Raw genomic sequence first — 115343 nt, 5'->3', positions numbered from 1 at the left:
GGCGTCGTTGCATGGGTATGAGCTGGCGTATCACACTCACGATTCGCGGCGGTCCGCTCCAGGGTTCCCTGACCTGGTCCTCGTGTCCCCGAAGCGGGCCCGGGTGTTGTTCCGGGAGTTGAAGACCGACGTCGGTAGGGTGTCGCCGGATCAGCGGAAGTGGGTGGACGGGCTCACGGCTGCTGGTGCTGATGCTGGGGTGTGGCGGCCGGCGGATCTCGTATCGGGCCGGGTAGTCGCGGAACTGAAAGGCGCGTAGTTTTGCCCGGAATGAGTACCATCAGTGCTTGGTTTAGGTACTGACAAGCGGTAGACTTAGGTATTGCAGCAGACGAGAGGCCAGGGATGGCCGAATATCCGATGGAGGAAAACCCGATGAGTGCTCAGACTCAAACCAAGAACACCCCGGTACGCGTCAAGAAGGCGCGGCTCTGGGACCACTACAGCGCCACGTCCGTCATCCAGATCGCGGAGCCGCAGCCGCAGTACGGGCTTGTCCAGCTCAACTCCTACCGGCGTGGCCAGCTGTCCGTTTCCCATGACGTGAACCGGGCCGACTTCATCAAGGCAGTCGAAGCGGTCCTCAACGTCACCGTCACGGAGAACGCACAACTCACTGAGGCCGCGGCATGAGCGCCCCGGTAGTCCCGGGGTTCCGTGTGGAGTGGACCGGCCGGATCGCCGTGTACATCCCCGTCAAGCCCGGGGCCCAAAAGTGAAGGGCTGGTTCAGGGCCCTCCGTTGGGAGCGTCGCCGGCCCGCACCCGCTCCCAGGCCACGGATCAGCCCCGAAGACAAGATGATCGCCGCCTGGTGGGGCTACACCGAACAGCAGTGGGCCGAGCTGCCCGCGCTCGTCCAGGTGGACAAACGCGAAACCGTGACATGGGCGAGGACAGCATGAGCGACTACTGCTACTGCGACCAGTGCATGGGCAGGCTTGAGCCGCCGGAGCCTTGCGAGTACTGCTGGATCAAGACGGGGCGAATGCAGGTCTGTGATGGGTCCTGCGATTCTCTGACTCAGAGGCAGTATGAGCGGCACTACGGACGATACCGGTGGCAGGGTAAGCCGCTGATCCACAACGGCGGCAAACCGTGACGGCCGCCGAGCTCCAGGCTCTCGCCGCCCAGAAACGAGCCGAAACCCTCGAGTACCAGGGCCTCACGGAACAGCACCGCCTCACCGGCCTCACGTTCGGGCAACCCGCATGCAACACCCACCTCATCGCCAAGCTCCGTCGGATGGACCCGGACCTGTACAAGACCATCACCACAAAGGACACACCATGAACGCACGCGACGAACTGGCCGCACTTGCGCGGGAAGCGATCTACAAGCCAGCCGCGAGCAGCTTGGTTACGCACGATATAGCCGACGCGATCCTTGCCGCTGGTTACCGGAAGCCCCGCACCATCACCACCGCCGAAGAACTCGACGCGCTGCCGGTTGGGTCCGTCGTCCTGCGAAACGGCCGGGCATTCCAGCGCTTCGCTCCACATCGGGTGAACGCCTTCTACGAGTACAAGGCGTGGCAGTGCACGGACGGCGGGTTTGTTCGCTCCACGAAGGACGGTATGTCCATCCTCCCCGCGACCGTGATTCACGAAGCAGACCCGTCGTGACTGCGGCTCAGTTTGAGGACCAGGAAGGGCGGGACCTGGTCCAAGCCATCCACCGACGCAAGTTCGACTACAACGAGCCGCTCCCGCCCGCACCCAAATACCGCGGCCGCGAATGGGAACCCACCACAGACAAGGAACAGTCATGAGCGAGACGGTTGAATTCACGATCATCGACACCGACAACAAGGTGGCATTCAAGAACGCGATAGGTCATGACATCGCCTGGGGTGACATCGAATACGGCGAGTCCACCGAAGCGGAGATCAAGGCTTTCACTGACAATTTCGAGTTCCTGAAGTGGGGCAATCACGACTACTTCCACACTGATGGCGGCCTCTACCAAGGCACTACGCTCATGCGTGTCATTCGTCGTAAGACTGATGGGAAGCTGTTCGGATTCTCCTACTGGCAGGGCGGCGGCAAGTATGGTGAGGCGTTCATCGAGCCGAACGGAGACGATCACGGATATCCCGGCAAGTATGACTGGGAGGACGGTGTTGACGAGGACCAGGTCTGGTACGTGTTCCTGCCCGTGAAGTCGGCAACTATCCCCGCGTACGTCTTCGAAGCCTCTAAGTGAGGTTCACAAAGCGGACGTACCGGCAAGCTATCCGACGCTCGTTCAACCGGGAGTACGAACTGTTCCGGGGCGGCATCGCAACCACGAGCGCGTGGTACCGGCAGATGCACCACACCGCGGCCATAAGGCGACGCCGGTTTCAAGAAGGCAAGTACTAAGCAAAGGGGAGGGCACGACGATGTGTGAAGCGGAAGAAGCGTTACAGAAGCTCGCGTTCGAACTCGAACTCCAATGGGGCGCCGGCCGCATCGACTTCGGCAAACTCAAAGCCCTCGCCACCGCGACCTGCACCGACGACCAGAAAGCAACAGCATGAGCGTAGTAACTCCCCGGACACGGGTCACCAAACGCCACGAGTACGCAGTCCCACAGCCAGCAGCGTACGGCGACGTGGAGGACGCCATCCTCTGGGCCAAGCGGGATGCCCAAGCAGCGCACGTAGACACCAGCTACTCAGACGCCCTGCACGTCACCCACGACGACGACAACATCATCGTCTACTGGGAACAGGAGGTCGCTGATGTGTAGCTTGCAGGAGCATATTGAGCGGGAGATCCGCGCCAGGCAGGCCGAGCAGGAAACGACTGATGTTGAAGAAACAACCGAAAATGTCTCACCCGCCCCATAAGCTCCACTGGTGCTCACAGACATCCAGAAGAACATGATCGACCTCGCCGGCGAAACCTTCAAATACGCTGGCTCCCTCGAAGACCAAGCCCGGCAATGCTTCGGCCTCACCCCAACCAGGTACTGGCAGGAAGTGAACCGCCTCATCCAAACCCCTGCAGCCCACCAATACCGCCCCGCGCTGGTCCAGCGTCTCACCCAGCGCCGCCAACCACGAACCAGACTCAACACCCGACTCATCTAGGGGGAATCTACTTTGGGCCGATTCGCTGTCCACGTCCACCAACTCATCTCCACCCACCGCACCGGCGGGGAACTCCACCCGCCCCTGCTGACCAGACTGCGGGATGCGGCCAAGCCAGGGAATGATGGTGGGAAGGCGGGGAGCAGCGATAGCGGGAAGCCAATCCCCATCGATGCAACCGCCATCGACCTCTTCTGCAAGATCGAAACCAGGGCCCGGAAGGAATGGCTACACCTCCGCGGGTTCGTCTACGTCGGGAAGCTAGAGAACCTCCTCTGGGACCTCATCAGCCCACCATTCACAGAACTCCCCGAGGACTGGGACCTCTACCTCTACGACCTCGCCACAAGCTGGATAGATGAGATCCTCGGCCTCCTCAATCCAACAAAGCCGCGCCGCAAGCTGCACAGCCCATGCCCGGCCTGCGGGGTCAAGTACCACGGGGAGAGGCGCACGCCCGCGCTCACCCTGAACTGCTGGGACGAGAACGAGGACATGGTGCATCCATCCAAGTGGGACGCTGCTTGTTCTGCGTGCGGTGCGGAGTGGCACGGCGACGAGGTCCAGTGGCTTTCTCGTACCCTCATTGCCGTCTGAGAGTGCGCGTGTCGCCTTGTATCAGTGCCTAATGTCCCGTAGCATGGGTCATGGCTTCGGAGTAGTGTCTCCAAAGCCGTTTTGGTTTCTACCCCCATTGGCGGGTAGGCATAGACGTGGTGGCGGGTGTCTGCTGCACAGATTCTCCAAGCGGCGAGCTCGGCCCATCCAGCCTTGAGTGACGACCCGCACGGGCCCGCCACCACCCAAACTTCGCAACGAACAGAGACGGCCATGACACAAGCGGAAATCCTCACTGCACTGCAGGGCCACATCCCGACCGGTGACTTCGAGGGTGACGTACGCAGCTGCATGTGTGGCTGGGAAGCCCCCATGCATATCGGCGGCGACTACCGAAACCATGTGGCTGAAATCCTGGCCACCTAATCTTCCCCACCGAAAAGCTTGCGGGCTGAGGCGGAAGGCATAACTGAATGATGCCCGCCGGAACATGAGCCGGCAGGCCGCGGGGCTGAAAGTGGTTTGGCGAGGATCCCCCAGTACTCGCCGCAGGTTCGACACCTGCCAGCCCCACTGACGGGGAACGCGCACCGACCACGCCACCAAAGACCAGCGGTTCAGCCAGTACCCGTCCACCAACCCACAACCCCGAGGCGGTGACCAACCTCTTGTGCCCAACCCCAAACGCACACAAGCAGACCGGGACATCGTCCTCGCCCTCCACGCCCAAGACAAAGGCCGCAACGACATCGTCCGCGAAACCGGGTACTCCACCGCCTGGGTCTCCAAGGTAGTCAAAGAAGCCGGCCTGTCCTTCGCCCGCTCCGACCGCATCAAAGCCGCCACAGAAGCGAAAACGCAGGACAACAAAGCCCGACGCGCCAAACTCGTCGGCCGCATGTACGACCGCGCAGAGTTCATCCTCAACCGCCTCGAAGCACCAACGTTCTCCGCGCTCGTCCCAACCGGGCCAGGACAGCAATCACCCCGGGATCTGGACTTCGTCCCCGCCGGTGAGGAACGCAACCTCGCCACGTCCGTCGCCGTGTACCTGGACAAGGCCATGCTCCTCGAGAAGGTAGACGCCGTCCCCGAACGCTCCGAAGCCCAGTCCATGCTCAGCCGCCTCGCAGAACAATTGGGGGTCACCAATGCTCCAAGCGGTGAGCCCGAAACAACTGAACTTCCTCAGGGGCAGCAACCGTAAGGTCAACATCCTCGAAGGTTCCATCCGGTCCGGGAAAACCATCATCGCCTTGGTCCGGTGGATGATGTTCCTCGCCAACGCCCCAAAAACCGGTGCATTGGTCATGGTTGGCCGGACCCGCGACTCGGTGTGGCGGAACATGATCGGCCCCCTGCAGGACACCACCCTCTTCGGCGCCCTCGCGGACGACGTCATAGGTAACTACGGCGCCCCCACCGTGAAGATCTTCGGCCGCCTCGTCCACGTCCTCGGAGCCTCCGACGCGAAGTCCGAGAAGGTCCTCCGTGGCCTCACCGTCGCCGGCGCGATGGTTGATGAGATCACGACCATCCCGGAAGAGTTCTTCACCCAGCTCCTCGGCCGCATGTCCGTCGCCGGCGCCCAACTCTTCGGGACCACGAACCCGGACGGGCCCGCGCACTGGTTCAAGAAGAAGTTCCTGGACCGTATCGGCGCCAGCAAAGGTTCGTTGTCGCACTGGACGCGGTGGCGGTTCACCATGGAAGACAACCCCTCCCTCTCCTCCGAGTACATCGAGGAGAAGAAGCTCGAGTTCACTGGCCTCTTCTACAAGCGCTTCATTGAAGGCCTTTGGGTGGCCGCTGAGGGCGCCGTGTTCGACTTCTGGGACGAGCAAGAACATGTTGTGGCTTGGAAGGACCTGCCCCCGATGCAGCGCTACTTCGGTTGCGGCATCGACTACGGCACCACCCACGCGACCTCAGCGATCATCCTGGGCCTCGGCATCGACGGTGTCCTCTATTTCGTGGACGAGTGGCGGTATGAAGCCGCGGACAGGTCCATGCGCCTCAACGACGCCACGATCACCACTGCGATCAAAGAGTGGTTGCCCGTCGATCACATCCCGCACCCGTCCACCCTGCAACCGGAATGGGTCATCATCGACCCCGCCGCCGCCTCGCTCCATGTGGAGTTCGGCACGCAGGGTGTCCGCAACGTCATCGCCGCCAACAACGAAGTCCTCTACGGGATCCGGACGATGTCCTCGCTCATGGCCAACGGCAAACTCAAGGTCTCCGACCGCTGCCAAGGCCTCATCAGCGAAATGCCCGGGTACTCATGGGATCCCGCGGCCTCGCTGCGTGGTGAGGACAAGCCCATCAAGACCGCTGATGACTCTATTGACCCCGCCCGGTACGTCGTGGCGACCACTGAAACGAACTGGCGCGGCCTCGTAGACCTCGCCGCATAACCCCAGGAGGCCACATTGGCACTGCCCGCCAACGGCATAGCGTGGCCACCCAAGGAACTCGCCAACGTCCTCCCCGTCCTCCGAACCTACGGCGCCTGGTACTCCAACGAGACCGCCACCCTCTCCAGCATCTACGCCCAGTCCGCCTCCCGGCCGGGCCTGCTGCAGCGGATCCGGACATGGTTCGTCGGAGCCAAGGCCACCGAGTCCCCGGACATGGCGAACATCCACATCAGCCTCGCCCAAGAGATCTGCCGCACCAGTGCGAACCTCCTCTTCTCCGAGCCGGCCACGGCAGTCATCGACGCTGCCGAGGACGACGCTGAGGAAAAGGTCAGTAAGGCGCAGGAGCGGCTGGACCTCATCACCGGGCCCGAGTTCGAACAGACCATCGTCTCCGGCGCAGAGATCAGTGCCGCCCTCGGCGGGGTGTTTCTCCGGGTCACGTGGGACAAAGCCACCGCTGAGCACGTCTTCATCTCCAAGGTGGATGCGGACATGGCATGGCCGACGTTCCACTGGGGCCGCCTCCACACTGTCACCTTCTGGCGGACCGTGAAGACCGAAGGCCAGCAGATCACCCGGCACCTCGAACACCACTGGAAAGACAACACCGGTGTCGGCATGGTCTCCCACGGCCTCTACGAGGGAACCCCGGACAACCTCGGTCACCGCGTCCCCTTCGACGCCCACGACTCCACAGCCTGGCTCGCAGAACCGGCCAACGCTGAGCTCCTCATCAACGGGGACACCCTCTCCACCCTCACCCCCGGCCTCGCCGTCGAATACGCCCCCAACATCACTCCCTCCGCCCTGTGGAGGAATGATCCCGTGGGCGCACACCTCGGCCGTAGTGACCTCGAGGGGATTGAGCAGAAACTCGACGCCCTGGACGAGCTGTACTCTTCCTGGCTGCGGGACATCCGTCTCGGCAAGGGCCGCCTCATCGTGGGTGAGTCCATGCTGCAGGACCTCGGCGCCGGCAAGGGTGCAGGGTTCGATCTGGATCAGTCGATCTTCACCCCGGTGAAGGCGGCGCCGTCGTCCATGGGTGACTCGAAGATGGCCATCGAGAAGGTCCAGTTCGAGATCCGCACGGACGACTTCCTCACCGCCATCGACCACTTCCGCCGCATCATCCTCACCGCCGCCGGCTACTCCCCGGCCACGTTCGGGATGCAGGACTCCTCCGGCGCGGCTGTAACGGCCACCGAGGTCGCGGCCAAGGCCCAGACCTCGTACACGACCAGGAAACGGAAGATCCTCGGTCTCAAGCCGGCCATGGAGCGGATCCTCACCAAGGCCCTCGCCGTGGACGCGCAGATCTTCCCGGCCGGTGTCACCCCGTGCCCGGTGCGGGTGGACTTCGCGGACGGCATCGCGGACGACGCGGAGGCCGTGGCCCGTCAGAACCAGCTGGACTACTCCAGCCAGTCCGCTTCCATTGAGGAGCGGGTGAAGCGCCGGAACCCGTCCTGGGATCAGCCCGAGGTGGATGAGGAAGTGGCCCGCATCCGTGCGGACTTCGCTCTCGAACCCCTCACCGACCCGACCACGTTCGGGGAGGACGGGCAGGGGCTTGACCCCTCCTTGACCCCGACAGGATAGGATGCGGCCATGGCGATCCGCCCGGATGATGCCACGTCCCTGGCGAAGGGGCTGAGGGAGCAGTTCGCAGAAGCTGAAACCCTCCTCCTCCAGAAGATCGCTAAGGCACTGTCAGACGGCAAAGACGGGCCCGACTGGGCTGAGCGGAAGCTCCGCAACATCCAAGCCCTCCGCGCCCAGACAGACAGGATCATCGCCAGCCTCCAACTCGGACTCCCCGGAGCCGTCGAAGAGGCGGTGGGGATGGCCTACAACCGTGGTGTGGCGACCGCCGGCGCTGAACTCACCAGCGCGGGCCTCATCCACGGGGCCTTCGGGGAAGTGCAGCCCACCGGCGCCCTCGCCGCCCTCGTCCGCGACACCCTAGGGTTGCTCACGCCGATGCGGTTCCACATCTCTCGGGCAGTGAACGACATCTACGCCCAGACCGTCCGGCAGGCCGTCGCCCAAGCCGCACTGGGTGTCGTAACCCGCCGGGAAGCCTCCGCGATCATCCTGGAACGGCTGGGCAAGACCGGTATCACAGGGTTCCGGGACACGGCCGGGCGGAACTGGAACATGGCATCCTACGCTGAGATGGCGGCACGAACCTCCACCTCACAAGCCATGCTCCAAGGCAGCACTGACCGGCTCCGGGAACTCGGCGTGGACACCGTCATCGTGTCCAACGCCCCCGAGGAATGCGCGGTCTGCCGCCCGTTCGAGGGGAAGGTCCTCTCCCTGACCGGGCAGACCAGCGGGAAGCTGCGGGACGGCCGGACCGTGATGGCTTCCCTCGCTGAGGCGAAGGCCCGCGGGCTCTACCACCCGAACTGCCGGCACTCCCACAACATCTACCTTCCCGGCATCACCAAAGGCCCCGGCACGGACACCGCGGACCCCGAGGGTGACAAGCTGCGGCAGCAGCAACGGGCCTATGAGCGACGGATCCGGGAACTGAAGAGGCAAGTGGCCATCGCTGACGAGTTCGGCGGCCAGCAAGCCGCGCAGACCCGGGCCAAGCTCCGGAGCAAGCAGGCGGAGTTCAAGTCCTGGCGGGACGAGAACGGCCGTAAGGATCTCAGTTACAGGACCTCGTTGAAGGTTCGATAACCCAATTACCCACGAAAGGGAGTCACTAGACGGTGGCTCCCTTTTTCTATGCCACTTGGAGGGCACCATGAGCGAAGCAGCAACCGAGCAGGAACAGCAGACCCAGCAGCAGGGCACCGAAGCTCAGCAGCAGGAGCAGAAGCCCGCTGAGGAGACCAAGCCAGCCGAGTGGGACGGCAAGGTGGAGTCCCTCCCCGCCGGGGCGCAGAAGCTCATCAACGAGCTCCGCAAGGCAGACGGCGACGAACGGGTGGCAAAAAAGACCCTGGACGCCATCCAGAAGGCCCTCAACCCCGAGGCCAAGGACGGCGAGAAGCCCGACGCTGACGCCCTCACCCGCTCCCTGACCGAGCAGCAAGCCGAAGCACGGCAGGCCAAGACCGAACTGGCCGTCTACAAGGCCGCAAACACGCTGGGCGCCGACGCTGACGCCCTCCTAGACTCCCGCAGCTTCCTGGCGAAGCTCGGAGACATCGACCCCACCAAGACCGCCGACATCGAGAAGGCGATCAAGGACGCGGTCAAAGACAACCCCAAGCTCAAGGCGGCCCGGGCGGCCGGCACGAGCGGCGGCGACTTCACCGGCGGGACCGGGGAAAAGCCTGCGAAACCCTCCACCCTCGAAGACGCCATCGCCAAAAAGATGGCCCGCTAACCCCTTAGGAGCATGCAATGCCCGTAACCCTCGCCCAGGCGAAGCTCAACGTAACGGACGACGTCGATGTCCAGATCATCGATGAGTTTCAGAAGTCCAACGACATCCTCAACCGCATCACGTTCGATGACGTGGTGTCCCCCGCCGGCGGCGGCGCGACCCTGACCTACTCGTACACCCGGCAGCTCACCCAGCGTGGCGCCGCGTTCCGTGCGATCAACTCCGAGTACGCACCGCAGGAAGCTACCAAGGTCCGCGCCAGCGTGGACCTGAAGCCCCTCGGCGGCTCCTTCCAGATCGACCGCGTCCTGGACGGCATCGGACAGGCCCGTGAGACCGCGTTCCAGATGCGCGAACTCCTCAAGGGCACCTCGGCCAAGTTCAACGACGCTGTCTTCAACGGTGACACCGCGGTGGACGCCAACGGCTTCGACGGCCTCTCCAAGATCCTGACCGGATCCACCACGGAGTACCTGCCCCTGGCCAACGGCACCACCACCGGCTACCGCGACTGGACCGCCGTGGACACCAAGGCCGAAGCCATCGCGGAAATCGAGCAGATCGACGCCTGGCTGTCCCTGCTGGACTCCGAACCGGACGCCATCTACGGACCCAAGAAGGTCCTGTCGATGTTCAAGCGCCTGGCCATGTGGGCTGACCAGTACGAGAAGACCACGGACGCCTTCGGCCGCCGGGTGGACTCCTACAACGGCATCCCGCTGATCGACCCGGGCACCAAGGACGGCTCCAACACGGACGTCCTGGCCACCCAGACCCGCGATGCAGACGCAGGCGGCGCCGGCGGCAACATCACCGGCCTCGGTGACTTGTACGCCGTCCGCTTCGGCCTGGACGGCTTCCACGCCGTCTCCACCACGGGCTCCCTGGTCCGCTCGTGGATGCCGGACTTCTCCACCGCCGGCGCTGTGAAGACCGGTGAGGCCGAGCTCGGTCCCGCCGCTGTGGTCCTGAAGAAGACCAAGGCCGCGGGCGTCTTCCGCAACATCAAGGTTGCCTAACCTCTGACCAGTACGACCGGCGCCGGGCTGCTTATGTAGCCCGGCGCTGGACTACAGCCCTAGGAGGGCAGCATGAAAATCACGAGCCCAGATAAGACGTACACCGGCACCTCGGTGTACGGGTCCACCACGTTGGCCTTCAAGGAAGGCGTGGCTGAAACCGACGACCTGCCCGCCGGTGTTCGCCTGTACCTGCAGGGCGCCGGCTACGGCATCGACGGGGCAGCGACCGCGCCCGATGTTCCGGAGGTCCTGGATCCCCGCGACGTCTCTGGCACTGAGCAGCTCGGAACCGCGCTGCGAGACGCTGCCGTGGACCCGCAGGAAGGTGACTTCCTCGCCCCCACGAACGCGGGCAAAGCCAACCCCCACGGCCCCGAGGTCATCGCCCCGGAAATCCACGCATCCGAGGGTGTTCGCCCGGTCAAGCCCGGCGACGTGCACGTGGACGACACCGCCAAGCAGGACAAGGCGGAGAGCACTCACGTCACCGACCCAACCGCCACCCCTGCCGCCCCGGCCGGGAACGCATCCAAGGCCGACTGGCACGCCTACGCCCTGTCCATCGGCATCGCTGAGGAGTCCCTGGAGGACCTCAGCCGGGACGAGATCCGCGAGGCCGTCAACAACGTCACCGCCGAATAACAAGGGAGGGCCGCTGTGAAGCTCTACGCCACCGAGGCTGAACTATCCGCATGGATGTCCCCAGCCGCGCCGCCGGAGAACGCGGCGGCCCTCCTCCGCTCAGCTTCGTCCAGGATTCGGACGGAGACCCGGTCCGCCCGGTACGCCACGGACGCGGACGGGTACCCGACTGATACGGCTCTGCGGCAAGCGTTCCGTGAGGCCGTGTGCGCGCAGGTCAAGTTCTGGGCGGACCATCAGGTGGACCCGGCACTGGGCAGGGCTGGGGTGACGCCCGCGGCGACGTCGAAGTCCATTGGGGGCGCCACGATCACGTATGAGCAGGGCGCGACGGCGGCGAAGGTGGAAGCAGTGGAGGGCCTGGCCCCGGACGCTTACTACCTTCTCGCTGACGCTGGCCTCCTCGGCGGGATGGTGCAGCTGCTGTGAGCGAGTTCGAAGAGTTCTGGGTCCACGAGGTCACAGTAACCACGCTCACGGGCGCGGGCGCGTGGGGCGACTCTTACTCTGATCCCGTCCAGGTCAAGGGGCTGGTGGCGGAGGGCAACACCCTGGTCCGGGCCGCGGACGGCAACGAGGTGGTGTCCTCCACGAGGTTCACCACGGACACCGTAGGCCCGGACCTCTTCGCTTCCGGCTCCCAGGTCACCTACCGGGGGAAGACCCTGGACGTCATCAGCGTCACAGTGGCCGACTCCGGGCCCTTGGGTCTGCCGGACCACATCACGGTGAACCTGGCATGAGCAAGGACTGGAACCTGCACCTCAACGGCCAGGTCGACGAGTCGCTCAAGCGGGCGGCGAACCGTGGGCTGGCCCTCGCCGCGGAGCACGTCCTCGGTGAGTCGAATAAGACGGTCCCCATCGAGGAGGCCACCCTGGAGCGTTCCGGGACGACGTCCACGGACAAGTCACGGCTCCGGGCCGCGGTCAGCTACGACACCCCCTACGCGGTAAAGCAGCACGAAGACCTCACCCTGCGGCACGACGCCGGCCGGTCCGCGAAGTACCTGGAGAACGCCCTCAACAGCGAAGTCCCAGCCGTCCGGGAAATCATCGCCCAAACCATCAAGGGGGACCTGTGACCGTTGTTTACGGCTCCACCGGGTTCCGGATCCGGCTCCTCACCGCCATCGGCCAATACCTCGGCACCGCCCAGGTAGGCCGCTGGATGACCTCCGGCACGTACCTGTCCACAGACACCGCCATCACCATCGACGTGCTGCCGGCCACCCCGGACAAGGGCATCGCCATGACGCTCTACCCCGTCTCCGACTCCCTAGGAACGGACACGGTCATCGGCCTGCAACTCCGCATCCGCGGCAAAGCCAATGACCGGATCTCGGACAAAGACATCGTGGACCGCGCCTTCGACGCCCTCCACGGCGTCAACGGGATCACCCTCGACGGGATCCCCATAGTCCTGATCGAACACAAGTCAGGGGCTGCGCTCGGACCGGACGGCAACAACCGGCTCGAACACACGGCCAACTACTACATCACCCTCACAAGGACCGGCCCCAACCGGGACGACTAACCATCAAGGAGAGCCAGCATGGCCACCACGATTACCCCGGGCATCGTCTCGGACTGGACCCTCGAAGTCGCCGCCTACACGGACGGCACGACGCCCACCACGTTCACCCGCGTGTACGGCATCACGGACTTCACCCCGCCCGCCCCGTCCAAGAACCTTGAGGACGACTCGGACTTCGATTCCGGCGCCTGGGGCTCCCAAACCGGTACCGGCCTCAGCTACGAGATGTCCGGCACCGTCAAGGTACCCCGCGCCGGCCTCGCTGTGGACCCCGGCCAGGAGATCCTGCGTCTCGCCGGCAAGTCCGTCGCGGAGGACGGCTACGTGCACTTCCGGGCCATCAAGAAGGGCGCCACCACCGGTTACACCGGTATCGCTGACGCTTCCTTCACCGAAGGCGGCGGTTCCCGCACGGACCTCACCAAGGCCGAGTTCACCCTCTCCGGCCGCGGCGAGCTGGCGGACTACACCCCCGCCCCGTAACACCCCCTAGACCCCCGCGCCTGCCTGTTTCCAAGGGCGGGCAGGCGCGGGCCCCCAAACACCCATCCCCTTGGAACCTAGACCCTTGGAGACCACCTTGACCGAACTCAAAGAACTCAACGACTTCCTCTCCCCCACCCTCGTGGTGCCCGCCGGCGGCAAGGAATACCGCATCAAGGCGGTGTCCGCGAAGACCGGCCTGCGGATCCAGCACATGATGACGCTCGGCTTCAAAGCCCAGGCAGGTGAGTCCTTCACGGAGAAGGACATCGAACTCGTCTCCGACGACGAGGAAACCGACTTCTTCCGCAGCGTCCTCGGGGACACCTACGACGAACTCCTCGCAGACGGCGTCTCCTACGCGGGCCTGCGGCAACTCACCTCACTGGTGACGATCTGGACCACGCAGTCCTTCGAAGCAGCCCAGCAGTATTTTTTAGCGGCCGGAAAGGCTCCGGAGCCCAACAGGGCACAGCGCCGAACGGCGACCCGGACATCTACGGCCGCGGCCACTACAACCCCGAAACGGGCCTCAGCGAGTGGTACGAGTACCCCGAAGCGGGCAAAGGCCACACCTGGCAGCAAATCCTCACCCACTGGCGCCTGATTGAGCAGGACTTCCAAGACACCTACACCATCGACCTCTCCTCCGGCGTGCTGGGAGAGAGGCCGTGGTCTTGGTTCGCAACCCGCATCAGTGGGCTGCTGAACAAAACCCCTGTCTTGGATCCGCATAACCCGCGCCGGTCCATCCCTCAAACCCGTCTGGGCTTGGTGCTGAACCCTCCGGGGGACGGCAAATAACTAAACATTGGAGGCCCCGGTGGCGCTGTCTCTTGGTGAACTGTCCGGCATCATCAGCCTGAACGAGAAACCGGCTCTGCTCTCCCTGGGGCGGGTCCGGAAGGGCATGCAGGACACGGCCTCCGAGGGGCAGCGCTCCACGGACAAGATGCAGGCGCAGGTCAAGAAGTACGAGACCGCAGTGGAGAACGCGTCCGCTAACGTGGCCAAGTCCAAGCGCCGCGAAGAGGACGCCTCCGCGAAGGTCCGTGCCGCTGAGGAGGCCCTCACCAAGGCCCGGCAGAAGGGCGCTGACGGTACCGAAACGGTAGCGAAGGCCCAGGAACGCCTGGCAGCTGCCCACCGGCGGGCCCAGGACGCGCAGGACGCCACCGCACGCTCCACCCGCGACCTCGAGGCAGCCCAAGAGCGCCTCGCCAACCTGACCTCCCGGAACACCAACCGAATCAGCCTCGACTTCCACAAGATGTCCGAGAACATCTCCAAGGAAGGCACCCGCGGCGGCCGTGCCTTCACCCAGGCATTCGTGGGTGTGGTGGGTGGCCTGTCGGCCATCACCCCCGCCGCGGGCGCTGCCGGGGCCTCCATCGTGGCCGCAGCGGGGAATGCGGTCACCTTCGCAGCATCCCTGTCCTCCCTCGCCGGTGTCGCAGCACTGGTCCCGGCCGGGCTCATGTCCATCGGCGCCGGCGCAGGTACCCTCCTGGCCGCGTTCTCCGGCGTGGGCGAGGCCCTGAAGACCGCGACCGAGGCCGCAAACGCGATCTCCACCACCAACCCCCGCATCGCCGCCATGGCTGTGGAGGACGCCATGATGGCGATCACCATCGCGGAAGAGAACGCGGCCGAGGCGCAGGAGAACGCGGCCCGCAGGGTATCGGACGCCAAACGCGCCCTGCAGGAAGTCACCATCTCGGTTGCCGAGGACCAGAAGGCCGCGGCGAAGGCCGTGGAGATGGCCGAACGGGACGAAGCGAAAGCTGCCCGGGACGTCATCGAAGCGCAGAAAGACCTGACCAAGGCCCGGGAAGACGCAGCCAAGAAGGTCAGCAGCGTAGGGCGGGAACTTGAGGCCGCGAACCTCAAGGCGGTAGACACGGCACTGGCCTACAAGGACGCCACGGACGCCTACAACAAGGCCCTCGCGGATCCGAAGGCCAGCGATGACCAGCTTGCCCGTCTCGAGAACAACATGGCGAAGGCTGGCCTCGCTGACGAGAACGCCAAGCGTTCGGTGCTGGACCTCCGGGATGAGCAGGACAAGGCTCAGAAGGAACAGACAGCGGCGAACGAGAAGGTTCTCGACGCTGAGCAGAAGCTCACCGATGCCCGGCAGGCGCAGGCGGACGCGATCCAGAACCGCAAGGACGCCCAAGAGAACGTCCTGAAGCAGGAACGTGACGGGGCCCAGCGGATCGCTGACGCGCAGCAGGCCGTGGCGGACGCTACGAAGGCGGCTGAGAAGGCGCAGGTGGACTCCGCCCGCGCTGTGGAGCAGGCGCACCGGAACCTTGAACGGGTCCAGATGCAGCAGGCAGACACTGCCGCCCAGGCTGGGGCTAAGTCCGCTCAGGCGATGGATAACCTCACCCCCTCCGCGCAGCAGGCTGTGCGGTCCCTGCTGGTGGTCAAGGACCAGTTGGACGGTATCCGGAAGATCGCGCAGGAGAACTTCTTCTCCGGCTTCTCCGCACCCCTGCTGTCGCTGGCCCACACGGTTATGCCGCAGCTGGCCACTGGTGTTGCGGCTATCGCGTCGGCTATGGGGTCCGGGGCGCAGATCTTCATGCGCGCCCTTGAGGGTGCGCTCGGGGGCGGGGTCCTCGAATCCCTCCTCCTCGGGGTGGCCAAGTCCACGGAGATCCTGAACACGGCGATCACCCCGATTGTGCAGGCCTTCACCACCCTTGGTGTCGTCGGCATGCAGTACATGCCGCTCCTCGCCCAGTGGGTGGCCGACGTCGCTACCCAGTTCAACGACTTCATCCAGGCAGCCGCCGCGGATGGGCGGCTGAAGGGCTGGATCGACGCCGGTATCCAGGCGCTGCAGGACCTGTGGTCCATCGCGGGGTCCGTGGTGGGGATCTTCCAGTCCATCAACAAGGCAGCCGAAGCAGGCGGCGCGGTGTCCACCCTCGCCGGTCTCGCGGAGGGCCTCCGGAACGTCTCCGCTGCTATGCAGGGCGAAGAGTTCCAGCGGACCCTGTCCACCATCTTCTCCGGGGCAGCGCAGGGCGCGCAGGGCCTCCTGGCCGCGCTCGGTCCCATCGGGGCAGCGTTCTCCGCCGGGGCGCCCGCCCTGGCTGAGTTCCTGAAGCTTGGTGGCGAGATCGCTGGGACGTTCATCGGTGGGGTCTTCACGGCCCTCTCGAACCCCGACTTCGGTAACGGGCTCATCTCCTTCATGTCCGGTCTGCAGCAGGGTGTGGCGGCAATAGCGCCGCTCCTGCCCGGTCTGACTGGTGCCTTCGGCAAGCTGCTGGAGGCCCTGGGCCCGATTGCGGCTCAGGTGGGTCCGAGCTTGGTGCAGGTGTTCACGTTCTTCGCGGGCAGCATCGCCAACGTACTGTCCTTCCTTGACCCGCTGCTGTCGGCTGTGGCTGGGAGCCCGGTGGTCTTGGGTCTCCTGATCGGTGCCTTCACGGCGACCGCTGCCGCCTCTGCTGCCCTCACGGCCGCCGGGAACGTCCAGCGCATCGCTATGACGGCATGGTCTGCTGGGGCGAAGGCTGTGGCCGCCGCCCAGTGGCTCCTGAACGCGGCGATGAACGCGAACCCGATGGCGAAGGTCATCGGCCTCGTCTCGCTGGTTGTGGGCGCTCTGGTCTGGTTCTTCACCCAGACAGAGCTGGGCCAGCAGATCGTGCAGAACGTGTGGGCCGGGATCCAGGTTGCCGTGGGTGCCGTCGCGGACTGGTTTACTAACACAGCGGTGCCGGCCCTGCAGGGCGCCTTCAACGCCGTGGCCGACGCCTGCAACTGGCTGTACCAGAACGTGTTCAAGCCCGTGTTTGACGGCATCGGCTCAGTCATAACGTGGCTGTGGACCGAGGTTCTTAAACCGACGATCGACACCTGGGTCTACATGTTTGAGAACATCCTAGGCCCCGCATTCACTTGGCTCTACGAGAAGGTCATCAAACCTGCCTTTGACGGCATTGGTGGCGTAATCAAGTGGGTGTGGGAAGAGGTCATCAAGAAGACCATCGACACCTGGGTGTACATGTTCGAGAACATCCTCGGACCGGCCTTTTCCTGGCTCTACGAGAAGATCATCAAGCCAGCCTTCGATGGAATTGGCGGGGCCATCAAGTGGGTCTGGGAAAACGTCATCAAGCCTGTCTTCGACACCCTCTCGGACTTCATCACGAAGACCATCCCGAAAGCCTTCGAGGACGGCGTTGGGTTCGTGAAGACGGCCTGGGAGAAGCTTCAGGACATCGCTAAGGCGCCGGTGCGGTTCGTAGTCGATACGGTCATCAATGACGGCCTGATCGGCGCGTTCAACACGGTGGCCGGGGTCCTTCCCGGTGTGCCGAAGCTGGACCGCGTGAAGCTCCCGGAAGGGTTCTCCCGGGGTGGTGTTCTTCCCGGCTACGAGCCGCAAAAGCGAGATACCGTCCTCACTCCGATGCGACCCGGGGAAGGCGTGCTCGTACCAGAGGTAGTGAAGGGTGCCGGCCGCGGGTTCATCGACACGCTGAACGCTGCAGGCAACCGAGGTGTGGGAGCCGTCAAGGCACTCATGGCCCAAGGGTTCCACCCTGGCCGGGCCTTGGGCGGGCTCATCAACCCGCTTCCGAGTTCGGTTGTCTCCCAGCCCTTCAGCAGCACCCACAACGGCATGGACTTCGCAGCCCCCACCGGCACACCCGTAAGGGCTGCCGGCGGCGGCCGGGTGTCCATGGCCGGCTGGTCCACCGGTGGCGGTGGCAATGAGATCCACATCGATCACCCCAACGGGCTGCAAACCTGGTACGCCCACCTGTCCTCCTTCGCCGTGAAGGCCGGGCAGATGGTCAACACAGGCACCCGGATCGGTGAAGTCGGTTCCACCGGTAACTCCACCGGCCCGCACCTGCACTACATGGTGCTGAACGGTGGCTGGCCGAACTACATGAACCCGGCACCGTACCTCAGCGGCGGCGGCGACATCCCCGCAGGCGGCACACCGTGGAACCCGATCACGGGAATCATCGATGGGCTGCTGGGCAAGTTCAAGGAAGCATTCCCGGGCTCGGGGGTCTTCCTCGACATCGTGGGCGGCATCGGTAAGAAGGTCCTGACGGACGTCTCGAACTTCATCACCGGTGCCTTCGGCGGCCACAAGGATGACACCGGGAACGTCCTAGCCCCAACGCTGTACGACGGCGGCGGGTGGCTGGAGAACACCGGCGGCCCACAGATCGTCCAGCACAACAAGTCCAAGCCGGACGCGGTCCTCACCTACGAGGAACTGCAGATGTTCAAGGCCGCGGCCCTGAACGGCACCGGCGGCGGGATCCAGTACTCGCCCACATACCAGTACATCGGTGAGGACCCGCAGACCGTGATGCGCCGTGACAAGGCGCGGGCCATGGACCTGTTCAACGCCCTCACCCCTGTCGGATAACCAAAGGAGCCACTGTGGCCAACATTGTGTTCGGAGCCCCCCACATCCCGCCGGTAGACCCGGCGCCGGCGTGGTCCGGGATGCCGATGACATGGACCGCCAAAGGGGTTACCTGGCCACTGACCGACCGCTCCACGGGGATCTACCTCCGGCCCAACGTCAGGGGCTTGGGGACGATCACCACGGAGCGGCACGCCTCCACCTCCCCCGCGCTGCCGGGGTCAAGGCATGAGGGTGTCTCGGTGCTGGACCGTGAAGTGACGTGGCCTATCCGGATCTACTGCCCGGACGGCTCGGTTGCGTGGATGCTGCGGGACCGGGCCTTCTGGGAGGGCATGGACCCGGAGGACACCGGCATTTGGGAGGTGACGCACCCGGACGGGGCCAAGCGGTCCCTCCGGCTGCGGTTCCGGGACGACTCGGACCACCTGCGAAAGAAAAACCCGCTGAAGCTCGGCTGGGATGAGTATTCGATCAACCTGGTGGCGGAGCAGCCCTATTGGGTGGGGGAACCGGAGGTGCAGTCCTTCAAGGCGCCCCCACCGCCCCAGCCGTTCTTCGAACCGAACGGCCCAGCGCTGGTCAACATCGCCTCTTCCTACTCGGTGGAGAACGCCACGATAGACAACCTGGGGGACGTCGAATCGTGCGCCCGCTGGTACATCGATGGGGAGACCACCTCCGCCTCCGTGGGTGTGAACGGTGTGGTTGTGACCGTGCCGTTCACCGTCCCCTACGGGCAGTGTCTCGTGATCGAGTCCGACCCGGAGAACCTCGGCGCCACCCTCTACGACATCACCGTAGGCGGGATGAACAAGAAGCCCTCGGAGCGGATCTTCGGGGAGGACCTCATCAACCCAGTGGATAAGACCCGTGACCTCGGGGAGAACGACTTCGCCCCGATCCCGGCCGGGAAGCAAGTTCCCCTGTCCCTGACCCTGGTGGGCACGGGCGTCGTGGAGTGCCTGCTCCCATCCCTGTATCGGAGGCCATGGTGACGGGAATCAATTCTGGCGCTGCCTTCGGGGTGCCGCTGTTCCGGATCAGCGTCTACAACAAAGACCGGCAGTTCGAGTGCAACATCGGCAACCCCTCCTCCCTGGAAGCGGTCATCCGGTGGGACCAGGTCTCCACCCTGACCATGTCCCTCCCCCTCGGCCACAAGCGCGTCCCGAACCTCATGGCGGACGGCGCCCGCCTCCGGGTCCTCTTCCGGGGCGAGCACCTAATCTCCGGACCGATCGTCTCCGACTCGCTGGAGTCCAGTGGCGGTAAGGACGACACCTACACGGTGACCGTGGAGGACGATGTCCGGGTCCTCAAGGAGATCCTCGGCTGGCCCGTCCCCACGGCCGGCATAATTTCTCAGGACTCGTCCGAGTACCGGACCTACACCGGGAACGCGGAGAGCATCGTCAAGGCCGCTGTCACCGAGAACGGCGTCAATCGGTTGGCCATCCCCGGCCTGACCGTGGCGCCGAACCTCAACCGTGGGGCCACGGTGCCGGGCGGGGTGCCGTTCCGGTTCCACCCCCTCGCTGAGCAGCTCTTCCCCGCCGTCACGGACGCAGGGATCGGGGTCACCGTCCGTCAGGTGGACGGCTCGCTCGTGCTGGATGTCAGGGAGCCGGAGCAGCTCACCACGAAGCTTTCGGTCAAGGGCCGGACCCTGAAACGGGTGGGGATGACCCGGACCCGGCCGGCCGCCTCCCGGGTAGTCATCGGCGGCCAGGGTGAGGGCACTGCCCGGAAGTTCCGGATGCTCACCGACCCGCTGCGGGAATCCCAGTACGAGATGCGTGCAGAAGCTTTCCGGGATGCCCGCGACGATGACACCGACGCAGTCATGGACGCCCGCGGCCAGGAAACACTCCGGGAGCAGGGACCCAAGAACGGGGTCTCTATCGATCTCGCCGGGTCCGGGATCTTCCAGTACGGGCCCGGCGGCTTCCACGTCGGAGACTCCGTGCCCATCGAAGTAACAGGCGGCGTGACCATGACCGAGGTCATCCGCGAATGCACCCTCCGGTGGAAGTCAGCCCACCACGCAGACATTGAACCGTCAGCCGGAGAAATCACAAACCAACCCGAGCGGGCTATGGCGAACAGGTTCGCCGCCATGTTCCGGCGCATACGAAACCAGGAGACACGCTAATGGCCGTTGAATTCATTTCCTACGGGTACGACACCGCGCCCGGTGAGGGCCTTGGGGAGCTGGTGTGGCAGGAGATGTTCCCTGGCATTGGCACCGCATCTTACGCGGTCCGCAGCCCCACGGACTGGAAGGTGTCGCCTGTTTCCGGCGCTGACCGGACGGTGTCCATCGCTGCCGGCCGGGGCTTCGGGCTCGGCGTGATCGATAAGACGGTGTCCAACGACACGATCCAGTTGGACCCGATCACTTCCGGATCCCGCTGGGACCTCATCGCCTGCCGGCGGGACCCGACCCCGACGAAGGGCAAGTCCGAGTTCATCAAGATCAACGGCGGATCCACGCAGGTCATCCCCGGCGGCCGGCTCTCCGGCCCGGGCATCCATGACCAGCCCCTCGCCCTGGTGCAGGTCACGGCAGGGCAGACTCAGCCGACCTCCATCATTGACCTCCGGACCTGGTCCGGAGACGGCGGAGGCCTGGTGGCCGCCCACGACCTGGTCCGGTCCTTCCTGAACCAGGTGGGAACCCGGCTGAGCATCAGCGGCATCGACTGGGTCCGCCGGGTGGGCGACAACGACACCCCAGTGTGGGTGAAGCTGGGCGAGGCCGGGAAGGTCTCCCTGTACGGCTTTTCCGGCGGACGAGTTGGTGGGGTGCCGCCGGCGGACACCCAGTTCCTTGTCCAAAAGGGCACCACGGTCATCCCGCAGGAAGTGAACGGCTACGGCACGATCTGGTTGAAGCCGTTCCCCAATGGGGTCATCAGCGCAAACGTCAACAACGGGGATGTGAACACCACCGGCCGGGGCTGGAGCGCGGAAATCGTAGACCTCAACACGATTGCCCTTTATGTGAATCTCGCCAACGGTTCCGGCGTCGGTTACAGCAAGGGTATTTGGCGCTGCGACTGGGAGGTGACCGGGTGGTAGCGCGGCCGCCGGTCAAGGAGGGATGAACGTGTGGATCTCCAATGGCTCGTCCCGCTCGGCGGCTTCCTCGGCATCATCGGTGCCGGCGCGTGGAAACTCATCGACCGGGCCGACAAAAAGCGTGAAAGCAGGGAGGCCGCTGTGATTCAAACCCTGAAGGACCGCATCGAAGAACTGAAGCTGCAGCTTGCCCGGGTGACCCGGCAACTGAAGCAGCGGACCCGGGCCGGCGACAAATGGCGGGAGCAGCTCGTGGCGCATGACATAAAGCCTGACCCCGAGGCCTGGCCGGAGGACGACGATGAGTAACGACGCAGAGTTCAACAGACGACTTGGGCAGCAGGAGCGAGAACTGGAGCGTTCCCAGCGGGCCGCCCGCCGCCGCAACCTCTTGATCCTCGCTCTCGCCCTGCTGGCGCTCCTGTTCGGAATCGCCTGCCTGTACTTCGCGATGGACAACGCCCGCCTCGCTTCGGCTAACGCGGTGTATGGCCAGACTCAGCAGCAGGAAAAGCAGAACCTCGCTGAGGAGTTCGACGCGGCGTGTAAGACCGCTGACTTTCAGCAGACGCCGGCGGGCGCGAACATCTGCCGGAAGGCCGAACAGGTAGCGGCCGAGCCTGGCGCCCCGCTGGCTGGCCCACAGGGCGCTCAGGGAGTGCAAGGGCCGCGGGGTGAGCAGGGATTCCCGGGACCGACTGGAGCCGCCGGACCTGCTGGACCGAAGGGTGACACAGGGGCGGCCGGCTTGGCTGGCCTCCTCGGCGCCGCCGGGACGAACGGTGCACCCGGCAAAGACGGCGCACCGGGCCCTGTTGGTGCCACCGGACCGGCCGGGCCTCCTGGCCCATCTGGTCCGCCCGGGGCTGACTCAACCGTCCCAGGGCCTGCCGGTCCTGCTGGACCCACTGGGGCTCCCGGCGCTGCGGGTCCGAAGGGTGACCCCGGCCGGGGCATTCAGTCCGCGTTCTGCGGCAATGACGGCCGCTGGATCATCACGTACACAGACGGCACCACGAGCGACGGCGGCACCTGCCGCCCAACAATCCTTGGAGGGACACCATGAGCATCATTGATGACTGGTTCAGCTTCGCGCTTGGCGAGGCTCTGGACCCCGACGGGCACTATGGCAACCAGTGCGTGGATGCGGTGGACCATTACGCGGAGTTCATCTTCGGGGTTCCGTGGCCGCAGTGCGTTGGCGCTGTGAACGGCGCCCGGCAACTGCTGGACGCAGCCTCCGATGAGTACTGGATCCGCATCGACTACTACCACGGGTTCATCCCACAGCGCGGCGACGTGCTCGTGTTCGGCGGGGACCAGTACAACCAGTGGGGCCACACAGCGCCCACCGAGTCGGCGACCAACACCTACATCGATGTGCTGCAGCAGGACGGCTTCGGCGCACCGCTGAAGTTCGTGGACGGCGGCTGGTACTCCGACAAACCAGCGCACCGCGCCCGGCTGGCCTACAGCCAGAACGGCACCGGAGCACTAAAGGGCGTCCTCCGCCCGCGCCCCGAAAAGCTGAAGCCCAGCACCGGCCTCTCCTACCAAGGGGCCATCACCAACCAATCAGCACCACAGGCACAGGAAGAGGACGACATGCCTTCTGCAGCAGAGATCGCCAAAGAGATCATGAACTACAAGCTGGACCGGCAAGGTCCGGGCCAGTCGGGGCAGACAAGCCTTGCTGCCGCTCTGCAGTGGGCGGACGCGAACAACGCAAGTGTTGTCCGTGCCACCGCGGACACCGTCCTGAACACCCCGATCCGCCGGCAGGGCAAGGGTGCGGGGCTGGGCGACAACACCAGCCTCGGAGCCATGGTTGCCTGGCACGACTCCGGCACACTGGACGTCATCGCCGCGGTGGCCGCCAGCGCAGCCAGTGACGGCGGCACCGTGGAGCAGATCAAGGCTGCTGTCACCGCCGCACTGAGCGAGGGCACCGTGAAGGTGGATGTGACCGTGCAGGGGGCCCAGACCAATGGCTGAGCACCGCGCAGAAGTCGCCACGCAGGCGCAGTATCCGTGGCGGGCTGTTGTCCGGACCATTGTGCAGGTAGGCATCCCCGCTTTCCTTGCTTTTGCTGGGCTGTTGCCGGAGGTTGTCCAGACCATCGTGGAGCAGTTCGGTGAGCACCTGCCCGAGGGCTTCCGGTTGTGGATGTTCGCTGTAGCTGCCGGCGTGACCGCGGTGGCCGGTGCTATCACCCGAGTGATGGCGCTGCCCAAGGTCATCGACTTTGCCCGGAAGTACCTGCCGTGGCTTTCTCCTGACAAAGCCTGACCTAACCCAACCCACCGAAGCGCCTGATGGGGCGCTTTTTTCATGCCCACTTGGAGGCCCCACATGGCGTACACCTATGACCCGATCTTTGCGAAGGACCCCGGCAACCCGAACATTGTCGCGGCGAACGCTTCGATCACGATCTACGACCCTGCCGACCCGAACAAGACCCCGATTGCGCTCAAGGACACCACGGGGTCCCCGCTGCCGAACCCGATCACGGTGAACGCCATGGGCATGGGCTCGGCTTTCGTGCACCCGACCCTGGACCGGGTGGCATGGTTCGGGGCAAGCTTCAATGGTTTCTTCACGGCCTATGAGGGCATGAAGGATGAGGCTGTAGCGGCGAAGGAAGCAGCGCAGGACGCTGCCAACTCGGCTGCAACTGCTGCGGCTGACCGGGTCACGGCAGCGGCGGTGAACCCGTCCGGCAAGCTGATCTTGACCAAGGGTAACGGTGGCACCGTGGACGCCGGCAGCGTCGTGGGCCCTCCGGGCGTCCCGGGTCCTCCTGGCCAGAATGGCGCCAACGTCCTCCCCACGGACGACGCGATCGAACAGGCGGTCAAGACGAAGGGCAGCAAGACAGAAGCGGCACTTTCTGCCACTTATGCCGGGGCCTTTCCTGCCGCGCAGACCATCGTCTACAACACGGATGGCAGCGTGCAGAGCGTGACGGAAAACGGCATCACGACGAGTTACACCTACAACTCTGACGGCACGGTGGCCACGGACTCTCGGACAGTCAACGGCGTCATCACGACCCGGAATTACGGGTACACCAACGGCAACCTGACCTCGATCACGAAGGCGGCGTAAGTATGGACCCCGTAACCCTCGGCATGGCGAAGGCCGCCGCAAAGAAGCAGATCACCGCCCGCATGCCGTCCCTCCACGGCAGCTCCGCCGTGCGCGGCATGGCGTACCCCACCAGTACCATTTCGCCGGCACCGACCTTCACAGCGGCCACAGCGAACACGCTGCCAACCCTGAAGTCACCATACTGGACCGGGTTCCGGAACTTCGGCGCCCCTTTCTTCGACAACGGCTTGGGTGGAAACTCGGCTTACCCCCGTGGGCCAGTCCGCACGGACGGCACCTACACGGTTTGGGACGGCAACTACGGCATCGACTTCGACTTCGACGGCCAGACCTTCGAGTTCCGCCTCCAGGCTGCCACGACTTCGTTCTTCCGCCTCTGGGTGGACGAGGTGCCGCACTCCTTGACGCCGCAGGCGCTGACCTCGGCCGTCAGCGGGCTGACCAACGGCAGCGCCTACTGGTTCAAAGTCGACTTTGGTTCGGCTCGCTACCGGCGTATCCGACTCGAAATGCAGTCGCCTGCTGGACCCATGCTGTTCTCTGGCGTTCGGCATTCCGCAACAGATACAGTCGTGCCGCCTTCACGCCCCTCTCCGCGAATCATGTGGGTGACTGACTCATATGGTCACGGCATCTCGGGTACGAACGTGGATAAGTCGCTCACCTACCCCAAGTTGGCGTCCACCTTGCTTGGTTTCCAGGACGCGAGGACTAACCTCTGCGTTCCGTCCACGGGCCTGAAGCAGCCGAACTCCGGCGTGCCGACCATTGGCAACTTCCGGACGCGGTTTGCGTCCGACCTCATCCCCTACCAGCCCGACGTGGTTGTGTTGCAGATGAGCATCAACGATGAGAACAACTGGCCGACTTGGCAGGGGCAAGTGGGGCCGGAGTTGGGCACCTGCATCGACACGCTCCAGGCAGCGCTGCCCAACATGAAGATGATCGTCACGTCGCCGCTGTTTGCCGGCACACCCAAGGCGGCCTACTTGACGCTCCGGGACGAGGGCAAAGCGGCATGCGCGGCGCGAGGCGTCCCGTTCATCGACTACATGGACACCAACGCTCCACTGTTCTCCGGGACCGGGGCAACCACGTCCCTGAAGGCAGACGGCAACGCTGACAAGTACATGTCCAGCGACTTCACCCACGCGAACGCCGCAGGCTACGACTTTGTTGCCCGGTGGCTCGCCGGACGGCTTGGGCCCCTGCTGGGGCAGTCTAACTAGGGGTCTACGCGGGAAGTGACAGCGTTGGCGATCGCAGCGTGGCCGGTGTCGGACGGGTGGAAATCATCCGCCACACCGGCCCACGTAGCGTCACCGCGAAGGCTGCGCATACCGTTGGTCTGGTAGATCCCGGAGACGGGGATGAACCGGCCGCCGGCAGCGCTGCACTGCTTCTCAATTGCGGTGTTGAACAAAGCAATTTCGTTGTTGTAGGTGCTGCCCCAAATGCCAAGGCAGATGACCGTCGCTTCAGGCGATGCCTGTTTGATCTTCGCCAGGTAGTCGGCATACGCGGGCTCAAAGTCGGCAACCTTTGTTCCCTTGCCGGCGTCGTTGGTTCCCAGTTCCACAACGGCCACGTCCATGCCGGACGGGATCGGGTAATTGCTGGCAACCTTCGCCAGGTTCGCTCCAGCCTCGGACGTGTAGCTCGCAGTGACCTCGCGTGTGCGGCTGAGGTAGGACGTAGCGACCCGGGCGAAGCCATTGGCCTCGGCGGAGGCGTACAGCCCCTTGGTCAGTGAGTCGCCAGTGAACCAAATCTTTAGTGGGGACTTACTCGTCGGCGTTGGTGACGGTGAGACCATTACCGGCGCTTGGGCAGTCACCACGGGTTCCGGCCTGACGAGCACGAAGCCCACAACCGCGAAGGTCACCGCAGCGAGCACGGCGAGGGCGGTGTACTGCATTTTCCTCGGCAGACGCTTCGGCTTCTTTGCAGGCGTGCGCGGCATAGTTCTCCCCCAAAAAATGAATGTGATTGCCCTGATTCTACATCCAGGAGGAGGACCGATTAGCCACTCGCGGGTGAAGATCGGAACGAATTCAAGATAGATTCGGCGTCGTCAGCCATTTGACGCAAAAGCCAAAGGTCCAAGCCCAAACCACCGTCGTGAACAAGACCAAATCCGCACTTCAATGCAATCGCAGAGGACTCAACTTGCGGCTCGGCGCCCTTTGTCTTGACCTCATAGATTGGCTGGCCCGGGAAAATAGGAGTCATGTACTCGAAGAGCCGGAGCACGGAGCAATGCCCGTCCGCGACATCGATTTTCAAACTAGTTCCATGGCGGAAGCCAATGCTCAACGGAAAATAGTAGTTGTGCTTGTCAGCGTTTGACGCTTCACGCAGCAAGAGGAGGCTCGATGCGCCGGAGAAAGGCTGGTGCTGACGAAGTATGTCTAAACCCCAAGGAGCAATCCTCCCCAACTCTTTGTTGCGGATTCGCCAGTTCCAACTGTCTTCCGTTTCGCAGTAGGGGAACTGTATTTGGCCCGGGTGCTCTCCGTTTGCAAGCACGAGGCTGACAATCAAGTGATCTAGAGAAGAACGCAGATTGTGCAGCGCATCCGATACTAGAATGCCAAGGCGCGTTGGTGGACGGTCCATCTCAGGCATCAAGATAAGCCATCTGGAGTCCCCAGCATCGGCAACGTCAAACACCATCGGGCCATGGCCAGTAAGCCAGACGTTGATACTGTGGCTTACCTCCTCGATCAGCTCGCGTGCTCTCAATATCTTGGCTTTGCAGCCGTCGAGAACGTGTACCCGCCACGAAGGTTCGGTTAAAGTCTCCCCCAAAGTCATGAGGCAATCCTAGGGGGTCTGCGCGCCCAGGGCTGGATGCCTTTACACCTACAAGGGGCTTCTAACCCATTCTTGCAGCCTTGCGTTCTCGGAAAGGCTAGTCACTACTTCATAAGCAATCTGCCGCATCGACGCTGCGCTTGGATCACCTTCAAAGTACTGGGCATCAGGCAGGCTAAGCGCTGCCACGTCCCCGCTATTTGACCAGACCGAACCATGGCCGGTCCTCCGAAATGCAGCATAGGCGGAGCCGATTCCCTTTGGATCAACATGCGCTCCACCGTCCTGGTTGGCCATCATGTTCACTAAATTCCAGCGACTGAAACGCTCATTGTTTGGAAAGTCCATAACGGCACCCGTCCACCACGGATCAAAGCGAAGCATCCTGGAACTGCCTCGTCGGGCAGCGAGAGGTGGGACAAAGGTTGGGCGCCCCATCTGATTCACGACTTCAACCAGGCCGTCCTGCCGAGTCTTCGCGAACAATCGTTCGCCGTCAGCGGTCTCAACTTCTAAACGGATGTTCATGGCCCCTGCGCGGAGAACGGTTGAATCTAAGTCCGCAGTGTCTAGCAACTTGAGATCATCAAGGAATCCCATCTGCGCGAGGAGTGCGTGGCTGTTCCCGTAGTGCCGGAAGAGCACGCGCAGCACCACCGCCATCCGCTTTGCTTCGGACGTCTTGCCCTGGTCATATAGCTCGGCCGAAGTCTCCAGGAAGTCCATCTGTTCTCTGAATGCTTCCGCTAAGGAAGCCTTGGTCCACCTCACCTTTGCCATGGCCACCATCCTAGGGGGCCAATAAGACCGGTTAAGTTCCCCTCGTTGCTCCAAGTCCGAACGCCAACTTGGAGAAAGCTTGGGGAAACACCTAAGACCGGGTTTGGCCGCATGCGTGCAGGGTACGAATAGGGTCAGCGGGTCCTTTTGTTGGGGGGCTCGCTGGTGGCCGGGGCTGGAGCGCATCTTGAGTAACCAGGGTTCGCCCCAGCGCCGGCATCCAAAGGCCAAGATCGACCGGTTAAGTTCCCCTAGTCGGAAGCGGTATCGTCGTCGGACAGTTCGCCGGCTGCTAAGCGCTCCGCTGTGGCTTGATAGGCCTGGCTGATGTACTCCTCGACGTCCTGATTGGAGATGCGCCAAACACCCCTTGCACCCACCTGCATCCCGCGGAGCTCCCCTGAGCGGATGAGCGCTCGGACGAGCGGCTGCCCGACGTTGAGTTCCTCGGCTACCTGCTCGATCGTCAGGAACCGGCGCTTCACTTCAGGCACTACTTCTCGGTCCTGACGGACTGCAACTGCCATCCCTCCGGGACTTGGGCATCGAGCTGGGCACGCCCTTCCTCATAGGAGGATGCTTCGATCTCGATGGTCTGTGTTTCTTTGGAGCGGATCACGCCGATAACTTTCACGGATCCACCCTAGCGCCCTGCCTCTGCGGAGGTGGGGCGCTCTTTGGTGGTTAAGTGGTGGCGTGGGCCTTTTCGACAACCAGACCAAGTTCGTGCAGGATGGCGCTGAGTACGAGCACGCCGACCCGCGCCCGGAGATGCCCCTTGGGACCGTCCGCAGGTTCGTCTATGGCGGAGAGCCCGAGGTCATCGCCCAAGTCCCCCTGGCCGGCGGTGGGACCGTTGAGGTGCACGGTTATGCGACCCACTACACCCAGGAGTGGGTGTCTGTGGCGTGGACGGATGAGACCTTCCAGTACCTGAACTGCTGGGTTCCGGCGGCAGGCGTCCGCCGGCCGGGTGATGGCGAATGGCACGGCCGGTACGTGGAGTTCGGTTAGCGAGCCAGGGCAGCCGAAGCGATCGCCGCGCCGGACTGCCTCGAGGACGGCATGAGGTGCGCGTAACGGCCATCCGTGGTCAGGGTGGACTGGTGCCCGAGCCGGTAGGAGAGCTGGAAGAGGTCCATGCCGCCCTCGATCATCCACGAGGCGTGGGTGTGCCGGAGGTCGTGGATCCGCGCCCACTTCTCCTTCGGGACCCCGGTCTTCTTCCACGCTGGTTCCCAGGCGCGGTTGTAGGTGGCTCCTGAGCGCATGGGACCGCCCCGTTTGAGGGTGAACACCAGTCCATCCCCCGCGGCCTCCACACGGGGCCGGACGAGCTCTACGGTGGACGCGGCCATGGGCACTGTCCGCCAGGACCGTTCCGTCTTCGGCGGCCCGATGTAGTAGGCCCCGGACTCGTCTTCCTTCCACGCCTTGTTGACCCGAACCACGGGGACTTCCCCGTCCAGCTCGAAGTCCTCAGCGCGGAGTGCGGTGGCCTCACCGAAGCGGAGGCCGGTGTCCACGAGGAAGTTGAAGAACGGCCGGAACCAGGGATCCATGGCAGCGTCCAGAGCCAGGAACTCGTCCTTGGTCATGAACCGCATCTGGTCCCCGCCCTTGGCGTCCTTGGGGAGCTTGATGCCCTTGCATGGGTTCCCCTGCCGGTATCCGAGGATCTCGGCGGTGTTGAACGCGGCGGAGAGGAAGCCGTGGTGGTTGGAGAGGGTCTTGGCGCGCATCTTGGTTCCCGCGGCCCGGCCGGGCTTCTCCTGCATGTGCTTGACCCAGAGGATGACGTCCTCGTAGGCGACGGCGGCGACGGGCAGCCGGCCGAGAGCGGTGCCGACGAAGTGGTGGTCGATGGAGCGCTTGTAACGGCCCATCTGGTCCGCCCCGACACCGGTCAGGAGGGAGATGTGCTTGTGCAGGAGCTGGACGACGGTGGGCCCGGTGATGTTTGCGTTTTCCACCGCCCGTTGGGCGGCAGTCATGGACTGCCCGTTCGCGTCCAGGAGCGCCTTCCACACCTCCGCCGTGGCGAGGTCCGGGAACGTTGTGTTCTGCTGCTGCCCGTTCTCCCGCCACCTCAGCATGTAGGTGGTGGCTTTCTTTCCGCGCTTCTCCACGATGCTTGCCATCGGTACTTCCCCCTTTTCTAGTGCACACTCACCGTACTTTGGTGCACAGACAATAAAAAAGCCCCGGAAAACCGGGGCTTTTTTGGTGGAGATGGGGGGAATTGAACCCCCGTCCGATGTCGTGTTGTCAGGGCTTCTCCGGGCGCAGTTTGCGTCGGATTTTCTCGGCCCCAGCCATGCTGCAAACAGCTGGCTGATCCGGGCCCAGTCATCTAAAAGTCCCGTTTACTCCGATGACGGGAGCAAACAGCAGTGGCTATCTAAATGACGCCAGGATCCGGGGCGATAGCAACCCCGGGCTGACGGACTGTCTTACTGCTTAGGCAGCGAGAGCGAAGTCAGTGCGCTTAGATTCGGCACTTATTGGTTTGCAGAAAGCGTTTACGAGATAATTCTGCATCCTCGGCCCGCTTCACCTGTCGCGACTAACACCGTCGAAACCGATCATCCCCGTATTTTGTTACCAAACCGGCTGGCAAGCCTGCCGGACTATCCATAGTAACGCATGCCCCGGCGAAATAATTCCTACCGGCGCCGGTTGCGTTCGCGCATCTCGCGCTGGGCCTCGCGGTTGTCCTGCTGCTCCCGCAGCGTCTGCCGCTTGTCGTACTCGCGTTTACCGCGGGCAACGGCAATTTCCACCTTGGCGCGGCCGTCCACGAAGTAGAGCTGCAGCGGCACGATGGTGTAGCCGGCTTCCTGGACCTTGCGGGAGATCTTGATGAGCTCCTCGCGGTGCAGCAGCAGCTTACGGCGCCGGCGGGCAGCATGGTTGGTCCAGCTGCCCTGGTTGTACTCGGGAATGTGGATGGCTTCCATCCACAGTTCGTCGTTATAGAACGTGCAGAATCCGTCCACCATGGAGGCGTGGCCTTCGCGCAGGGACTTCACTTCGGTGCCCATCAGCGCGATGCCGGCCTCGTAAGTGTCCAGCACGTGGTAGTCGTGCCGGGCCTTGCGGTTGGTGGCCACCACCTTACGGCCACTTTCTTTAGGCACGGGAAAACTCCTCAAGTTCAGGTTGGCAGCTCCCCGCCTGGCGGCGCGGAGCTATCCCAGTCTACGGCAGCGCTGTTCTGCCCTACAGCAGGCCCATGGGGTCTACGGCCTTGCCGTTGAGCCAGGTTTCGAAGTGGGCGTGGCAGCCGGTGGAGTTGCCGGTGCTGCCGGAGTAGGCGATGAGCTGGCCTTGGGATACGTGCTGCCCGTTCGAGACGACGATGCTGGAGTTGTGGTAGTAGATGGTGGTCAGGGTGTTCCCCTGCACCAGGCCATGATCGATCTTGACGCGCCACCCGCCACCGTCGGCGGAGTTCCAGCCGGAGCTGAAGACCTCCCCCGCCGCGGCCGCGTATACGGGGGTGCCGCAGGCGGCCCCGAAGTCGATCCCGGTGTGCATGTAGCCGCCGGTGCCGTAGAAGTCGATCGTTCCGGGCGGGGTGGTGCGGTAGCCGAAGCCTGAGGTGATGGGGATGCTGCCGTCGAAGGGATGGCGAAGGCCAAAGGCCGACGGCGACCCCACTGCGGGCGGTACGTACGGCTGCACGGGCGGGGCCGGTCGGTTCGCTGCCGCGGCTGCAGCGGCAGCGGCGGCGGCAGCCGCAGCAGCAGCCTCTGCCTGCCGGCGCTGCTCCGCTTCCCATGCCTCCCGGGCTTTGCGGTCGCGTTCTGCGATCTCGTTGGCCACCTGGTTCTGGTTGGCCTGGACACCGGCCAGCTGGGCCTGGATTCCCGGCTTGGCGGCCTGGAGTTCAGCGTCAAGGCGCGTGGTGTCTGCGATCAGTTGGTCCACCTGGGCCTTCTTGGCCGCTGCTTCGTCGCGCGCAGCCTTTTCCCTTTCCAGCGCGGCGTCGGCTTTCGCCTTGAGGTCCTTGATCTCAGCTTCCACGGCCTGGAGACGGGCTTCGGAGTTGACGTTGGTGGCATTCTGCTGGTTGAGCTTGTCCATGGCCGCGTTCTGGCTGCGCATGGCCTGGTCCGCCAGGTCCATGGTTTCAGTCAGGCTGCTGCCGCTGTTGGAACCGAAGAACAATGACAGGTTGGAGGGAACGCCGCCGGATTTGTAGGCCTGCGTGGCGATCTGGCCGATCAGTTTCTTTGTGTCGGCGATCTTCTGTTTGTCCGTTTCCAGCTGCTGGGTGATCTTGGCCTTGTTCTGCTGGGCCATGTCGACACGCGCCGCCAGTGCCTCGGACTCCTTGACCGCGCTGGCCACGCGGCCCTGCGCGTCGAGCAGCGCCTGCTGGGCGCCCGGCAGCTGGCCCTGGTAGATCACCAGGTCGCCGGCGGCCTTTGCAATCCGGGAATCGACAAATTCGAGGGACGCCTGCACGCGTGCGGCTTCTGCTTCGAGCGCTGCTTTGCGGTCCTCGAGGTCATCGGCGAAGGCGACGGGCGTGGCAACGGCCATGCCGGCGGAGAGCATAACGGTGAGCACGCCGCTAACGATCCCCAAGCGGCGCGCAGCAGCCCGTCCCCGGGTGTGCCGGGGACGGGGCAAGGTTTGATCAGTTACGTTCATGGGCATTCCTTGGTCGGTGTGCACAGCCTAAACGCGCAAATATCTACGTAAGGTCAAGAGAGACGAAATTCCTGCCAAGGATCCGCCAAGGACCAGCAGCGCCGGAGCGAGGATCAGCGTCTGGCCGGAGGAGATGAAGGCCGTATCGGGGTACTGGCGCGACATGTAGTCGCCCAGGAAAAACCGCGCCACCGCCCACAGGGTGGCCGACGCAAGCGCGGCGCCGATGACTGCGGCGATAACGCCTTCCAGGATGAACGGCAGCTGGATCACGGTTTTGGAGGCCCCGACGAGCCGCATGATTCCAGTTTCCCGGCGCCGGCTGAACGCGGAGAGCCTGATGGTGGTGGCGATCAGCAGGATGGCGCAGACGATCATGACGCCTGCGATGCCCACGGCCACCAGGGAAGCCCCGTTCATCACGGAGAACAGGCGTTCAAGCAGCTGGCGCTGGTCAATCACCGTTTCAACGCCCGGCTGGGACGAGAACGTCTCACTGATGATCTGGTATTTTTCCGGGTCCTTCATGTTGATTCGGAACGATGCCGGCAATTGGTCCGGCGTCACGGAATCGACGATGGGCGAGTTGGAGAACTGGTCCTTAAAGTGCTTGTAGGCCTCGTCCTTGGACTCGAACTGGAAATCATTGATGTACTGCGCCACGGCCGGAGACTCCAGGAGCGCGTTGAGGCCCTGTTGCTGCTCGGGGGTGACTGGCCCTGACGCGCAACCAGGCGCCGTCGAACCTTCACTGCACAGGAAGATGGCTACCTGGACTTTGTCGTACCAGTAGCCTTTCATCTGATTGATCTGCATCTGCAGCATGCCCGCAGCGCCCACGAAGGTGAGGGACACGAACGTCACCAGGATGACCGAAACCACCATGGAAAGGTTGCGGCGCAGGCCGCTGCCAATCTCGGAAAGAATGAACGCAAGCCTCATCGCTGGGCCCCGCCTTCGGCGCTGTTGCCCGGCAGGCCGCCGTCGGGCGTTTCCCTGCCGCTTGCATCCTTCAGGCGCCGGGACTGGCCGACCACCGGAATCATCGAGGTGTACAGGGCCTTGGCTTCGTCGCGGATCACCACGCCGTTCTTGAGCTCGACCACCCGCTTGCGCATCTCATTGACGATGTCGTCGTCGTGCGTGGCCATCACCACGGTGGTTCCGTTCTGGTTGATCTTGTCCAGCACACCCATGATGCCCATGGAGGTGGTGGGGTCCAGGTTGCCGGTTGGTTCGTCGGCGAGGAGGATTCCGGGGCGGTTGACGACGGCGCGGGCGATGGCGACGCGCTGCTGCTCGCCACCGGAGAGCTCGTGCGGCATGCGGTGTTCCTTGCCCTCAAGTCCTACCGTTTTGAGGACCTCGGGGACGGTGTCGCGGATGACGCTGCGGCTCTTGCCGATGACCTGCATGGCGAAGGCAACGTTGGCGAACACGTTTTTTTGCGGCAGGAGGCGGAAGTCCTGGAAGACGACGCCGATGCCCCGGCGGAGGCGCGGAACGCGCCAGCTGGAAATCTTGGCCACGTTCTGGCCGGCGACGTAGACGGCGCCGGACGTGGCACGGTCTTCCTTAAGCACGAGCCGGAGGAAGGTGGACTTTCCGGAGCCGGACGCACCCACGAGGAAGGCGAATTCGCCGCGATCAATCTCAAGGGTGACGGAGTCCAGCGCGGGTCGGGCTTTCTGGTCGTAAACCTTGGTGACATTTTCGAATCGGATCATGGCCCTAAGTACCCTGCAGGGCATGGCTGATTCTTCTGATGCAGCCCAGTTCTGCAGCCGGTGCACGGGTTTTCGTTTGGGGAAAGTAGGGCCCCGGCCCCTTGACTATACGCAAAACGTCCGGCGGTTGGCCGGGCTTTTGGGGGCGTGTCGCCGGATCAGCGGCCCCCTGCCTTGGAGCCTGGGCTACTTTTCGGCGTTCCGGTTGTCTGTACGCCAGCGGATGCCGGCGTCGATGAAGTCGTCAATTTCGCCGTCGAACACTGCGGCTGTGTTGCCCACCTCGTGCTCGGTGCGCAGGTCTTTCACCATTTGGTACGGGTTCAGCACGTAGGAGCGCATCTGGTCGCCCCAGGACGCCTTCACGTCCCCCGCCAGCGCCTTCTTTTCCGCATCCTCCTGCTCCTTTTTCAACAGTAGAAGGCGGGACTGCAGCACGCGCATGGCAGCTGCACGGTTCTGCAGCTGGGACTTTTCGTTCTGCATGGACACCACGGTGCCGGTGGGGATATGCGTCAGGCGGACAGCGGAGTCGGTGGTGTTCACGGACTGGCCGCCGGGCCCGGACGAACGGAACACGTCCACCCTGATTTCGTTGTCGGGGATATCGATCGAGTCGGTCTGTTCAATCAGCGGAATGACTTCAACAGCAGCAAAGGAGGTCTGCCGGCGGCCCTGGTTATCAAACGGGCTGATCCTGACCAGGCGGTGCGTTCCGGCTTCCACGCTCAAGGTCCCGTACGCGTAGGGCGCCTTCACTTCGAAGGTGGCGGACTTGAGCCCGGCCTCCTCCGCATAGGAGGTATCCATGACGGTAGTGGGATAGCCATGCCGTTCCGCCCACCGGAGGTACATGCGCATAAGCATCTCCGCGAAGTCTGCGGCATCCACGCCTCCCGCGCCCGCGCGAATGGAAACCACGGCTTCGCGCTCGTCGTACTCGCCTGAGAGCAGCGTCACGACTTCCAGGTCCTTGAGGGCTTTCTTGATGGACTCAAGTTCGGCCGCGGCCTCCCCCATCGAGTCGGCGTCGTCCTCATCCTGCCCCAGTTCAACCAGGACCTCCAGATCATCGATCCGGGCGGCAAGATTGGTGAGGCGTTCCAGTTCCGACTGCCGGTGGGAGAGCCGCGAGGTGATTTTCTGCGCGGCCGCGGGGTCGTCCCAAAGGTCCGGCTCCCCTGCCCGCTCGCTGAGTTCGGCGATGTCTTCCTTGAGTGCCTCCACGTCGGTAACGCGTTCAATGGACTCGTAGGTGGCGCGGAGCGCGCGGATTTCAGCGGAAAAATCAATATTGGCCATGGTGGTTTAAGCCTACGCTATCGGGGCATACTGCCCGGCTCGGCGCGTGGGCTGGTGTGCACGCCGTCTTCACCGTTGGCGGGTCAGTGCGTCAGCGGGTCAGGCTTTAGCGGGTCAGGCGTGAACGCGCAGTGGAGGTCGCCTCTATGCGGATGCCGTCAGGAACCAGGAAATTCACTACGGGCGGGTGAACGGCGGCAGTGAGCACCACGACGGCGGTGGAACCGTCCGGCGTGCCCGTTGCCCCGGTGACGGAAAGGGCGGAAAAGCGCTGCGCGGCGGGGCTCCTGGCGACGAAATCTGCGGCCACATTTCGGACCCGGGCGGGGTTGAGGACAGCGGATGGGCTTCCCCCCTCTGCTGAGACTTCGCCCAGTGTGTAGCTGTCGGCCGCGGCCAGGGACGCTCCGTCCGCCAAGGACAAGAGGCGCTTGTGCTCCAGGTACACCGCGGTTATGCCGGTGACCACCGTCGCCACCAAAAGCGCCAAGAGCACGTAGCCGAGGATCATGACCATCAGCTGTCCGCTTTCGTCCGCTTCCCTGCGACTCACCGGTACCGACCTACGAGCTGGGTGGAAGACGCTTCCACCTCTGTTGCGGACAACCCTTCGGCAAACGGCATGAACGGCAGGGGCACACTCAGGCTTACAGTCACTGTTACCGCAGTGCCCGCCGCCTGGCAGTCCGCGGGATTGCAGGCGGCGGTCACGGTGGCGCGGTCCGGCTGGTGCCCGAAGTCGGATAGGGCAAGGGCCACCGCCTGCTCCGCGGCGGCCTGCGCCGTGGAGGAATCGGGCTGGGCGACAAAAACCTTCGCTGCCTGGTCTGCGGCTCCCACCACCGCAAAAGAGCCTCCCTGGATCTGGCCAACCGTAATCACGAAGTACACGAGCGGGACCATCAACAGGAGTGCAAGGAAGGTGAACTCGACTACCGCGCTTCCGTGCTCATGCGGGCGGTCCGTTTGTCGGACAGCATGGGCCAGTATGGAAGGTTTGGATACGGCGCCCTGCCCAGGCCCTTGGGCGGCGCAACCCGGCTCGTTTTCGGCCGGTCTCTGCAGGCACAGCACTTCTGCCAGCCGCGCCCGAAAGCGCAGGTGGGCGTTGGAACAGGACCGTACCGTGGCCCCGCGCGATGATGTGGAGCGGGAGGCATCAGGGCTGAATGGCCGCATGCCCTTTCACCTCCAGCATGTCCCGCGGTCCGATCAGACCAATAACGGGCATAGGAGACCGGACCGTCACCTCCAGTGTGCGCATCCCTTGCACGTTTACTTCCCGGGTATTGATCTGCTCCGCAAAGCCTTGGTTCAACGCCATGCTTATGAGCCTGCGCGTTCGTTCCTCGGCGTCGGAGGCGGTGCGGTCAGCAAGGGTCCCATAGCGCGCCCCTGATGCAGCCGCATCAATGAGCGTATTCCGGACGTGCAATACAAGCGTCAGCTGGATGATCGCCAGGAAGAACATCGTCAGCAGCGCCCCGACAAGGACAAAGTCCACAACGGCCGAACCCCGCTCGCCGTGCCGGGACAACTCAGGCTGCACAGCCGGCCCGGGAGCGGACGCCGTCATGGTTCAGTTCCCCACCTTGTCCATTGCCTGGTTGAACATCGCCTCCAGTGCCGGGCCTGCAAGCGCCAACAGTGCTGCGACCAGGACGGCGGACATCAGGGTTATCATCACCCATCCCGGAACGTCACCGCGTTCAGGATCATCGCCTCGGTTCGTCACGGTCAATTCGCCGTTATCCTGTTCATCGCTGCGCTGTCCGCCCCCAAGACGGTGCTGCCGGGCCGTCCGTCTCACCTCTAACTGGAGCAAGGCCGCAAGGCCAATAAGCAGCATCACAAAGCGGGTTCCCATGGTTTTCATCCTGCGTCCTATTCCTGTTTCCTAGAGGGGACATGCAAATTGTTGCTGAAGGGCGGTCTCGGGTCTGGCGCCCATCAGAAGCCCAGGTTGATGGCGGCGATGCCGGGAAATACCGCGAAGACGACGGTTAGGGGAAGCACTCCGAAAACCAAGGGCACCATCATCGCGATCTCCTTCTTCCCGGCAGCTTCCATAAGGTCGCGCTTTGCTGAATCGCGTACGTCCTGCGCCTGCGCACGGAGCACATCCGCCAACGGTGTTCCTCTTTCCACTGCCACGATGATCCCGTCGACGAACCTGACCAGAGGTGCAAGGTCGGTTCGTGCAGAAAACTCCTGAAGGGCCAGCACCAAGGGCTTGCCGGCTCTTGTCTCCGCTAGGATCTTCGAAAACTCCTTGGACAGTTCACCCTTCGCACTCCTGCACACACGGTCCAAAGCGCCCGTTGCGCTCTCCCCCGCGCCAACGGCCAGGGCCATCAATTCGGCAAGACTGGGAAACTCCGCCATCATCCGCGTTTCCCGCCGGCGAACTTGGACACCCAGCCAGTAGTCCCGCAGCACGAAACCTGCTGCGGCACTGCCGATGATCACCGCCGCCGAAAAAACCGGGTTGAACCTGCCGGCTGCTGCTCCGATCAGGACGACGATCAGTGAGACGACAAAACCGGCCGCAGCCCACAGCAATTGCTCTGCACGGAAGTCAAGGGGAGGTTTGTTGATTCCGGCTTGGGCGAGTCGCCTGGCAGTGGCCCCGGGCGAGGGGTTGAGTTTTCCCAAGGTGGTGAGCCAGTCCCGGAAGACCGGCCGGAGAATCCGTTCAAGGGGGCCGAATGGCGTGAGGTTCTGCTCCCCGGCGCGCAGGAGCCGCGACTCCAGGTTCTGGGACTTCAGCTGCGGCTCGATCCGTTCAGCCAACGTTATGGGGCGCATGGGAGGAGACCGGAAGATAACGAGCCATAATCCGAGGCCCAAGGCAATCCCGCAGATTGCGGCGGCAGGGGAAGCAACCATCAACGCAACACCCTTTCGTCCTGCGGCAGCGCCCCGATTTTCAACATCACTGTGTAGCAAACCAGCGAAACCACCAGCCCACCGAGCAGCACTGCGGCGCCCGCGGGCGTGTTGTAGGCCTGGATTGCTTCCGGTCTGGTGGCCAGCAGAATCATGACAATCCAGGGCGCAGCAACGGCGAGCCGGGCCGCATTGATGGTCCAGGACTGGCGTGCCTCAAGTTCACTGCGGGTGCGGGCATTTTCGCGCAGGAATTCTGCCAAGGTCCCCAGGAGCTTTCCCAGGTCTGACCCGCCCACTTCCCGTGTCAGCCGGAGTGCTTCGATGATGCGGTCAGCCACGGGATCGGCGAGCCGATGTTTCAGCTTGTTTAGAGAACCATCGAATTGGCCGCCGGCGCGGTAGTCAGCCCCGAACTCCCGGAAGATTGGCCGCAGGTCCTCGGGCCCTTTGTCACCAAGCTGGATAAGGGCTTCAGGCAAGGGCAGGCCTGCCCGGATTGCGGAGCGAAGGTGATCAACAACGTCAGGCCAGAGTTGACGGAGCATGGCCGTCCTCTTTTTAGCCCTCCACCGGAGGAGAGTGACTGGCAGCCAGCCGCCGAAAAGGGCGAAGCAACAGGCGATAGGCCAGGAGCGGCTCAGACCATAGAAGACCAGTGCCACGAATACCCCGAGCCCAAGGCAAGTCCCCACCAAACCGCGGGGTGAGACTTTATCTACCCCGGCGCCCGCGAGCAGGTCTGCCAGCCGGCCCGGTTTCCGCTCCCGCTTTCCATGGTCCGGCGTTTCCCAACAGGACCACCAAACCAGGAAGAAGCCAACCCCCGCCGCCGTTCCCACCAGCGCCGCGATCATCGCGGATCCAGCAGCGCGGCGACGTCGTACCCTGCCTTCGAAAACTTCTCCGCTGCTGGCATGGCGTTGGCCCGCGGCTGCAGGACCCCGTTTTCCAGGGCAAAGACCAGAGACGATTCGATAACGCCGTTTTCCACGCGGCGTCCCAATGACAGGACTTGGGTTACTTGCCGCCGCCCGTCGGCGTGCCGGCTGCAGTGCACCACGAGGTCTATGCAGGACGCAACAGTGGGGACGACGAAAGCGCTGGAAATGTTCTCACCGGCGAGCAACGGGAGTGTGCAGATTTTGGTTACTGCATCTTGTGCCGAGTTGGCGTGGACGGTACACATGCCAGGAAGACCGCTATTAAGAGCGATTAGCATGTCCAGGCTCTCGGCCTCCCGCACCTCCCCCACTACCAACCGGTCCGGACGCATCCGCAGAGCCTCCTTCACCAGTCGACGCAGTGGAATTTCGCCCTCACCTTCGAGGTTCGGCTGTCTGCACTGCAGTCCCACGACATCCCGGAGCGGGAACTGAAGCTCGAATATTTCCTCAACAGTGATGACGCGCTCCCGGCTTCCGATGCTGGCCGCCAGGCAGTTAAGCATGGTTGTCTTACCTGCCTGCGTGGCCCCGGAAACGAGGATATTGAGGCCGCTGGAGACTGCGGCACCGAGAAACCGTGCGGCCTGGGGAGTCAGCGTCCCCAACTCCACCAGATGTTCAAGACGGCTTGCTTTAACGACGAACTTGCGGATGTTCACCGCCCAGTGGCGGCGGGTCACGTCCGGAATAACAACATGCAGCCTGGAGCCGTCAGGTAAAGCGGCGTCGACAAAAGGGGAGGACATGTCCAGCCTTCTGCCGGAGCTTTTGAGCATGCGCTCCACCAGGTCCCGCACCTGCTGCTCCGAAAGGCTGATCGACGTCAGCTCTGACTCGCCGTTGCGCGCCACGTAGATTTCGTTGGGGGCGTTGAGCCAGATCTCCTCAATGGAGGGATCATCGAGGAGGGGTTGAAGTACGCCGAACCCTGCGACTGCGTCGAAAAGGAACCGACGGGCCGCGTCAAGGGGCCCAAGGGGCGGAAGGGGTCCCATCAGGGCCCGTTCGTCGTAGTCGGTGACTGCGGCTTCGACCAATCGACGGACCTCGCCCGCCTGCCTGAGCGGGTCCAGCCCGCGGCGGCGAATAAGCTCGCGGACTTCGTCCTCGACTATTCCCAGCGCGTCCATATGTTCCCCCATACAACTGCCGCCCCCGGCGGAGGCAGTGCGACTGAGGTCCAGCCTAAAGAGCAGGGAACAGGCTGCCAAGTCATACGGATAAAGCTGTGGACAAAGGAGTTCCGCCGGCATCAGACCGTTTAGCTGATCCCTGCCCGTTATGCTTATCGGTCCGTCTCCGCTGCCGCGCAACAAGTGGTCAGCAGAAGCGGCCCTGTGGGAAGCGCAGGTACAGCCCTGGCTACGTTACGGGAATTCTGCGTCCACTAAGTTATTTTGATCCTGTCGCTACATATGACTTGAACGGGTTATTCCTCAGCCGGGACTTTAAGGCAAGTGCCGGGGCTTCGACGAAACGGAAGCTGAGCCAGGCCAAAGGCAGTGTCAGACCTAGGCTCAGCAGTATGTACGGGATCAAGGGAAGGTCGGGCCATCCTATTTCCAGAATGTTCTGAACTGGGACGCCGTAAATATAAACCCCATACGAAAGATCCGACTTGGCGCCTATCGATTGGAAGGGCAAAACGGAGCCCAGAGCCATGATGATCACGGCCAACGGTAGTGGGGCCAAAACAGAAGCGGTTTCAGTGAAGATGCTCAACATGAGTAGAGCCACGGATAGTGCAACAGCAGGCCGAACCCGGACCCTGTCGGAGAAATGGAACAGCAGGGCTCCGGCGCAAAACGCCGCAACGAGTGGCGCCACCAGAGTGTACACACTGGCAGGAATCCAGCCCTCCAGCTTAGCCGTCGAAACGGCACTGGCAGTGAAGAATCCAGCACCGATAAACCCCGCCCGGAGTTTTTCATTCTTGATATAGCAAACCGTTCCCACGGCTACGTAGCAGGAAGCCTCCCAGAAAAGCGTCCACAGGGAACCGTTCCAGATACCCGGCACTGGCACGTTTGGCACAGTCGTGCCGATGTTGGTTTGACTTATGAATGGCGGGTACAGCAGGAAATTGCGCGCCAAGTAACTCAGAGAGTCGAAGAGAGTAAATGTGCCCGAAGATCCGACCAACAAAGACAATGGCGCAAAAACAAAGGCGACAGCAAGCAAGCAGACAAGGAATCCAGGATAAATCCTAAGGAAGCGCGCAGTGTAAAAGGACCACTGCGACTGCCCGTTGAGTCGGCTACGGGTAATAAGGTAACCGGACACAGCAAAAAACCCCAGGACCGCCCATGTACCGAGGTGTTCCCCGCCAGCCTCCGGTTCTGGCCCAAGGTTTCCAATGACCGATGAATGAGAAACGATTACGGCCGCTGCCAGAAGCAGGCGGATTGCGTTGAGCGAATTCCGGCGAGGGTCGAATAGCGAGTACAGTGTGCCGCCAAGGGGACGAATCCCCGTTGATATGCTTCTTGCTGGCATAACACCCTTTCACTGACTTGGCCGTCCCAAGAGGCGCGTTTGGAAATTGGGGTGTTACGCAGAAGCCGCTGTCCCCAATATGACCGGCGTCACCAAAATCGAATGGTTAGAAGCGGCCAGCCGGAATACTATCAGCACTTCGCACAACTGCCCGCAACCACGTAGGTGAGCCGCAGACACTGCGACTTACTAGTGTTGAAGCGACGCGGCGTCCGCCGGGCGCTTCAACACCAGGGCCGGACCTCAGGCCCCTACCTGCTCAGCACTGACGAGCTATGAGTTCCCTGCTTAGTTACAGTGTCTCTGACGTTTCCCTGCGGGGAAGCGAGCAACCGGTAGAGGCAATATCCGGCTATTCCCAAAACAACAATGTATGCAAGTGTCAGCCCTTGCCATGAAAAGGGCGGCTGCCAGTGGGGGGCGAACATTTCTGTCCAGTTGACGTGCCCTTCCGCAATTCCGACCGTGTAGCGCCGCAAGCCTTGAAGCAAAAGGTAAGTATGGGCAAGAGCTCCGGCCACGAGACTCCACCTGGCTATCGACAAAGTACGCTTTGAAGTTCGGAATGGAGCGAAACGTCCCGCGACTCCACATGCCAGAAGCAGGACCACCAGCACCGCCAGGATGTAGCGACCCTGCCAGATCCATCCCACCTTCTCGCTTGACGACGCTTGCAGCGCCACCGGCGCCACCAGTACAACGACGGTCAGCAGAGCTACGGACCACCTTGCCCGCAGCGGCCTGGCCGTCATGCCGACCATGAAAACAACGCCCATGGCCAGAACCCACGCGTACACCACTGCAGGTGGTGGAGGAGTATCCAGCCAGCCAAGGACGCCCACGTATTCCGGCACGTAGATGAAGGTGTGGTCCATCATGGTGACCGCTGCCACGTCGCTGGGAACGGGAGTGCCGGCAAGGAGGCTGTCAAAGCTGTTGGAGCCGATGACCCAGGCAAGTGCAAAAACACAGGCCGCCCCTAGAAAGGCCACCGGAACCCAGCTTGGACGATATCTGAAGACCCGTCCGAGCGCCTGCAAGTTGTAGGCGAGGACAGCTGCAGCTACCACCACAGCCAACCACAGCAGTGAGACCGGCCGTGTGTTGGCAAGAAGGGCCCCTGCAACAGCCAGGCACCAGATCTTCGCATGAGAGTCTTGCAGCGCGCGGCTCCGCTCCAGCAAAGAGCAAAGGCACATAAACACGCTGGCAGCCGTGCCGATTTCCAGGGCGGTGGGATTGATGCTCGCCGACAGGAAAAGTACTGCGGGCGTAATGGCGACGGCCGCCGCGAGCGAAGGCCAAACGAAGCGCCGAAGACTGGAGGCTGCCCAAAATATAGTGGCAAGGAAAAAGGCGCACACCCAGGTGCTTAAGAGCCGCATGGCGTAGAGAGCTGTTTCACCGCTCAATCCTCGGCTTGCCAGCCCGACAATCCCATAGTAGATAGGGTTGTAGTTGCCTGCTGATGTAAGTGCGGTTGTTGTACCCCGATCAGCGGCATCAATGGCCAGGGAACAGTCGGCCGTTACTTCCGGATGGTGCGCAAAGCAAAGGTTGCTTTCCAGCTTCGCGATGTAGCCCGGGACTTGAACCGCAAGACGCTCGCCCTGGACACCGGTGGAGCTGCCAGTGAACTGCCCCCGTGCCACCGCCGCGGCCTTCACGGTGTGTGCCGGCTCGTCAGGTGCGGACATCAAAGGGGAAGCGAAGCACCAGACACTGCCCAGCAGTCCGATCAACAGCCAAGCGACAACCAGTACTTTGGCGGGAGAAGGGCGTTCCGGGCGACCGGCAGAGGCTGGTCCGGGGATGGCGAGTCGTTTTGATTGGGTTCTTGGCATGATAATTTGATGTTACTAGGAGGTCAGCTCATAACGTCTGGAGTCTCCGTTATGCCGGGGAGGACACCAAGGCGCGTGCGATTTTCAAGAACCACAACACCAGCCAGCAGAACACCCGGGGAAAGTAGCGTCCCGCGCACCCGGGTCCAGAAGTTGTACCAGAACTCCGTGCTCAGGTTCCTCTTTGTGGGCGGCCTCTCGTTTGCTTTGGATTTGGGGCTTCTTGTACTCCTTCACGAGGTAGTCGGCGTAGATCTCGTTATAGCAACTCCAATCGCTTTCCTGATCAGCCTGGTCTTTAACTACTTTCTGCAGCGCATCTTCACCTTCCAGGCCACCAATCATCACGGTATTAGCGCCGCAAAGTACATCTCCCTGGTGATTTTCAATGTCGTTGTCAGCGATTTCATCGTCACTGGGTTCGACGCGCTGGGGTGGTATTACATAATCGGCAAGGGAACCTCGACCGTGCTCACCACGGTTTGGAACTATTTCCTTTACAGGGAATGGATCTTCAAGAACAAGGTAGCGCCCCTGGAGAAATCCCGCGCCTGAACTCCGGCTGGGCAGGTCTGGAGCACGGCTCCCCGACTTTCTTTCTGGGAAGCGCACTTCCCAACATGGGGTGTTCCGAGCCCAGCTTTCCTGCTTTGCGCGCAACTCTTGAGCTCCTTGAGTCACATGGGCAACATCAGAACCACTGGTTACATGCCACCCCGCGATGCTATGGTGAGCGCGTTAATTATCGGCACCACCTGTCCCACGTGTCTTCCCTGGGGGGAAGCACCTGAGCAGCAATCAAGAATGAGCGCTCAGTGGAGTGCTTGTTTGTCTCCGGAGCACATATGAAGCGGAACCTGTCTCAGTCCCGTCACCACGCCCTGAAATCCATCGGGATCGTCGTACTCGCCACCTCCCTGCTGGCGAGTCCAGGTCTTACGGGGTTTGCGGCCGCAGTAGAGTCCACGCCCTCTCCCTCGCCGTCATCATCTCAAAGTGCCGTGCCGGGTAGTGCAACCGCCGCGACCCCGGCTCCCAGTCCTTCTCCTACCGCTGGAACCGTTGCCCCGGTGCCCACAGCCACCCCGTCAACTCCCTCCGCCCCGACCCCGTCCGCGTCGACAACGCAAACGATGGCCGAAGCCGTCGGTCGCGGCGCTGAAATGGGCCAACGTTCCGCCAGGGTGACAGCTTCGTCCACTACTCCCGCCAAAAAAAGCCCGAGTTTGGAGTCCCTCTCAACCGAAGGTACCTGGATGCCCACATTCGGGGTCCAGGGACTCGACGTCAGCGGCTACCAGCCCAACGTCGACTGGCAGCAGCAGTGGAACATGGGTGCGAGATTTGCATATGTAAAGGCCAGCGAGGGCAATTACATGACCAACGACCAGTTCAGCGCTCAGTACCAGGGCTCCCGGAATGTCGGAATGATTCGCGGCGCCTACCACTTCGCGATCCCGAACTGGTCCTCGGGAGCCGACCAGGCACGGTATTTCGTAGCGAATGGCGGTGGCTGGTCAGCCGACGGCTACACCATGCCGCCCGTCCTGGACTTCGAGTTCAATCCGTACGAGGGCCGGACCATCAACGGTTTCTACTTCGGAAATACCTGCTACAACATGACGCCCGGGCAGCTGACCTCCTGGGTCCAGGACTTTGGAAACACCATGAAGTCCTTGACCGGCCGGCTTCCGGCAATCTACACAAACACAAGCTGGTGGAACCAGTGCCTCGGCAACCCGTCAGGCTTCGGTGACTATCCACTGTGGGTGGCCGCTTACCCCGGTGCGCCTACTAACGACGCCGGGCCGATTCCAACAGGCAGTTGGAGCACCTACAGCATTTGGCAGTACAGCAGCACTGGACCGTTCGCGGGCGACTCGAACGTCTGGAACGGTGACTACCCGTCACTGCAGCGACTGGCAGGGTCAGCGCTTCCCACGGGAAGCTTTGATTCCCTGTCGATAACAGGCAGCGGAACCCAGTTTTCGCTGCGTGCGCGTGGCTGGTCGGTTGATCTTGCCAACACCGCCGCCTCAAACCAGACACACGTGTACGTCACGTCGCCGAATGGCACCACCACCGGGTATGCGTGGACCGCCAATGCCTACAGACCCGATGTCGACCAAGCCCTGGGCTATGGACCCAACCACGGTTTCGACGGATCTGTCCCTATTACCCAATCAGGCACATACACTGCATGCGCCTATTCGATTGGCACCTTCGGCAATACGCCCCTTGGCTGCAAGAGCGTCAACGCTACAGGGATCGGGGTGCCTGTAGGCAGCTTTGACAGCCTGACAAGCGTGGTTGCGGTCGACAAAGTCGCGCTGCAACTCAAAGGGTGGGCAGTCGACCAGGCCAATCCATCCGCGTCGTCGTACGCAGATGCCTACGTAACGGCACCGAATGGGACAACTACCGGTTACCGCATGACGGCAAACACCTCCCGGCCAGACGTTCAATCAGCGACGGGACTGGGTTCCAACCACGGTTTCGACTATCAGGTACCCGTGACAGCTCCAGGGTCCTACAAGGTCTGCACATATGCGATAGGCCAGAACGCAAACACTCCCCTTGGGTGCAGGACTGTAAGCATCGACGCGAATCCATCGCCCATCGGAAGTTACGACACCCTGTCCATAACTCAGGCGGCCAACTCTGCGGCCCTTCAGGTCACAGGCTGGGCTCTGGATCCCACCCAGCCCGCCACGAGCATTCCGGTCAACGTGTACATTTCCGCCAAAGACGGAACAACCGTGACGACTCCTGCGCCCTTGAACGTCACGGCAAACCTGAAAAGGCCGGATGTGAACTCCGCATTGGGGACAGTGGGTGATCATGGCTTCCAAGCCGGGCTCCCCATCACCGCAACCGGCACCTATTCGGTCTGCGCCCAGGCCGTGGGCGTAGCACCTGTCTCCAACGGGCCCACCTTGCTTGGTTGCAAGAACTTTACGGTCAGTTCCACGCCGCCCACCATGGGATTCCTCGACAGCGCCGGCATCCAGGTGTCCAATGGACAGGCTGCCGTCGTAACGCAAGGCTGGACGCTTGATCCTGCCTTGCCCGGCATTTCCAATCCGGTGCACGCCTACATCACCTATCCTGACGGGAGCACTAAAGGCTACGCGTTCACCGCGAATTTGAAGCGGCCGGATGTCAACAGCGCCCTGCAGACAGTCGGCGACCACGGCTATTCGACATCGGTCCCCATCAGCGCCCGCGGCCAATACCGCGTCTGCACTTATGGGGTGGCGGTCTCAATATTTGCTGCCTACAACTCCCAGTTGGGATGCCGTACGTTGACTTACTAGGACACGAATAAGGGGGGGTGAAGCCGCGGCTTCACCCCCCTTATTCGTGTCCAGGCCCCAGGACTACTTCTCCGCCAGAAGCTCCAACAGGTACGCCCCGTATCCGCTCTTGACCAGGGGCTCGGCCCGTTCACGGAGCTCGTCGTCAGTCAGGAAGCCGAGCCGCCACGAAATCTCCTCAGGGGCACCAATTTTGAGGCCCTGCCTGTTTTCGACGGTCCGAATAAAGTTGGAGGCATCGTTGAGGTCATTGAAGGTGCCAGTGTCGAGCCAGGCAGTTCCACGAGGCAGAATCTCGACCTGCAGCTTCCCGGCTTCCAGGTAGATGCGGTTTACATCGGTGATTTCCAGTTCCCCCCGGGCAGAGGGCTTCAGGTTCTTCGCGATATCAACCACATTGTTGTCATAGAAATACAGGCCAGGAACCGCGTAATGGCTCTTCGGAGCCGCCGGCTTCTCCTCCAGCGAGAGGGCCTTGCCATTGTCGTCGAATTCCACCACACCGTAAGCGGAGGGATCTTTGACCCAGTATCCAAAGACGGCGCCGCCGTCGATGGTCTTGAAGCGGCGCAACTGGGTCCCCATGCCCTGGCCGTAGAAGATGTTGTCGCCCAGCACCAGTGCCACACTGTCATCGCCAATGTGGTCGGCGCCGAGGACAAAGGCCTGGGCCAATCCATCGGGCGAAGGCTGCTGCTTGTAGGTGATCGAGACGCCGAACCGGGAGCCGTCCCCCAGCAAGCGTTCAAACTGCTCCGCGTCGTGCGGCGTCGTGATGATGAGGATGTCCCGGATACCTGCAAGGATCAACGTTGACAGCGGGTAGTAGATCATTGGCTTGTCGTAGACCGGTACCAACTGCTTGCTGACACCCAGCGTGATGGGATGAAGCCTGGAGCCGGTTCCGCCGGCAAGTATTATTCCGCGCATGCCCCCATCTTTCCCTTCGCTTAGGGCAGCAGCAAATCCGGTAGTCTAGGGAATTATGCAGCGACTTCTAGTGACCGGCGGAGCCGGCTTTATCGGCTCAAACTTTGTCCACTACGTTCTCGAAAACACCGAAGACCATGTCACTGTTCTGGACAAGCTGACCTACGCGGGCAACCTTGAGTCGTTGCAGGGCCTTCCGGAGGAACGCTTCAACTTCGTTCAGGGAGATATTGCGGACGCCAGGCTTGTCAATGGCCTGGTTGCCGATGCCGATGTAGTTGTCCATTATGCTGCTGAGTCCCACAACGACAACTCCCTCCACGACCCCCGCCCGTTCCTGGACACGAACATCATCGGCACCTACACGCTGATCGAAGCAGCCCGCAAGCACAACAAGCGCTTCCACCACATTTCGACTGATGAAGTCTACGGAGACCTGGAACTGGATGACCCGGAGCGCTTCACGGAGCAAACTCCCTACAACCCGTCCAGTCCGTACTCCTCCACCAAGGCCGGATCCGACCTCCTGGTGCGGGCATGGGTACGGTCTTTCGGCCTGCAGGCCACCATCAGCAACTGCTCCAACAACTACGGTCCGTACCAGCACGTGGAGAAGTTCATCCCCCGGCAGATCACCAACGTGATCGATGGGATCCGCCCCAAGCTCTACGGCAAGGGCGAGAATGTCAGGGACTGGATCCATGCCAATGACCATTCCTCAGCGGTACTTGCCATCATCGCCAAGGGAACCATCGGCGAAACGTACCTGATCGGGGCCGACGGAGAAAAGAACAACAAAGAAGTTGTCGAACTGATCCTGAAGCACATGGGCCAGTCCCCTGACGCGTACGACCACGTGGTTGACCGCCCCGGCCACGACCTGCGGTACGCCATTGACTCCACCAAGCTCCGCAACGAGCTCGGGTGGGAGCCCCGGTTCTCCAATTTCGATGAGGGGATCGAAAACACCATCGCGTGGTACCGGGAAAACGAGGACTGGTGGCGTCCACAAAAAGCTGCCACCGAAGCCAAGTACAAGGAACAGGGCCAGTAACAAATGTCCCTGGAGTTCTCAAAAAAGCTTGCCGCCCACCAAACCCCCATTCCCGGCGTCGTCCTCTATGACCTTCCGGTGCACGGCGACAACCGGGGATGGTTCAAGGAGAACTGGCAGCGGGAAAAGATGGTGGCCCTCGGGCTGCCCGATTTCCGGCCGGTCCAGAACAACATCTCTTACAACGAAAAAGCCGGCACCACCCGCGGGATCCACGCCGAGCCTTGGGACAAGTTCATCTCAGTTGCTACCGGCCGTATCTTTGGTGCATGGGTCGATCTGCGTGAAGGGCCCTCTTTTGGGGCTGTCTTCACCGCAGAGCTTGATCCAAGCCAGGCCATCTTCATTCCACGGGGTGTCGGTAACGCCTTCCAGACACTTGAGGACAACACGGCGTACACCTACCTGGTGAATGATCACTGGTCTGCGGACGCACAGGGTCAGTACACCTTCCTCAACCTGGCGGATGAAACAGCGGCAATCGAGTGGCCCATTCCACTTGCCCAGGCCGAGCTCTCCGACAAGGACAAGGCACACCCACGGATGGCCGACGTCGCACCGATGCCCGCGAGGAAGATCCTTGTGGTGGGTGCGGACGGGCAGCTGGGCAAAGCACTGCGCAGGACGTACGACGGCGACACAACAGTTGAGTTCGCAAGCCGGGCAGAGTTTGACCTCACCAGCGAGGCCAGTTACACGGGCAGGAACTGGAAGAACTACTCCACGATCATCAACGCTGCCGCCTACACTGCCGTCGACGCTGCAGAAACGGCAGAGGGTCGCAGCGCCTCCTGGTCCATAAACGTTGCCGCTGTGGCGCACCTGGCCCGTACCGCCGTCGAGCATAACCTCACTCTGGTGCATGTCTCCTCGGACTATGTCTTCGACGGAACTTTGGACAGCCACGACGAGGACGAGTCCTTCACGCCCCTCGGCGTCTATGGACAGACCAAGGCCGCCGGGGACGCGGTGGTCAGCGTCGTTCCGCGCCATTACATCGTTAGGACGAGCTGGGTCATCGGGGAAGGCAACAACTTTGTCCGCACCATGGCCAGCCTCGCACGCAAGGGTGTCAAACCCTCAGTTGTCAACGACCAAAAGGGACGGCTGAGTTTCACAGAAGACATTGCGGCCTTCATTCGACACCTGCTGGATGGGGACGCGGCCCACGGGACCTACAACTTCAGTAATGGCGGCCCGGTGAAAAGCTGGGCGGATATCGCAGCGGACGTCTACGAGCAATCCGGAGCAGCCCGGGCTGACGTCACCGGCATCACGACCGCCGAGTACTTCAAGGACAAAGCAGCGGCGCCCCGTCCACTTAACAGTGGCCTTGACCTGGCGAAGGCACGGTCCACGGGCTTCGAAGTTGTCGACGCCGACCAGCGGCTGGCAACATACCTCAAATTGGAAAACGATAAGGCATGACACCTGCAGAGCCAGCCAAGCGCACTCTTGTCATCATGCCGGCCTGGAACGAATCGGAGGCGATCGGCAACACTGTCCGCGAGGTCTTTGAATTCGGGCCTTCCTGCGATGTCCTCGTAGTGGACGACGGTTCACGGGACAACACAGCACAGGTGGCCCGCAACGCCGGCGCACTGGTCGTACAGCTTCCCTTCAATATGGGGGTGGGCGGCGCCATGCGGACCGGGTTCAAGTACGCCAAGATGCACGGATATGACCAGGTCATCCAGGTCGACTCGGACGGCCAGCATGATCCCCGCGACATCAAGGCCGTTCTTGACGGCCTTCACGAAGCCGACATCGTCATCGGTGCCCGCTTCGCAGACAAAGGCAATTACACCGTCCATGGACCGCGTAAATGGGCCATGAACGTCCTTGCCTGGACCATTTCCAGGATCGCCGGGACCAGGCTCACCGATGTAACCTCCGGCTTCCGCGCTGCCAATGCGAAAGCAATCCGGCAGTATGTAGACCACTACCCGGCTGAGTACCTCGGCGACACCATCGATTCCCTGGTGGTTGCGATCCGGTCCGGATGCACGGTGCGCCAGGTTGGAGTCTCCATGCGGGAACGGCAGGGCGGAACACCAAGCCACGACCCCGTGAAGGCCGCCATCTACCTGGGCCGCTCAGCTTTTGCCCTTCTCTTCGCTCTGACGCGCAAGAAGAACGACCCGTCATCCAACTAGGAGTTTCCATGGCCACCCTCGTTGGCTTTATCTTTGTGCTGGGCATCCTGCTGATTATTTTCGAGATGCTCCGCCGCCGGCACCTGCGGGAAAAGTATGCCGTCCTATGGATCATCATCGGTGTCGGAGTGCTCGTCCTGGTTGCCTTCCCACAGCTCCTGTTCTGGGCCAGTGGTTTGCTGGGCGTACAGGTACCTTCCAATCTCCTTTTCACGATGGCGCTGCTGCTGCTCGTGTTGGTCTGCCTGCACCTATCCTTCGAACAGTCCCAGGCAGAGGACGAAATCCGGGTCCTGGCCGAGGAAGTAGGTATTCTCCGCCTCAAGATGCAGGAACTGGAGACCCTTGCAACAAGCGACCAACCTTCACCGGGCGGTAACGTTCCCGGAGTCGGGAAACCACCCGAAACCACTGCCTGAAATATAGCCCACCGGTTAAACAGTAAGGTGGCTCCCGGCCTAGGGCCGGGAGCCACCTTACTGTTTAAGCCCTGTTAGGAAACTACGTGCTTCAGCAGCCGGGGCAGCGAGTCCGTCTTTCCAACAGCCAGCGAACGGGCCACCAGGGTGGCCGCGTTCAGGCGTGACGTCGTATGGAAGGCAGCAGCCCGTGCTGTCCGCTGCCAGCCAAGCTCGCGGAAGCGGCGCGCCTGCCCTTCAAAGAACGCCCGCTCCTCATCGAAGCGCCGCCCGTCCAGAGCCTTAACTGATGAGTCTGACGCCGAGTGGCGCCGGTAAAGGAATGCGAGGGTGGGCTCAACCACCATCGAGCCGTTTTCGGCGGCGATATCGAGCAGCAGTGCGAGGTCCTGTACGACATGCAGTCCTTCGGTGAAGCCGATGCGCCGGATCACGTCTGTTCGCCAGGCGAGAGACGGGAAGTAAGCCCAGTCAGCGCGCACGAGGCTGGTAGCCATCTTTTCGCCCTGGAGGAGAACCGGTTCTTTGGTGGTCGGCGCGTAGACCTTTTTCACAATGTCGACCAGTGGCGAGCAGGCACGGCCTTTCTCGTCAATCACCTGCACGCCGGGCTGGACCACGCTCGCTTGCGGGAAGGCCTCGAATGCCTTGGAGACGACGGACAGGTAGTTGGGCAGCATGATGTCGTCAGCACCCATAACGACCACGATCGGCGCTTCAGCCAATTCCAGCGCCTTGCGGTAATTGCCGTTGGCACCGAGGTTCGTTTCGTTCTTCTGGTACGTCACCCGCGAATCGGAGATGGATTCGAACCAACGCTGGGGTTCCGGGCTTGGAAACCCGTCATCCACCACGATGAGGCGCCAGTCTTCGAACTGCTGGCTCATGACACTCTGAGCAGCAAGTTTCATCAGGTCGACATCCCCATAGTAGGGAAGCAATACGTCAATGGCCATGTGCCAGGTAGGTCCTTTTCTTGAATCAACTCAGGTGGGATCTGTCTGCCCGGTAATGAGCACCCCGATAATGCTACCCCGTCACTACTGGCCGGCCTCGTCGGGCGGCTCCACGGGCCGCGGTAAGCGGGGGCGAATGGAGGGCTATACGAGCCAACGATAGACTGGGCCGTGCTGCCTGACAGTCCCCTCGCATGCGGGTCGGTCAATCCGGATAAGCGAAAAGGAACAGTGAGACGTGACGCGCCAGAGTGACGCCCGAGTGGTGGCCATTATTTCAGCCTTCCACCCCCCTGAGGACCTGCCCCAGAGGGTTGTGGAGCTCAACAAGCAAGTGGCGCAGACCGTGGTAGTGGACGATGGCTCTGACGTAAACCGCTCCAGCCTCGTATTGCAGGAGCTCGAGGGGATGGGCTGCTCCGTAATCCGGATGCCCGAGAACGCAGGCATTGCCGCCGCCCTCAACGCCGGGATAGACCTGGCGCTCAAGAACTGGTCCCCCGACTTTGTGTTGACCCTTGACCAGGATTCCGCGCTGGATCCGGGTTACGTGGCTGCGGCACTGGAGACCTTTGCAGAAGCCAAGGCCAAGGGCATCGAGCCGGGGCTCATCAGCGCCCAGTCGCACAATGGACTCAACGTTCCCCTGCTCACCCGAAGGGCAGAGTTCCCCGAGGCGTTCGATCCCCTGCAGTCCGGTGCCCTGATACCCGTCTCCACCCTCAAGGCCGTTGGCATGATGGACGAGCGTCTCTTCATCGACTGCGTGGACTCGGAATTCAACCTGCGCGTACGGTCGCATGGCCTTGCGACCTTGATAGGAAAAGGCTGCAATATGACCCATTCGCTGGGGCAAGCACAGCCGATGATGCTGTTCGGTTGGCACGTTACAGTCCTGGGTATCAAACGGCATGTCCACTCGCATGCGCCGTTCAGGGTCTACTACATAACCCGGAACAGTATTTACCTCTGGCGCCAGTACGGTGCGCGCTTCCCAGGCTGGCTGGTGCGGCGGCTCCGCTTCCAGATGGAAAGTGACATCTTCAGGCTGCTGTATGGCGCTAACCGCAAGGGACAACTGCGCGCGCTCGCCCGCGGCTGCTGGGATGGCTGGACCGGACGGCTTGGAAAAATCGATCCTTCGCTGCAGGAACGGATCAGTTCATGAGCGAAAAAGAGACCGTCAGGGTATCTGTATGCATGGCCACCTACAACGGCCAGGATTACGTTGCGGAGCAGATAGCGTCCATCCTCGACCAACTTTCGCCCGATGATGAACTCATCGTCGTTGACGATGCCTCCAAGGATGCAACGACCGACGTCGTCCGCAGCATCAATGATCCGCGCATCATCCTCCTTCCGAGCCGGGAAAACCGGGGTTACGTTGCCAGCTTCGAAAAGGCTATCGCGGCGAGCAGAGGCGCCTACATCATGCTCTCTGACCAGGACGACGTCTGGATACCCGGGCGGCTGGACAAACTGCTGAAGTCCCTGCAAACCAAGGCATTCGCGGCAAGTAATTTCACCGTGTTCGGCGGCCCTGCCAACAAACTGCAGAAAGTGCAGTTGAAGGAGGCCGACAGCAGGCGGTGGCTATCCAACCTGGTCACTACGTGGATCGGCATCCGGCCCTACTACGGCTGCACCATGGCTTTCCGCGCCGATGCGAAACGCCTCATTCTTCCTTTTCCGTCGTTCTTGACTGAAACGCATGACCAGTGGATAGCAATCGTGGCGAACCTCAACCGCGATATGGCACACGTGGAATCCGCCACCGTGGCACGCCGTTTGCACGATCAAAACACCACCCCCAAATCGCGGCGGCCGGTCTCCGTTATCATCCGGGCAAGGATCATGCTGCTCCGTGCCTTCTTCGTCGCCCTGAGTCGAAAGCTCCAGACAAGATGACCGCTTTGCCTTCAAGTCCGTCCTTCCCTGCCCAAACCTTTGCGGGATCATACGGAGCGGTGGCTTTGGCCGCCTACGAGCCTGATGAAGCGATGTTTGCGCGCCAGCTTCTGTCCATCCAGGCACAGACGCATAAAGAGTTCGTATGCCTTATCTCAGTCGACGGCAACTTCGAACGGGTTCAGGACATCGTGAAGCGGACGTGCGGCGACGATGACCGTTTCCGCGTACTCGGATACGACAACAGGCTCGGGTTCCATCACAACTTTGAGCGGGCGCTGAAGGAAGTTCCGGCGGGGGCACGCTGGGTTGCCCTCAGCGACCAGGATGACTACTGGTACCCCCAGAAGCTGACCAAGCTATTGCCGTACCTGGATGATTGTGCGCTTGTGACCTGCCAGGCGCGGGTAGTGTCAGCGGAAGTATCAATGACGGATCCCGACCCGGCCAAGGGCGGGTTGACAGACCGGAAAAATGTGGGCGCAGCCGACCTATTAGCCAACAATCAAGTCACCGGCTCGCTGTGTGCCTTCCGCCGTGAGGTCCTCGATATGGCGCTGCCTTTTCCGTCACTGGCCGCGCCGTCCCAGTACCACGACCACTGGATCGCACTTTGCGCCATGGCCGGAAATGGCGTCAGGATTGAAGACTTGGTGCTGCAGGATTACGTCCAACATGGCGGCAACGTAGTCGGGGAATCCAGCCAGAGCCTTGTCGGCTCGGTCAGGAACACCTTCCGGTTCGTCCGCCGCTACGAAGGCAAGGCCTCCCCGCGCAGTATCTGCAGGATCATTTACAAGACGGGGCTGGGCTGGCGGACGCTGATGGCACGTACGCTCCTGCAGCGTGTTCAGCCAGCGGGGCAACCGTTCCCGGCCGACCTGGCCGAAGCTTTGGATGTATATGCCAAGCCCCGCACCGTACGGCTCGTGCAGCTTCTGGCCGGTGGTTGGCGCCGCAGGAACGTTCCCACGATGAGGGTCCTGGAGATCCTGCTCGGCACCGTTCTCCGACCCTGGTGCCCCTAGGGCCGGGAACTGAACTGCTTCTGCTTCTCGGGCGGCAGGGTGGCGAACAGGTCGCCCGGCTGGACTGCTGCGGGCATGCGGAACATCCCGTGGGCGAGGCCCCGTGCGGTACTCGAGACCCAGAGCCGCTTGTTTCCAGCGATCCTGAACTGATGGAGCGCCAGTACTGACAACTCCGCAAGCCTGAAGAGCGGGCGCTGAGTGAGCGACCACGGCCGAGGGTTGAGGCGGGTGATCCACAACTGGTTTCGCAGGTAGTAGTAAAGGCGCCCGCCCATGTCTTTTTTTCCAGCGTTATTGGGGTGCTTCATGCGCGCCTCGACTACGTGGATGCCGAAGGAGGTAAGGGCCAAACGCTTGGTGTATTCAACGTCGTCAAACCAAATGAAGAAGTCCGCATAGGGAAGGGGCATGGCCGCCGAAAGCTTGAGGTCGACAAGGGCGCCGACAAATGTGGTGTGCGTCAGTGCAATGCCCCCCAGCTTCCGGGCGGCAAGCTGCGCATTGGCGTCTGTCGACACTGCTGGAAGGTTCCCTTGAACAACCGCCCCGGTCTCGTCTTCAACTAGCGGCGCGGCAAATCCCGGCCGCGGTTCGGTCTCCATCGCAGCAACGAGGGGCGCCAATGCATCCCTTCTGGGCTCGGCGTCGTCGTCCATCAACCAGGCAAGACTGTGCCCATGCTTCAGGGCAAGCTCAAGACCCCAAGCGAATCCGCCGGCCCCACCCAGATTCGCCCCCGTTTCAAAGAGCGTGATGCCCGGATGGTTTTGCCGTACGTACTCGGCACTGCCGTCAGTGGAGCCATTTTCGACCACGATGATCTCATCCAGGGGCCGAGTTTGCTCCTCCAATGCCGTGAGGCACTTCTTCAGATAATCCAATCTATTGAAGGACACAACTACGGCTGCTACGGACATGGACCATCCTGACTTTGCGGTGCGAGTTACCAATACAGCTTAGTGGACCGGCGTGGGCTTGCGGAGCGGCAGGGTCATCGCTGCTCTAAGCTGGAGACTTTGGCGCTTAACCTGCGCCTGGGATCGAAAGGTTGGTCTAAGCGTCGTGAAGGCAATCATGGCCGCCCTGTTTCGCATGGGTACCTTCGCACTCACCGTTGGAGCAGGAACTGTCGTTGGTCTTCTCGCGATTCCAATCATCACGAGGGTGGTGGGTGCCGATGCGTGGGCGGTGCAGGTTCTCGTGCAGACGCTCGCAACCCTGTTTGGTGTCATCGTTGCTTTCGGCTGGGGAACAATTGGTCCGGGTCTTGTAGCCTCCCATGACCGCAAGGATCGGCCTCAGCTTTTTTTAGACTCGCTAATTACCCGCACCTACCTCCTACTCGCGGTGGCTCCTGTCATGATGGTCGTCCTGGCAGTGCTGCGGCCCCGGGAAGCCGCGTTTGTTTCTATCGCTTCAGCCGCCTACCTCATGCCATTCGTCGGAGCTTCCTGGTACTTTGTCGGCGAGGGCAGGCCCATGAGACTGTTCCTCTTTGATGCCCTTCCCCAGTTGCTCGGCACGGTGGCAGGCGTAGCCGTTCTGGTGATGACCGGGGATTTCACGTTACTGGTCATCACGCAATTGGTCTTCAACATTTGCGCTGTAGTGATCAGTTCCAGTGTGATACTTCGGGATGGTGGCGGCCTGCTGGTTCCCAACTTCTCCCCGCGGAACTCTTTCCAACAAATGGCGCAGCAGCGGCACGGAGTCATCACGGCAGCCACTGGAAGCTTTTACGTCAACTTGCCCATGGTTGCGGTGAACATGATAATTCCTGCGCAATTGGCGAGCTACGCCATAGCAGATCGTCTTTTTCGCTTCTCGGTCACGGCTTTCTCCCCGGTTTTGCAGTTCGTTCAAGGCTGGATTCCAGAGGCGGGTACTGGCTCAACTACCCATAGGATCAGGCGGGCGGCGCAACTTGCCCCAGTACTGGGCATTGTCGGTGGTTCTGTCCTCGCGGCGGCAGGACCGTGGGCCGCTCAACTCTTGGTTCCTGGACCAAACAATTTCGGCTTTAACCTGAGTATTCCCGTTGGTATGAGTTTTGCAGCCGTTGCCGTCTCACAAGTCATAGGGCTTGCATGCCTGGTACCCATTGGCCAGGCCAGGGAGTTGGCGAGGTCGACTTTGGTTGGGGCCGTTCTTGGCACCCCCCTGATCCTGTTGGGGGCAGCAAACTTTGGTGTGGCCGGGGTTATCTGGGGAATGGCAGTTTCGGAAGTGGCGGTCGCCGCTTTCCAGGTGTATGTACTCCAGCGTTATCTTCGTACATAGCGACAAGTGGTGTCCCACGTGTGGTCCGCGAAGGCCTCAAAAAGCCGGCGGGTAAGCTCCCGGGAATTGTTCATAAGAACTCTGTGAACCAATCCGCAAACTTCCGCTGCAAGTATTAGGGAGCAGGGCAGAGGTCAAGCCTGTAGAGCTTTGCTTCACCCTGTGAGTCTTCGAGCGTGGCCAAACCTGCAGCTATGAGGGCGTCCAGTCCTTTGTAGCCACTGTCCCGGCCGTGTACTTCCCGGTGCCCGAAGTCGAGGATGTACTCGATCTTCAGACTTTCTACCGTCGGGCATACGGCGGGATCGTCCTTGGAAGGAACAGGCCCGTTGAGTAGCGGCGCTGCGCCTTGCGGAACAGCACTGAGGATGTGCAGCTGGACGAGCTTGCGGTCAGCGAAGGCGTAGGCGAGCGAGCTGCCATTCCAAGGATTCCCGACCATGAGGGCATCCTTGGGTACTTCTCCGGGCAGGCGTTTGATGAGCGCCATCTCATCAGTAGAGACCAACGGCGAGTCCTCCGACAACCGATAGGACCCCGCCATCGAAGCTTGAGCCTGGCTGACGTTTCCGCGCTGAGTGGCCGCTGCCAAAGCGACAATCATGACAATTCCAGCGGCGACAAGGAGAGCCCCGGGACGCAGTCCGCTCCCCTTGGCTGCACCCTCGACGGCTCGGCTAAACCGCCTCCTGTTCAGGAAGCCGGCACCAGCCGCGAGGGCTGAGGACAACCAGCACCAGACCTCGACGGCGCCCCTGCAGGCCAGCGGGATTGTCACCAATGGCAGGAGTGCGGCCAGGCGCGGCGGGTCATTATACCAGATACCGGTGAGAGACAACCGGAAGTCGTCCGCAGGAAAGGAACTGACGACGACGAAAAGAGCTGCCGCGACCAGGTAAGTTCCCAGCAGCCATACCTTGCGGCCGGAACGGATGGTCACATAGATGCCAAGGAGCGTCAGCGCCATAACGGCCCACGCAACCGGGCGCCCGATCGCTGAACTGGCAATCAGTTCCCCGATGGCCTGTCCCGTCGTCTCCACCGGTGGCCAGAAGGCAGCCTCCGCCGGGGGACGCACCACGTCCCACAGAAGGCGGATCAGTACGACGGCGGCAATGAAAGCCAGCCCCAAGGCCGCCGACACCATCACCCGCCCCCTGCCCCTCCGGGACCTGAGGTTTTCCGCGAAGACGCGGACATAGACGTAGAAGGCAGGAGGCAACATCAATGCAAGCCACGCCATGGCGGCACTGGGGTGGGCGAGGGCCATACCGGGAAGAACAGCCAGCAACAGCAGCAGGCTCATAATCCTGGAACCGTACGACACGGCGGACAGGCCGAGCGCGTCCACTCCCAAGGCCAACACCAGGGGCAGCAGGGCCACCGCCAGAAAATTCGGGTAGAGGACTCCGAAATCCAGGAGGGAAATGGGGAACGCGCCAAAGGCGGCAGACAGCACGCCTGCCGCGATGCTGACGGCGGGATGGCGTCCCCAGATAGTCTGCGCGAGATACATGCATCCGAGCGGCCACACCAGTGCGGCGACAACGATGTTGACGGCGTTCACTGACGAGGTTATTTCCCCACCGCCGGCACTCACGAGCAGGGACACCACGTCGTGCCATGCGGCAGGATACGACCCCGCACCTGTCATGGCGTTGAGGGTGAGGGACGAACCTGACCCGGTATCGAGAATGTACCGTACCGCATTCAAGTGGAAGACGTTATCGAATGTCTGAGAGAACGACTCAGGCGACCCGATGGCGTTCAGGAGCCTGCGCCCTATCAGGAATGCTGCCAAGGCTGCTGCCGCCAAAGATGCGACGATCCAGTAGCGCGGCCTGTCCTCAGCAGCCAACTTAACCGGTTTCGCTCTCTTTCGAAGCAAAACGGAAGCCCCAAAGGCTACTGCGGCCATCCCAATGGTTACCGCGACCACCGGCAACAGCGACCACGTGACCCCGACGAAGGGTGCGGCGATGGCAGCCACACCAATGACGGAGACGCTCACGCCCGGAGCTGCCGCCACCGCCCGGGGTGCGCCAAGCCGCGCAGCCAGGCCAACGGCAAGTCCTGGAATGAACAGCAGAACCAGTGCAAGGAGAAACTGCGGTACTGCGTCAAACCAGGACAAGAATCCTCCGAAAAGTTGTCGGCACGCCAGCCGAAGCGGCACCTCGTACCGCTGATGGTCAATCAAAAAGCGAACGCAACAGTTGATCTGCCGCGGATGACGCCCGTCAGGCCCTCAGAATCGAGACGGCCTCATGGATGGGTCCATCGAATTTCACGTTACCGTGCTCCATCAGGATTCCCCGGTCGCATATACGGGAAACGAGGTCCAAGTCATGGCTCACCACAACCAGCGTCTTACCCTCGTGCGCCAGTTCCTGGATCTTATCGATGCATTTGCGCTGGAAAGGCTCGTCCCCGACCGCGAGGATCTCATCGATCAGGAAGACTTCCGGGTCTGTGTGCACAGCGACCGAAAAAGCCAGGCGCAGGTACATCCCGGAAGAATAGAACTTGACCTCGGTATCGATGAACTGGCCGATCTCGGAAAATTCGACAATATCGTCGAACCTCTCCTTAATCTGCTGCTCAGTCATTCCCAGGATGGCGCCGTTGAGGAACACGTTGTCCCGTCCGGAGAGGTCGGGGTGGAAGCCGGCACCTACTTCGATGAGTCCGGCAACCCGGCCCCTCGTCTTCACCGTTCCAGTGTCGGGAAGCATGACTCCCGAAATATGCTTGAGCAGAGTGGATTTACCTGAACCGTTCAGGCCCAGGAGCGCCACAGTCTCCCCCGCCTCGACGTCAAGAGATACGTTTTTCAGGGCATGGAACTTCTCGGAAAGATCCCCCTTGCGCCCCTTTATCAGCCAAACGACGGCTTCCTTGATAGACCGTGTGTGGCGCAGGACAAACTGCTTGCTGATATCCGAAACTTCAATTGCCTTGACCACTTAAAGCTCCTGCGCGAAACGGCCCTCAAGGCGCCGAAAGGTGAATTGGCCCAAGAGGAGGATGGCCAGCGCCACGCCCAGTCCAACAAACAACCAAAGACTGAAGAGATTCGGAGGCATGGCCACGGAACCGTCCGTTGTGGGGAACCAGAACGCATAATGAAAAAGTTCCACCCCGATGGTGATCGGGTTTGCCTGGTAGACGGCGAACCACCCCGCACCAAGCTTGTTCTGGACCATGGACCACGCATACATCACGGGGGAGGCCCAGGTGGCAACCATCAGGAGCATGTCCACCAGGTTCTCCGAATCCCGGAAGTAGACGTTGGCCGCCCCGAACAGGAGACCAAGTCCGGTGGCGAGCAAAGCCACGATAACGAAACCCGCAACCGCAGCCAGCAGTTGAATGAGGTTGGGATGCCAGCCGGCCAGGACACACCCGATGACCAGCACCACCAACTGCGGGAAGAAGTGCACAGCCGACACCCAGACCGAAGCAACGGGGAAGAGCTCGCGCGGAAGATAGATCTTCTTGATGAGGTTTCCGTTATTGACTATCGACCGCGCGGCGTTGCCCAGAGCCTCTGTGAAGAAGTTGATGAGGACGATGCCGGAGAACAGGTAGACCGCATAGTTTGCAAGCCCTTCCGGGTTCCGCGCGCTCCGCTCAAGGCCGAGGAAAACCCCCAAGGCCACATAGAAGACAATGAACTGCACCCCGGGCTTCACGTAGGACCAGAGAAGGCCCAGCACAGAGCCCCGGTAACGCACCTTGAGTTCCTTGCGGACCAGCAGCTTGAGCAGGAACCCGGACTGCCTGATGTCGCGCAGCCCACCGCCCAGCCCGGGAGTGGTCAACTCCCCGGATGCGATTGCGCTCACTTGATCTCGTTCTGCGTGTGTTGCTCGAACGTCTTCCTCCAGGACTCCATGGAGGTCAGCTCGGAGACGGCGGCTTTGTACTTCTTACTGAGAGCAGGCCACTCCTTCAGCAAGGCAGAGTGGAGCTTGGCGCTTTCGGCCAGCATCTTCCGGAGCCGTTGGGGATCCCGCCGGTACCAGGAAGCTCCTGTGCCCTCGGCATTGGACACCACGGCACTGTCATACTGTGCCATCCGCCACCACCGGTTGTCCTGGTGCGCAATTGTCGTCTGCGGGCGCTCGGCGCTTGTGCCCTTGACGGGGCTCGCAAGTTGCCGGACGACAGTCTTTGCTGCCCAGGGAAGGAGCGTCAGCTTCCCGGGCTGGGAGGGGCCGTGTCCACGGCGGGGCGGCTTATCCATCTTTGGCGCAGGGAAGTCCTCCGGGTCTGGCCGGAAAACGGCGTCAGAGTGCGCGGACATCATGTCGCGGATCTGCGGCAGCTTGGCGGACAGCAGCCCTGGCAGGGCATCCGGACCCTTCAGCACATCCTCCAGCGCCCACTGCCGGCCCTGCGCTGTGGCGTACTGCATCGAAACGAGGTGCTTGACGTCGGCGTACTGCGACTCCTTGATGACCCTGCCGCCGAACTCGTAGGGGCTGTGGAGGAGCGCGGCCACCACCCTGTTGCGGGCGTGGAAGTAGGCCTGCCAGCCAACAAGGTCGTCCTTGTCGATCCACGAAACATGCCAAACAGCCGAGCCGGGCAAGGACACTGTCGGGTAGCCGGCGGCCTTGGCCCGCAACCCGTACTCGGAATCGTCCCACTTAATGAACAGTGGGAGTGACAGTCCGATTTCACGGATTACCTGGGTGGGGATGAGGCACATCCACCAGCCGTTGTAATCGACGTCGCACCGCCGGTGCAGCCAGGGGGTCTGGCGAAGGTTGGACGACAGGAAGTCGTGGCCCAGGATCATGTCCTCGCTGGGGAGCGACGGCTGGAACCTGTAAGGATTGACCACCTCGCCGAAGGTATGCAGCACGGTGCGGTTGTAGAGGTCGAACATGTGGCCGCCGACAAGGGTCGGTGTCTTGCACCGATCCGCGAAAGTCAGCAGTCGAATGATGCTCTCCGGTTCAACAACCACGTCATCGTCCATCAACAGGGCGTAGTCGCTGCCGTTCTCCACGGCTTCAAACATGCCGCGGGCGAACCCGCCCGAGCCACCCAGGTTGGACTGGTTGATGATGCGCAGCTTGCCGTTCAGGGACCGCTTAACGTCGTCGAAGCCTTCTGCGTCGGCAAGCTTCTGCGTCCCCTGGTCCACAATCAGGATTTCCTGCACGTGGGCAAGTGCTTCTTCGCTTTCTGCAAGGAGGCGCAGGTTGTTCAGGCAGAAGTCCGTCTTGTTCAGCGTGGTGATCTGGAGCGTGACGGACCCCGGCTTTGATTCGACGGCCGCTCCCTGCCACTCGGCGTCGAGCATAATCAACGGCTCTGTACCGGCGAGCAGGTCGAACCAGTACCATCCACCATCACCGAAGGGCGCGAGCGAAAGCTCAAAGGTGCTTTCCGCCGTGCCTTCAACCCTCCGGGTGTCCACCCGCTGCAGGGACCCGCGTGCATTCGACTTGTACACGATGACGGAGCCGGCCCCCTGGGTCCGGACCTGCAACCGGACCTTGTCCACGGTGGTCCACCGCCGCCAGTAACTGGCCGGGAAGGCATTGAAGTAGGAACCGAAGGACACCCGCTCGCCTGAGCGGACCGACGTCGAGTGGCGTGAAAGGAAGTCTTCCACGTGGGCTTCCTTGGTGGGGCTGCTGATGGTCCGGGCCTTGTTCGCCTTCCCATCCCGGTCCCCGGCAGTAGGCAATTGGATACCGGTAGCGGTGCCCATGTCCATGTACAGGGGCACCGTATCCATCTGGCTCGCGCTGGGCAGGATCACGCGCTGAAGCGTCTGCCACGCCTGCGGGCTTCCCGCCCGGTCAGTCTTCACTGAGTCCTTCGTCTTGTTGTCGGTAGGGACGCTCATGCGTCGACTCCCCCGCTTTCAAGCTGTACGCCGCTTTCGAAGTGCGGCCTGATCTTGTTATCGAACATGCTCAACGCGGACCCGATGGCCATGTGCATGTCCAGGTACTTGTAGGTGCCCAGCCGGCCGCCGAACAGGACGTCCTTCTCAGCCGCTGCCAGGTCGCGGTACTTGAGCAGGCGCTCCCTGTCCGCGGAGGTGTTGACCGGGTAGTAGGGCTCGTCGCCCTTCTCTGCGAAACGGGAAAACTCGCGCATGATGACCGTCTTTTCGGTCTGGTAGTCGCGCTCCGGGTGGAAGTGGCGGGGTTCGATGATGCGGGTGTAGGGAACATCGGCGTCGTTGTAGTTCACAACGGACGTGCCCTGGAAGTCACCCATCTCCAGGACTTCTTCCTCGAAGTCGATGGTGCGCCAGGACAGGTCGCCCTCGGCGTAGTCGAAGTAGCGGTCAACCGGCCCGGTGTAGACGACCGGGATGTTGCCCACAACCTTGTTCTTGCTGTACTCGTGGGATTCGTCGAAGAAGTCCGTGTTGAGCCGCACCTCGATTTTGGGATGCTCCGCCATCTTTTCGATCCATGCGGTGTAGCCGTTGGTCGGCAGGCCCTCGTACTTGTCGTTGAAGTAGCGGTTGTCGTAGTTGTAGCGCACTGGCAGCCGGGAAATGATGCCGGCGGGCAGGTCCTTGGGGTCCGTCTGCCACTGCTTGCCCGTGTAGTGCTTGATGAACGCTTCGTACAGCGGGCGGCCGATGAGCTGGATGCCCTTGTCGTTCAGGTTTTGCGGATCCGTTCCTGCCAGTTCACCGGCCTGCTCCTGGATGAGGTCCCTGGCCTCGCCGGGGGTGAGGTTGGCCCGGAAGAACTGGTTGATGGTGGCCAGGTTGATGGGCAGCGAATAGACCTCGCCCTTGTGGACGCCGTAGACCTTATGGACGTAGTCAGTGAAGGTGGTGAACCTGTTGACATACTCCCACACCCGCTCGTTGGAGGTGTGGAAAAGGTGGGCGCCATACCGGTGGATCTCAATCCCGGTCTGCTCTTCCTTTTCGCTGTACGCGTTTCCGCCGATGTGGTGGCGACGGTCGATGACGACGACCTTCAGGCCGAGCTCAGTGGCGGCCTGTTCTGCGATTGTCAGGCCAAAAAAGCCGGACCCTACGATGACGAGGTCAGCGGTCACAAAATCTCCTGGTTCGAATGCGGGCAGCGCAATGGTGCGCATTGTCTGCTGCTCTAGCCTACCCGAGGGACTGCACGGGCCGTCGAATCAGCCCGCTGGCTGTGAGCCGGCACACAGCCGTCCGTCAGGCAAGGCGCAGTGTCCCGTCGTCTTCAATGTATGCCTCCCCGGTACCGGGACAGATCCACTGCCCGCCCTCCTGCCGGAGCGGCTGGCCGGCCCTCCCCACCCAACCAATCCGACGCGCGGGTACCCCGGCAACGAGCGCAAAGTCCGGCACGTCCTTGGTGACGACGGCGCCTGCCGCCACCGTGGCCCACGCGCCGATGGTCAGGGGTGCTATGCAGACTGCCCGCGCCCCGATGGCGGCCCCCTGCCGGATGGTGACACCCACTTTGTTCCAGTCGTCCTCGGTTTTGAGGGCGCCCTGGGGGGTAACAGCGCGGGGAAAGACATCGTTTGTCAGCACCGCTGCCGGACCAATAAAGACCCCTGCTTCCAGGACTGCGGGCTCGTACACCAGCGCGTAATTCTGGACCTTGCAGTTCTCCCCCAGGACCACTCCAGGCCCTATGTAGGCGCCGCGGCCGATGACGCAGTTCTCCCCCAGGCGTGCTGCCTCCCTTATCTGTGCGAGATGCCACACCTTGCTGCCTGCCCCGATGCGGGCTCCGGCATCAACATCCGCGCTGTCAGCAATCGTGGTCAAGGGGGACTCCTTCGCAGCTCTCGGACCGCCTTGGCCAGGTCCAGGGTGTAGTGATCCTAACCGCGCTGTCATTTTCCGGGGAGACCGGAAACCACACGTTTATCCACATAGGACGTGAAGTCCCTGCCCGCTCCTGCCGGCCGTGGCTAGCGTGTGGGTAAATACATGAAGGATCCCCACCATGACATTCAACTGCACGCTGCTTGCCGGCCCGGGATCACTGGAGGTCCAGCCACCTGTGGAACTATCCATCGATGCCCCGCTTGGCACGTCCGGCTCCGTGATTCACCAGCAGTTGGTGCGGAAGTTTGGCGCAGGCGCTGTCACTGTGGACGGGAAAGATCTTTGCTCCCTGGTGCTGGGCGTTCCACCGCTGGTGGAGGCGGCCATCCTTGTCGATTGTGGCACCGCACCCTTGAGGCTGCGGCCCAAACGTCCACGGGTCTGCCGTCCTTCGGCTCCGCTGGCCCTCACGGTTGACAGCGGAGCGGCAGCGGGGACGGTTGTCCGGCTCCAGCGTGGCAGCTACAGCATTGGCCGCAGCGGCACGAGGATAGTCATTCCGGATCCGGAGCTTTCCCGCGAACACGCCCGCGTGGTCGTTACGGAGACGGACATTATGTTGGTTGACCTGGACAGTGCCAACGGGACATACGTCAACGGGGAGCGGATCCGCAGCACGGTCATCTCCACGGACTCCAGCATCAGGTGTGGGCAGTCGAACCTGTCACTTGTCTTTGCAGAATTGCCTGCACGGGTCCTGGCAGATGCGGGAAAGTCGGTGGCTGACCCGGTCGTGGTGGCCGGCCGGGTCGAGGCCGGTAACCGTCTCGTACTCCTTGTGACCGCGGTTCTGCCCCTGGCAATCGGTGTGCTGCTCGCCACGCTCACCGGCATGTGGATGTTCCTCGCCTTTTCCCTGGCTTCCGCGTTCCCAGTCCTGGTTACCGCACTCGGCGGAAGGCGGCAGAAGCGGGAACTGTCCGCCGCCGTGGATGCCGCTGTCGAGGAAGACAAAAAGCGCCGGCGGCGGTGCGCCCCTCCCCTGTCGCTCGTAGCGTTGGCAGCGGAATGGGGCAAGGAGACGCCCTGTGACGGCTCCGGCACGGATGGCATCTGGCTGCGGGTGGGCCAGGCAGAGCAGCCGCCGAACATCCGGGTCGAACCGATTGGCGCTGCCCCAGTGGTTCCATCGGCCGAAACAGCGCCTGTCCTGCTCGACCCGGCCCGCCCGCTCACCACGGTGCGCGGGCCGCGGTTTGCCACCGACGGGGTCATCCGCTCCCTCCTTATGCAACTGGCGGGGTACCCGCGCGCCGGCACCACCCGCGTCGTCGTCCACGGGACCGCGGGAAACCTGCCACTCGCTGCCCGGTACCTTTCCACGGTGACGCTTACGGCAACAGCCAGTGCCGGGTTCAGGGTCGTGACCAGCAGCCATCCGCCGGGCTGCGAGCGCGGAGTTCTGTTGATTCGGGGAGAAACCTCCACCCTTGAGGCTGAACACCGAGTCCGCGAAGCAGCACTCCGGCACGGGTGGCAGGTTCTGCATTTCCTTCCGGACGATGGGGAACGGCCCGCACCCGATGTCCTTCTATCCGAACGACACTCGGTGGCACTGTTGGACCTCCGCGAGACGGTCTTCGTTCCCGACCTGGCGCCGGAAGAGGTGTTCACCCGTTTTTGCCGGCGCCTTGCAGGCGAACACTCCGGGGGCAGCGAACCGGGCAGGGGTGTGCCGGCTGCGTGCGGCCTCGAACAGGTCCTGCCCCTCACTCCCGAGGCCACCGCCGGCCGCTGGGACTCCAGTGCACAGGATGACGGGCTGGCTGCACCGCTGGGACTGAGTGCAGCCGGAACGAAGTACATCGACCTCCATGCCGACGGACCCCACCTTCTGGTCGCAGGCACCACCGGCTCCGGAAAGTCGGAACTGCTCCGGAGCCTGACGCTTGCCCTCGCCCTGAGCCATCCGCCGGAGCGGGTCAACTTCTTTTTCATTGACTTCAAAGGCGGTTCAGGACTGGGCCCACTGGGCAGCCTGGTGCACTGTGTCGGCTTGCAGACAGACCTTTCCAATGGCGAAATGGATCGGACGCTGACGTCACTCCGCGCCGAAGTGCGGCTTCGGGAGAGTTGCCTTTCAGCCGCCCGCGTCCCGGACATTTCCGCGTACCGCACCACCCCTGCGGCCCGGGACTTTGTCCTCCCCCATCTGATCATCGTCATCGACGAGTTCCGGATGCTGGTTGATGGCGCCCCGGAAGCACTGCGCGAACTGCTGCGGATTGCAGCCATCGGGCGATCGCTCGGCATCCACTTGGTGATGGCAACGCAGCGACCGCAGGGCGCCTTGACGGCAGACATCCGCGCCAACGTCACCTCGAGCATTGCCCTTCGCGTGCAGTCGGATATGGAGTCGGTGGACATCGTCAACTCGAAGGCCGCTGCTGCCATTAGTGTCGACTCGCCGGGCCGCGCCTTCCTGGCCCGCGGAGCGGAGGCGGCAGAGGAGTTCCAGGCAGCTTCCCTTGCCCCACCTTCCGGGGTAACCCGTCCCGCCGCCGTTGAAGTCCACCGGACCATTGACTATCTCGCCGCTCATGGCGACGAACCCGGCCATGGCCCAGCCGCTGTGCCAACCCCCGCGCAGGCGGTGGAACCGCTGACAGCCATGGTTCGGAACCTGTGCGCAAGCCAGGAAAGGGCCCTACCACGAAGGCCTGTAGCTCCGCCCCTGCCCGAGCAACTGGAAGAACCAGTTCCGGGTGACGCCTCCAGGGGCCCGGCAACCACCAGCCCCAGCGGGGTGGAACGTCTGGAGACGGGCCGCCGGGTCCCGCTGGGCTTGATGGATCTGCCGGAAAAGCAAAAAGTAGAAGCCCTGGTGTGGAACCCCGCCCGCCACGGTCACGTTGCATTCATCGGCAGTACCGCTTCCGGCGCCGGAGAAGGCCTGGAACTGGCCGTCCATAAACTGATGCTCAACCCTGCTGAAACCCACTTTTATTTGTTGGACGCCACGGGAGGCTTCCTGCCGATGGCCCGGGCGGCCAGAACGGGCGCTCATGCCGGACTGCACGAGCTGCGGCGGGGAGTGCGCATCCTGGAGCGGCTGGCTCGGGAACTTAGGCAGCGGCTGAGCAGTCCAGCCGGCAGCCCTATACCCCTCGTCGTCGTCATCTCCGGTTGGGGGTCCTGGGTTTCAGCCTTCCGGTCGGGACCGTTGGCCTGGGCTGAGGACCTGGTTCACGACCTCGTTCGTGACGGCGCCAGGGCAGGGATCACGCTGCTGCTCTCCGGCGAGCGCGAGCTGGTAACAGCCAGGTTCTTTGGCGCCCTTCCCAACCGCTTCTACTTTCCGGCCGGTTCCACGGAGGAAAGCCGGGGCATGTGGCCACGGCTGCCCTCGGCCCCGGCCGTCCAGGGCCGGGCAGCAGTCTTTGGCCCTGTCTCCGGCGGCGGCCCCGCAGTCTGCCAGTTTTACCGCACCTCTGCCCCAGACGTCGCCGGCAACCCCAACTACCTGCCTGCCGCATCGCCTCCATTCCGGGTGGAACCCCTCCCGCCGACAATTACGGTCAGGCAGGTTGCAGCGATGGCAGGGTCAATGCGGGTTGGTCATGTCCCCGAACAGTCATTACCAGGCCAGGATGGGGTTGACGGAGGCCAGGAAGGGATTGACGGAGGCCGCCGCTCCGGGTTGGCAGGAACAGCGTCCTCCGGAAGGGACCGCCGCCGGCACGAGATCCTCCTCGGAGTATCCGGGGACGAAGTTGCTCCACTGTCTTTTCGGCTGCCCCGCGGCGGCGTTGTGGCGATCCTTGGCAGCACCGGGAGCGGCAAGACCAGTACCTTGCACGCACTGAAGGCGCTCAACCCGGAGCAGTCCTGGTGCAGCTGTCCTGAAGCTCCGGACGCGGCCGGAAGTTTTTGGGCTGGGCTGCTGGTGCAGGCCGAGGCAGGAAAGGTGCCCTACGGGTCAATTCTCCTTGTTGATGATGTGGACCTGCTCACCCCGGCCGCAGTACGGGACCTGGGCCACCTGAATGCCCTTGGCTACCCAGCCGTGGTCACCGCCACTTTCAGCCCGGCGCTCCTTCAGCGCGTGCCGCTGATCATGAACTCCAGGGCATCGGGCATTGGACTGCTGCTCTGTCCGCGCTCAGCAGCTGACGGCGACCTGTTCGGGAGCCGCTTCGAAATCGAGGCGAATCCCCCGCCCGGCCGCGGCGTGCTGATCTCCGGCGGCCGGTCCTGCCCCCTTCAGGTGGCCTGGGCGGGAACATGAGAGCGGGCGTCACCACCTCACGCACATGAAACCCGCGGATCGGGAAGGCACAGGCAGCAGGTCAGAGGGTGGGCGGCGCGGTCCCTGTTCGGGAGGCATGGCTTATCACCCTGTTGGAGAACAGGAGAACGATAGCGGCGACCGCCGGAACCACCATTGCGAGCCCTGCGACGACCAGGCCGCTGGTCATTGCGGGCACGCCGATGGTCAGTACGAACAGTTGGGCCACCAGGGCGGCCGCCCTGGTCCAGCGGAAGCCCCGGTAGAGAAAGACAGCGACGGCATAAAGCCAGGCGGAAAAGGCCAGCAGGAGGCCCAAGGTAAAGACCGCGCCCCAGAAGGACAGGACGGGGCTCCCGGACAGCAACTCGTAGGCATACCACCCCGCTGCCAGCAGGAGCGCGGAAGCCTCGGCAGCCGCCACAATCGCTACCACCTTGGCCCCCGCCGGCACCGTCGCCGGGCGGTTGTCGCCTCCGCGCGAGTCACCGGAAGGAGATGGGGTACCTGCTGGGTTCACCGGGGGTCTTGACACACTGGCACCCTACCGGACATAGTCGGACACTGGTGAAGGCGCCGGCCGACACTGTGATGCATCGCTCAGGTTTCGTGGGATTTCGGGCGTTATTACCCCTTGTTTACACAGCGTTAACATGACAGGCTTGATGCAGATGACCAAGGGGGCCCAGAGGGCCCTTTTCCTTTGTAGCCACTAGTGAATAATTTCACAAAGGCAATTCCCAGAAATGGAGCAACTGATCAGCATGGATTGGCGTAATCGCGCAGCGTGCCTCGACAAGGACCCGGAACTGTTCTTCCCCGTTGGGAATACAGGGCCGGCCCTCCTGCAGATCGAGGAAGCCAAGAGCGTCTGCCGGCGGTGCCCCGTCGTGGACACATGCCTGCAGTGGGCGCTGGAATCCGGCCAGGATGCCGGTGTCTGGGGCGGCATGAGCGAAGATGAGCGCCGCGCCCTGAAACGGCGCGCTGCCCGTGCACGCCGTGCCTCCTAGTAAGGCCCCAAACGGCAGGGTAAGAGCGCAGAGCAACTAAGACAGAGGCCCCGGGACTATCCACATGGAATGTCCCGGGGCCTCTGTCTGTCCTTGCCGGCGTTGGGCTGCCTGCCGGCATGCTCCGGCAGACTGGAAGGCCGCGTCTTACTTGCCGGCCAGGCTCAGCCGGATCTTGACTTCCGTGCCACCGCCCTCGCGGCGCTGCCACGTGATGGTGCCGCCCAATTCGCTGGTGACCAAGGTCCGCACGATCTGCAGGCCCAGTCCCTCAACGTGCGGGGTTTCGGGAAGTCCCACGCCGTCGTCGGCAATGGTTACCGTCAACTCCTCGCCGTCCTCGCCTTCGGACCGGTCGGCAACAAGCCACACTGTTCCCGCCCTGCCCTCAAGACCGTGCTCCACGGCGTTGGTCACCAGTTCGTTGATGACCAGGGCAAGCGGGGTTGCGAGATCGCTGGGAAGTTCGCCAAATGTGCCTGCCCGCTCGGTCCGGACCTGCTGGGAGGGGGACGCCACCTCCGCGGACAGCCGGAACTGGCGCCCGATCAGCTCATCAAAATCCACACTCTGGGTAAGGCCCTGCGACAAGGTCTCGTGAACCAGTGCAATGGTGGCAACACGTCGCATCGCCTGTTCCAAGCCCTGCTTTGCCTCGTCGCTCACCATGCGGCGGGACTGCATCCGCAGGAGTGCGGCCACCGTCTGGAGATTGTTCTTGACCCGGTGGTGAATCTCCCGAATGGTGGCGTCCTTGGTCACCAGCTCCATCTCACGACGACGCAATTCGGAGACGTCGCGGCAGAGCACCAACGCGCCAAACCGCTGCTGCTCATCACGGAGCGGAATGGCCCGCAGGGACAGGCTCACCCCCCGGGACTCAATTTCGCTGCGCCACGGCATGCGCCCGGTCACTACCAGCGGCAGGGTTTCGTCGACCATCCGGCGGTCCTTCAGCAGGCCGGCCGTAACCTCAGCAAGCGAACGGCCCTCCAGGGACTCGCCGTCACCCAACCGCCGGAAGGCCGACACGCCATTGGGGCTGGCGTACTGCACCACGCCGTCGGCATCCAGCCTGATCAGCCCGTCCCCCACGCGGGGAGCACCCCGGCGGGACCCTGTGGGCGAAGCGAAGTCCGGCCACAGGCCCAGGGTTCCCATCCGCAGGAGGTCGTACGCGCACTGCCGGTAGGTCAGCTCCAGCCGGGACGGCATCCGGGAGCTGGACAGGTCCATGTGGGTGGTGACCACCGCAAGAGTCCTGCCGTTGCGGACCATGGGAACGGCCTCCACCCGCAGGGCCATCTCGCTGTTCCAGTTCGTCTCGCTGGAACGCTCGATGGTCCTGCTGTTCCACGCCTTCTCCACAAGTGGTTGCAGATCGGACCTGATGCCTTCGCCCACAAAGTCGCTGTGGAACGCCGTATGGGTGGTGGAGGGCCGCACGTGTGCCAGGGCGATGTAGCCAAGTTCCGGGTGGGGGAACCACAGCGCCAGGTCGGCGAACGCCAAGTCCGCCACCATCTGCCAGTCCCCCACCAGGAGGTGCAGCCACTCGGCATCGCCCGGCCCGAAATCAGCGTGTTCCCTGATGGGGTCCGTAAAGATTGCCACTGCACCTCCATTTGCGACGCCTGCTTGCTAGCGTCGGACGATTGACCTCAAGAGCCTCAATGCTACCGACAGTGAGGCCATGTCGTCGGCCTCCAGGGCGTTCACCTCATCGAACATGCTCTTGGCCCGGCCCAGCTGCTCGGCGTTCTGGGCCTCCCAGTCCTTGAGCCGCGCGTCGGGTGACTCGGCGGCGGACGTGGCGTCCAGCACCGCCGTCGTCATATCCGACACGGTCGAGTAGAGGTCATCGCGCAAGGCGGCCCGGGCCAGCGCCTGCCACCGGTCCTGCCGGGGCAGGCTGCTGATCCGTTCCAGCAGCGAGTCCGCGTGGAAGCGGTTGAAAACCGTGTAATAGACAGCCGCAATCTCCTCGACCGGGTCCTTCCGGGACCGGCCGATCTTGGCGATGTCCAGCAGCACGAAGCTCTCGAACAGCTCGGCCCAGCGCAGGGCAAGGTCTTCGGGAAGCTGCCACTCGCGGCCCTTGGCCAGCCACGCCGCCACCCGCTCGCGGTCATCGCCGCGCAGATAGTCGAGCAGCCGGGCCCGCATCGGATCCATCAGCGGCTTGAACTCGGACACCACCTCGGCGATGGGGCGCGAGACACTTTCCTGGCCGAGCAGCCAGCGGACTGCCCGGTCCAGGAGCCGGCGGATGTCCAGGTGGACGGCGCTCCAGTGCTCGGTGGGGAACGAAGCGGGCAGGCTGTTCAGTTCCGACACCATCGCGTCGAGTTCGTACACCTCGCGCAGGGCTACGAAAGCCTTGGCCACCGCCACTTCGCTGGCCGACGTTTCCTCCATGACCCGGAAGGCGAAGGTGATGCCGCCGAGGTTGATCATGTCGTTCGCCACCACGGTGGCGATGATTTCACGGCGCAGCGGATGCGTGTCCAGCTCGGCATCAAATCGTTCGCGCAACTGGTGCGGGAAGTAGGAACGCAGCGTCCCACGGAACCACGGATCGTCCGCGAGTTCGCTGTCCCGCAGGGCCGACGCCAGCTCGATCTTGGCGTAGGCGGCCAGCACCGACAGCTCCGGCGAGGTCAGTCCCTGGCCCTGCTGCAGCCGCTCCCTAAGGGCTTCCGTGGTAGGCAGCGCCTCCAGGTCCCGGTTCAGGTCGGCGCTCTTCTCCAGCCAGTCCATGAGCCGTTCATAGCTGGGGCTCCACTCCGCCACCCGGGTGCGGTCATTCAGGAGCAGGATGTTCTGGTCAATGTTGTCTTCCAGGACCAGACGGCCCACTTCGTCGGTCATCGAGGCCAGGAAGTCCGCGCGTTCATCGGCGGGCAGCTTCCCGGCGGCGACCATCCGGTCCACGAAAATCTTTATGTTGACCTCGTGGTCCGAGCAGTCCACGCCCGCGGAGTTGTCAATGGCGTCCGTGTTGAGGATGACACCCTGCAGGGCCGCCTCGATGCGGCCGCGCTGCGTCATACCCAGGTTTCCGCCCTCACCCACCACCTTGACGCGCAGGTCCCGGCCGTTGACGCGGATCGCGTCGTTGGCCTTGTCACCAACAGAGGCGTTCGACTCTGAGCTGGCCTTGACGTAGGTCCCGATTCCGCCGTTGTACAGCAGGTCGGCCGGTGCCAGCAGGATGGCGCGCAGGAGTTCCGGCGGGCTGAGTTCAGTGGTGTCCGCGGGCAGCCCCAGTGCGGTGCGCACCTGAGCGGATACGGGGATGGACTTGGCCTGGCGGGCAAAGATCCCGCCGCCTTCGCTGATCAGCGACTTGTCATAGTCGTCCCAGGATGACCGGGGCAGCTCGAACAGCCGCTGCCGCTCCGCAAACGAGGATTCCGCGTCCGGATTGGGATCCAGGAAGATGTGCCGGTGGTCGAATGCGGCAAGCAGGCGGATGTGCCGGGACAGGAGCATTCCGTTTCCGAAGACGTCCCCGGACATGTCACCCACCCCCACCACGGTGAACGGTTCAGTCTGTGTATCCAGGTCGAGCTCGCTGAAGTGCCGCTTCACCGATTCCCAGGCGCCGCGCGCCGTGATGCCCATGGCTTTGTGGTCGTAGCCCACGGAGCCGCCCGAGGCAAAGGCGTCGCCCAGCCAGAAACCGTACTCCGCTGACAGTCCGTTGGCGATGTCGGAGAAAGTAGCCGTGCCCTTGTCCGCGGCAACTACAAGGTAGGAGTCGTTGTCGTCATGCCTGACAACGTTCGACGGCGGCACAAGCCGCTGGCCGTCACCTTCGGTCAGGAGGTTGTCAGTAATGTCCAGCAGCCCCCGGATGAACGTCTTGTAGCTTTCGACGCCTTCGGCCATCCAGGCGGCACGGTCCGTGGACGGGTCCGGGAGTTGCTTGGCGAAGAAGCCGCCCTTTGCCCCCGTGGGCACGATCACGGCGTTCTTGACTGTCTGCGCCTTGACCAAGCCAAGGATTTCGGTCCGGAAATCCTCCCGCCGGTCCGACCAGCGGAGCCCGCCGCGCGCCACCTTGCCAAACCGAAGGTGCACACCTTCCACCCGGGGAGCGTATACCCAAATTTCGAACATCGGCCGCGGGAAAGGCAGCCCTTCGATCTGCGCCGGATCCAGCTTGAAGCTGAGGTGGGGCTTGTCCTGGTAGAAGTTGGTGCGGAGGGTCGCCTCGATCAGGTTGACGAAGGTCCGCAGCACGCGGTCGGCGTCGAGCGTTGCCACCTTCTCGATGGAGGCTGCCAGTTCCTGCCGCACGGACGCCTGGGCCTCTGCACGGCTGTCTTCCCCCAGTGCCGGGTCAAAGCGGGCCGCAAAGAGCGCGGTCAGGCCCCTGGTCACGTCCGGATTGGCAAGGAGCGTGTCCGCCATGAAGCCGAAGGAACTGCTGTTGCCCATCTGGCGCATGTAACGGGCGTAGGCCCGCAGCATGGTGATTTGCCGCCAGTGAAGGCCTTCCCGAAGGACCAGCCGGTCAAAGCTGTCTGATTCCGCGGCTCCGGTGACGGCCGCCCCGAAGGACTCAGCCAGCAACTCGCCCGTGGACACCGGGTCCACTGCCCCCGGGTACTTAAGGCCCAGGTCATACAGGAAGAAGTCCCGGCGGTCCGCCGTTTCGATTTCGAACGGGCGCTCATCCAGGACCTCAAGTCCCAGGTTGTGGAAGTACGGCAGGATCTGGCTGAGGCTCTTGGGCTCCAGCATGTAAAGCTTGACCCGGGCATCCTCCTCCAGCGTGGCACCGGCCCCTTCGGGAAGGTACACATGCACGCCGGGCCGGTCCTGCTGCGCGCCGGTGCTCCGCTCGGCCGCAGCACCGTACTTTTCAAAGCGGGCAATATCCTCCAGCGCGTCCTCTACTTCGTAGTCCACGCGATAGCTGGCAGGGAACGCCTCGGCCCAGATGGCGGCAAGTTCCTTGGCTTCGGCCGGGTCGCGCCCTTCACGCAGGACTTCCGCGATGCCTTCACTCCACGACCTTGCCGCCCGGACCAGCCGCTTTTCCAGCTCATCGCTGTTGACGTGGCTGACGTCGGCGTCCTTGGGCAGGCGGATGCGGAAGAAGAGCCGCGCGAGCGCCGATTCGGTCATCCGGGCCTCGTAGTCAATGGAGACTGCCTGGAACGTTTCCCGCAGTTCCTGCTCGATACGGAGCCTGACGTTGGTGGTGTAGCGGTCCCGGGGCAGGTAGACGACGGCGGACATGAAGCGGCCGTAGATGTCTGGCCTCAGGAACAGGCGGGTGCGCCGGCGTTCCTGCAGCTTTTGGATTCCCAAAGCGGTGGCGGCAAGGTCGGGGACTTCGATCTGGAACAGCTCGTCGCGGGGGTAGGTTTCCAGGATTCCCAGCAGGTCCTTGCCGGAGTGCGAGTCCGGCGGGAAGCCTGCGTTCTGCAACACGGCGTCCACCTTTTCCCGGACGATGGGAATGTCGCGGACGGAACCGGCGTAGGCGCTGGTGGCGAAAAGTCCGATGAAGCGCCGCTCGCCGTTGACGTTCCCGGCAGCGTCAAAGCTTTTAATGCCGATGTAGTCCAGGTAGGCGGAGCGGTGAACGGTGGAACGCGAGTTGGCTTTGGTGATGACGAGGGCACGCTTTTCCCGTGCCTTCTTGCGGCCGGTGTCGGTCAGGTGCTGAATGTGCGGGGAGTCCGCGGCGGCGCGCAGCAGCCCGAGCCCGCTGTCCTCGCGCAATTCGAGGACGTCTTCCCCGTCCACGTTGAGCAGGTCGTATTCGCGGTAGCCGAGGAACGTGAAGTTTCCGTCGTCCAGCCACCGCAACAGGTCCTTCGCCTGCCGGAGTTCGGCAATCTGCGCAGAATTTGCCACCCGGTCCAGGCTTTCGGCGATTTCCAGCGCCTTCTGGCGCATCCTGGGCCAGTCCTCTACGGCAGCCCGGACATCGTTCAGCACGCGGGTCAGGCCCTCGAGCAGCGACGTCTTCGTTTCGTCCGGGACGCGCTGGATTTCGACGGCGATCCACGACTCCATGTGGGAGGCGTTCTCACCCTGCGCGATCAGGTGGGAAAGGTTGGGCATCGCAGCGGTGTCGCCACTGGAAATCCCGAGGTGTGCCGGCACCCTGTTGACCTTGACCAGCTCACCGCTTTCGCGGTTGCGGGTCGCCACGAAAAGCGGGTGGACGACGAGCTTGATGGCCGCGTGCTGCCGGACAAGTTCGGCGTTTACCGAATCCACCAGGAATGGCATGTCGTCCGTGACGACAAAGACAACGCTGCTGTCTTCTTCGTCGACAATCGAGATTCTGGCCTGTCCGGGTTGCCGCACGGAAGCTGCGCGGCGGTGCTCTTCAGCCCGGTCTTCCAGCACGTCACGCGGGTAGCTGCGCGCATCCTCCTCAGCCAGGTGCTGGTAGTAGTCCCCCATGAAACCCTCAAGGCCTTCAATGGAGAGGGGCTGGTCCTCCACACTGGATCCAGACGACATCGACAACGCCTCCATCAGAGATATTCGCCGCACCTTTGCAGCTCTTATGGCGAGCCTAGTCCTTCGCCCTTCGCCGTGGTGTGGAAGAAAATACAGAGGATTTGCGCTTTCGCTGGTCTGATGCACAAACGAGTCCGCGAATGGCACGGCGCAGGTCCGACTCGGGGGCAGCCTCCAGCAGCAGGGATCCTCCCAGGAGGGCGGCGTCGGCGGCGCGCGGGTCATGGGGCAGGAATGCCTTCAGTTCCGGGGCCGGCCCGTACCTTTCCCATGCATCCCGCAATTGGCGCTCAGGATCCCTCCCCACGGAGGAGGAACGCACTTTGTTCATCAGGACAGTGGGTGACGCCTGGGGAACTGCGTCTTCAAGCTCGGCGAGCGCACGCACCATCCTGGGTACGCCCACGGGATCGGCTGCGCCAATGGCATAGACAGTGTCCGCCAGCTCCAGCGGCCGCAGTGTGGCCGCGTTCCGGCGCGGGGCCATGGTGTCGAAGCTCAGTTCCTCGTCGGCTTCCAGGCAGAAGCCGGTATCGACCACCACCACATCGGCGATCTCCCGGGCACGCTCAAGGACCAGCGCCAGGGCTGTGGCACGGATTTCCGTCCATCGGTCCGCGCGGGTGATACCCGTCAGCACCCGGAACTGCCCGGATGCCGTAGCGACCACAGCGGCGACCTTTCGGAGTGCATCCGCATCCAGCTGCCCGTGATCGGCGAGCCTGCACGCCTGGGCAAGCCCGGCTGACTCGTCCAGGAGACCGAGTACTGCGGCCACGCTTGCGCCGTATGTGTCGGCGTCGACCAGGAGGACTTCCTGCCCGTCGGCGGCCATCTCCCCGGCGATGTTCACCGCCACGGTGGTCCTTCCCGGGGACCCCGCTGGCCCCCAGACGACGATGAGCTGCCCGCTTCCACGCCCTTCCGCCTCCTGCTCCGGCTCCGCGGGATCGGTTGCCAGCGCAGCTGCGGGATCAGCGGCCGCGCTGAGGCTGCCCGGACGGGCCGCACCCGTAAGCTGGGCGACGGCGTCGGCAATCCTGTCCGAAAGCTCCGCCGACTCGACCCCCGTCAACGCCGAGGCGGCGCCAATTTTCCGGAGCCTCGCCGCCTCCTCTGCATTGTCGGTCAGTGCGATGACCGCGACGCCAACTGCTCCCAGGCGGTCCACCAGGGAAGCCGTCAGCCCCTCGGATCCATCGGCAACCACGGCCGCCCGCGCCAGTCCGCTCTGGCAGGCCGCCAGCAGTTCGGGAAGTTCCGCGCACCGCCGCACGACCGTAACCGGACCGTGCAGCCTTTCGAGACCGCCAACCAGATCCTCGCGGCTTTGGCCGACGGTGACGACGGGGATGTTCATCGGGCGCCGCCAGGATTCCACACGACGGAGATTTTTGCCTCATTTGCCTGGGCACCCAGCAAGGCAGGCATCTGCTTGTCCTCAACCAGGACCATGAGCACGGTGGTTTTCGATGCCCCTAGGGCGGTGGACCCATTCGCCACCTCTGCAATCTCCGCTCCGGGAAGGATGAGCTTGGGCTCGCTGAATCCGTTTTTCGCATCGGGCTGGGCCACCCAAACGTCCACACGGGCGCCGGCGACGGCCTGCGATGGCAGAGTCTGCTCGACATTGAGGGCAACGGGCTTTCGGTTCAACTGGTCCACTGCACCAAGGCTCGCCCTGGGAACAAGCTGATCTTTTCCAATCCTCTGCATAGCGACGACATCCTGGGGCAGGCCGGCCTCAACTGTGATGTAGTGCTGTTCCGTATCCCCCAGCCGGACCTTCGCGGCAACGACGTTCTCCCGCGTCAGGCGCTCGCCCACAGCGATTCCCTCCCGTGCCGCATAAACCTCAGTGGTGCGGTCCGCACTGCCAACCAGGAAAATGACCCCCGCCATGGATGCCAGGACCAGGAGAATGCCCACCAGCAGCCGCGGGTCCTTCCAGGAAGGACGCTTTAACCGCGCCGCTGTGGCGCTTGAATCAGGAACCATACCGTTCTCCCCCTAGGTATACCGAACCTGCCCGCTCTGTCCGGACTCCTCATTGTTACTGCAAGGCCACGCGAACAAAAGTCAATTATCCAAATACGGCCAAACTGTGGATAACAGGCACATGAGGGGCCACTTGATGGCAAAATGGATGCATGCCAAGGTTCCTCACTCTTGCCGATGTAGCAGAGCAGCTCCAGATCAACTCCCCTGCCGCATACGCCTTGGTCCGCAGCGGCGAACTGAAGGCCATCCAGGTAGGCGGCCGCGGGCAATGGCGGGTGGAGGAGAAGATGCTGGAGCAGTACATCGAGGAACGCTACGCCGAGGCCAGCCGGATGATCCAGGAATCCCGCTCCAAGTCTGTTTGACGCCTCAAAACCTCCACGGTTCCCCAGCCGGAGTCAGCCGGCCTTGGACGACCTGATCATGGCCAAGGCAGTGAATGGGATAGCTGACACTTCACCGACACTCCGGCTCCTCCGCACCTCCCCGGGAGTCACCGAGGCCAGGTCTATATAGTCCCGGCCGACACGGTCGATTACGCCGGCCAGCCGCTGTGCCCCGGCTCCCCCTGCGATTGTCACGGACAATTCCGCACGGTCGCGGGCAAGGCCCCGGAGGGAGTGGGCAAGCCCGATTGAGCGGCGAACCTGTGAGTTCTCCGGCAACGCGTGCCTGCCGAGGCCCACGTATCGCGCCGCAGCGGCATAGGGGATGAGCACTTGGTGCTGCCCTTCATCAAGAACCAGCGCGTCGGCTCCGGCATGCCTGAGTTCTCCGCGCGCTGATTCTCCACAAAGCAGGTAAACGGCGATGCGGCATCCAACGGCGGCACGCAGCCGGTGCTCGAGGGGCAGGCTGACCATCTCAGCCCGGGCCCGCTCATTGATCTCGCTGTCGAGCGCCAAACGGTCGGCCTCGGCGAACTGGCTTTCCATGTCATCGAAGAGAGCATCCCAGCGCATCCCGTCAGCGTAAGTTGCCCTGCCCGGCCAGTCAACGGGCTCACTTTTCCACTCCAACGTATGGACAAATCCTGTTGCTTGCGCCCAGACTAGGTCAATCGGTATCAAACAACATCAAACAGCATCAAAGGAGTAGTAATGGGACCCTCTGAAGAGGCAAAGTGGTCCGACGCCGTCATGGCTCTGGCTGTTCTGGCATTGGGTATTCTGCTTTGCTTCCTGGGGGTTGGCCTGCTTGGACAGTGGCAGGACTCCGCAGCCCGCAACCAGGACGCACCTGTGGGCGTTCTTCTGGGGGCGGCAGCAGCGGCAGCCGGCATGGGCGTTTTGCTGTGGTGGGTCTTTTCGATCCTGACCGCAGGTGCTTCTGTTCTGCTGGAACGCCTCGGGCGACGCCGTGCCGCGGCGTCTGCCCGCAGTTTGTCTCCGGCCTTCATCCGGCGGGCAGTGGTTGCCGCGCTGTCGCTGCAGTTAGTGGCAGGAGCCGCGGCGAATGCCGCGCCGGCCGCACCGGGGCCTGAATGGGCACCAACACAGGCATATGCGGCGCCAGTCCCATCGCATTCTGCAGCAGTGGGCCCTGTTGTGGAGGGAGCCAGGAGCATTGGCACCGGGGCTATGGAGATCCCAGCGCCAACGGTTGCTGCGCATGACGAGCAAGAAGGCCTTGAAGGCCCTGCAATGGGGCGGAGTCCAGGCAGCGAGCTTCCTGACGCCACGCTTCGCCCCGGCTGGCAGCCCGCTCCCCCGGTGGTGGAACCCGGTTTGTTGGCCGGACCGCAGACAAGAGGTGCTTCCGGTCCGGTCATGGGTGGAGGGGCAACTGCAGTAACCGTGCTGGCCGGCGACACATTATGGGACATCGTGGCGACCTACCTGGGGCCGGAGGCATCGGACGTGGACGTAGCCCTCGAATGGCCGCGGTGGTACCAGGCAAACCGCGCCCTGATCGGCGGAAGCCCTGACATCCTGCTTCCCGGCCAAATACTGCAGGCGCCTGCAGCGTCATAGTCAGGGCGGCCCGAGCCAGGGTGCCGCCCGCGAATTCCGGCCGGCCGCCCGACAGGTCCAGCCTGCCACACAATCCATCAGACGATTTGAAGCTAGGGGAACACAATGACTGCAGCGACACCTGCCCGGACCATCCAGGGGCTTGCCGCCACTATGGGGAACAGCGGGAGGGGCACGGCTGAAACACGCCCTGTGCCGCCACCGATGGCCCAGCCTCCCGGGGCGAGGCCACTGCAGCCTGTCAATGAGGCCGCGGAAGTCAGGGCGATCACGCGGGGTACGATTCAGGCCTCCATGGAAGTCCTGGCCGGAATCCGCCCCGTCCACCAGTTGGCCCGGCGTCTTGACCCCCGGTGCCTGGCGTCCCTGCAGCACCGCGCGGCGTTGATCAGGCGCGAACTGACGAGAACGGGAAATCCTGCGCTGGCCCGGCTACACCGGAACTCCGCGGTCCGCTCGGTGCGGGTATGTGAGGTGGCCGACGGTATCTATGAGGCAAGCGCGGTGGTGGTGGACGATGTACGCGCCCGTGCCGTTGCTGTCCGGCTTGAGCGCAGCAAGCAGGTATGGCGGATAGTTGAACTCGTCATCGGCTGATCCTTTAAGGAACGGCTGGTGGGGGGGGTGTAACAAGGCAGCAGCAAGCAGGGCAGGGACGCTTCCGTCCCTGCCCTGCTTGCTGCCTGCCATGCTTCCGGCGGTGTTGCTAACGCTTCTTCTTCTTCGCGGGCCGTTTCGCCGCGTCCTGGGCTGCTGCCTTGGCAGGATTTCCGGAGCGTCCGCCGCCGGACCGGGTTTCCACCCGGGTCTGGGTTCCACCGCCCTCACTGGGAGCGGTGTACTGCAACTGAGCCGGCTTCTCCGGAGCTTCCAGGCCGGCCGCCCGCACTTGGGGGTCCATATGCTCGGTGTGGCCCCCGGCCGCGTCCTGCACGACTACATCCTGGGCAGGGGTGACTTCCACCTCAAGGTTGAAGAGGAAACCAACGCTTTCCTCCCGGATGGCTTCCATCATGCTTTGGAACATTGCAAAACCTTCGCGCTGGTACTCCACCAGCGGATCGCGCTGTGCCATGGCCCGGAGGCCGATGCCTTCCTTGAGGTAGTCCATCTCGTAGAGGTGTTCCTGCCACTTTCGGCCGATGACGGAAAGCACCACGCGGCGCTCAAGCTCCCGCATGCTTTCGGAACCAATGGCCTCTTCCCGGGCCTGGTACACCAGGCGGGCATCGGAAAGGATCTCCTCCTTCAGCATCTCCACGGTGACCCTGGACTTGCCGCCGGCCTCATCGATGATGTCTTCGGCGGTAACGCTGACGGGGTAGAGCGTCTTGAGGTTCGTCCACAGCTGGTGGAAGTCCCAGTCGTCGCCGTTTCCTTCTGCGGTTGCGGCGTCGATGAGTGCCGTGATGGTGTCCTCTACGAAGAACTGCACCTTTTCGTGCAGGTCGTCGCCCTCAAGGATGCGCCGGCGGTCGCTGTAGATGGCCTCGCGCTGGCGGTTGAGGACGTCGTCGTATTTCAGCACATTCTTGCGCTGCTCGGCGTTGCGGCCTTCCACCTGTCCCTGGGCGGAAGCGATGGCACGCGACACGAGCTTGGATTCGAGCGCCACGTCATCCGGGACGGAGCTGTTCATCAAACGCTCTGCGGCACCGGAGTTGAAGAGCCGCATCAGGTCATCGGTCAGCGAAAGGTAGAACCGTGATTCGCCGGGGTCGCCCTGTCGGCCGGACCGGCCGCGGAGCTGGTTGTCGATGCGGCGTGACTCGTGGCGTTCGGTGCCCAGGACGTAGAGTCCTCCGAGGTTCAGGACTTCCTCGTGTTCATCCTTTACGGACTGCTTGGCTTCTTCAAGGGCAGCGGGCCAGGCGGCCTCGTACTCTTCGGAGTTCTCCTCCGGGTCCAGCCCACGCTTGGCGAGCTCGGCGACGGCAGTGAATTCGGCGTTGCCGCCCAGCATGATGTCGGTACCGCGGCCGGCCATGTTGGTGGCCACGGTGACAGCGCCCTTCCGGCCTGCTTGGGCCACGATGGCAGCTTCGCGTGCATGGTTCTTGGCGTTCAGGACCTCGTGCCGGATGCCCTCCTTGGCCAGGAGCTTGGACAGGTATTCGCTCTTCTCCACGCTGGTGGTGCCAACAAGGACGGGCTGGCCTTTTTCGTGTCGTTCGGCGATATCACGGACCACGGCATCGAACTTCACAACTTCGTTCTTGAACACAAGGTCGGACTGGTCGATCCGCTGCATGTCCCGGTTGGTGGGGATGGCCACAACACCCAGCTTGTAGGTGCTCATGAACTCGGCGGCCTCTGTTTCGGCGGTACCCGTCATGCCCGAAAGCTTGCTGTACATGCGGAAGTAGTTCTGCAGCGTCACGGTGGCCAGCGTCTGGTTCTCGGCCTTGATCTCGACGCCTTCCTTGGCCTCGATCGCCTGGTGCATGCCTTCGTTGTAGCGTCGTCCCGCAAGGATGCGGCCGGTGTGCTCGTCGACGATCAGGACTTCGCCGTCCAGGATGACGTAGTCCTTGTCCCGCTTGAACAGTTCCTTAGCCTTGATGGCGTTGTTCAGGAATCCGATCAGCGGGGTGTTCGCGGATTCGTACAGGTTGGTGATGCCGAGGTAGTCCTCGACCTTCTCGATCCCGCTCTCCAGGACGCCAACCGTGCGCTTCTTTTCGTCGACTTCGTAGTCCTTCTCAGGCTGCAGCCGGAGCACGACTTTTGCGAACTCGCTGTACCAGCGGTTGGTGTCGCCCTGGGCGGGACCGGAGATGATCAGCGGCGTCCGCGCCTCGTCAATCAGGATGGAGTCGACTTCGTCGACGATGGCGAAGTTGTGGCCGCGCTGGACCAGTTCATTGCGGTCCCACGCCATGTTGTCGCGCAGGTAGTCGAAACCGAACTCGTTGTTGGTTCCGTAGGTGATGTCGGCGGCGTACTGCTGGCGGCGCACGGCAGGATCCTGGTTGGCGAGGATGACACCGCTGGTGAGCCCGAGGAAGCGGTACACGCGGCCCATAAGCTCGGACTGGTATTCGGCCAGGTAGTCGTTAACGGTAACCACGTGCACGCCCTTGCCGGTGAGGGCGTTCAGGTAGGCGGGAGCGGTCGCCACCAGGGTCTTGCCTTCACCGGTCTTCATTTCAGCGATATTGCCCAGGTGCAGGGCGGCGCCGCCCATCAGCTGGACATCGAAGTGGCGCATCCCCAGCGTTCGTGAGGAAGCTTCCCGCACGGCGGCAAATGCCTCCGGAAGCAGGTCGTCGAGTTTTTCGCCGTCCCGGTGGCGTTCGCGGAGACGGTCCGTCTCCTCGCGCAGCTCGGCGTCGGTAAAGGTCTTGAATGAGTCTTCGAGCGCGTTGATGGAATCGGCATAGTTCCGCAGCTGCCGGAGTGTTTTTTTGTCACCCGTGCGGAGAATTTTTTCGATAAGTGATGCCACGTGAAGATGCTCCCAGTCTGATGCCGCCGAATTCTGGCGTGTTCAGTCTACGGGAGAGACACGCGGCCGGTGCCCCTTTTCCCTGAGAGCGGATACTCCCTACAGGCGTGCCAGCTCCTGGGACAGAGCCGCGGCAAGGTCACCTGCCTCCCCCGCTTCCACCTCCGGAAGGCCAAGCCATTGGGCCATCAGCTTCAGCTCCGCAGCGAGTTCGACGGCGGTGTCCAGTGGAGCTTCCGGCTCGGCAAACGCGGACCTCACCAACAGCCGGCCGCCCGCCCTGTCCGCTTTCAGGTCCACCCGTGCCACGATCCTGTCGCGAAGCAGGAAGGGCAGGACGTAGTACCCGAAACGCCGTTTAGGCGCCGGCGTGTAGATCTCGATCCGGTAATGGAACCCGAACAGTTCCCACAGCCGCCGGCGCTCGAAAACCAAGGAATCGAAGGGGCTCAACAGGGCACGGCCGGTGGCACGCCGTGGCAGTGTTGCTTCCACATGCCGGAAGATGTCCCGCCCCCAGCCAGCCACCTTGACGGGTTCCAGCCGGCCTTGCTGCACGAGGTGCTCCACGGCCTGCGCCGTTGCCTTGGCCGGCGTCCGGAAGTAATCGGCGAAGCAGCGGATACTTCCGATTCCATGCGCCAGGGCGGCCGCGTCGGTGAGCCGCTGGAGTGCAGCAGTTGGGTCCACTTCCCGGACTCCAGGAGCCGGGTACGGCAGGACCTTCGATGTCAGCGTGTACCTGCGCTCGAACTGACCGGTCCTGGAGGCCGCCGATACCAGCCCCTCTTCGAAGAGGTCTTCCAGCACGCGTTTAACCGCGTTCCAGTTCCATCCCCAGTTGTCCGACTGTTTTTCCTCCACATGGCCAAGCCGTGCCGTCAGTTCCGAGGCGGTCAGGGGCCGGGACCGGGCGAGGACTGCCAGGATCCTGGCAGCGACGTCAGCACGGATCCCTGGGTCGAGCCGGGAGGCGCCCACCCAGGAGCGTTTCTGCCATGGAAGCAGGTCCTGGTAATGCTCCGGCCGGATGTAGCTGGCTTCGTGGGCCCAGTACTCCAGCATTCGGCGCGGATGGCTGCCTGACATACGTTGCAGGATGTCGCGGTCGTAGTCGCCAAGCCGGGAGTAGAAGGGCAGGAAGTGGCTCCGGACCAGGACATTGACGGAATCGATCTGGACGAGCTGCAGTCGGGCAAAAGTACGGCCCACCGTCCGTGCTGTCACGGGGCCGGTGGGCCGTCCTTTATGGAGTCCCTGTGCTGCCAATGCGATCCGCCGGGCCTGGTCAAGGCTCAGCGTTGCTGACAATTCAGTCCTCTCTGGCGGTGGTTCTGTCCACCTTAAGCGTTAGCGGCGGCGTCATCGGAGCGGTACGCCAGGACCTTTTCCTCCACGGCGGTGTCCCCTGGCTCGCATTCATGGTCCAGGGTGATGACTCCGTAGGTCCAGCCGCGGCGGCGGTACACGACGGAAGGCGTATTAGTCGCCTTGTCCACGAAAAGATAGAAGTCATGGCCGACGAGCTCCATGTTGTCCACGGCATCGTCGAGCGTCATTGAAGCAGCGGGGAAGACCTTGCGCCGGATCAGTACCGGCGAGTTCCCGGCCGGGATGTCATTTTCAACGTCGTAGGGAGACTTTTCTTCCGGTGCCGGCGCGGACTCGCTCCTGCGGTTGGCTTCAAGGTACAGCGGTTCGTGTGCGCTGGCCGGTTCAAGGGTGGCTGTTGCTTCACGGACAGCCTTGGGAGTGTGGCGGCCATGGTGGACCTTCTTGCGGTCCTTGGCCCGACGGAGCCGTTCAAGCAGCTTGTTGTAGGCAAGGTCAAAGGCGGCAAATTTGTCTGGGGCGCTCGCTTCGGCGCGGATTACAGGACCCCGGCCCAGGACTGTCACCTCAACCGTCAACTGGTCGCCGGTTTGCCGGGCATTGGTCTCCTTGGAGACTTTCGTGTCGACACGCTGGATCTTGTCACCCAGCGATTCGATTTTTGCGATCTTTTCCCCGGCGTATTCGCGGAACCGGTCTGAAACTGTCAGATTTCGTCCGCTGATCATAAACTCCATGGTGCCCTCCAAATGACTTCGGTGACACGACGGCGGCACTTCCCTGGGCCCTGCTGCCTGACAGTCGAGCCCCTCTCCGAGCCGCCATCGAAAGGTACATTCTGTTCTTGGTACCCACCTCAGACGTTAGTTCATAGCCACCCGTTATTCATCCTTTCCCGGTTTATTTTTTTCTAAGTCATCGTGGTTCCATGGCGGCCCTGCGGGTATAGCGTCAGAGGCAGCGGCGTCCGGCGGGCGCGTCGCCGCCAGCACGACGGCGCCCCTCACTTGGGCGCCGGCGAGGTGCAGTGCCCGGGCTGCTTCGCCAAGGGTGGCGCCGGTGGTCAGGACGTCGTCGATGAGGATGCAGGGGCGCCCTGTGACCTTCGTCCGGACACGGAACTTGACCTGCATGGATCCCCGGACCCGCCGTGATCGGGCTCCCCTGCCCAGCCCCTTTTGACCCGCCGAAGCCTTCCGGCTCACAAGCCCCTTGTACCCGTCCGGAAACCGGCCCCAGGGCGCCGGCGTCTTACGCAGGACATCCGCGACGTCGAACCCCGGCAACTGCCGTGCCGCCTGCTTCAGCAGCAAGTGGACGGGGCTGAAACCCCGGCTGACGTACGCAGACGTGCTGGTGGGCACCGGTACCAACAGGAACCCGGTGCCGCCACGGGCTGACGCCCTGACTGCCGAGGCCAGCGCGCGGCCAAGGCTTTTGCCGAGCTGGTGCTGCCCGTGCCGTTTGAACGACAGCAGCCCCTGTGCCAGCTCGTCCCGGTACACTCCTGCCGCCACCACTGGCAGTATGACTGTCCCCGCGACATCCATCAGGGCAGGCGCCGCGCTTTCCGCGCGGAAGGGCTGTCTGGTCAGCTGCCGGAGGCGGCCGGCGCAGGAGGGGCAAAGACTGTGGTCTTCTGATCCGCAGCAGACGCAGTCCACCGGGACGACCAAAGCGAGGAGGTCTTCCGCAGCACCGGCCATCCAGTCGAGGAGTCGCAGGAAGGCGGCCTGGTGTTCAGCGCGGTGCAGTGCCGCCGAGGGCGGGTGCGGGGCAAGATCCGGATCCATTGCCCTGGTTCTGTTGCGGCTGCGATCAACGGAGTCCGTCCTTGGGGTCATGCCGTTCACCATTCCACTCTGGTCCAGATCCCGCGCCGGCGGGCAGCCGGCCGAGGGCTATGTGGACAAGAGAACACAAACGCGGTGAAGCCCTACGCTGCCTGCAGTTTGCCGCTTTGGGGGCCGGAGCGGGTTAGCCCGGGAACGCAGGATCGATGGGGCCTTTGATTTGCGGCGACCAACCATTGCCGAGGCGCTGGAAGATCCCTTCCCCGGATTGTACGTAGAGGTCGTCGGCGCCATTTCCGGCGCTGATGGCGACCAGGCCCGGCCAGGGCGCCAGCTGCTGCGGCTGCCCGGAAGTCAGGGACAGCAGTTCCGGCGTGACATTCGTACCCGCCGCCCCCTTCATCACCGCAACAGTGGTGCCGTTCACCCAAACACCTTGGTCGGGATCACTGGAAGCCACCAGGGTGATGGGCGCCGTCAGCTCCCGGGGAGTGCCGTCCCCGGCCCGGATCACGCCAGCTATTTGCACCTTGGACTTGCCGTTTTGTTCGGAGATGACCAGGGCGCGCACGCCGTCGCGCGAAATTCGGAGCTCCTTCACCGTGCGGCCGGCGAGCCATGCGGGCGCCAGCGTTACGGACGGGACTGCTGCTCCTTCCGCCACGCCTGCGGGGTGGAATGCCACCACCTCGGTGGCACCGGTGGCGCCCGGCCCGGCTGTCCATACCCAGTCGTTGAGGTTGATGGACGGGCGGCTGAGTGTGCTCCTGGTGGTCAGCGCACGCGCCGGTTGCCCAGGGCTGATGCTGTACAGGGTGGTCCGGCCTTCGTTGAGGAAGGCCGCAGTCTGCGAGACCGGGGACTCGGCAGGATACCGGGGATTGAGCGCGGAAACCGGCTGCATGTCGGGCAGCGGTGACACCCTGTTGTTCTCGTAGCGCACCAACTCATTGCCGCTGATGGCGATTTGCCGCGACGGCACGGTCTTGTCCAGCACCGGCGGAAGAACACTCCCGTTGTCTTCCACCCGGACCAGGTCCTGGTTGGCACGCAGCTCAACGTTGACCACGTCGGGCTGGCTTCGGAACGTCAGCGTCAGCTGCATCTGCATTCGCAGCCGGTCCTCGGCTGACGTTTCCGTCAATTCCTTGGCCGTCAGGTCCACCTGGGCCGCCCCGGACACCACGGGCACTGATTCACGGGCGAGCTTGATCCCCGAGGGAAATGCACTGGCGACGGCGCCGCGCAGGTATGGAGCAGGGCCGGCCAGCAGTGCGCTGGTCATGGCCTTGACGGTCTTGTTCTTCAGGAACCAGCGGACGTCGGGAACGGCGTAGGTGAAGGTGGGGTCGTAGAAGTAGATGGGGTAGGCGCCGTAGATCACCTTGAACGTCTCCTCCGCGATGGCGGTCCCATCAGGAATCGCGGAGATGCGCCACTCCCCGTCCACCTGCGTCACCGTCACGGGAATGCGTTCCACTGTTCCGGGGGGCGACTGTGTGGCGATGCCATCCGCGTTCACGGAGTAGGAGACGTCGAGTTCATAGTTGAAGACGTTCTCGGTGCCCGTGGGAACAACGCGTGCCTCCCGGTACACCAGCGCTCGTTTGTCCGGTTTCCAGGACACTGCCGATGCCTGCGTCAGGTATTGCCGGGCCACCGCATAGTCGTCCTCGTAGCCGCTGCCGGCACGGTAGAAGTAGTCGATGATGGTTTCCGGTGATGCGCCCGGTTGTGGCGCTGCCGGAAGGAACACCGGTGCGCTGACGTTGCCGGCGCTGCTTTCGCTGCTCTTCCCCACCGGGCCGGACGTGGGAATCCGCGCGCACCCCGTCAGTAGGACCATCAGCAGCGCCAGCAACGCCGCCGGGTACTTTGCGTGGCGCACTGCCGCCCTCATTGAGTCTCCTCGGGTGCCCGTGGCGGGGCAGGCCTGGGGTTGGCTGTCTGCAGCACCAGCATGTTTTTGTAGTCCTGTTCTGCCGGGATACTGCCGGGTGCCCCGGGGAAGGTCACATCCTTTGGTTCCAGTTGCACGGGCGAGTCGGCGATCACGACATCCTGGCGCAGTGGAAGGGTGAGGCGGAAGTTGGCGCCGTCGCCCTTCCTTCCCCAGGCCTGCAGCCAGCCATGGTGCAGCTTTGTGTCTTCCATGGCGATGGACAATCCCAGGCCGCTGCCGCCGGTGGTGCGGGCGCGGGCGGGATCGGCACGCCAGAATCTGTCGAAAACCCGGGCAGCCTGTGCCTGGTCCATACCGATGCCGTGGTCCCGGACGGCGACGCCCACTGCGGTTTCATTGGCCGCGACCGTGACCGTGACCGGTTTACCCTCACCGTGCTCCACCGCGTTCAGGATCAGGTTCCGCAGAATCCTGTCAATCCGCCGGGCGTCCATTTCCACGATCATGGCACCTGCGGGGGCAGCGAAGATGATTTCGGACCCATACTCGGCGGCCACGGGTGCTGCTCCTTCAATGACGTGGGCGATCACCTGGAGCAGGTCCTCCGGCTCAGCATCAAGCATTGCCACACCCGCGTCGAAGCGACTGATTTCAAGGAGGTCGGAGAGGAGGGACTGGAACCGTTCCACCTGGTTGTAGAGCAGCTCCGCGGACCGCTTGTTGATGGGATCGAAATCATCACGCGCGTCGTAGAGGACTTCTGCTGCCATGCGGACGGTGGTCAACGGCGTCCGCAACTCGTGCGAGACGTCGGAGACAAATCGCTGCTGCATCTGCGAAAGCGTTGCCAGCTGGGTGATCTGCTCCTGCAGGCTGGCTGCCATGTGGTTGAAGGAAGCGCCAAGGCGGGCCACTTCGTCCTCGCCCCTGACCACCATGCGCTCCTGCAGCTGCCCGGCTGCCAGTTTCTCAGACACCATGGCGGCGTGGCTGACCGGGCTGACCACGTTCCGGGTGACGTACCAGGCTACGGCGCCGATCAGGAGGACCAGCACTGCGCCGCCGGCCCACAGGACGCTTTGGATTTCGTTGAGTGTCTGCTGGGCGGTATTCAGGTCATAGATCAGGTAAAGCTCATAAACCGTGCCGTTGAAGGTCACCTTGTTTCCCACGGCGATTCCCGGCCGGTCCTCGGTGCCCACCGGGATGACCGTGGAGGCCCAGTACTGGTCCTTCCCGGAGTCCTGGACTGCCTTCCGCAGGTCCGCCGGAATGACACTGACGGTCAGCTGGTCGGACGCTCTTGACTCCACCCAGCGGTTCCGGGGTTTGGTCTGGTTCGGCATTGCTTCGAAAACGTAGCGTCGCTGGATGACCGAACCCCGGCCTTCCACGGCACTCAGCGTGTCCGAAACCAGGGTGATGACGCTGGACTGGTCGGTGACCTGGGCGCCGTCGAACGTGTCCTGTACCTGCTTGACGTTGTACCGGGTCTCCGACTCCGCCTGGGTCAGCCGCTCCTGGAACAGGTTGTTGGCGATCTGGTTGGACAGGTATGCGCCCACAACGGCGAACGAGGTCACAGCCAGCATGAGGGTGGTGAGGACGGTACGGAACTGCAGGGACCGGCGCCACCGCTGCTGCAGGGCGCGGCCAAGGTACCTCAGGCCGGGGAGGAAGCGGCGGACGCCGGTGCGGACCAGGCGTGCCACTCGCAGGGCGACGATCAGGGCACGCCGCTGCCAAATCCTCGCCCGGAATGCCACATGCCTGAGAACGGGAGCGATGCCGTTCCCAGGGCCGGGCGCGTCCTGTGAGGCGGCCTCGCTTGCGCCGCCCTGGCGCGGGGTGCTGTCCCCCGCGGCGCCGCCCTGGCGCGGGCTGCTGTCCCCCGCGGCGTCGTCCTGTCCCGCGGTGTTCACGCTCCGGCCGGTAACCGCAGTGTGCGGGGTTGTGCGCTGGTCCGGTTCCCCGTCCTGCGCAGCGGGGTCAGACCCCTGCTTTGTAGCCGACACCACGCACCGTCAATACAACTTCCGGGGCTTCCGGGTCCTGCTCGATCTTCGACCGCAACCGCTGGACATGGACGTTGACCAATCTGGTGTCGGCAGCGTGCCGGTAGCCCCAAACCTGCTCCAGCAGCAGCTCCCGGGTGAATACCTGCCACGGTTTGCGGGCCAGTGCCACCAGGAGGTCGAATTCCAGCGGCGTGAGGGAGATCCGCTCACTGCCGCGGCTGACAGTGTGGCCGGCGACATCGATGGTGATGTCCGCGATGCGAAGAGTCTCGGGCGCCTTCTGGTCCCCGGGGCGAAGGCGGGCACGCACACGTGCCACCAGCTCAGCGGGCTTGAAAGGTTTGGGTACGTAGTCGTCAGCGCCGGACTCCAGTCCGCGGACGACGTCGGAGGTGTCCGATTTAGCGGTCAGCATCACGATGGGCACGTCCGACTCACTGCGGATCTGCCGGCAGACCTCAATGCCGTCCATGCCGGGAAGCATGAGGTCGAGCAGGACCAGGTCCGGCCGCGATGACCGAAAGACGTCCAGCGCCTGGGCGCCGTCGGCGCAGAAAACCGGCTCGAAGCCGTCATTACGGAGGACAATTCCAATCATCTCGGCCAGCGCTTCGTCATCATCTACCACCAGAATGCGTGCCTTCATAGCTATATATTCCCTTATCGAAATGGGTTTGTCCTATTGAGCGGCTTCCGGCATGGCGGGAGTACTAGGCCGTCCGACGCCGGAACTATAGTCTTGGGGTCATGTGCTGTGCTGCCGGTGCGCACCTTCGGGCGGGCGGCAGGCGGACTGGTATTGGGGGAGGAATCAGTGTCACCACAGGAGTCGGGGGCCGGGGAGCCCGGGCAGGAGCGGCCGGGCGACGCGCCGGACGGCAGCGCGGCTGCGCCGGCAGGCACGCCGGGACCGGGGATGGCTTCACCCGGGACACCAGGACCAGAGACGCCAGGACCGGAGACGCGCAGACCAGGCGAGGGTGCCTGGGACCAGCCGTGGGCGGCGCCGGGACACCTGCCACGCGAAGGCCAGCAACCAGGGCCCGGGCAGCAATCACCCTGGGAGCGCCAGCAGCCATGGCAGCAGCAGTCGCAAACGCAGCCGCAGCAGTGGCGGCAACCGGCCGGCCAGCAGCCGTCCGGGAATGGCCCGTACGCCGGCGGACCATACCCCGGTGCCTCCACCTCCGGGACCCAGCCGTACGGCGGCAACGCCTACGGCGGACAGGCATACGGCGGGCAGGCATACGGCGGGCAGGCATATGGCGGCGGGCAGCCCCCGAATGCCTCCCCCTACAGCGGGTCACAATATACGGGCTCCCCGTATGCCTCCGCGCCCTATGCAGCCTCTTCTTATGGAGCATCACCTTACGGAGCTTCACCGGCCGGCCAGCCGCGGTACGTGGCCCCGCCCAAGCCGGGGATCATTCCGTTGCGGCCCCTGATGTTCGGGGAAGTTTTGGACGGATCATTCCAGGCCATCAGGCGCAATGCCAAGGCGATGCTCGGAGCCGGTTTGCTGGCGCAGTCACTTTCCGCCATCCTCGCTGCGGTGGTCGCCGCACTCCTTGCCACGTCGTCAGGGTCTGTCCAGGGCTGGGCTGAAACGGCCAGCAGCGCCGAGCTCACTTCCCTGGGGATCGGGATGATGGCCGGCTTCACCCTCCTGTCCATCTTGTCGGTGTTCATTTCCGCCATCCTCCAAGGCGCCATGGTGGTGCCTGTGGCACGCTCCATCCTGAACCGGCCCACGGGCTTCCGCCGCATGATGTCGCTGGCGCGGCCAAGGTTTGGCGCGCTGGCCAGGCTGGCGGCGCTACTGGTTGTCGCGGTTCTGGCCACCATGGCACTCTTCTTCGCCATCATCGTTTTCCTGTTCTCCAACGTCCGGGGCGCAGCCGTACTACTGGTCTTCCCCCTCATGCTGGCTCTTGGCGTCGCGGTTGCGTGGGTGGCGGTGAAGGTCATGGTGGCCCCTGCCGCGGTCGTCATCGAAGAGGTCGGGGCCTTTGCCGGAATCCGGCGTTCCTGGGAATTAACGCGGGCCAACTGGTGGCGGATCCTGGGCATCACATTGGTGGTGGCCATCCTGGTCGGGGTGATCACCCAGGTGGTTCTGATTCCGGTCAGCCTCCTGCCCACATTCGTGACCGGCGTCGTCTCACCGCACGGCGGCAGCGGCCAGGACGCCACAATGGGCGTCGTCATGGGCGTCGTCACGGCCGTGATCGGTGCATTGGTGGGCGCGGTGGCTTACGCCTACCAGACGTCAGTGATGGCACTGCTCTACATGGACCTGCGGATGCGCAAGGACGGCCTGGACATCGCGCTGCTGCGCCAGCTGGAGACCGGCGCTGATCCTGACGGCGTCCCCGGCAGGGGAACAGGGGCAGGCACCAGCACGCCGTACCCCGGGTACGGGACGGCACCAGGGTCACCGGGGGCATGGCCGTATGGCCGCTGAACCTCCGGTGCTCCCTGTTCCGGCGGAGGCACGGCGCTGGGCGGTAGAGGAGCTGGCCAAACCCGAATACCGCGACGCCGCTCCGTCCTGGCTGGACACCCTCTGGCGGAACTTCCTCGACTGGCTGCAGTCCTTGGACGGCTCTTCCGGGGACGCAGCCTCGGTGCCCAGCCCGGTCATTGCCCTCGTCATTGCGGCCATCATCGCTGCCGCCATCCTTCTTGCCCGCCCCCGGCTGAATGCCCGCGCACGGAAGACCAGGGACGTCTTCGCAAGCGAACCGGCCATGTCAGCCACGGACTACCGGAACCGCGCAGAAGCCGCAGCCGCGGCCGGAAAGTGGGGGGACGCCGTCGTCGACCGTTTCCGGGCGGTAGTCCGGAGCGCTGAAGTCCGCACCATCCTGGACCCGCGGCCGGGCCGTACCGCGGACGAAGCGGCGCGGGCTCTTTCCGTGCCCTTCAACGCTGAGTCCGGGCGATTGCTGCTGGCGGCGGCGGTCTTCGATGGCATTCGGTATGGGAACAGGGCAGCAGGCAGGGCCGACTACCAGGAGATGGTGGGCCTGGACTCCGCCTTGGACGCCATGAAACCGGTTCCAACCGGCAGTGCAGGACGGCTGCCGTGAGCGGGCCCGCAACTGATGCAAGGCAGCCCGGGCCCACCGGCAGCCTGGAAGACACCCCGGAAGCGGTGCCCGTACCACCGAGCTCCCGGGCACGAAAGTTGTCCGCGTGGCTGCGCCAGCACCGCGGACTGACGGCAGCGGGTGTTGTGGTGGCCGCCGCATTGGCATTGGTAATCGGCACGCAACTCGCTCCCAAGGGCGACACCATTCCCCTCTCCGTCCACAACGCCGGACCGGATGGGGCCAGGGCGCTGGGCGAGATCCTGGGCCGGCACGGAGTCTCCGTCCACACGCCCGCCCGCTTTGACGCAGCGCTGGAGGACCTGCGCTCGGGCTCCTCCCCCACCCTCCTGCTGTACGACAGGAACGGCATCCTTGGTGAGCCGCAGCTGACCGCCCTGATGTCGGCCGCGGACAAAGTGGTGGTGGTCTCCCCCAGGCTGGAAACCCTCGCCGCCCTTGGCAGCGGGATCCGCCAGGCCGGCGTGGTTCCTGATGGCTTCCCGGTCCTGGAGCCCGGATGCACGCACCCGGACGCGGAGGCAGCGGGACAGGTATCGGGCCAGGACGGCTTCGTGTACGACGGCGGGGCGTCCTGTTACCGGGCAGCGGGAACCGCCGGGATGCTCGCCGTCAGCGACGACGGACGCCTGGCCGTGCTGGGCAACAGGGCCGTGCTGGGCAACGACAAGCTGGATGAACTTGGCAACGCCGCGCTCGCGGTCCGGATGCTTGGTGCATCACCGGACCTTGTCTGGTACCTGCCCTCGCTGGAGGACGTAGCGGTGACCGGATCCGGGAAGACACTAGATGACCTGGCACCCGATTGGGCCCGCTTCCTGGGCCCCTGGCTGCTCCTGGTGGCATTGGCCGCCGTCCTGTGGCGGGGGCGCCGCCACGGCCCGCTGGTGTTCGAGCCGCTGCCGGTGGTGGTCAAAGCTGTTGAGACGGCGGAAGGGCGCGCCCGGCTCTACCAGGACTCCCGCTCCATTGGCCAGGCCCGGGACAACCTGCGGGCCGGGCTGCTGGTGCGGCTCTCCGGAAAGCTCCGCCTGGGCCCGGGCGCCACTGCCGAGGACACCATAGCCGCCACGGTCAGGCTCCTCGGCACGGACGCCACCGCCATCCGCACGCTGATAAACGAACGCCCAGCAACCGAAGCCCGGCTGGTGGCCTGGTCACAGGCGCTGGACAAACTCGAGAAAGAGGTCATGACCCGATGAGCGAACAGAGCAGTGGCCCGGGAACCCTTAATGCCATGGACTCCGGCAGCTACATGGACGACGACGGCGCGCGGCAGGCATTGCTTGCTGTCCGCCGGGAAGTGGCTAAGGCAGTGGTGGGACAGGACGCCACGGTCACCGGCCTCCTGATTGCCATGCTGTCGCAGGGGCATGTACTGCTGGAGGGCGTGCCCGGGGTTGCCAAGACCCTGCTGGTCCGCGCGCTCTCCTCCGCATTGAGCCTGGACACCAAGCGCGTGCAGTTCACCCCCGACCTCATGCCAGGCGATGTCACCGGTTCACTGGTTTACGATTCCCGCACTTCCGAATTCAGCTTCCGGGAGGGACCGGTTTTCACCAACCTGCTGTTGGCTGACGAGATCAACCGCACCCCTCCAAAGACCCAGGCTTCGCTCCTCGAAGCCATGGAAGAGCGGCAGGTATCGGTGGACGGCGCGTCCCGGCGGCTGCCGGCACCCTTTCTGGTGGCGGCCACGCAGAATCCGGTGGAGTACGAGGGGACCTACGCCCTGCCGGAGGCGCAGCTGGACAGGTTCCTGCTCAAGCTCACCATGCCGCTGCCTGAGCGCGGGGACGAAATCGAAGTCATCCGCCGCCATGCCGCCGGGTTCGATCCCCGGGACCTGGCAGCAGCCGGCGTCCGGGCGGTGGCCGGCGCTGAGGACCTGGAACGGGCGCGGGAGGCAGTGACGCGGGTGGCGGTGGAGCCGGAAATAATCGGGTACATCGTTGACCTCGTGCGGGCAACCCGGGCCGCCCCTTCATTCCAGCTGGGGGTATCACCCCGCGGTGCCACTGCGCTCCTCAACACCTCACGGTCCTGGGCATGGCTCTCCGGCCGCCCGTTCGTCACCCCTGACGACGTCAAGGCACTGGCACTCCCGTGCCTGCGGCACCGGGTGGCCCTGCAGCCCGAAGCCCAGATGGACGGCGTCCGGGTGGACGATGTCCTGGGCAACATCCTGGCGTCCGTCCCCGTCCCCCGCTGATGGCCATCTCGGGACGCTTCGTTGCGCTGGTGCTGCTTGGCCTGGTGCCGGTGCTGCTGTCCCCGGGATGGCTGACCGTGCTTGCCACCGCTGCCGTTCTCGCGGCCCTGTTGGCTGCCGACCTGGTCTTCGCGGCATCCCTTCGACGGGTCAGCGTGGTGCGCGCGGAGCCTGGAAACGTGACGCTTAACAGATCGGTGGACGCCGTCCTCACGGTCCGAAACAGCGGTACCCGCGCGCTCCGGGGATCGCTGCGGGATGGCTGGCAACCGTCCGCCGGGGCACAAAACCCGGTCCAGGACATCGACGTCCCGCCCGGGGAAGGCAGGCGCTACGCGGTCCGGCTGCTGCCGGTCCGCAGGGGTGACCTGGCAGCGCGGCACGTGACGCTTCGCTCGTTCGGGCCCCTGCGCCTGGCCGCCCGGCAGCGCACCATTGAGTGCCCCGGCTCAGTGCGGGTGCTGCCGCCCTTCCATTCCAGGCGGCACCTGCCCTCGAAGCTGCTGAAACTGCGCGAACTCGACGGGAAGGCCGCCGTCCAGATCCGCGGCGCCGGTACCGAGTTCGACTCCCTGCGCGACTACGTCCGCGGCGATGACGTACGCTCCATCGACTGGCGGGCTACGGCCAGGCGCTCCGCAGTGGTGGTCCGGACGTGGCGCCCGGAACGGGACCGGCGCGTGGTGATGGTCCTCGACACGTCCCGCACGTCCGCGGCCAGGATTGCTGACGAAACGCGCCTGGACACCGGGATCGAGGCGGCACTCCTCCTGGGCGTCCTGGCCGAACGGGGCGGAGACCGGGTGGACTTCGTGGCGTTCGACCGCAGGACCCGGGCGCGGGCCGGCTCTGCCGGGCAGGGCACCATCCTGGGCCGGCTGGTCCAGGCCATGGCACCCCTTGACGCCGAACTGATCGAGATGGATTGGTCCGCCGTCCCTGCGCAGGTGCGGGCCGTATCCGCGCACCGGTCCCTGGTGGTGCTGCTGACGTCACTGGACAGCGGGGCGCCGGAAGAGGGGCTGCTGCCGGTGGCCGAGCGGCTGGCGAGCCAGCATGTGGTGGTGGTGGCCGCCGTCCGCGACCCCCAACTGGGCGCGATGCTCAGGGAACGAAACGACGCCACCGGAGTCTTCCGCGCGGCAGCGGCTGAGCGTGCGCTCCTGCAGCGTGCGGCGGTGACTGCCGAGCTGCGGCGCTATGGAGCGGAAGTGGTGGACGCCGAACCGCACGAACTGCCGCCCAGGCTTGCAGACATGTACATCCGGCTCAAGGCTGCCGGTAGATTGTGAACCCGGAGACAGTCAGCCCCGCTTGGCACGACGTCACAGGCAACAGGAGGTCCACTACATGAGCGTCCCCATTTACCGGCAGGCCCTGGGTACGGAGTTCTCCCGGCTGCAGCCCGAGCTGCAGGAATACTTCTCGCTGGCGCCGGGATCCGGGCACTACGGCGTGGGGGAAGGAACGTTCGACGTCGTGGGGTGCCGCCAGCGGTGGCTGCGCCCCTTGCTGCGGCTCACCGGGGGCGAAGAAGCCTTCTTTCCCGAGTACGGTGAGAACATCCCGTTCCGGATCGAGAACCACGCGCACCAGGATCCGTTCGGCCGCTCCAGCCTGACCGCCCGCCGCGAAATACGCTTCCCGGAGTGCACCCGGCTTTTCCAGGACACCACCAGCGCCACCATCCGGACCGGTGCCACCCAGCTGGTGGACTACGTGGGACGGTACCGGCGCCTGGTGACGGACCTGAACCTCAGCGTCACCCTGGAAGGAAGGCTGCGCGGCGTTTCAGAAGCTTCCCGGCTCTTCCTGGGCCCCCTCCGGCTACCCCTTCCGGCAGCCCTGGACGCCAAGGCCTATGCCGAACAGTGGTGGGACCCGGCGGAGGGCAGCAACGGGCGGCACCGCATCCAGGTGAAAGTTATCCAGCCGCAGATCGGCTTGGTCCTGGTGTACGCTGGCGCCTTCGACTACCGGCTGCGTCCCTACAGCGGCGGAAGCTCCGCGCAAAGCTACCTTCCCCGCTACGCCCAACCGGACCGCTGGGAAAACCGGGTCTAGCGCCTACCCCAGTACCTGCTGGTTGAGTCCGTCAGCCACCTGGGTGAGCCTCCCCAGGACCGCGGTGGCCTGCGAGGGTGTGAGGCCGGCGAGTCCTGCCGAGGGCGTCACCCTGGTGGCGGCAAGCAGCGACGCCGGAAGGCCCAGCTGGCGCCAGGGACGCCACACGGACTCCACGCAGTCGGCAACCTTGGGCACCGGGCCGCCCGACACCTCCAGGGCGCCTGCCCAGAACTGTTTCCCCGCCTCCACTGCTCCGGCCACCTGCTCCCACTGGCGGCTGGTCAACGCCCTCAGCGGCAACGCAACGCCGTCGGCGCCCGCGGCCAGGGCCAGCTCGATCGGCGCCTCGATCTCCGGAAACGACACCACCACGTCGGCGGCGCCGGCTGCCCGCAGGGCATCCAGCACCAGGCGCCAGGACTCGCGTACTTCCGATGCCGGTACTGCCCGGAGCGTGCGGTAGCCGCTGGCGGTGGGTATGGTTCCGGCCAGCACGGCGGCGATGGCGGGCTCGTCCACCTGCACCACCAAGCGGGCACCCGGAACGGCCGCCGCCACCCGCGTGAGGTAACCGCCCACTCCGGCTGCGAGGGAAGCGGCCAGATCCCGCCGGGCGCCGTGGTCCAGCAGCGCGCGCTCACCGTTGTGCAGGTAGAGGCCCGCGGCAAGGCTCAGCGGGCCCACCAGCTGCACCTTGAATTCGGCAGCGGAAGCGTCTTCCGCCCCCGCCACGTCCGCGAGCACGTTCAGGTCGGTGGAGAGCGCCGACGCGGCACGCCGCATGTCCTTGCCGGGCCGGTCCACAAGGCGCCACCCGTGGGGCTGGACATCCACCGCGAGTTCCTCCAGGAGCGAAGCGGTACGCCCGAGGGCGTCGGAACCGACCCCGCGGTCCGGAAGCTCGGCCAGGAACGGCAGGTGTGGGCTGCCGAGCTCACCCCGGATAATCCGGGTTGCTTCGAGCGGGTCGTCGCCCGGCCACGGACCCAGTGCCGTTGCCGTGACCTCGGTGGCTACGTGTGAAGGGGCCTCCGCATCAGCCGGAAGCTGGGCAGACCCACCTTGGTACTGTTCCCGGCTCACGCCAGTGCGGAGGTCTGGGACTGTTGTCCGGATGATGCCTGGTGGTCCTCGGCGATGGCCTCGTGGTGGCGGATCACCTCACCGATGATGAAGTTGAGGAACTTTTCGGCAAACGCCGGATCCAGGTGCGCGTCCTCGGCAAGGCGGCGCAGGCGTGCGATCTGGGCAGCTTCCCGCCCTGGGTCACCGGCGGGCAGGCGGTGTGCAGCCTTGAGGAAACCCACCTTTTGAGTGGCCTTGAAGCGCTCAGCCAGGAGGTACACCAGGGTGGCATCAATGTTGTCAATGCTGGAACGGATGGACAGCAGTTCAGCCATCACCGATTCGTCCACGTGGCCTGCCAGGGAACTGGCGGAGGGATCGAAATCATCGGAGCCAGGAGGGATGGGGTTGTGCTGCGTCATGGTCCCAGTCTATGGGAGCGGACGGAATCACCGCGGGTGTGAAGCGCCGGTGCCGGCAGGCTGCCGGCACCGGCGCTGTCCACTGCGGGACGTGGTGCAGGGGTCAGATGCCCAGGAGCGCCCGGTGCTCCTCCCTGCGTTTCGCCTGTTCCGCCGGGTCAGGCACGGGCAGGGAGGCAATAAGCCGCCGCGTGTAATCATGCTGCGGATTGCCCATGACCTGGCTGCCAATCCCCTGCTCCACCAGCTTGCCCTTATACAGGACGCCAACCCAGGAGGACAGGATGTCCACCACCGCAAGATCATGGCTGATGAACAGGCAGCCGAAGCCAAACTCCTCCTGGATGTCCCTGAACAGCTCCAGGACCTTCGCCTGCACCGAAACGTCCAGGGCCGACGTCGGCTCATCCGCTATCAGCAGCCGGGGGTTCAGGCTCAGGGCACGGGCCAAGGATGCCCGCTGCCGCTGGCCGCCGGACAATTCGTGCGGGTAACGCCCCGCGTACGACGCCGGCAGCTGGACTGATTCGAGCAGCTCACCAACGCGCTTGCGCGCCTGGGCATCGCTTGGCCGGGTGTGGATGAGCATGGGCTCGGCGATGCACTCGCCGATGGTCAGCTGAGGGTTGAAGGAGGCGGCCGGGTCCTGGAACACGAAGCCAATATCCTTGCGCAGCGGCTTGAAAGTGCGCTCGCGAAGGTTCAGCATCTCGTAGCCCAGCACCTTGAGGCTCCCGCCAGTGGTGCGGTTGAGCCCGGCGATGGCGCGGCCGATGGTGGTCTTCCCGGACCCCGACTCCCCCACCAGGCCAAACACCTCACCCTTGGACAGGGTGAAACTGACACCGTCCACGGCTTTAAAGGCGGGCGCCCCAAGCCGCCCCGGGTACTCGATCTCCAGGTTCTCGGCAGCCACCAGCACTTCCTCATCCTGGTAGCGGCGTTCGGTCAGGCCTGCCGACGCCGAGTTGCGGCCCAGGTGCGGCACTGCGGCAAGGAGGTTGCGGGTGTAGGCCTGCCTTGGTTCGGCGAACAGCGTCTTCGCCGGGGCTTCCTCCACGACGTCGCCCTGGTACATCACCACCACGCGGTCCGCCAGGTCTGCCACCACGCCCATGTTGTGCGTGATCAGTACGATCGAGGTGCCGTACTTGTCCCGCAGGTCCCGGAGGAGTTCCAGGATTTCAGCTTGTACGGTGACATCCAGGGCAGTGGTGGGTTCGTCGGCAACAATGAGGCCGGGGTTCAGCGCCAGCGCCGCCGCGATCACCACCCGCTGCTTCTGCCCGCCGGAGAACTGGTGCGGGTAGTAGTTGACGCGGTGTTCGGGGTCGGGAATGCCCACCTTGCCCAGGGCCTCGATGGCGCGCGCTTTGGCTTCCTTCGCGGACACCCGTCCTCCGCCGTTTGCTCCCGCATGGGCCCGTATGCCTTCGGCGATCTGCCACCCCACCGTGAACACGGGGTTCAGGGCGGTGGATGGTTCCTGGAACACCATGGCCACGTCGCGGCCGCGGATCTGCCGCAGCCGCCCCGGGCTGAGGCTGATGACGTTGGCGCCGTTGATCAGCACCGCGCCCGAACTCACGGCCGTTTCCGGGAGCAGGCCCAGGATGGTTTTCGCAGTCACCGTCTTGCCGGATCCGGACTCGCCCACAATGGCCAGCACCTCGCCGGCCCTGACCTCCAGGCTGACATCCTTGACGGCCTGCACGTCACCGCCATCCGTAGCGAAGGTGACTTTCAGGTGGTCGATATCCAGAACCGTTTTCCGGCCCTGGTCCTGCTGGTCTGACAGTGAACCGAGGTTTTCGCTCACGGGTTGCTCAATTCTGTTTCGGGGCCGGATCCGCCGGAAGCAGCGGTTGCAGCGGGAGCGGCCGGCGTAGCGCCGATGCCCTTGCGGCCGCTGCGCTTGCGGCCGCGGAGGCGCGGATCGTTGAGGTCGTTGATGCTTTCGCCCACCAGCGTCAACCCAAGGACTGTCCAGACGATGGCCAGGCCAGGGAAAAGGCCCGTCCACCAGATGCCCGACGTGGTGTCCGCGAGCGCCTTGTTCAGGTCGAAGCCCCATTCGGCTGCAGAGCTCGGTTCGATGCCGAAGCCCAGGAAGCCCAGCCCGGCCAGCGTCAGGATGGCTTCGGACGCGTTGAGGGTGAAGATCAGCGGCAGGGTACGGGTGGCGTTGCGGTAGATGTGCCGGGTCATGATGCGGATGTTCGACGCGCCCACCACTTTGGCGGACTCGACGAAGGGTTCCGCTTTGAGGCGGATGGTCTCTGCCCTGATCACCCTGAAGTACTGCGGGATGAACACCACAGTGATGGAAATGGCAGCGGCCAGGATCCCGCCGAACAGGCTGGACTGCCCACCGCTGATAACGATGGCCATCACGATGGCAACCAGCAGTGACGGGAACGCGTAGATCGCATCGGCCACCACCACGAGGACGCGGTCCAGCCACCCGCCGATGTACCCGCTCACCAAACCGAGGATGACGCCGGCGAAAATGGAGAGGACCACGGCCACGATGATGACCAGGAGGGCCGTCTGGGTTCCCCAGACGACCCGCGAGAGGACGTCGTAGCCGCCTACCGTGGTGCCCAGGAGGTGTTTGCCTCCTGGCGCCTGCTGGGTAGGGAAGCTGCCGTCAGCGTCGGACAGCTGCGCGAAGCCGTAGGGCGCCAGCAGTGGTGCGGCCAGCGCGGTGACCAGGAAGATGCCGGTGAGGACCAGGCCCACCACCAGCATGAAGCGCTGCAGGCCGACGCTCTTGTTGAAGTGCGAAACAACCGGCAGCCGCCGGAACATGGAAGCCCGCGGATTGGCGACGGGCTCGAGAGTTGCATTGGCAGACATTCTTAGTACCTCACGCGGGGGTCGATCAGCGCGGCGATGATGTCCACGATGAAGTTGGTGACGGCGACGATGACAGCCAGCAGCACCACAATGCCCTGGACGGCCACGAAGTCGCGCGCCGTGAGGTAGTTGGCAAGCTGGAAACCGAGGCCTTTCCATTCGAAGGTGGTCTCGGTCAGCACCGCTCCCCCCAGCAGGACAGCGATCTGCAGGCCCATGACGGTGATGATCGGAATCAGGGCCGGTTTGTAGGCGTGCTTGGTGACCAGGCGGAACTCGCTGACGCCGCGTGAGCGGCCGGCTTCAACGTAGTCCTTTCCGAGCGTGCCGATGACGTTGGTCCGGACCAGGCGCAGGAAGACGCCGGCCGTCAGGAATCCCAAGGCCAGCGCGGGAAGGACGGCGTGGGACATCACGTCGCTGAAGGCGGCCATGTTGCCGCTGCGCAGGGCGTCCAGCCAGTAGATGCCGGTGGGAGCTTCCAGCGCGGTGAGGGACAGCTCGGTCCTGGTGCCGGCTCGGCCGGCGACGGGAAGCCAGCCCAGCCACACCGAGAACACCAGCTTGAGCAGCATGCCGGCGAAGAAGACCGGGGTGGCGTAGAAGAGGATGGCCAGGATCCGGAGCACGGCGTCCGGGAGGTGGTCACGCCGGTGCGCGGCGACCATGCCGAGCGGGATTCCCACCAGCAGGGCGACGATGAGGGCGTTGATGGCCAGCTCCAGTGTGGCCGAGCCGTAGGTGGTCAGCATCTCGGTGACCTGGCGGTTGTCCGAAAGCGTTGTGCCGAAGTTTCCTGTGACCAGCTGGCCCAGGTATTCGAAGTACTGCACGATCAGCGGCCGGTCATAGCCGGCGGCGTGGATCCGTTCCTGCAGCTGCTCCGGGGGCAGCCGGCCGCCCATGGCGGCCGTGATGGGGTCCCCGGTGATCCGCATGAGGAAGAAGACCATGGTGACGAGGATGAGGATGGTTGGGAAAATCAGCAGGAAGCGGACCAGGATGTACTGGCCCAGCCCTCCGCCTGCCTGCTTTTTCTTGGGCGGAAGGAGCGCGTCCGCGTCACTGGGTGGCGCGTCAATCAAAGTTGTCATCGGTACCTGGATTCGTGGTGACCGGGAGCCAGCAGTCCCCTCGGTGCTGGCTGATGACCGGCAAAAGGCGGGACACCGTTGCGGCGTCCCGCCTCTGGCCAGTCAGAGCCCGATGGGGGGTGGAGTGCTTACTTGGACAAGACGCCAAGGCGGGTCTTGAAGGAAGGATCAAGGGTCTTTTCGACGCCCTTGACATCTTTCCCCGCCACCAGCAGCTGCGAGCCCTGGAGAAGCGGCAGGGTGGAAAGGTCCTTGGCCACAGCGGTCTGGACATCGCCGATCAGCTTCTGGCGCTCGGTCTTGTCCGGGGTGGTGAGCTGCTTCTGCACCAGGTCCGTGACGGTCGGGTTCTCGTAGTGGTTCTTCAGGAAGTTGCCGGGGATGAAGAACGGCGTGAGGTAGTTGTCAGCATCGGAGTAGTCCGGGAACCACCCCAGCTGGTACACCGGGTAGGCATCAGCGGTGCGTGCCTTGGAGTAGGTCACCCACTCTGTGGACTGCAGGTCCACGGTGAACAGGCCTGACTTCTCCAGCTGCTCTTTCACCATGGCGTACTCGTCGCCGGAGGACTTGCCGTAGTGGTCCGGGTTGTACTGGAGCTTGATGTTGACCGGACCGGTGATGCCGGCGTCGGACAGGGTCTTCTTGGCCTTGTCCAGGCTCGGCTTGCCGCTGCCGTCGCCGTACATCTCCTTCATGGGCTGGGTTGCACCCGGCAGGCCGTCAGCGACCACCGAGTACGCGGGAACGTAGGTTCCCTTGTAGACCTGGTCGGAGATGGCCTGGCGGTCCACGATGTCAGCCATGGCCTGGCGGACCGCCAGGGCCTTGGCTGGGTTGGCTTCCGGCGTCTTGGCGCCAAAGGGCATGGTGTCGAAGTTGAAGACGATGTACCGGAGCTCACCGCCCGGGCCCTTGTAGACCTTGACCTTGGAGTCTTTGTCCAGGTCCGCGGCGTCGGTCGCGGTCAGGCTGCGGCCGGCAACGTCGATGTTGCCACCCTGGACGTCCAGCTTGAGGTTGTTGGAGTCCGCGTAGTACTTGATGACGGCGCTGTCGTTGGCCGGCTTGCCCAAAAGTCCGTTGTAGTCCGGGTTGCTCTTAAGGCTGACAAGTTCGTTCTTCTTGTAGGAATCGATGGTGTAGGGGCCCGCAAAGGGCTTGCCGGCGACGATGTCTTCATCGCTCATCACTTTGTCGGCCGGGAAGACTTCCTCGTCCACGATCGGCCCGGTGTTGGTACCCAGGACGCTGGGGAACACCTGGTCATTGCCGGCCTTGAGAGTGAACACCACCGTGGTGTCATCCTTGGCTTCCACCGACTTGAGGTTGGACAGCAGGGAGGCGGGACCGTTGGGATCGTCAATCTTCACTACGCGGTCGTAGGAGAATTTCACATCCGAGGCGGTCAGGGCGTGCCCGTTGGCAAACTTCAGGTTGGGCTTGAGCTTCACCGTGAACTCCGTCGGCGAGGTAAAGGATGCGGACTCAGCGATGTCCGGGCTGACCTCAGCTGAGCCGGGCTTGGAGTTCATCAGGAAGGGGTAGACCTGGTTCATCACCAGGAAGGACCCTGCGTCGTAGGAGCCGGCGGGGTCGAGGGTGACAACCTTGTCGGTCGTTCCGAAAGTGATGGCACCGCCACCGGCGCTTCCGCCGCTCGACGTTCCACCGCCGCCGCCCGATGGCCCGGTGCAGGCTGTCAGGGCCAGGGCGGAGATGCCTGCCAGCGCGATGGCGCGGTGCAGGCCAGTTGTGCTCTTGATCATCTGTGAACTTTCTGTCCGATGAGTACGCGCACGCTGGAGACACGGGCAATGTTGACCCTTGCCCCCGGCGGGCAGTGCTGATCCCTAGATTCAATCAGAGAGTCAGCCCTCAAGATGGCCATTTCCGTGACTTGAAACACAAAATTTATCTCATTGGTACTGTTGCCCACTTGGCGGACAGAGCCTGCTGGCGACGGGCCGCATAAAAGTTCCGGGGACGGCAAAGCACTGCCCCGGTGATATCCGGGACAGTGCCTTGGATCGTGCAGGTTACAGGGCGGCCCGCTGGAGCGAACGCGCGGCGTCTATGGTTGCCTGGCCCAGCACCCTGGTGCCCTGGTACAGGACCACGGTCTGCCCGGGCGCGACGCCCCGCAACGGTGTCACCAGGCGGACCACCAACTGGCTTGCCCCAGCGCCGTCCGCGGCGGGCTCCATCCACGCCGTCGCCGGAACCGGATCCCCGTGGGCCCGCACCTGTGCATAGCAGTCGAATTCGGCTCCGGTTTCCACTTCCGCAATGGGAAGGCCTGCCCAGGACACCTTAATGCCGCGGATCTCGTCGATTGCCAGCAGCGCCCCGGGGCCCACCACTACCTTGTTTTCCTTGGGCCGGATTTCCAGCACGAAGCGGGGCTTGCCGTCAGCAGCAGGGGTTCCCAGCTTGAGTCCGCGCCGCTGGCCGACAGTGAATGCGTTGGCACCCGGGTGCTCCCCCACTTTGGCTCCTGTCTCATCCACGATGTCGCCGCTGGTCATGTCGATCTTGTCGGCAAGCCAGCCCGCGGTGTCGCCGTCGGGGATGAAGCAGATGTCGTGGCTGTCCGGCTTGTTGGCCACCGAGAGGCCGCGCCGCTCCGCTTCGGCCCGCACCTCGGCCTTGGAGGGGGTGTCCGCCAGCGGGAACATGGAGTGCCTGAGCTGTTCGTGGGTAAGGACGCCGAGGACGTAGCTCTGGTCCTTGGCCCAGTCGGCAGCGCGGTGCAGTTCCCGGTTGCCGTTGGCGTCCTCGATGACCTTGGCGTAGTGCCCGGTGCAGACGGCGTCGAAGCCCAGGGCGATGGCCTTCTCCAGAAGGGCGGCGAACTTGATGCGTTCGTTGCAGCGCATGCAGGGGTTGGGCGTCCTGCCGGCCGCGTATTCGTCGATGAAGTCCTGGACGACGTCTTCCTTGAAGCGCTCGGAGAAGTCCCACACGTAGTACGGTATGCCGAGTACGTCGCAGGCACGCCACGCGTCGCGCGAGTCCTCGATGGTGCAGCATCCACGGCTGCCGGTGCGCAGGGTTCCGGGCATGCGCGACAGGGCCAGGTGGACGCCGACGACGTCGTGCCCGGCCTCCACCGCGCGGGCGGCGGCAACAGCGGAGTCAACTCCGCCGCTCATGGCTGCTAGTACTCGCATGCTGGCTTTCTGTTGGGGGATGCTTGTTCTCCGGGGCCGCAACGGATTGACCGCAGCGGCGGCGGAAACGATCTTCGCCTATCCATTCTACGGTGGCAGGCAAATTGGCCGGAAAAGGTAAGGGTGAGGGTCACGCCCCGGCCAGAGCCTGCCGTGCCACGGTCCCTGCAGTCTGGATCGAGGACTCATGCCCGGCCATGCCCGCCTGGCGCGCCCGGGCATAAGCTTCAGGCAGCGCCGCAAGCAGGGCGTCGACGTCGGCTTCTGTGGAAGCGTGCCCCAGGCTGAACCGCTGGGCCCCGCGCGCCGTTTCCTCGTCCAGGCCCATGGCCAGGAGCACGTGGGAGGGCCGGGGCACGCCGGCCGTGCACGCCGACCCGGTGGACGATTCGATGCCCGCGAGGTCAAGGAGGAACAGCAGCGAGTCCCCTTCGCAGCCGGGAAATGTGAAATGGGCGTTGCCGGGAAGCCGGCCGGCCCCAGGCGCACCGCGGAGGACCGCCTCCGGTACCCGTTCCCGGACGCCGTCGATCAGCCTGTCCCGCAGCGCGGCGATCCGTGCCGACTCCGTGGGAAGCGCTGCAGTGACAGCTTCCGCGGCTGCAGCGAAGGCAGCAATGGAAGCGGTGTCCAGGGTGCCGGAGCGTACGTCGCGTTCCTGCCCGCCGCCATGCTGCACGGGCGTCAATTTCACGGCCCGTCCCAGCAGGAGTGCCCCCACCCCGACGGGGCCGCCGATTTTGTGCCCCGAGATGGACATGGCATCCAGGCCTGAATCCTTGAAGTGCACCGGCACCGAGCCGAACGCCTGGACTGCATCGGAATGCACCGGGACGCCTGCACCATGGGCAAGGTCAACGATGCGCCGGATCGGCTGGATGGCGCCCACCTCATTGTTGGCCCACATGACGGTCACCAGCGCCACGGTACCCGGATCGCGCGCAAGTTCAGTTTCGAGCACATCCAGATCCAGCACCCCTTCGCCGTCCACCGGCAGCCAGGTCACCTCGGCACCTTCGTGGCGCTCCAGCCATTCCACGGTGTCAAGGACCGCGTGGTGTTCGACGGCGGAACATAGGATGCGCCGCCGCGTCGGGTCTTCTGCCACCCGGGACCAGTACATGCCCTTCACCGCGAGGTTGTCCGACTCGGTGCCTCCCGAGGTGAAGATCACCTCCGAGGGGTGGGCTCCCGCCGCTGCGGCAATGGCTTCCCGGGCATCCTCCACGGCACGGCGGGCACGGCGGCCGGACCCATGCAGCGATGAGGGATTGCCGGTCCGCGCGAGCTCCCGGGTCAAGGCGGCGAGCGCGGCTCCGGAAAGCGGCGTGGTGGCGGCATGGTCGAGGTAGGCGGGCATCCTCCAATTCTATCGCCCCGTGCCCCAGCTCCCGGCGGGCGCCGTTAGCCGGCGCCCTTGATCCGGGCGCAGCAATGACCTGGCTCGGAGGCCTCGGCGACACGGTCCTCGGGGCTGCCGCAGCCAACCGCCGCCCCCCGCAGGAAGGCGCCGTTCATGTCGCACACTACCGTTGCATGGGTCCGCGAAAGCCTATGGAAAGGGCAGTTGGGCAGCCGGTAGCCGCCGTCACCATCAGGCTGTGGCTGGTAGCCCGCTTCCGACAGGAAATCCTCCAGCCCGCCGGCCGCTTCTGCGAGTTCCCGACCCTTCCGGAACGCAACGTGGCGCAGCGACTCCCCCACCGGCCCGCCTTCGGCCTGCGAAGACTCGATGGCAGCCGCCATCAATTCCCCGGCGAGGTCATAGTTCCGGTCCGGTACGGAGGCTCCTACTTCGCCGCCCACCGGCCGGTACATTTTGGCCGGACGTCCCGACCCTGGCCCCGTCCTGCCCGCGGGCTTAAGGAATTCCACGGCCAGAAGTCCATCCTGGACCAGCCTGTCGAGATGGAAGGAAACGGTGCTCCGCGCCATTCCAGCCGCCTCCGCCACCTCATCGCGCCCCATGGGCCGGGGCGACGCCGCCACCAGCTCGAACAGTTGCAGCCTCTTCCCGTCCGTGAGTGAGGCAACGGCGGCGATCCTGTCCGCCCAGGGAAGTCGGTACATGACGCCTCCAAATCCAAACACAAGATCTATTGATTATAGAACAGGCGCTTTCTAAAATTGCGGTACCTACTTTTAGAAGGAGTACACCATGAAATCAGCATCGGCAGTGCGCACCCAGCATGCATTCACCACCATGCCGGCGGACCGGCAGGCCTTCCTGCTGCTGCGCACTGTCTTTACCGTTGCGCCCATCCTTTTCGGCCTGGACAAGTTCACGAATATCCTCACCCAGTGGACCGTCTACCTGGCACCCCAGGCCACCGCGGTGGTGCCGCTGCCACCCCAGACCTTCATGTACGTCGTCGGGGTGGTGGAGATCATCGCCGGCGTGGTTGTGGCCCTTCGTCCAAAGTACGGCTCGTTGTTGGTGGCCGCCTGGTTAGCTGGGATCATCATCAACCTGCTGCTGCTGGGAAGCTTCTACGACGTGGCCCTGCGGGACTTCGGGCTCCTGGTAGGCGCCCTGGCCCTCAACCGGCTGTCTGCGGGGATCAGCCGGTCCGCCGTTTAACCCGTTCTGTCCGCGGAAGCGGGTGTTCCGTGCAAAGAATCCGCCGGCAGCTGTGCCCTCCAGCCGCCGGCGGCCTTGCGCCGACCTGGCCCACCTGCCAACGGGCCAGGTCAAGCACCGGGAGGAAGCAGCGGCAGGTAACGGCGGACGTCGTTGCGCGCTGATGCCAGTGCCGCCGCGTCCGGGCAGGACACCGATATATACGCCGACGAATCCGCCGTACCAAAAACCCTCGCCAGCACCGCAGTGGACCGCCCGCCCGGAGCCGCCTGCTCCAGCGCCAGCACTTCAACGTTTTTGCCCGGCGCGTCCGGCGTGCCGCCCCACTGCAATGTTTCCGTCTTCAGGTACGAAGGCTGGATGGTGCCGTCCAGGTACTGGAAAAGCGCAACGGTTGAGTCCCGGTCCCCGCCCCGCGCCAGCGGAGCCTGGCCCGTACTGATCCGGGCCGCCACAACGCAGCCATCCGTCCTTGCGTATTGGCTGGAACCGGCCACGTTTTCCTTTTCGAGCTTCCAGCCGGGCGCGCCTTTCAGCTCATCGGAGATGCCCACCGGCACTCCGGGCGCCAGCGTCCCGCCGGCAGCGAAGGGGAGGTCCCGCGCCGCAACGGCGGCAGCGTCGTACCCCGGGGTAATGGTGGGAGTGGCCAGCACCGGAGTGTTTGAAGTTGCAGCCGGTACGGAAGGATCCGGAACACCTACGCTGCACCCGCCCAAGAGCATAGAGCCCAGGCATGCAAAGGCGAGCGGCACTCCCCTGTGCCGTGCCCTGCCGGGCCGCCCAGCCGTCGTCGGCATCTCCATTTCCACCCCTGCTTGTTTCTTCCGGCCGCGGATCACCGTTCAGCCGCGCAGGCACGAGTCTAGACTCCGGTCCGCCGGGAACCCGCAAGCACCCGGCGTTCGTTGTCACGGCATGGCGCCACAAGTGCTGGCTAGACTGGGCGGGCACCCGTTTCCCTGACGGAAAACAGGAAGCCGCGCATGATGTAAAGGAAAAATGCTTGACCGAGAGCAGCAGCTCCCACTACCAGGTCCTTCGCGTGGCCGTCACCGCCACCGACAAGGAAATCAAGGTGGCCTACCGCCGCGCCGCCAGGATTGCGCACCCGGACCACGGCGGTGATGCCGCAGCATTCCGGCGAGTGACTGCTGCCTACGAGACCCTGATCGATCCGCAGCGGCGGAAAGCCTACGACCGGTCCTACGGTGCTGGTCCAGTCCGCGGAGCCGCGCCCGACGACGGCGCCCATTTTGATGCCCCTGCCGCCGGAAGCAGGGCGTCGGCAACCGTCCGGAGGCCAGGAAACGGCAGGAACACCGCAGGCGACCCGCCGATCTATGTTCCGCCGTACGAAGGAAACGACGTTCCCCTCATCCCCCTGGCCCAGGCCCGCCAGCAGGTTCACGGGATGCCGCGGAAACGCGGCATCTTTGGTGCTGAGGCCCGGATCCAGCGCGAGATGCGCACCGTGCAGCTGCTGACCCGGCAGGTGCTGCCGGCCATTCCCGCCGCCCGGCTCGTCAATGGACTGCAGTCCCCGGCGGACAACAGCCATATCGACCATGCGGTCCTTTCCGGCTACCGGCTGGCCTTGGTCAATTCCATGCTCCTGCCCAGGGGCGCCTACGCCTGGGACGGCAGGACACTCAACCATGGCGGCCGTTCCGTGGCGCCTCCGCAGCTGGCGCGGGTGGTGTGGGCCATGCAGGAAATCTTCCCGGAGCTCAACGTCACCGGATGGACCGTGGTGCACGGCCCGGACGGAAACCTCCATGAACCGGTAATAGACCACCACCGGCGCCCGGCCGGCGCCCTGGAGACTGTCCAGATCGTGAACGCAGCGGGCATGGTGCGGGGCCTGAAGGATTTCCTTGCCTCCGGGCCCGCACCCAACACGGTGAACGTCCCGGTCCTGGCCAGGCTGCTGCGCGGCATGCACTGACGACGGTGGCTAGGATGGGGAGGTGTTCCGCATCCTTTTCCATGAACCAGAGATTCCCGGCAATACCGGCAACGCCATCCGCCTCGCCGCCATCACGGGCGCCGAACTGCACCTTGTGGAACCCCTTGGCTTCGACTTTTCCGACGCCAAGCTGCGCCGGGCCGGGCTGGACTACCACGACCTCGCCGTAGTTACGGTGCACAAGACCATCGAGGACGCCTGGCAGCACCTCCAGCCCGAGCGCGTCTACGCGTTCACCTCTGACGGCACCACCAGCTACACAGACATCACCTACGCCCCGGGCGACGTCCTGATGTTTGGCCGCGAATCCGTCGGACTGCCGGCCGAACTGAAGAACGATGCCCACGTGACCGCCACGGTGCGGCTGCCCATGTTGCCGGCCCTTCGTTCCCTCAACCTGGCCAATGCCGCCTCCATCGCCGTCTATGAGGCCTGGCGCCAGCAGGGATTCGCGGGCGCCCGGCTTTAGGATCCGGGCTCCGCATCACGGAAAATCTTCATTCGTCCTCCCATCCGCGCCCTGCCCTGCCCCGAATAGCTCCTGTAGGCATTCGAGCGGACCAGGACCAAGGAGCGGCAGGTGACACTACTGGAAGCAGGATCCAGGCCGGACAGCCGCAGCCGGCACGGCACTGCTGAGGATTCCCCGCCCGGAGACTTATGCTTGGACGTAATGGAAACTCCCAACGCGCCGAATTCCGAGGGCTCCGCCGCGGTGACTGACCCACCTGCTGACCTTAGCCAACGCCTCTCGGTCCTGCTGGCGGGCATCGCCCGGGGGGACCAGGCGTCGTTTGCCGAGTTTTACCAGCTGACGTCCCGGCGGGTCTTCGGCATGGCGCGCCGCGTCCTGATCGATCCCGAACTCAGCGAGGACACCACGCAGGAGGTCTTCCTCCAGGTCTGGCAGAACGCTGCGAAGTTCGATCCCCAGGCCGGCAGCCCGCTCTCCTGGCTGATGACTATCTCGCACCGGCGGGCCGTGGACAAGGTGCGCTCGTCGCAGTCCTCCACGGACAGGGAAGCGAAGTACGGTGCCAGCACGCAGGACATCGACCACGACACTGTTTCCGATGAAGTGGGCAGCCGGCTGGAAGCGGAGGCTGTTGTCCGCTGCCTGGGGACGCTGACGGAAACCCAGCAGGAGTCCGTGCGCCTGGCCTACTACGGCGGCCTTACTTACCGTGAGGTGGCCGAACGGCTGAATGCGGCAGTGCCCACTATCAAGTCCCGCATCCGCGACGGACTGATCCGATTGAAGACCTGTTTGGGGGTGAGTTGAGATGAACGGAATGGATGAAGGCCGCAACGGCCGGTCAAGTTCCTTTGGTGACACTGTGGCGATGGATCTTGCCGCAGGCCGTGCCGTGGACCTTGCCGAGCTCTACGCCCTTGACGCGGTCACGGAGCAGGAACGCGATGCCATCGACCGGTACATCTCCACCGCCCCTGAGCCGGAGCGGCTGGCCTTCCTTGCACGCGTCCGGCAGTCCCGGGAGGCGCTGGCCCGAACTTTCCGGGCCGAGGAGGAACCGCCGTCGGACCTGTTCGAACGGATCGTCGCCCAGCTTCCTGCCCAACTCCCCAGCCAGGACGGACCGGCAGCCGGCGACGCACCGGCGCCGCCCGGAATCACGCCACCGGCTCCCTCGCAGAGCACCCCTGCCGGCTCCGGTACACGGGATGAGCTGGCGCAGGCCCGCAAGCGCCGCGAGGAGCGGCGCGGGCCGTCCGGCACCCGGCGCTGGCTGGTGGGCGTGGCAGCAGCAGCGGCCATCGCGCTCGGCGGCGTGGGCGTGGGCGCCTACATGGCCGACCAGAACGATCCCGTCAACCAGGTGGCCAGGGCAAGCGACCTGCGCGAGGCGTCCGTGAACGTGGCCGGCGGCGGCAAGGCCACCCTGCTGATTTCAACATCCGAGGACGCTGCCGTAGTGAAGATGAGCGGCGTACCCGCTCCCCCTGCAGGCAAGGTCTACCAAATGTGGCTGATCCCCAAGGACGGTTCGGCTCCCGTGTCGCAGGGGCTGATGGACGAGCAGGCCCTCTCCAAGCCTGCCGTGGTCCAGGGCATCCATTCTGCCGCATCGCTGGGCATCACGGTTGAGCCGGCCGGCGGGTCCAAGGCCCCCACGCTGCCTACGGTCGCGGCGGCTCCGCTCGGAGCCTGAGGTTCGAGTCAAGGCAACAGGAAAGCGCCCCCGGTTCTTTATGGGAAGAACCGGGGGCGCTTTTCCGTCCTAGAAACCTGCGATCGTGTCAGGCCCGTTGACGGCCACCACGTGGAACGCTTCCGCACTGCGCCCTCCCGGCAGTCCTGCCCTGGCAGCATTGAGCTGCATTCCCCGGCGGACGGTGGCCTCCATCGCCGCGACGTCGGGGTGCTGGCTGACATGGACATGGATTGCGGCCAGCTTGGCGTCCACGTGGTCCGTGATGTCCACGAAGTGGTTTTCCCGTTCCCCGGGCCCCGCGTAGAGCCACAGCCACGGCAGCTTGTAGGCCTCGAGACCGGCGTCGGCCAGTTCCGGGTAGGCGAAG

At 63.8% G+C, this 115343-nt stretch carries 114 protein-coding genes and 1 other RNA gene (2 of these 115 only partly in view); 61 read left to right on the top strand and 54 right to left on the bottom strand.

The window, feature by feature from the left end:
- From FBY30_RS13750 to FBY30_RS13595, 34 genes are all read left to right on the top strand, one after another.
- A protein-coding gene (locus FBY30_RS13750; RefSeq protein WP_142133358.1) for a VRR-NUC domain-containing protein crosses the window boundary here: on the top strand, positions 1-259 show its 3' portion. It extends 38 nt beyond the left edge of the window; 259 of the gene's 297 nt are visible here — the last part of the coding sequence; its start codon lies beyond the left edge, outside the window; the stop codon is at positions 257-259.
- 116 nt (positions 260-375) lie between these two features.
- Entirely contained in the window at positions 376-633 is a 258-nt protein-coding gene (locus tag FBY30_RS13745; RefSeq protein WP_142133357.1) for a hypothetical protein, read from the top strand.
- An 82-nt stretch (positions 634-715) separates the two neighbouring features.
- On the top strand, positions 716-904 hold the full coding sequence (locus FBY30_RS13740) for a hypothetical protein (RefSeq protein WP_142133356.1): 189 nt from the start codon (positions 716-718) through the stop codon (positions 902-904).
- Between the two features lie 193 nt (positions 905-1097).
- Positions 1098-1292: a hypothetical protein gene (locus FBY30_RS13735; RefSeq protein ID WP_142133355.1), complete on the top strand. Its 195-nt coding sequence runs from the start codon at positions 1098-1100 to the stop codon at positions 1290-1292.
- Positions 1289-1624, top strand: a complete 336-nt coding sequence (locus FBY30_RS13730) for a hypothetical protein (protein ID WP_142133354.1) — start codon at positions 1289-1291, stop codon at positions 1622-1624. Before FBY30_RS13735 ends, FBY30_RS13730 begins: the two co-directional genes overlap by 4 nt.
- The gene (locus FBY30_RS20685) at positions 1621-1770 is read left to right on the top strand and encodes a hypothetical protein (protein ID WP_160141477.1); all 150 of its coding nucleotides are present in this window, start codon (positions 1621-1623) and stop codon (positions 1768-1770) included. Before FBY30_RS13730 ends, FBY30_RS20685 begins: the two co-directional genes overlap by 4 nt.
- Positions 1767-2204 (top strand): hypothetical protein, encoded by a 438-nt coding sequence (locus FBY30_RS13725; protein ID WP_142133353.1) that lies wholly within the window; start codon positions 1767-1769, stop codon positions 2202-2204. The genes FBY30_RS20685 and FBY30_RS13725 overlap by 4 nt, the downstream gene beginning before the upstream one ends.
- Before the next feature lie 178 nt (positions 2205-2382).
- Positions 2383-2520 carry a hypothetical protein gene (locus FBY30_RS20680; protein WP_160141476.1) on the top strand — a complete coding sequence of 46 codons (138 nt, stop codon included), beginning with the start codon at positions 2383-2385 and terminating at the stop codon, positions 2518-2520.
- Entirely contained in the window at positions 2517-2732 is a 216-nt protein-coding gene (locus tag FBY30_RS13720; protein ID WP_142133352.1) for a hypothetical protein, read from the top strand. Before FBY30_RS20680 ends, FBY30_RS13720 begins: the two co-directional genes overlap by 4 nt.
- 109 nt (positions 2733-2841) lie before the next feature.
- Positions 2842-3075 carry a DUF3263 domain-containing protein gene (locus FBY30_RS13715; protein WP_142133351.1) on the top strand — a complete coding sequence of 78 codons (234 nt, stop codon included), beginning with the start codon at positions 2842-2844 and terminating at the stop codon, positions 3073-3075.
- A gap of 12 nt (positions 3076-3087) precedes the next feature.
- Positions 3088-3672 carry a hypothetical protein gene (locus FBY30_RS13710; protein ID WP_142133350.1) on the top strand — a complete coding sequence of 195 codons (585 nt, stop codon included), beginning with the start codon at positions 3088-3090 and terminating at the stop codon, positions 3670-3672.
- 234 nt (positions 3673-3906) lie between these two features.
- Positions 3907-4059, top strand: a complete 153-nt coding sequence (locus FBY30_RS20675) for a hypothetical protein (protein WP_160141475.1) — start codon at positions 3907-3909, stop codon at positions 4057-4059.
- A gap of 244 nt (positions 4060-4303) precedes the next feature.
- Complete coding sequence (locus tag FBY30_RS13705; protein WP_142133349.1) at positions 4304-4840, top strand: helix-turn-helix domain-containing protein; 537 nt, start codon at positions 4304-4306, stop codon at positions 4838-4840.
- Positions 4797-6053 (top strand): PBSX family phage terminase large subunit, encoded by a 1257-nt coding sequence (locus tag FBY30_RS13700; protein WP_235009447.1) that lies wholly within the window; start codon positions 4797-4799, stop codon positions 6051-6053. The genes FBY30_RS13705 and FBY30_RS13700 overlap by 44 nt, the downstream gene beginning before the upstream one ends.
- A 15-nt stretch (positions 6054-6068) precedes the next feature.
- A complete protein-coding gene (locus FBY30_RS13695) occupies positions 6069-7661 on the top strand; it encodes a phage portal protein (RefSeq protein WP_142133347.1) in 1593 nt (530 codons plus the stop codon).
- A gap of 9 nt (positions 7662-7670) precedes the next feature.
- Positions 7671-8753, top strand: a complete 1083-nt coding sequence (locus FBY30_RS13690) for a phage minor capsid protein (protein WP_142133346.1) — start codon at positions 7671-7673, stop codon at positions 8751-8753.
- A 67-nt stretch (positions 8754-8820) separates the two neighbouring features.
- Positions 8821-9408 carry a hypothetical protein gene (locus FBY30_RS13685; RefSeq protein WP_142133345.1) on the top strand — a complete coding sequence of 196 codons (588 nt, stop codon included), beginning with the start codon at positions 8821-8823 and terminating at the stop codon, positions 9406-9408.
- A gap of 17 nt (positions 9409-9425) precedes the next feature.
- Entirely contained in the window at positions 9426-10427 is a 1002-nt protein-coding gene (locus FBY30_RS13680; protein ID WP_142133344.1) for a major capsid protein, read from the top strand.
- A 72-nt stretch (positions 10428-10499) separates the two neighbouring features.
- Positions 10500-11072 carry a hypothetical protein gene (locus FBY30_RS13675; RefSeq protein WP_142133343.1) on the top strand — a complete coding sequence of 191 codons (573 nt, stop codon included), beginning with the start codon at positions 10500-10502 and terminating at the stop codon, positions 11070-11072.
- Positions 11073-11087: 15 nt separating this feature from the next.
- Entirely contained in the window at positions 11088-11501 is a 414-nt protein-coding gene (locus FBY30_RS13670) for a hypothetical protein (protein WP_142133342.1), read from the top strand.
- Complete coding sequence (locus FBY30_RS13665; RefSeq protein ID WP_142133341.1) at positions 11498-11815, top strand: hypothetical protein; 318 nt, start codon at positions 11498-11500, stop codon at positions 11813-11815. Before FBY30_RS13670 ends, FBY30_RS13665 begins: the two co-directional genes overlap by 4 nt.
- On the top strand, positions 11812-12156 hold the full coding sequence (locus FBY30_RS13660; RefSeq protein ID WP_142133340.1) for a hypothetical protein: 345 nt from the start codon (positions 11812-11814) through the stop codon (positions 12154-12156). The genes FBY30_RS13665 and FBY30_RS13660 overlap by 4 nt, the downstream gene beginning before the upstream one ends.
- Positions 12153-12608 carry a minor capsid protein gene (locus tag FBY30_RS13655; RefSeq protein WP_142133339.1) on the top strand — a complete coding sequence of 152 codons (456 nt, stop codon included), beginning with the start codon at positions 12153-12155 and terminating at the stop codon, positions 12606-12608. Before FBY30_RS13660 ends, FBY30_RS13655 begins: the two co-directional genes overlap by 4 nt.
- Before the next feature lie 18 nt (positions 12609-12626).
- Entirely contained in the window at positions 12627-13091 is a 465-nt protein-coding gene (locus FBY30_RS13650) for a phage tail tube protein (RefSeq protein ID WP_142133338.1), read from the top strand.
- A gap of 97 nt (positions 13092-13188) precedes the next feature.
- On the top strand, positions 13189-13698 hold the full coding sequence (locus tag FBY30_RS13645) for a DUF7426 family protein (protein ID WP_142133337.1): 510 nt from the start codon (positions 13189-13191) through the stop codon (positions 13696-13698).
- 216 nt (positions 13699-13914) lie between these two features.
- Entirely contained in the window at positions 13915-18507 is a 4593-nt protein-coding gene (locus FBY30_RS21010; protein ID WP_142133336.1) for a peptidoglycan DD-metalloendopeptidase family protein, read from the top strand.
- A 14-nt stretch (positions 18508-18521) separates the two neighbouring features.
- On the top strand, positions 18522-19505 hold the full coding sequence (locus FBY30_RS13635; protein ID WP_142133335.1) for a hypothetical protein: 984 nt from the start codon (positions 18522-18524) through the stop codon (positions 19503-19505).
- Complete coding sequence (locus tag FBY30_RS13630; protein WP_160141474.1) at positions 19502-20662, top strand: Gp37-like protein; 1161 nt, start codon at positions 19502-19504, stop codon at positions 20660-20662. Before FBY30_RS13635 ends, FBY30_RS13630 begins: the two co-directional genes overlap by 4 nt.
- Complete coding sequence (locus tag FBY30_RS13625) at positions 20662-21591, top strand: hypothetical protein (RefSeq protein WP_142133333.1); 930 nt, start codon at positions 20662-20664, stop codon at positions 21589-21591. The genes FBY30_RS13630 and FBY30_RS13625 overlap by 1 nt, the downstream gene beginning before the upstream one ends.
- A gap of 30 nt (positions 21592-21621) precedes the next feature.
- Positions 21622-21900 carry a hypothetical protein gene (locus FBY30_RS13620; RefSeq protein ID WP_142133332.1) on the top strand — a complete coding sequence of 93 codons (279 nt, stop codon included), beginning with the start codon at positions 21622-21624 and terminating at the stop codon, positions 21898-21900.
- 753 nt (positions 21901-22653) lie between these two features.
- Positions 22654-23586, top strand: coding sequence for a CHAP domain-containing protein (locus FBY30_RS13610; RefSeq protein WP_142133331.1), 933 nt, complete (start codon positions 22654-22656; stop codon positions 23584-23586).
- Positions 23579-23881: a hypothetical protein gene (locus FBY30_RS13605; RefSeq protein WP_142133330.1), complete on the top strand. Its 303-nt coding sequence runs from the start codon at positions 23579-23581 to the stop codon at positions 23879-23881. The genes FBY30_RS13610 and FBY30_RS13605 overlap by 8 nt, the downstream gene beginning before the upstream one ends.
- A 63-nt stretch (positions 23882-23944) precedes the next feature.
- Complete coding sequence (locus FBY30_RS13600) at positions 23945-24700, top strand: hypothetical protein (protein WP_142133329.1); 756 nt, start codon at positions 23945-23947, stop codon at positions 24698-24700.
- Positions 24701-24702: 2 nt separating this feature from the next.
- Positions 24703-25932, top strand: coding sequence for an SGNH/GDSL hydrolase family protein (locus FBY30_RS13595; protein ID WP_142133328.1), 1230 nt, complete (start codon positions 24703-24705; stop codon positions 25930-25932).
- Here FBY30_RS13595 and FBY30_RS13590 read toward each other — a convergent pair.
- The 5 genes from FBY30_RS13590 to FBY30_RS20820 form a co-directional block, all read right to left on the bottom strand.
- A complete protein-coding gene (locus FBY30_RS13590; protein ID WP_160141473.1) occupies positions 25929-26621 on the bottom strand; it encodes an SGNH/GDSL hydrolase family protein in 693 nt (230 codons plus the stop codon). The two genes, FBY30_RS13595 and FBY30_RS13590, sit on opposite strands and share 4 nt — an antisense overlap.
- A gap of 104 nt (positions 26622-26725) precedes the next feature.
- Positions 26726-27520, bottom strand: coding sequence for a hypothetical protein (locus FBY30_RS13585; protein WP_142133326.1), 795 nt, complete (start codon positions 27518-27520; stop codon positions 26726-26728).
- A 48-nt stretch (positions 27521-27568) separates the two neighbouring features.
- Entirely contained in the window at positions 27569-28300 is a 732-nt protein-coding gene (locus FBY30_RS13580; RefSeq protein ID WP_142133325.1) for a hypothetical protein, read from the bottom strand.
- 251 nt (positions 28301-28551) lie between these two features.
- On the bottom strand, positions 28552-28794 hold the full coding sequence (locus FBY30_RS13575) for a helix-turn-helix domain-containing protein (protein ID WP_327437014.1): 243 nt from the start codon (positions 28792-28794) through the stop codon (positions 28552-28554).
- Entirely contained in the window at positions 28794-28934 is a 141-nt protein-coding gene (locus tag FBY30_RS20820; RefSeq protein WP_200830689.1) for a hypothetical protein, read from the bottom strand. The genes FBY30_RS13575 and FBY30_RS20820 overlap by 1 nt, the downstream gene beginning before the upstream one ends.
- A gap of 62 nt (positions 28935-28996) precedes the next feature.
- Between FBY30_RS20820 and FBY30_RS13570 the strand changes: the two genes are divergently transcribed.
- Entirely contained in the window at positions 28997-29314 is a 318-nt protein-coding gene (locus tag FBY30_RS13570; RefSeq protein ID WP_142133323.1) for a hypothetical protein, read from the top strand.
- On the opposite strand, the gene FBY30_RS13565 is transcribed toward FBY30_RS13570, so the two are convergent.
- The 16 genes from FBY30_RS13565 to FBY30_RS13490 all read right to left on the bottom strand — a co-directional run bounded on the left by FBY30_RS13565 (position 29311) and on the right by FBY30_RS13490 (position 44065).
- Entirely contained in the window at positions 29311-30441 is a 1131-nt protein-coding gene (locus FBY30_RS13565) for a tyrosine-type recombinase/integrase (protein ID WP_142133322.1), read from the bottom strand. The two genes, FBY30_RS13570 and FBY30_RS13565, sit on opposite strands and share 4 nt — an antisense overlap.
- Before the next feature lie 83 nt (positions 30442-30524).
- Positions 30525-30893, bottom strand: a transfer-messenger RNA (tmRNA) gene (gene ssrA / locus FBY30_RS13560).
- A gap of 73 nt (positions 30894-30966) precedes the next feature.
- On the bottom strand, positions 30967-31440 hold the full coding sequence (gene smpB / locus FBY30_RS13555) for an SsrA-binding protein SmpB (RefSeq protein WP_043453530.1): 474 nt from the start codon (positions 31438-31440) through the stop codon (positions 30967-30969).
- 82 nt (positions 31441-31522) lie between these two features.
- Positions 31523-32962, bottom strand: a complete 1440-nt coding sequence (locus FBY30_RS13550; protein ID WP_142133321.1) for a M23 family metallopeptidase — start codon at positions 32960-32962, stop codon at positions 31523-31525.
- Between the two features lie 27 nt (positions 32963-32989).
- On the bottom strand, positions 32990-33904 hold the full coding sequence (gene ftsX, locus FBY30_RS13545; protein ID WP_142133320.1) for a permease-like cell division protein FtsX: 915 nt from the start codon (positions 33902-33904) through the stop codon (positions 32990-32992).
- Positions 33901-34689 carry a cell division ATP-binding protein FtsE gene (ftsE, locus tag FBY30_RS13540; protein ID WP_142133319.1) on the bottom strand — a complete coding sequence of 263 codons (789 nt, stop codon included), beginning with the start codon at positions 34687-34689 and terminating at the stop codon, positions 33901-33903. The genes ftsX and ftsE overlap by 4 nt, the downstream gene beginning before the upstream one ends.
- A gap of 186 nt (positions 34690-34875) precedes the next feature.
- Positions 34876-35991 carry a peptide chain release factor 2 gene (gene prfB / locus FBY30_RS13535; RefSeq protein WP_142133318.1) on the bottom strand — a complete coding sequence of 372 codons (1116 nt, stop codon included), beginning with the start codon at positions 35989-35991 and terminating at the stop codon, positions 34876-34878.
- Positions 35992-36097: 106 nt separating this feature from the next.
- Complete coding sequence (locus tag FBY30_RS13530; RefSeq protein ID WP_235009446.1) at positions 36098-36544, bottom strand: pilus assembly protein TadG-related protein; 447 nt, start codon at positions 36542-36544, stop codon at positions 36098-36100.
- Positions 36541-36894, bottom strand: coding sequence for a hypothetical protein (locus tag FBY30_RS13525; RefSeq protein WP_142133317.1), 354 nt, complete (start codon positions 36892-36894; stop codon positions 36541-36543). The genes FBY30_RS13530 and FBY30_RS13525 overlap by 4 nt, the downstream gene beginning before the upstream one ends.
- Before the next feature lie 256 nt (positions 36895-37150).
- Positions 37151-37567 carry a TadE family protein gene (locus FBY30_RS13520; RefSeq protein WP_142133316.1) on the bottom strand — a complete coding sequence of 139 codons (417 nt, stop codon included), beginning with the start codon at positions 37565-37567 and terminating at the stop codon, positions 37151-37153.
- A gap of 3 nt (positions 37568-37570) precedes the next feature.
- Positions 37571-37867, bottom strand: a complete 297-nt coding sequence (locus FBY30_RS13515; protein WP_142133315.1) for a hypothetical protein — start codon at positions 37865-37867, stop codon at positions 37571-37573.
- 74 nt (positions 37868-37941) lie between these two features.
- Entirely contained in the window at positions 37942-38880 is a 939-nt protein-coding gene (locus FBY30_RS13510) for a type II secretion system F family protein (protein ID WP_142133314.1), read from the bottom strand.
- Positions 38880-39737 (bottom strand): type II secretion system F family protein, encoded by an 858-nt coding sequence (locus FBY30_RS13505; protein ID WP_200830688.1) that lies wholly within the window; start codon positions 39735-39737, stop codon positions 38880-38882. Before FBY30_RS13505 ends, FBY30_RS13510 begins: the two co-directional genes overlap by 1 nt.
- Complete coding sequence (locus tag FBY30_RS13500; protein WP_142135273.1) at positions 39734-40957, bottom strand: CpaF family protein; 1224 nt, start codon at positions 40955-40957, stop codon at positions 39734-39736. Before FBY30_RS13500 ends, FBY30_RS13505 begins: the two co-directional genes overlap by 4 nt.
- A gap of 262 nt (positions 40958-41219) precedes the next feature.
- Entirely contained in the window at positions 41220-42008 is a 789-nt protein-coding gene (locus FBY30_RS13495; RefSeq protein WP_327437013.1) for an acyltransferase family protein, read from the bottom strand.
- 566 nt (positions 42009-42574) lie between these two features.
- Entirely contained in the window at positions 42575-44065 is a 1491-nt protein-coding gene (locus FBY30_RS13490; protein WP_160141472.1) for a DUF2142 domain-containing protein, read from the bottom strand.
- 288 nt (positions 44066-44353) lie between these two features.
- Between FBY30_RS13490 and FBY30_RS13485 the strand changes: the two genes are divergently transcribed.
- Complete coding sequence (locus FBY30_RS13485; RefSeq protein ID WP_235009445.1) at positions 44354-44722, top strand: GtrA family protein; 369 nt, start codon at positions 44354-44356, stop codon at positions 44720-44722.
- A 701-nt stretch (positions 44723-45423) separates the two neighbouring features.
- Positions 45424-47484 carry a lysozyme gene (locus FBY30_RS13480; protein WP_142133310.1) on the top strand — a complete coding sequence of 687 codons (2061 nt, stop codon included), beginning with the start codon at positions 45424-45426 and terminating at the stop codon, positions 47482-47484.
- A gap of 63 nt (positions 47485-47547) precedes the next feature.
- Here the strand turns inward: FBY30_RS13480 and rfbA are convergent, their stop codons facing one another.
- Entirely contained in the window at positions 47548-48414 is an 867-nt protein-coding gene (gene rfbA, locus FBY30_RS13475) for a glucose-1-phosphate thymidylyltransferase RfbA (protein ID WP_142133309.1), read from the bottom strand.
- A 55-nt stretch (positions 48415-48469) separates the two neighbouring features.
- Between rfbA and rfbB the strand changes: the two genes are divergently transcribed.
- Genes rfbB through FBY30_RS13455 form a run of 4 tightly spaced genes read left to right on the top strand, consistent with a single transcriptional unit; the run spans position 48470 to position 52043 of the window.
- The gene (gene rfbB / locus FBY30_RS13470) at positions 48470-49468 is read left to right on the top strand and encodes a dTDP-glucose 4,6-dehydratase (protein ID WP_142133308.1); all 999 of its coding nucleotides are present in this window, start codon (positions 48470-48472) and stop codon (positions 49466-49468) included.
- Positions 49469-49471: 3 nt separating this feature from the next.
- Entirely contained in the window at positions 49472-50896 is a 1425-nt protein-coding gene (locus tag FBY30_RS13465) for a sugar nucleotide-binding protein (protein WP_142133307.1), read from the top strand.
- Positions 50893-51624, top strand: coding sequence for a glycosyltransferase family 2 protein (locus FBY30_RS13460; protein ID WP_142133306.1), 732 nt, complete (start codon positions 50893-50895; stop codon positions 51622-51624). Before FBY30_RS13465 ends, FBY30_RS13460 begins: the two co-directional genes overlap by 4 nt.
- An 8-nt stretch (positions 51625-51632) precedes the next feature.
- Positions 51633-52043: a DUF2304 domain-containing protein gene (locus FBY30_RS13455; RefSeq protein WP_142133305.1), complete on the top strand. Its 411-nt coding sequence runs from the start codon at positions 51633-51635 to the stop codon at positions 52041-52043.
- 74 nt (positions 52044-52117) lie between these two features.
- Here FBY30_RS13455 and FBY30_RS13450 read toward each other — a convergent pair whose 3' ends face one another.
- A complete protein-coding gene (locus tag FBY30_RS13450) occupies positions 52118-52999 on the bottom strand; it encodes a glycosyltransferase family 2 protein (RefSeq protein ID WP_142133304.1) in 882 nt (293 codons plus the stop codon).
- Positions 53000-53237: 238 nt separating this feature from the next.
- Here FBY30_RS13450 and FBY30_RS13445 point away from each other — a divergent pair, with 238 nt between their 5' ends.
- Genes FBY30_RS13445 through FBY30_RS13435 form a run of 3 tightly spaced genes read left to right on the top strand, consistent with a single transcriptional unit; the run spans position 53238 to position 55935 of the window.
- The gene (locus tag FBY30_RS13445) at positions 53238-54167 is read left to right on the top strand and encodes a glycosyltransferase (RefSeq protein WP_235009444.1); all 930 of its coding nucleotides are present in this window, start codon (positions 53238-53240) and stop codon (positions 54165-54167) included.
- The gene (locus FBY30_RS13440; RefSeq protein ID WP_235009443.1) at positions 54164-54907 is read left to right on the top strand and encodes a glycosyltransferase; all 744 of its coding nucleotides are present in this window, start codon (positions 54164-54166) and stop codon (positions 54905-54907) included. Before FBY30_RS13445 ends, FBY30_RS13440 begins: the two co-directional genes overlap by 4 nt.
- Positions 54908-54966: 59 nt before the next feature.
- A complete protein-coding gene (locus FBY30_RS13435; protein ID WP_235009442.1) occupies positions 54967-55935 on the top strand; it encodes a glycosyltransferase in 969 nt (322 codons plus the stop codon).
- Here FBY30_RS13435 and FBY30_RS13430 read toward each other — a convergent pair.
- Positions 55932-56855, bottom strand: a complete 924-nt coding sequence (locus FBY30_RS13430; protein ID WP_142133302.1) for a glycosyltransferase family 2 protein — start codon at positions 56853-56855, stop codon at positions 55932-55934. The two genes, FBY30_RS13435 and FBY30_RS13430, sit on opposite strands and share 4 nt — an antisense overlap.
- Positions 56856-57000: 145 nt before the next feature.
- On the opposite strand from FBY30_RS13430, the gene FBY30_RS13425 reads away from it, so the two are divergent.
- Positions 57001-58218, top strand: coding sequence for a lipopolysaccharide biosynthesis protein (locus FBY30_RS13425; protein WP_142133301.1), 1218 nt, complete (start codon positions 57001-57003; stop codon positions 58216-58218).
- A 115-nt stretch (positions 58219-58333) separates the two neighbouring features.
- Here the strand turns inward: FBY30_RS13425 and FBY30_RS13420 are convergent, their stop codons facing one another.
- The 6 genes from FBY30_RS13420 to FBY30_RS13395 form a co-directional block, all read right to left on the bottom strand.
- Positions 58334-60352 (bottom strand): DUF6541 family protein, encoded by a 2019-nt coding sequence (locus FBY30_RS13420; RefSeq protein ID WP_142133300.1) that lies wholly within the window; start codon positions 60350-60352, stop codon positions 58334-58336.
- 106 nt (positions 60353-60458) lie between these two features.
- The gene (locus FBY30_RS13415; protein WP_142133299.1) at positions 60459-61184 is read right to left on the bottom strand and encodes an ABC transporter ATP-binding protein; all 726 of its coding nucleotides are present in this window, start codon (positions 61182-61184) and stop codon (positions 60459-60461) included.
- Entirely contained in the window at positions 61185-62066 is an 882-nt protein-coding gene (locus tag FBY30_RS13410) for an ABC transporter permease (protein ID WP_142133298.1), read from the bottom strand.
- On the bottom strand, positions 62063-64087 hold the full coding sequence (locus tag FBY30_RS13405; RefSeq protein ID WP_142133297.1) for a glycosyltransferase: 2025 nt from the start codon (positions 64085-64087) through the stop codon (positions 62063-62065). Before FBY30_RS13405 ends, FBY30_RS13410 begins: the two co-directional genes overlap by 4 nt.
- Positions 64084-65271: a UDP-galactopyranose mutase gene (glf, locus tag FBY30_RS13400; RefSeq protein WP_142133296.1), complete on the bottom strand. Its 1188-nt coding sequence runs from the start codon at positions 65269-65271 to the stop codon at positions 64084-64086. Before glf ends, FBY30_RS13405 begins: the two co-directional genes overlap by 4 nt.
- A 124-nt stretch (positions 65272-65395) precedes the next feature.
- Positions 65396-65980, bottom strand: coding sequence for an acyltransferase (locus tag FBY30_RS13395; RefSeq protein ID WP_235009441.1), 585 nt, complete (start codon positions 65978-65980; stop codon positions 65396-65398).
- A 181-nt stretch (positions 65981-66161) separates the two neighbouring features.
- Here FBY30_RS13395 and FBY30_RS13390 point away from each other — a divergent pair, with 181 nt between their 5' ends.
- Positions 66162-70271 carry an FtsK/SpoIIIE domain-containing protein gene (locus tag FBY30_RS13390; RefSeq protein ID WP_142133294.1) on the top strand — a complete coding sequence of 1370 codons (4110 nt, stop codon included), beginning with the start codon at positions 66162-66164 and terminating at the stop codon, positions 70269-70271.
- A 61-nt stretch (positions 70272-70332) separates the two neighbouring features.
- Here FBY30_RS13390 and FBY30_RS13385 read toward each other — a convergent pair whose 3' ends face one another.
- A complete protein-coding gene (locus tag FBY30_RS13385) occupies positions 70333-70725 on the bottom strand; it encodes a hypothetical protein (RefSeq protein WP_142135265.1) in 393 nt (130 codons plus the stop codon).
- A 310-nt stretch (positions 70726-71035) separates the two neighbouring features.
- Here FBY30_RS13385 and FBY30_RS13380 point away from each other — a divergent pair, with 310 nt between their 5' ends.
- The gene (locus FBY30_RS13380; protein ID WP_003804966.1) at positions 71036-71284 is read left to right on the top strand and encodes a WhiB family transcriptional regulator; all 249 of its coding nucleotides are present in this window, start codon (positions 71036-71038) and stop codon (positions 71282-71284) included.
- A 147-nt stretch (positions 71285-71431) separates the two neighbouring features.
- Here FBY30_RS13380 and FBY30_RS13375 read toward each other — a convergent pair whose 3' ends face one another.
- From FBY30_RS13375 to FBY30_RS13360, 4 genes are read right to left on the bottom strand one after another with little or no spacing between them, the layout of a single operon-like run.
- Positions 71432-72898 (bottom strand): sensor histidine kinase, encoded by a 1467-nt coding sequence (locus FBY30_RS13375; RefSeq protein ID WP_142133293.1) that lies wholly within the window; start codon positions 72896-72898, stop codon positions 71432-71434.
- A 27-nt stretch (positions 72899-72925) separates the two neighbouring features.
- A complete protein-coding gene (locus tag FBY30_RS13370) occupies positions 72926-77779 on the bottom strand; it encodes an NAD-glutamate dehydrogenase (protein WP_142133292.1) in 4854 nt (1617 codons plus the stop codon).
- 55 nt (positions 77780-77834) lie between these two features.
- On the bottom strand, positions 77835-79139 hold the full coding sequence (locus FBY30_RS13365) for an AAA family ATPase (protein WP_142133291.1): 1305 nt from the start codon (positions 79137-79139) through the stop codon (positions 77835-77837).
- Positions 79136-79777 (bottom strand): hypothetical protein, encoded by a 642-nt coding sequence (locus FBY30_RS13360; protein ID WP_142133290.1) that lies wholly within the window; start codon positions 79775-79777, stop codon positions 79136-79138. Before FBY30_RS13360 ends, FBY30_RS13365 begins: the two co-directional genes overlap by 4 nt.
- 152 nt (positions 79778-79929) lie before the next feature.
- Here FBY30_RS13360 and FBY30_RS13355 point away from each other — a divergent pair, with 152 nt between their 5' ends.
- The gene (locus FBY30_RS13355; protein WP_018768505.1) at positions 79930-80145 is read left to right on the top strand and encodes a helix-turn-helix domain-containing protein; all 216 of its coding nucleotides are present in this window, start codon (positions 79930-79932) and stop codon (positions 80143-80145) included.
- Between the two features lie 33 nt (positions 80146-80178).
- Here FBY30_RS13355 and FBY30_RS13350 read toward each other — a convergent pair whose 3' ends face one another.
- Positions 80179-80742: a hypothetical protein gene (locus FBY30_RS13350; protein WP_142133289.1), complete on the bottom strand. Its 564-nt coding sequence runs from the start codon at positions 80740-80742 to the stop codon at positions 80179-80181.
- A gap of 138 nt (positions 80743-80880) precedes the next feature.
- On the opposite strand from FBY30_RS13350, the gene FBY30_RS13345 reads away from it, so the two are divergent.
- Both FBY30_RS13345 and FBY30_RS13340 read left to right on the top strand, forming a co-directional pair.
- Positions 80881-81753 carry a LysM peptidoglycan-binding domain-containing protein gene (locus tag FBY30_RS13345; RefSeq protein ID WP_142133288.1) on the top strand — a complete coding sequence of 291 codons (873 nt, stop codon included), beginning with the start codon at positions 80881-80883 and terminating at the stop codon, positions 81751-81753.
- Positions 81754-81858: 105 nt separating this feature from the next.
- Positions 81859-82350, top strand: coding sequence for an Rv3235 family protein (locus FBY30_RS13340; protein WP_235009440.1), 492 nt, complete (start codon positions 81859-81861; stop codon positions 82348-82350).
- A 109-nt stretch (positions 82351-82459) separates the two neighbouring features.
- Here the strand turns inward: FBY30_RS13340 and secA are convergent, their stop codons facing one another.
- The 7 genes from secA to mtrA form a co-directional block, all read right to left on the bottom strand.
- Positions 82460-85201, bottom strand: a complete 2742-nt coding sequence (gene secA / locus FBY30_RS13335) for a preprotein translocase subunit SecA (protein ID WP_142133287.1) — start codon at positions 85199-85201, stop codon at positions 82460-82462.
- A 99-nt stretch (positions 85202-85300) separates the two neighbouring features.
- Positions 85301-86512: a winged helix-turn-helix domain-containing protein gene (locus FBY30_RS13330; protein ID WP_142133286.1), complete on the bottom strand. Its 1212-nt coding sequence runs from the start codon at positions 86510-86512 to the stop codon at positions 85301-85303.
- 32 nt (positions 86513-86544) lie between these two features.
- Positions 86545-87270, bottom strand: coding sequence for a ribosome hibernation-promoting factor, HPF/YfiA family (gene hpf, locus FBY30_RS13325; protein ID WP_142133285.1), 726 nt, complete (start codon positions 87268-87270; stop codon positions 86545-86547).
- Positions 87271-87414: 144 nt separating this feature from the next.
- On the bottom strand, positions 87415-88326 hold the full coding sequence (locus FBY30_RS13320) for a ComF family protein (protein ID WP_235009439.1): 912 nt from the start codon (positions 88324-88326) through the stop codon (positions 87415-87417).
- Positions 88327-88510: 184 nt separating this feature from the next.
- The gene (locus tag FBY30_RS13315) at positions 88511-90226 is read right to left on the bottom strand and encodes an LpqB family beta-propeller domain-containing protein (protein ID WP_142133283.1); all 1716 of its coding nucleotides are present in this window, start codon (positions 90224-90226) and stop codon (positions 88511-88513) included.
- A complete protein-coding gene (gene mtrB, locus FBY30_RS13310; RefSeq protein ID WP_442858304.1) occupies positions 90223-91995 on the bottom strand; it encodes an MtrAB system histidine kinase MtrB in 1773 nt (590 codons plus the stop codon). Before mtrB ends, FBY30_RS13315 begins: the two co-directional genes overlap by 4 nt.
- Positions 91996-92218: 223 nt before the next feature.
- Positions 92219-92893: an MtrAB system response regulator MtrA gene (mtrA, locus tag FBY30_RS13305; protein WP_142133282.1), complete on the bottom strand. Its 675-nt coding sequence runs from the start codon at positions 92891-92893 to the stop codon at positions 92219-92221.
- Between the two features lie 168 nt (positions 92894-93061).
- Here mtrA and FBY30_RS21005 point away from each other — a divergent pair, with 168 nt between their 5' ends.
- The 6 genes from FBY30_RS21005 to FBY30_RS13275 are packed head-to-tail and all read left to right on the top strand — an operon-like array spanning position 93062 to position 99636.
- Positions 93062-94711, top strand: coding sequence for a DUF7847 domain-containing protein (locus tag FBY30_RS21005; protein ID WP_235009582.1), 1650 nt, complete (start codon positions 93062-93064; stop codon positions 94709-94711).
- Positions 94701-95339, top strand: a complete 639-nt coding sequence (locus tag FBY30_RS13295; protein WP_142133281.1) for a DUF4129 domain-containing protein — start codon at positions 94701-94703, stop codon at positions 95337-95339. Before FBY30_RS21005 ends, FBY30_RS13295 begins: the two co-directional genes overlap by 11 nt.
- Positions 95336-96562 (top strand): DUF4350 domain-containing protein, encoded by a 1227-nt coding sequence (locus FBY30_RS13290; protein WP_327437012.1) that lies wholly within the window; start codon positions 95336-95338, stop codon positions 96560-96562. The genes FBY30_RS13295 and FBY30_RS13290 overlap by 4 nt, the downstream gene beginning before the upstream one ends.
- 35 nt (positions 96563-96597) lie before the next feature.
- Complete coding sequence (locus FBY30_RS13285; protein ID WP_142135252.1) at positions 96598-97572, top strand: AAA family ATPase; 975 nt, start codon at positions 96598-96600, stop codon at positions 97570-97572.
- Positions 97572-98864 (top strand): DUF58 domain-containing protein, encoded by a 1293-nt coding sequence (locus FBY30_RS13280; protein ID WP_142133280.1) that lies wholly within the window; start codon positions 97572-97574, stop codon positions 98862-98864. Before FBY30_RS13285 ends, FBY30_RS13280 begins: the two co-directional genes overlap by 1 nt.
- A gap of 58 nt (positions 98865-98922) precedes the next feature.
- Positions 98923-99636 carry a DUF4166 domain-containing protein gene (locus FBY30_RS13275; protein ID WP_142133279.1) on the top strand — a complete coding sequence of 238 codons (714 nt, stop codon included), beginning with the start codon at positions 98923-98925 and terminating at the stop codon, positions 99634-99636.
- Positions 99637-99639: 3 nt separating this feature from the next.
- Here the strand turns inward: FBY30_RS13275 and FBY30_RS13270 are convergent, their stop codons facing one another.
- The 9 genes from FBY30_RS13270 to FBY30_RS13230 form a co-directional block, all read right to left on the bottom strand.
- Complete coding sequence (locus tag FBY30_RS13270; protein WP_442858286.1) at positions 99640-100722, bottom strand: hypothetical protein; 1083 nt, start codon at positions 100720-100722, stop codon at positions 99640-99642.
- The gene (locus FBY30_RS13265) at positions 100719-101126 is read right to left on the bottom strand and encodes a chorismate mutase (protein WP_142133278.1); all 408 of its coding nucleotides are present in this window, start codon (positions 101124-101126) and stop codon (positions 100719-100721) included. The genes FBY30_RS13270 and FBY30_RS13265 overlap by 4 nt, the downstream gene beginning before the upstream one ends.
- A gap of 103 nt (positions 101127-101229) precedes the next feature.
- Positions 101230-102945, bottom strand: a complete 1716-nt coding sequence (locus tag FBY30_RS13260) for an ABC transporter ATP-binding protein (protein ID WP_142133277.1) — start codon at positions 102943-102945, stop codon at positions 101230-101232.
- On the bottom strand, positions 102942-103985 hold the full coding sequence (locus FBY30_RS13255) for an ABC transporter permease (protein WP_142133276.1): 1044 nt from the start codon (positions 103983-103985) through the stop codon (positions 102942-102944). The genes FBY30_RS13260 and FBY30_RS13255 overlap by 4 nt, the downstream gene beginning before the upstream one ends.
- A 2-nt stretch (positions 103986-103987) precedes the next feature.
- Positions 103988-105079: an ABC transporter permease gene (locus FBY30_RS13250; RefSeq protein WP_142133275.1), complete on the bottom strand. Its 1092-nt coding sequence runs from the start codon at positions 105077-105079 to the stop codon at positions 103988-103990.
- Between the two features lie 128 nt (positions 105080-105207).
- Positions 105208-106848, bottom strand: coding sequence for an ABC transporter substrate-binding protein (locus FBY30_RS13245; RefSeq protein ID WP_142133274.1), 1641 nt, complete (start codon positions 106846-106848; stop codon positions 105208-105210).
- A gap of 270 nt (positions 106849-107118) precedes the next feature.
- Positions 107119-108252: a tRNA 2-thiouridine(34) synthase MnmA gene (gene mnmA / locus FBY30_RS13240; protein ID WP_142133273.1), complete on the bottom strand. Its 1134-nt coding sequence runs from the start codon at positions 108250-108252 to the stop codon at positions 107119-107121.
- Between the two features lie 130 nt (positions 108253-108382).
- The gene (locus FBY30_RS13235; protein ID WP_142133272.1) at positions 108383-109612 is read right to left on the bottom strand and encodes a cysteine desulfurase family protein; all 1230 of its coding nucleotides are present in this window, start codon (positions 109610-109612) and stop codon (positions 108383-108385) included.
- Positions 109613-109656: 44 nt separating this feature from the next.
- Entirely contained in the window at positions 109657-110322 is a 666-nt protein-coding gene (locus FBY30_RS13230; RefSeq protein ID WP_142133271.1) for a helix-turn-helix transcriptional regulator, read from the bottom strand.
- Between the two features lie 88 nt (positions 110323-110410).
- On the opposite strand from FBY30_RS13230, the gene FBY30_RS13225 reads away from it, so the two are divergent.
- A complete protein-coding gene (locus tag FBY30_RS13225; RefSeq protein WP_142133270.1) occupies positions 110411-110833 on the top strand; it encodes a DoxX family membrane protein in 423 nt (140 codons plus the stop codon).
- 110 nt (positions 110834-110943) lie between these two features.
- Here the strand turns inward: FBY30_RS13225 and FBY30_RS13220 are convergent, their stop codons facing one another.
- Positions 110944-111489, bottom strand: a complete 546-nt coding sequence (locus tag FBY30_RS13220) for a hypothetical protein (protein WP_235009438.1) — start codon at positions 111487-111489, stop codon at positions 110944-110946.
- 350 nt (positions 111490-111839) lie between these two features.
- Here FBY30_RS13220 and FBY30_RS13215 point away from each other — a divergent pair, with 350 nt between their 5' ends.
- The 4 genes from FBY30_RS13215 (at position 111840) to FBY30_RS13200 (ending at position 114973) form a co-directional block, all read left to right on the top strand.
- A complete protein-coding gene (locus FBY30_RS13215; protein ID WP_142133268.1) occupies positions 111840-112781 on the top strand; it encodes a J domain-containing protein in 942 nt (313 codons plus the stop codon).
- Positions 112782-112803: 22 nt separating this feature from the next.
- A complete protein-coding gene (locus FBY30_RS13210; protein WP_142133267.1) occupies positions 112804-113271 on the top strand; it encodes a tRNA (cytidine(34)-2'-O)-methyltransferase in 468 nt (155 codons plus the stop codon).
- Between the two features lie 204 nt (positions 113272-113475).
- Positions 113476-114084 (top strand): sigma-70 family RNA polymerase sigma factor, encoded by a 609-nt coding sequence (locus tag FBY30_RS13205; RefSeq protein ID WP_142133266.1) that lies wholly within the window; start codon positions 113476-113478, stop codon positions 114082-114084.
- Positions 114085-114094: 10 nt separating this feature from the next.
- Positions 114095-114973: an anti-sigma factor domain-containing protein gene (locus tag FBY30_RS13200; RefSeq protein ID WP_142135247.1), complete on the top strand. Its 879-nt coding sequence runs from the start codon at positions 114095-114097 to the stop codon at positions 114971-114973.
- Between the two features lie 69 nt (positions 114974-115042).
- Here the strand turns inward: FBY30_RS13200 and FBY30_RS13195 are convergent, their stop codons facing one another.
- Positions 115043-115343, bottom strand: the end of a protein-coding gene (locus FBY30_RS13195; RefSeq protein WP_142133265.1) for a PIG-L deacetylase family protein. The gene runs 479 nt beyond the window's last position; only the last 301 of its 780 coding nucleotides appear in the window; its start codon lies beyond the right edge, outside the window; its stop codon occupies positions 115043-115045.

Source organism: Arthrobacter sp. SLBN-83, from assembly GCF_006715285.1.
In the GTDB taxonomy this organism is placed as follows: Bacteria; Actinomycetota; Actinomycetes; order Actinomycetales; family Micrococcaceae; genus Arthrobacter.
This window is presented reverse-complemented; position numbering and strand designations above follow the sequence as displayed.

Excerpts from the sequence above, each read along its gene's own strand:
- FBY30_RS13745 (WP_142133357.1), top strand. The coding sequence starts at position 376 with ATGAGTGCTCAGACTCAAACCAAGAACACCCCGGTACGCGTCAAGAAG.
- FBY30_RS13730 (WP_142133354.1), top strand. The coding sequence starts at position 1,289 with ATGAACGCACGCGACGAACTGGCCGCACTTGCGCGGGAAGCGATCTAC.
- FBY30_RS13725 (WP_142133353.1), top strand. The coding sequence starts at position 1,767 with ATGAGCGAGACGGTTGAATTCACGATCATCGACACCGACAACAAGGTG.
- FBY30_RS20680 (WP_160141476.1), top strand. The coding sequence starts at position 2,383 with ATGTGTGAAGCGGAAGAAGCGTTACAGAAGCTCGCGTTCGAACTCGAA.
- FBY30_RS13720 (WP_142133352.1), top strand. The coding sequence starts at position 2,517 with ATGAGCGTAGTAACTCCCCGGACACGGGTCACCAAACGCCACGAGTAC.
- FBY30_RS20675 (WP_160141475.1), top strand. The coding sequence starts at position 3,907 with ATGACACAAGCGGAAATCCTCACTGCACTGCAGGGCCACATCCCGACC.
- FBY30_RS13690 (WP_142133346.1), top strand. The coding sequence starts at position 7,671 with ATGGCGATCCGCCCGGATGATGCCACGTCCCTGGCGAAGGGGCTGAGG.
- FBY30_RS13685 (WP_142133345.1), top strand. The coding sequence starts at position 8,821 with ATGAGCGAAGCAGCAACCGAGCAGGAACAGCAGACCCAGCAGCAGGGC.
- FBY30_RS13680 (WP_142133344.1), top strand. The coding sequence starts at position 9,426 with ATGCCCGTAACCCTCGCCCAGGCGAAGCTCAACGTAACGGACGACGTC.
- FBY30_RS13675 (WP_142133343.1), top strand. The coding sequence starts at position 10,500 with ATGAAAATCACGAGCCCAGATAAGACGTACACCGGCACCTCGGTGTAC.
- FBY30_RS13660 (WP_142133340.1), top strand. The coding sequence starts at position 11,812 with ATGAGCAAGGACTGGAACCTGCACCTCAACGGCCAGGTCGACGAGTCG.
- FBY30_RS13650 (WP_142133338.1), top strand. The coding sequence starts at position 12,627 with ATGGCCACCACGATTACCCCGGGCATCGTCTCGGACTGGACCCTCGAA.
- FBY30_RS13625 (WP_142133333.1), top strand. The coding sequence starts at position 20,662 with ATGGCCGTTGAATTCATTTCCTACGGGTACGACACCGCGCCCGGTGAG.
- FBY30_RS13610 (WP_142133331.1), top strand. The coding sequence starts at position 22,654 with ATGAGCATCATTGATGACTGGTTCAGCTTCGCGCTTGGCGAGGCTCTG.
- FBY30_RS13605 (WP_142133330.1), top strand. The coding sequence starts at position 23,579 with ATGGCTGAGCACCGCGCAGAAGTCGCCACGCAGGCGCAGTATCCGTGG.
- FBY30_RS13600 (WP_142133329.1), top strand. The coding sequence starts at position 23,945 with ATGGCGTACACCTATGACCCGATCTTTGCGAAGGACCCCGGCAACCCG.
- FBY30_RS13595 (WP_142133328.1), top strand. The coding sequence starts at position 24,703 with ATGGACCCCGTAACCCTCGGCATGGCGAAGGCCGCCGCAAAGAAGCAG.
- FBY30_RS13590 (WP_160141473.1), bottom strand. The coding sequence starts at position 26,621 with ATGCAGTACACCGCCCTCGCCGTGCTCGCTGCGGTGACCTTCGCGGTT.
- FBY30_RS13585 (WP_142133326.1), bottom strand. The coding sequence starts at position 27,520 with ATGACTTTGGGGGAGACTTTAACCGAACCTTCGTGGCGGGTACACGTT.
- FBY30_RS13580 (WP_142133325.1), bottom strand. The coding sequence starts at position 28,300 with ATGGCAAAGGTGAGGTGGACCAAGGCTTCCTTAGCGGAAGCATTCAGA.
- FBY30_RS13565 (WP_142133322.1), bottom strand. The coding sequence starts at position 30,441 with ATGGCAAGCATCGTGGAGAAGCGCGGAAAGAAAGCCACCACCTACATG.
- FBY30_RS13550 (WP_142133321.1), bottom strand. The coding sequence starts at position 32,962 with ATGAACGTAACTGATCAAACCTTGCCCCGTCCCCGGCACACCCGGGGA.
- ftsX (WP_142133320.1), bottom strand. The coding sequence starts at position 33,904 with ATGAGGCTTGCGTTCATTCTTTCCGAGATTGGCAGCGGCCTGCGCCGC.
- ftsE (WP_142133319.1), bottom strand. The coding sequence starts at position 34,689 with ATGATCCGATTCGAAAATGTCACCAAGGTTTACGACCAGAAAGCCCGA.
- prfB (WP_142133318.1), bottom strand. The coding sequence starts at position 35,991 with ATGGCCAATATTGATTTTTCCGCTGAAATCCGCGCGCTCCGCGCCACC.
- FBY30_RS13525 (WP_142133317.1), bottom strand. The coding sequence starts at position 36,894 with ATGGTCCCGCTCGTGTACTTCGTGATTACGGTTGGCCAGATCCAGGGA.
- FBY30_RS13520 (WP_142133316.1), bottom strand. The coding sequence starts at position 37,567 with ATGACGGCGTCCGCTCCCGGGCCGGCTGTGCAGCCTGAGTTGTCCCGG.
- FBY30_RS13515 (WP_142133315.1), bottom strand. The coding sequence starts at position 37,867 with ATGAAAACCATGGGAACCCGCTTTGTGATGCTGCTTATTGGCCTTGCG.
- FBY30_RS13510 (WP_142133314.1), bottom strand. The coding sequence starts at position 38,880 with ATGGTTGCTTCCCCTGCCGCCGCAATCTGCGGGATTGCCTTGGGCCTC.
- FBY30_RS13505 (WP_200830688.1), bottom strand. The coding sequence starts at position 39,737 with ATGATCGCGGCGCTGGTGGGAACGGCGGCGGGGGTTGGCTTCTTCCTG.
- FBY30_RS13500 (WP_142135273.1), bottom strand. The coding sequence starts at position 40,957 with ATGGACGCGCTGGGAATAGTCGAGGACGAAGTCCGCGAGCTTATTCGC.
- FBY30_RS13480 (WP_142133310.1), top strand. The coding sequence starts at position 45,424 with ATGCCCACATTCGGGGTCCAGGGACTCGACGTCAGCGGCTACCAGCCC.
- rfbA (WP_142133309.1), bottom strand. The coding sequence starts at position 48,414 with ATGCGCGGAATAATACTTGCCGGCGGAACCGGCTCCAGGCTTCATCCC.
- rfbB (WP_142133308.1), top strand. The coding sequence starts at position 48,470 with ATGCAGCGACTTCTAGTGACCGGCGGAGCCGGCTTTATCGGCTCAAAC.
- FBY30_RS13465 (WP_142133307.1), top strand. The coding sequence starts at position 49,472 with ATGTCCCTGGAGTTCTCAAAAAAGCTTGCCGCCCACCAAACCCCCATT.
- FBY30_RS13460 (WP_142133306.1), top strand. The coding sequence starts at position 50,893 with ATGACACCTGCAGAGCCAGCCAAGCGCACTCTTGTCATCATGCCGGCC.
- FBY30_RS13455 (WP_142133305.1), top strand. The coding sequence starts at position 51,633 with ATGGCCACCCTCGTTGGCTTTATCTTTGTGCTGGGCATCCTGCTGATT.
- FBY30_RS13450 (WP_142133304.1), bottom strand. The coding sequence starts at position 52,999 with ATGGCCATTGACGTATTGCTTCCCTACTATGGGGATGTCGACCTGATG.
- FBY30_RS13440 (WP_235009443.1), top strand. The coding sequence starts at position 54,164 with ATGAGCGAAAAAGAGACCGTCAGGGTATCTGTATGCATGGCCACCTAC.
- FBY30_RS13430 (WP_142133302.1), bottom strand. The coding sequence starts at position 56,855 with ATGTCCGTAGCAGCCGTAGTTGTGTCCTTCAATAGATTGGATTATCTG.
- FBY30_RS13405 (WP_142133297.1), bottom strand. The coding sequence starts at position 64,087 with ATGAGCGTCCCTACCGACAACAAGACGAAGGACTCAGTGAAGACTGAC.
- FBY30_RS13390 (WP_142133294.1), top strand. The coding sequence starts at position 66,162 with ATGACATTCAACTGCACGCTGCTTGCCGGCCCGGGATCACTGGAGGTC.
- FBY30_RS13380 (WP_003804966.1), top strand. The coding sequence starts at position 71,036 with ATGGATTGGCGTAATCGCGCAGCGTGCCTCGACAAGGACCCGGAACTG.
- FBY30_RS13370 (WP_142133292.1), bottom strand. The coding sequence starts at position 77,779 with ATGTCGTCTGGATCCAGTGTGGAGGACCAGCCCCTCTCCATTGAAGGC.
- FBY30_RS13365 (WP_142133291.1), bottom strand. The coding sequence starts at position 79,139 with ATGAACATCCCCGTCGTCACCGTCGGCCAAAGCCGCGAGGATCTGGTT.
- FBY30_RS13360 (WP_142133290.1), bottom strand. The coding sequence starts at position 79,777 with ATGGTTCCTGATTCAAGCGCCACAGCGGCGCGGTTAAAGCGTCCTTCC.
- FBY30_RS13355 (WP_018768505.1), top strand. The coding sequence starts at position 79,930 with ATGCCAAGGTTCCTCACTCTTGCCGATGTAGCAGAGCAGCTCCAGATC.
- FBY30_RS13350 (WP_142133289.1), bottom strand. The coding sequence starts at position 80,742 with ATGCGCTGGGATGCTCTCTTCGATGACATGGAAAGCCAGTTCGCCGAG.
- FBY30_RS13345 (WP_142133288.1), top strand. The coding sequence starts at position 80,881 with ATGGGACCCTCTGAAGAGGCAAAGTGGTCCGACGCCGTCATGGCTCTG.
- FBY30_RS13340 (WP_235009440.1), top strand. The coding sequence starts at position 81,859 with ATGACTGCAGCGACACCTGCCCGGACCATCCAGGGGCTTGCCGCCACT.
- hpf (WP_142133285.1), bottom strand. The coding sequence starts at position 87,270 with ATGGAGTTTATGATCAGCGGACGAAATCTGACAGTTTCAGACCGGTTC.
- FBY30_RS13320 (WP_235009439.1), bottom strand. The coding sequence starts at position 88,326 with ATGGATCCGGATCTTGCCCCGCACCCGCCCTCGGCGGCACTGCACCGC.
- FBY30_RS13315 (WP_142133283.1), bottom strand. The coding sequence starts at position 90,226 with ATGAGGGCGGCAGTGCGCCACGCAAAGTACCCGGCGGCGTTGCTGGCG.
- mtrA (WP_142133282.1), bottom strand. The coding sequence starts at position 92,893 with ATGAAGGCACGCATTCTGGTGGTAGATGATGACGAAGCGCTGGCCGAG.
- FBY30_RS13295 (WP_142133281.1), top strand. The coding sequence starts at position 94,701 with ATGGCCGCTGAACCTCCGGTGCTCCCTGTTCCGGCGGAGGCACGGCGC.
- FBY30_RS13285 (WP_142135252.1), top strand. The coding sequence starts at position 96,598 with ATGGACTCCGGCAGCTACATGGACGACGACGGCGCGCGGCAGGCATTG.
- FBY30_RS13280 (WP_142133280.1), top strand. The coding sequence starts at position 97,572 with ATGGCCATCTCGGGACGCTTCGTTGCGCTGGTGCTGCTTGGCCTGGTG.
- FBY30_RS13275 (WP_142133279.1), top strand. The coding sequence starts at position 98,923 with ATGAGCGTCCCCATTTACCGGCAGGCCCTGGGTACGGAGTTCTCCCGG.
- FBY30_RS13265 (WP_142133278.1), bottom strand. The coding sequence starts at position 101,126 with ATGACGCAGCACAACCCCATCCCTCCTGGCTCCGATGATTTCGATCCC.
- FBY30_RS13255 (WP_142133276.1), bottom strand. The coding sequence starts at position 103,985 with ATGTCTGCCAATGCAACTCTCGAGCCCGTCGCCAATCCGCGGGCTTCC.
- FBY30_RS13250 (WP_142133275.1), bottom strand. The coding sequence starts at position 105,079 with ATGACAACTTTGATTGACGCGCCACCCAGTGACGCGGACGCGCTCCTT.
- FBY30_RS13245 (WP_142133274.1), bottom strand. The coding sequence starts at position 106,848 with ATGATCAAGAGCACAACTGGCCTGCACCGCGCCATCGCGCTGGCAGGC.
- mnmA (WP_142133273.1), bottom strand. The coding sequence starts at position 108,252 with ATGCGAGTACTAGCAGCCATGAGCGGCGGAGTTGACTCCGCTGTTGCC.
- FBY30_RS13235 (WP_142133272.1), bottom strand. The coding sequence starts at position 109,612 with ATGCCCGCCTACCTCGACCATGCCGCCACCACGCCGCTTTCCGGAGCC.
- FBY30_RS13230 (WP_142133271.1), bottom strand. The coding sequence starts at position 110,322 with ATGTACCGACTTCCCTGGGCGGACAGGATCGCCGCCGTTGCCTCACTC.
- FBY30_RS13225 (WP_142133270.1), top strand. The coding sequence starts at position 110,411 with ATGAAATCAGCATCGGCAGTGCGCACCCAGCATGCATTCACCACCATG.
- FBY30_RS13205 (WP_142133266.1), top strand. The coding sequence starts at position 113,476 with ATGGAAACTCCCAACGCGCCGAATTCCGAGGGCTCCGCCGCGGTGACT.
- FBY30_RS13200 (WP_142135247.1), top strand. The coding sequence starts at position 114,095 with ATGGATGAAGGCCGCAACGGCCGGTCAAGTTCCTTTGGTGACACTGTG.